The sequence below is a fragment of the Alteromonas sp. KUL17 genome (genome assembly GCF_006538305.1).
Classification (GTDB): Bacteria; Pseudomonadota; Gammaproteobacteria; order Enterobacterales; family Alteromonadaceae; genus Alteromonas; species Alteromonas macleodii.
This window is the reverse complement of sequence record NZ_BJKJ01000010.1, coordinates 57,672-143,534: the sequence shown is the minus strand read 5'-3', so window position 1 is coordinate 143,534 and position 85,863 is coordinate 57,672. Positions and strand designations below refer to the sequence as shown.

At 45.4% G+C, this 85,863-nt stretch carries 76 protein-coding genes, 3 tRNA genes, 1 other RNA gene and 2 pseudogenes (1 of these 82 cut by a window edge); 17 read left to right on the top strand and 65 right to left on the bottom strand.

Going from position 1 to position 85,863, the window contains the following annotated elements:
- Positions 1-506 precede the first annotated feature (506 nt).
- From KUL49_RS11195 to KUL49_RS11185, 3 genes are all read right to left on the bottom strand, one after another.
- Entirely contained in the window at positions 507-785 is a 279-nt protein-coding gene (locus tag KUL49_RS11195; protein ID WP_258312647.1) for an ISAs1 family transposase, read from the bottom strand.
- A 74-nt stretch (positions 786-859) separates the two neighbouring features.
- Positions 860-1,015: a transposase family protein gene (locus tag KUL49_RS11190; RefSeq protein ID WP_141306335.1), complete on the bottom strand. Its 156-nt coding sequence runs from the start codon at positions 1,013-1,015 to the stop codon at positions 860-862.
- Between the two features lie 178 nt (positions 1,016-1,193).
- Positions 1,194-2,276, bottom strand: a complete 1,083-nt coding sequence (locus tag KUL49_RS11185) for a tryptophan 2,3-dioxygenase family protein (protein WP_131137313.1) — start codon at positions 2,274-2,276, stop codon at positions 1,194-1,196.
- Positions 2,277-2,512: 236 nt separating this feature from the next.
- On the opposite strand from KUL49_RS11185, the gene KUL49_RS11180 reads away from it, so the two are divergent.
- Positions 2,513-2,794: a late competence development ComFB family protein gene (locus KUL49_RS11180; RefSeq protein ID WP_131137312.1), complete on the top strand. Its 282-nt coding sequence runs from the start codon at positions 2,513-2,515 to the stop codon at positions 2,792-2,794.
- Positions 2,795-2,809: 15 nt separating this feature from the next.
- Here the strand turns inward: KUL49_RS11180 and ffs are convergent.
- Positions 2,810-2,906, bottom strand: an RNA gene (ffs, locus tag KUL49_RS11175) — signal recognition particle sRNA small type.
- An 86-nt stretch (positions 2,907-2,992) separates the two neighbouring features.
- Positions 2,993-4,051 (bottom strand): Glu/Leu/Phe/Val dehydrogenase dimerization domain-containing protein, encoded by a 1,059-nt coding sequence (locus KUL49_RS11170; protein ID WP_131137311.1) that lies wholly within the window; start codon positions 4,049-4,051, stop codon positions 2,993-2,995.
- 308 nt (positions 4,052-4,359) lie between these two features.
- Between KUL49_RS11170 and KUL49_RS11165 the strand changes: the two genes are divergently transcribed.
- Positions 4,360-4,827 (top strand): Lrp/AsnC family transcriptional regulator, encoded by a 468-nt coding sequence (locus KUL49_RS11165; RefSeq protein WP_014948689.1) that lies wholly within the window; start codon positions 4,360-4,362, stop codon positions 4,825-4,827.
- A gap of 45 nt (positions 4,828-4,872) precedes the next feature.
- Here the strand turns inward: KUL49_RS11165 and maiA are convergent, their stop codons facing one another.
- From maiA to pspA, 7 genes are all read right to left on the bottom strand, one after another.
- A complete protein-coding gene (gene maiA, locus KUL49_RS11160) occupies positions 4,873-5,526 on the bottom strand; it encodes a maleylacetoacetate isomerase (RefSeq protein ID WP_014975930.1) in 654 nt (217 codons plus the stop codon).
- 155 nt (positions 5,527-5,681) lie between these two features.
- Positions 5,682-6,692 (bottom strand): fumarylacetoacetate hydrolase family protein, encoded by a 1,011-nt coding sequence (locus tag KUL49_RS11155; RefSeq protein WP_014948687.1) that lies wholly within the window; start codon positions 6,690-6,692, stop codon positions 5,682-5,684.
- A 416-nt stretch (positions 6,693-7,108) separates the two neighbouring features.
- On the bottom strand, positions 7,109-8,665 hold the full coding sequence (gene tyrR / locus KUL49_RS11150; protein ID WP_014948686.1) for a transcriptional regulator TyrR: 1,557 nt from the start codon (positions 8,663-8,665) through the stop codon (positions 7,109-7,111).
- Positions 8,666-8,880: 215 nt separating this feature from the next.
- Complete coding sequence (gene phhA / locus KUL49_RS11145) at positions 8,881-9,681, bottom strand: phenylalanine 4-monooxygenase (protein ID WP_131137310.1); 801 nt, start codon at positions 9,679-9,681, stop codon at positions 8,881-8,883.
- A gap of 203 nt (positions 9,682-9,884) precedes the next feature.
- Positions 9,885-10,331, bottom strand: a complete 447-nt coding sequence (pspC, locus tag KUL49_RS11140; RefSeq protein ID WP_131137309.1) for an envelope stress response membrane protein PspC — start codon at positions 10,329-10,331, stop codon at positions 9,885-9,887.
- Entirely contained in the window at positions 10,328-10,567 is a 240-nt protein-coding gene (gene pspB / locus KUL49_RS11135) for an envelope stress response membrane protein PspB (RefSeq protein ID WP_014948683.1), read from the bottom strand. The genes pspC and pspB overlap by 4 nt, the downstream gene beginning before the upstream one ends.
- Before the next feature lie 75 nt (positions 10,568-10,642).
- On the bottom strand, positions 10,643-11,326 hold the full coding sequence (pspA, locus tag KUL49_RS11130; RefSeq protein ID WP_014948682.1) for a phage shock protein PspA: 684 nt from the start codon (positions 11,324-11,326) through the stop codon (positions 10,643-10,645).
- A gap of 222 nt (positions 11,327-11,548) precedes the next feature.
- Between pspA and pspF the strand changes: the two genes are divergently transcribed.
- Genes pspF through KUL49_RS11100 form a run of 6 tightly spaced genes read left to right on the top strand, consistent with a single transcriptional unit; the run spans position 11,549 to position 18,146 of the window.
- Positions 11,549-12,634 (top strand): phage shock protein operon transcriptional activator, encoded by a 1,086-nt coding sequence (gene pspF / locus KUL49_RS11125; RefSeq protein WP_373995657.1) that lies wholly within the window; start codon positions 11,549-11,551, stop codon positions 12,632-12,634.
- A gap of 40 nt (positions 12,635-12,674) precedes the next feature.
- Entirely contained in the window at positions 12,675-14,435 is a 1,761-nt protein-coding gene (locus KUL49_RS11120) for an ABC transporter substrate-binding protein (RefSeq protein ID WP_131137308.1), read from the top strand.
- Positions 14,436-14,494: 59 nt separating this feature from the next.
- The gene (locus KUL49_RS11115) at positions 14,495-15,463 is read left to right on the top strand and encodes an ABC transporter permease (RefSeq protein WP_014948679.1); all 969 of its coding nucleotides are present in this window, start codon (positions 14,495-14,497) and stop codon (positions 15,461-15,463) included.
- The gene (locus tag KUL49_RS11110; RefSeq protein WP_014948678.1) at positions 15,450-16,343 is read left to right on the top strand and encodes an ABC transporter permease subunit; all 894 of its coding nucleotides are present in this window, start codon (positions 15,450-15,452) and stop codon (positions 16,341-16,343) included. The genes KUL49_RS11115 and KUL49_RS11110 overlap by 14 nt, the downstream gene beginning before the upstream one ends.
- Position 16,344: 1 nt before the next feature.
- Positions 16,345-17,340: an oligopeptide/dipeptide ABC transporter ATP-binding protein gene (locus tag KUL49_RS11105; RefSeq protein ID WP_014978627.1), complete on the top strand. Its 996-nt coding sequence runs from the start codon at positions 16,345-16,347 to the stop codon at positions 17,338-17,340.
- On the top strand, positions 17,340-18,146 hold the full coding sequence (locus tag KUL49_RS11100) for an ATP-binding cassette domain-containing protein (protein WP_014948676.1): 807 nt from the start codon (positions 17,340-17,342) through the stop codon (positions 18,144-18,146). Before KUL49_RS11105 ends, KUL49_RS11100 begins: the two co-directional genes overlap by 1 nt.
- Before the next feature lie 171 nt (positions 18,147-18,317).
- On the opposite strand, the gene KUL49_RS11095 is transcribed toward KUL49_RS11100, so the two are convergent.
- The 10 genes and pseudogenes from KUL49_RS11095 to KUL49_RS11045 form a co-directional block, all read right to left on the bottom strand.
- Positions 18,318-19,448, bottom strand: coding sequence for a sodium ion-translocating decarboxylase subunit beta (locus tag KUL49_RS11095; protein ID WP_131137307.1), 1,131 nt, complete (start codon positions 19,446-19,448; stop codon positions 18,318-18,320).
- 3 nt (positions 19,449-19,451) lie between these two features.
- Positions 19,452-21,272, bottom strand: a complete 1,821-nt coding sequence (gene oadA / locus KUL49_RS11090) for a sodium-extruding oxaloacetate decarboxylase subunit alpha (RefSeq protein WP_131137306.1) — start codon at positions 21,270-21,272, stop codon at positions 19,452-19,454.
- A gap of 19 nt (positions 21,273-21,291) precedes the next feature.
- Complete coding sequence (locus KUL49_RS11085) at positions 21,292-21,600, bottom strand: OadG family protein (RefSeq protein WP_131137305.1); 309 nt, start codon at positions 21,598-21,600, stop codon at positions 21,292-21,294.
- A gap of 542 nt (positions 21,601-22,142) precedes the next feature.
- Positions 22,143-22,576: pseudogene (locus tag KUL49_RS11075) on the bottom strand (acyl-CoA thioesterase).
- Positions 22,577-22,716: 140 nt separating this feature from the next.
- Positions 22,717-22,793 (bottom strand) — tRNA-Arg (locus tag KUL49_RS11070).
- A gap of 53 nt (positions 22,794-22,846) precedes the next feature.
- Positions 22,847-22,923: transfer RNA gene (locus KUL49_RS11065), tRNA-Arg, on the bottom strand.
- A gap of 37 nt (positions 22,924-22,960) precedes the next feature.
- Positions 22,961-23,052: transfer RNA gene (locus tag KUL49_RS11060), tRNA-Ser, on the bottom strand.
- A gap of 565 nt (positions 23,053-23,617) precedes the next feature.
- Positions 23,618-23,809 carry a carbon storage regulator CsrA gene (csrA, locus tag KUL49_RS11055; RefSeq protein ID WP_012517705.1) on the bottom strand — a complete coding sequence of 64 codons (192 nt, stop codon included), beginning with the start codon at positions 23,807-23,809 and terminating at the stop codon, positions 23,618-23,620.
- 134 nt (positions 23,810-23,943) lie between these two features.
- Positions 23,944-26,541 (bottom strand): alanine--tRNA ligase, encoded by a 2,598-nt coding sequence (gene alaS, locus KUL49_RS11050; RefSeq protein ID WP_131137304.1) that lies wholly within the window; start codon positions 26,539-26,541, stop codon positions 23,944-23,946.
- A gap of 297 nt (positions 26,542-26,838) precedes the next feature.
- On the bottom strand, positions 26,839-27,297 hold the full coding sequence (locus KUL49_RS11045; protein WP_069943920.1) for a regulatory protein RecX: 459 nt from the start codon (positions 27,295-27,297) through the stop codon (positions 26,839-26,841).
- Positions 27,298-27,415: 118 nt separating this feature from the next.
- Here KUL49_RS11045 and KUL49_RS11040 point away from each other — a divergent pair, with 118 nt between their 5' ends.
- Together KUL49_RS11040 and KUL49_RS11035 are read left to right on the top strand one after the other, a co-directional pair.
- Positions 27,416-28,729: a GNAT family N-acetyltransferase gene (locus tag KUL49_RS11040; RefSeq protein ID WP_131137303.1), complete on the top strand. Its 1,314-nt coding sequence runs from the start codon at positions 27,416-27,418 to the stop codon at positions 28,727-28,729.
- Entirely contained in the window at positions 28,719-30,794 is a 2,076-nt protein-coding gene (locus KUL49_RS11035; RefSeq protein ID WP_110287704.1) for a M13 family metallopeptidase, read from the top strand. The genes KUL49_RS11040 and KUL49_RS11035 overlap by 11 nt, the downstream gene beginning before the upstream one ends.
- Positions 30,795-31,022: 228 nt before the next feature.
- Here KUL49_RS11035 and betI read toward each other — a convergent pair whose 3' ends face one another.
- The 4 genes from betI to KUL49_RS11010 all read right to left on the bottom strand — a co-directional run bounded on the left by betI (position 31,023) and on the right by KUL49_RS11010 (position 36,651).
- On the bottom strand, positions 31,023-31,598 hold the full coding sequence (betI, locus tag KUL49_RS11025; protein ID WP_069943918.1) for a transcriptional regulator BetI: 576 nt from the start codon (positions 31,596-31,598) through the stop codon (positions 31,023-31,025).
- A gap of 73 nt (positions 31,599-31,671) precedes the next feature.
- Positions 31,672-34,095 carry a TonB-dependent receptor domain-containing protein gene (locus KUL49_RS11020; protein WP_014948666.1) on the bottom strand — a complete coding sequence of 808 codons (2,424 nt, stop codon included), beginning with the start codon at positions 34,093-34,095 and terminating at the stop codon, positions 31,672-31,674.
- A gap of 253 nt (positions 34,096-34,348) precedes the next feature.
- Entirely contained in the window at positions 34,349-35,986 is a 1,638-nt protein-coding gene (locus tag KUL49_RS11015; protein ID WP_014948665.1) for a SulP family inorganic anion transporter, read from the bottom strand.
- 11 nt (positions 35,987-35,997) lie between these two features.
- The gene (locus KUL49_RS11010) at positions 35,998-36,651 is read right to left on the bottom strand and encodes a carbonic anhydrase (protein WP_014948664.1); all 654 of its coding nucleotides are present in this window, start codon (positions 36,649-36,651) and stop codon (positions 35,998-36,000) included.
- Positions 36,652-36,809: 158 nt separating this feature from the next.
- Between KUL49_RS11010 and KUL49_RS11005 the strand changes: the two genes are divergently transcribed.
- On the top strand, positions 36,810-37,778 hold the full coding sequence (locus KUL49_RS11005; protein ID WP_014948663.1) for a hydrogen peroxide-inducible genes activator: 969 nt from the start codon (positions 36,810-36,812) through the stop codon (positions 37,776-37,778).
- 17 nt (positions 37,779-37,795) lie between these two features.
- Positions 37,796-38,683, top strand: a complete 888-nt coding sequence (locus KUL49_RS11000) for a LysR family transcriptional regulator (RefSeq protein ID WP_131137302.1) — start codon at positions 37,796-37,798, stop codon at positions 38,681-38,683.
- A 135-nt stretch (positions 38,684-38,818) separates the two neighbouring features.
- On the opposite strand, the gene KUL49_RS10995 is transcribed toward KUL49_RS11000, so the two are convergent.
- From KUL49_RS10995 to flhA, 18 genes are all read right to left on the bottom strand, one after another.
- The gene (locus KUL49_RS10995) at positions 38,819-40,840 is read right to left on the bottom strand and encodes a methyl-accepting chemotaxis protein (RefSeq protein ID WP_131137301.1); all 2,022 of its coding nucleotides are present in this window, start codon (positions 40,838-40,840) and stop codon (positions 38,819-38,821) included.
- 489 nt (positions 40,841-41,329) lie between these two features.
- Positions 41,330-41,614 carry a pyrimidine/purine nucleoside phosphorylase gene (locus tag KUL49_RS10990; protein WP_014948660.1) on the bottom strand — a complete coding sequence of 95 codons (285 nt, stop codon included), beginning with the start codon at positions 41,612-41,614 and terminating at the stop codon, positions 41,330-41,332.
- 79 nt (positions 41,615-41,693) lie between these two features.
- On the bottom strand, positions 41,694-42,284 hold the full coding sequence (locus tag KUL49_RS10985; protein ID WP_131137300.1) for a DUF938 domain-containing protein: 591 nt from the start codon (positions 42,282-42,284) through the stop codon (positions 41,694-41,696).
- A gap of 23 nt (positions 42,285-42,307) precedes the next feature.
- Positions 42,308-44,932, bottom strand: a complete 2,625-nt coding sequence (gene metH / locus KUL49_RS10980) for a methionine synthase (RefSeq protein WP_131137299.1) — start codon at positions 44,930-44,932, stop codon at positions 42,308-42,310.
- Between the two features lie 9 nt (positions 44,933-44,941).
- Entirely contained in the window at positions 44,942-46,009 is a 1,068-nt protein-coding gene (locus KUL49_RS10975; protein ID WP_131137298.1) for a homocysteine S-methyltransferase family protein, read from the bottom strand.
- Positions 46,010-46,012: 3 nt separating this feature from the next.
- The gene (gene metA, locus KUL49_RS10970; protein ID WP_039224879.1) at positions 46,013-46,951 is read right to left on the bottom strand and encodes a homoserine O-succinyltransferase; all 939 of its coding nucleotides are present in this window, start codon (positions 46,949-46,951) and stop codon (positions 46,013-46,015) included.
- Between the two features lie 110 nt (positions 46,952-47,061).
- Positions 47,062-47,496: a DUF2802 domain-containing protein gene (locus tag KUL49_RS10965; RefSeq protein WP_014948655.1), complete on the bottom strand. Its 435-nt coding sequence runs from the start codon at positions 47,494-47,496 to the stop codon at positions 47,062-47,064.
- A gap of 59 nt (positions 47,497-47,555) precedes the next feature.
- Positions 47,556-48,047, bottom strand: a complete 492-nt coding sequence (locus tag KUL49_RS10960; protein ID WP_014948654.1) for a chemotaxis protein CheW — start codon at positions 48,045-48,047, stop codon at positions 47,556-47,558.
- Between the two features lie 17 nt (positions 48,048-48,064).
- Entirely contained in the window at positions 48,065-48,871 is an 807-nt protein-coding gene (locus tag KUL49_RS10955) for a chemotaxis protein CheW (protein WP_131137297.1), read from the bottom strand.
- A 7-nt stretch (positions 48,872-48,878) separates the two neighbouring features.
- The gene (locus tag KUL49_RS10950; RefSeq protein WP_131137296.1) at positions 48,879-49,643 is read right to left on the bottom strand and encodes a ParA family protein; all 765 of its coding nucleotides are present in this window, start codon (positions 49,641-49,643) and stop codon (positions 48,879-48,881) included.
- A 28-nt stretch (positions 49,644-49,671) separates the two neighbouring features.
- Complete coding sequence (locus tag KUL49_RS10945; protein ID WP_131137295.1) at positions 49,672-50,802, bottom strand: chemotaxis response regulator protein-glutamate methylesterase; 1,131 nt, start codon at positions 50,800-50,802, stop codon at positions 49,672-49,674.
- 28 nt (positions 50,803-50,830) lie between these two features.
- Positions 50,831-53,065 carry a chemotaxis protein CheA gene (locus KUL49_RS10940; protein WP_131137294.1) on the bottom strand — a complete coding sequence of 745 codons (2,235 nt, stop codon included), beginning with the start codon at positions 53,063-53,065 and terminating at the stop codon, positions 50,831-50,833.
- A gap of 12 nt (positions 53,066-53,077) precedes the next feature.
- Positions 53,078-53,833, bottom strand: a complete 756-nt coding sequence (locus KUL49_RS10935) for a protein phosphatase CheZ (protein WP_014948650.1) — start codon at positions 53,831-53,833, stop codon at positions 53,078-53,080.
- 34 nt (positions 53,834-53,867) lie between these two features.
- Complete coding sequence (gene cheY, locus KUL49_RS10930; protein WP_012517682.1) at positions 53,868-54,251, bottom strand: chemotaxis response regulator CheY; 384 nt, start codon at positions 54,249-54,251, stop codon at positions 53,868-53,870.
- 36 nt (positions 54,252-54,287) lie between these two features.
- Positions 54,288-55,019 carry an RNA polymerase sigma factor FliA gene (locus KUL49_RS10925; protein WP_014948649.1) on the bottom strand — a complete coding sequence of 244 codons (732 nt, stop codon included), beginning with the start codon at positions 55,017-55,019 and terminating at the stop codon, positions 54,288-54,290.
- A complete protein-coding gene (locus KUL49_RS10920) occupies positions 55,016-55,882 on the bottom strand; it encodes a MinD/ParA family protein (RefSeq protein WP_014948648.1) in 867 nt (288 codons plus the stop codon). Before KUL49_RS10920 ends, KUL49_RS10925 begins: the two co-directional genes overlap by 4 nt.
- Positions 55,883-55,887: 5 nt before the next feature.
- Positions 55,888-57,297, bottom strand: coding sequence for a flagellar biosynthesis protein FlhF (gene flhF, locus KUL49_RS10915; protein WP_061485040.1), 1,410 nt, complete (start codon positions 57,295-57,297; stop codon positions 55,888-55,890).
- A 29-nt stretch (positions 57,298-57,326) separates the two neighbouring features.
- A complete protein-coding gene (gene flhA / locus KUL49_RS10910; protein WP_039224872.1) occupies positions 57,327-59,426 on the bottom strand; it encodes a flagellar biosynthesis protein FlhA in 2,100 nt (699 codons plus the stop codon).
- Between the two features lie 242 nt (positions 59,427-59,668).
- Here flhA and KUL49_RS10905 point away from each other — a divergent pair, with 242 nt between their 5' ends.
- Positions 59,669-61,276: a murein L,D-transpeptidase gene (locus KUL49_RS10905; RefSeq protein ID WP_131137293.1), complete on the top strand. Its 1,608-nt coding sequence runs from the start codon at positions 59,669-59,671 to the stop codon at positions 61,274-61,276.
- The gene (locus tag KUL49_RS10900) at positions 61,269-62,243 is read left to right on the top strand and encodes a D-Ala-D-Ala carboxypeptidase family metallohydrolase (protein WP_131137292.1); all 975 of its coding nucleotides are present in this window, start codon (positions 61,269-61,271) and stop codon (positions 62,241-62,243) included. Before KUL49_RS10905 ends, KUL49_RS10900 begins: the two co-directional genes overlap by 8 nt.
- A gap of 69 nt (positions 62,244-62,312) precedes the next feature.
- Here the strand turns inward: KUL49_RS10900 and flhB are convergent, their stop codons facing one another.
- The 21 genes and pseudogenes from flhB to KUL49_RS10800 form a co-directional block, all read right to left on the bottom strand.
- Positions 62,313-63,437, bottom strand: coding sequence for a flagellar biosynthesis protein FlhB (flhB, locus tag KUL49_RS10895; protein ID WP_131137291.1), 1,125 nt, complete (start codon positions 63,435-63,437; stop codon positions 62,313-62,315).
- Between the two features lie 6 nt (positions 63,438-63,443).
- Positions 63,444-64,223: a flagellar biosynthetic protein FliR gene (fliR, locus tag KUL49_RS10890; RefSeq protein ID WP_014978604.1), complete on the bottom strand. Its 780-nt coding sequence runs from the start codon at positions 64,221-64,223 to the stop codon at positions 63,444-63,446.
- A 12-nt stretch (positions 64,224-64,235) separates the two neighbouring features.
- Entirely contained in the window at positions 64,236-64,505 is a 270-nt protein-coding gene (gene fliQ / locus KUL49_RS10885) for a flagellar biosynthesis protein FliQ (protein WP_012517675.1), read from the bottom strand.
- An 8-nt stretch (positions 64,506-64,513) separates the two neighbouring features.
- Positions 64,514-65,269, bottom strand: a complete 756-nt coding sequence (fliP, locus tag KUL49_RS10880; protein ID WP_131137290.1) for a flagellar type III secretion system pore protein FliP — start codon at positions 65,267-65,269, stop codon at positions 64,514-64,516.
- On the bottom strand, positions 65,262-65,714 hold the full coding sequence (fliO, locus tag KUL49_RS10875) for a flagellar biosynthetic protein FliO (RefSeq protein WP_101563700.1): 453 nt from the start codon (positions 65,712-65,714) through the stop codon (positions 65,262-65,264). Before fliO ends, fliP begins: the two co-directional genes overlap by 8 nt.
- A 28-nt stretch (positions 65,715-65,742) precedes the next feature.
- The gene (gene fliN / locus KUL49_RS10870; RefSeq protein ID WP_014948639.1) at positions 65,743-66,150 is read right to left on the bottom strand and encodes a flagellar motor switch protein FliN; all 408 of its coding nucleotides are present in this window, start codon (positions 66,148-66,150) and stop codon (positions 65,743-65,745) included.
- A 17-nt stretch (positions 66,151-66,167) separates the two neighbouring features.
- Positions 66,168-67,226, bottom strand: a complete 1,059-nt coding sequence (gene fliM, locus KUL49_RS10865) for a flagellar motor switch protein FliM (protein ID WP_131137289.1) — start codon at positions 67,224-67,226, stop codon at positions 66,168-66,170.
- Between the two features lie 27 nt (positions 67,227-67,253).
- Positions 67,254-67,793 carry a flagellar basal body-associated protein FliL gene (gene fliL / locus KUL49_RS10860; RefSeq protein ID WP_131137288.1) on the bottom strand — a complete coding sequence of 180 codons (540 nt, stop codon included), beginning with the start codon at positions 67,791-67,793 and terminating at the stop codon, positions 67,254-67,256.
- A 227-nt stretch (positions 67,794-68,020) separates the two neighbouring features.
- Entirely contained in the window at positions 68,021-69,514 is a 1,494-nt protein-coding gene (locus tag KUL49_RS21140; RefSeq protein ID WP_242633802.1) for a flagellar hook-length control protein FliK, read from the bottom strand.
- Positions 69,478-70,323: a hypothetical protein gene (locus KUL49_RS21135; protein WP_242633801.1), complete on the bottom strand. Its 846-nt coding sequence runs from the start codon at positions 70,321-70,323 to the stop codon at positions 69,478-69,480. Before KUL49_RS21135 ends, KUL49_RS21140 begins: the two co-directional genes overlap by 37 nt.
- Before the next feature lie 351 nt (positions 70,324-70,674).
- A complete protein-coding gene (gene fliJ / locus KUL49_RS10850) occupies positions 70,675-71,121 on the bottom strand; it encodes a flagellar export protein FliJ (RefSeq protein ID WP_014948635.1) in 447 nt (148 codons plus the stop codon).
- Between the two features lie 72 nt (positions 71,122-71,193).
- Positions 71,194-72,528 carry a flagellar protein export ATPase FliI gene (gene fliI, locus KUL49_RS10845; protein WP_014948634.1) on the bottom strand — a complete coding sequence of 445 codons (1,335 nt, stop codon included), beginning with the start codon at positions 72,526-72,528 and terminating at the stop codon, positions 71,194-71,196.
- Positions 72,521-73,303 (bottom strand): flagellar assembly protein FliH, encoded by a 783-nt coding sequence (gene fliH, locus KUL49_RS10840; protein WP_131137287.1) that lies wholly within the window; start codon positions 73,301-73,303, stop codon positions 72,521-72,523. Before fliH ends, fliI begins: the two co-directional genes overlap by 8 nt.
- Positions 73,304-73,342: 39 nt before the next feature.
- Positions 73,343-74,383, bottom strand: a complete 1,041-nt coding sequence (gene fliG / locus KUL49_RS10835; protein ID WP_014975903.1) for a flagellar motor switch protein FliG — start codon at positions 74,381-74,383, stop codon at positions 73,343-73,345.
- Between the two features lie 12 nt (positions 74,384-74,395).
- Positions 74,396-76,090 (bottom strand): flagellar basal-body MS-ring/collar protein FliF, encoded by a 1,695-nt coding sequence (gene fliF / locus KUL49_RS10830; protein ID WP_014948631.1) that lies wholly within the window; start codon positions 76,088-76,090, stop codon positions 74,396-74,398.
- A gap of 12 nt (positions 76,091-76,102) precedes the next feature.
- Positions 76,103-76,438 (bottom strand): flagellar hook-basal body complex protein FliE, encoded by a 336-nt coding sequence (fliE, locus tag KUL49_RS10825; protein ID WP_014948630.1) that lies wholly within the window; start codon positions 76,436-76,438, stop codon positions 76,103-76,105.
- 241 nt (positions 76,439-76,679) lie between these two features.
- A complete protein-coding gene (locus tag KUL49_RS10820; protein WP_039224852.1) occupies positions 76,680-78,017 on the bottom strand; it encodes a sigma-54 dependent transcriptional regulator in 1,338 nt (445 codons plus the stop codon).
- A gap of 16 nt (positions 78,018-78,033) precedes the next feature.
- Positions 78,034-79,176 (bottom strand): PAS domain-containing sensor histidine kinase, encoded by a 1,143-nt coding sequence (locus KUL49_RS10815; RefSeq protein WP_131137286.1) that lies wholly within the window; start codon positions 79,174-79,176, stop codon positions 78,034-78,036.
- 136 nt (positions 79,177-79,312) lie between these two features.
- Positions 79,313-80,776, bottom strand: coding sequence for a sigma-54 dependent transcriptional regulator (locus KUL49_RS10810; RefSeq protein WP_131137285.1), 1,464 nt, complete (start codon positions 80,774-80,776; stop codon positions 79,313-79,315).
- A 163-nt stretch (positions 80,777-80,939) separates the two neighbouring features.
- On the bottom strand, positions 80,940-81,737 hold the full coding sequence (locus tag KUL49_RS10805; RefSeq protein WP_131137284.1) for a flagellin: 798 nt from the start codon (positions 81,735-81,737) through the stop codon (positions 80,940-80,942).
- A gap of 161 nt (positions 81,738-81,898) precedes the next feature.
- Positions 81,899-83,045: pseudogene (locus KUL49_RS10800) on the bottom strand (ISAs1 family transposase).
- 289 nt (positions 83,046-83,334) lie between these two features.
- Here KUL49_RS10800 and KUL49_RS10795 point away from each other — a divergent pair.
- The 3 genes in view from KUL49_RS10795 to KUL49_RS10785 are tightly spaced (at most 48 nt apart) and all read left to right on the top strand, a layout consistent with a single transcriptional unit that may run on beyond the window.
- Positions 83,335-84,558 (top strand): NAD-dependent epimerase/dehydratase family protein, encoded by a 1,224-nt coding sequence (locus KUL49_RS10795; protein WP_131137283.1) that lies wholly within the window; start codon positions 83,335-83,337, stop codon positions 84,556-84,558.
- Positions 84,558-85,493, top strand: a complete 936-nt coding sequence (locus KUL49_RS10790) for an NAD-dependent epimerase/dehydratase family protein (RefSeq protein WP_207308454.1) — start codon at positions 84,558-84,560, stop codon at positions 85,491-85,493. Before KUL49_RS10795 ends, KUL49_RS10790 begins: the two co-directional genes overlap by 1 nt.
- A 48-nt stretch (positions 85,494-85,541) precedes the next feature.
- On the top strand, positions 85,542-85,863 hold the 5' portion of the coding sequence (locus KUL49_RS10785; RefSeq protein ID WP_131137282.1) for a glycosyltransferase family A protein. 644 nt of this gene lie beyond the right edge of the window; only the first 322 of its 966 coding nucleotides appear in the window; its start codon is at positions 85,542-85,544; its stop codon lies off the right edge, out of view.

Sequence of the window (85,863 nt, the reverse complement as noted above, 5' to 3'; positions counted from 1 at the left end):
AGTGCGAATACGCCCGTTTTTCAATACTTGCCTTCCCAAAATAGCCGAGGAACCGGATAGTTGGATTAATAATAATTTCCAACTACTGGAGTTATTGCATGAGCTTTTTGAAAGATAATAGGTATGATTCCCAGTGCAGATTGTTCTCTATCAACCAGTGCCCACGTACTGCTTTAGCCAGTTGCTCCTCGGTGAGTAAGGATGAGCTGATGTGATAGCGACAATTCGATTCCGGTGCGTTTCCTGTCGCCCGAATGATAATGATATGCCTAGCGTGGTTAATTGAGACCATTGAGGAAAGGCAGCCGATACTTCTCCAGCGGGTAACGTGTAATAAACGCGACCTTCTATTTTTCCACAATTGTTCTCCAGCGCGATTGGTCCAAGTGGCGATTAACGAATATCAATGAACGTGTTTTCAACGCCTCAAAGAGTTACCCTTTATTACCTTTAAGCGTGTACAGGTAATCGCCTTCTTTGCCTACTATTGTGTCAGCAATCTCTGTTTAACACCCCATGGCATTAATATATACTAGGGGGTCTCTATCGATAAGCTCTGGTATCGCAGTAATTTCACTGGATTTATTGGCTGTTTTGAGTTGACCAAGCACCATTTGATTGGCGTACGCAGAGGAATTCACCATATGGATAGTCACTTGACGCTCATCTCGTAAGTATGACCCTCGCAGTATTTTTTCATCACTGGCAATCACATCTCCGTCTGCCATGTCGTGGACACTACGCATCCAGCCAATGAAGCAGTCGCTAAATTGCTCTGGGTCGATACATGAAATGTATACGCGCTATAGTGTCATCAACGGAAATACCATCAAGCAGGAAACCGTGTTTCTTAAACCAATCATGATGACCATCGGTCATAAAACTGAATATCAGCCCCTGCAATCACACCATATAAGGTGACAAATAAGTCATCATGCAGAGAGTAGGCGTTTTTTGCGGATTGAAGATGGTCGACTAACGCGCTGAAATGTGTGGTGAAGGATTCAAAAAACAAGGTAAACTCTTTGGAAGGGAAGTATAAGATCATAGCTAGATGAAAGCGTCAAATATATCGAAAATCGCCCGAATTAGTGACAACATCCTGCTTACAACGCCATTACATTGGCTGAAATAGGAAATTTGACGTTCAAAAGTTAAACTAGCAGTACAAAGTCTCAACCCAGACCTAAATTTCAGGGCTTATTCGCTGCTTCCCTTACAGTTTCAGGCAGTTCTGGCAATGCACTTTTGGGAAGTAAGAAGGTTGCCATGTTAAAAAAGTCTAAATATATACGATTAGACTCAGTGGTTTTCTTGAGGTAATGATGTCCTGACGATCCACCAGTGCCAATTTTAGTGCCCAGCATTCGCTGAACCATCATTGCGTGACGATAGCGCCATATAGTGAGTTGCTCGTCTATCTCTGTGAGTGCAGTAATAAGCTGAAACGGCAGATTAAAGATAGGCTCTTCAGAGTACTGCTTTATAAATAATGCAGAAAGCAATGCTTTATGACTTAAGCGGAACTTGCCCTCGCCTCTTAACTTTTCAAACTGCGTATCATCAAACAACGCATCAAAGTTCTCCATCGTTGCTTGTAAGTCTTTTAGCTCTTGTCGCCGCTCTGTATCAGATAGCATGTCATTGGTTGAAATTGTATGATGGTCGTCTTTCAACATTTCGTCTGCCGCATTTTTATAATATTGCCAAAAATCGAAACCTTCCGTTTTTAGAAGCGGCATTCTTGACAGCCATTTGTCGACCAGCTCAAACAAACTGGGTTTGCTTTCAAGGGTTTCCAATAACGCTCTATCTTTATCAGTCAGACGGTTGTAGAAGCTTTGCTTATCAAAGTCGATTCTGAAATCACGCTTTAGGCCTAGTGATATTTCTAAACGCTTGAACTGTATACTTTGGAAGCCCGACGCGGGCACCAGGTAGTCCCTAAACGACAAAAACTGCTGTGGCGTCATGGTTTCCATGATAGCAATTTGATCGTTCATTAACTTTTGAATTTGTATGACTCGCTGTAAGCGATGCACCACTAGTGTTAGCTGCTGATCTTTAACTGTTTCTTGATTAAACGTATCAATTACTGCATTTAATTCATGAAGAACCTGCTTAAACCAAAGCTCATAAACTTGGTGAACAATAATGAACAGCATTTCTTCGTGCGCCGCGTCACCGTACTTCTCACTCTGTAAGTCCTGCGCCCCCAAGATCTTATCAAGCTGTAGGTAATCGCCGTAGTAGCAGGGCTCTATATTTTTTTTCATGTCGTTCTTGCCTTATTGCTTTGTTTAACTTCGTAATTCTATCACCGTCGACTCGACATCCACAGAATACAAGCTATACATTATAAGGATATATAGCCAAGGTTCGTGTTGTGCCATTTAGCTTGTATAAAAATGTGTCCAATTAATTGGACAAGCGCTGTATTTTCCGCACAACATATTTGCATACCACAGCACTTTTACGCAGGGCGCTAACAACAATTATAAGGGGAATGAACATGAAACTAGATGACGACATCCATAACTATTATGAACACCTGGTTTTAGAAAGAATCAGTAAGCTGGGGCTCGATACCACGAAAAGTCCTGATTACTTAGCAGACTTGTGCTGCCTTGCCTTAAATCAGGTTCCACCGCGTTATATCCGCTACGAAGTAGACATGGCGTTTTACCTGCCTCAGAGCGAACGAAATCAAATGGAAATGAATGTTGAGCATGCTATTAGTAAAGCACTCAAGTACTTAGATGAAATAGAAAAGACTAAAAATGAAGACGAATAAGGAATTTGGGTGGCGGGCCTCCAGCCACATCCCGGCACATGAGTCGTCTGCTGCGGCTGCTCCCTTCCAGGCCTGACCGGGTTCACAGAGTATCATTGCGGGAGGACCAAAAGCCCACCATAGAAAATCGCATTCAAAGCAAAGTCATTCGCCCCTGCTTGAGTGCGGGGCGCATTATGACTATTTGGTTGAGAGTTTTCAACCCTTTAAAGAAAATCTCTCTTCGGCAATAAGGTTGGCAACGCGGTTTGTCGCCGCCCCTTCTTGCTCTGCACGGGTATAAATTTCTTTTAGCGTTTCGCCGATTTGCTCAATATGTGCGCGAAGCGCTTCATTAGAACTCGATTCCATACGCTGATGAAAGATGTCGATAACGCCACCCGCGTTGATCACGTAATCTGGCGCATACAGAATGCCGCGTTGTTGAAGCAATTCACCAATATCTTCACGTGCAAGCTGGTTATTTGCAGCGCCTGCAATTACTTTGGCTTTGATTTCAGGCAATGACAGATCGTTAATGGCTGCACCCAACGCACATGGCGCTAACACATCCACATCTAAGCTCAGTATTTCTTCCGGCGCTACAGCTGTCGCACCAAATTCAGATACTGCTTTTTCAACACCTTCAGGATAGATATCCGCAACATAAAGCTTGGCACCGTGCTCATGCAAATGCTTTGCAAGACGGTAGCCAACGTGCCCCATACCTTGTATAGCAACACTGACGCCATCAAGGCTGCGCTTCAAGCCGTACTCTACCGTCGCCTTCAATCCCACAAACACACCGTATGCTGTAGACGGAGCCGGGTTTCCGTCAGGTACTTCGCCCGCATAGTGGTATTTAGCATTAACACCAGCGATGTAATCCGACTCGGTTGCCATAGTTTGCAAGTCCGTTACTGAAATACCAGAGTCTTCAGCAGTGAAATACTTGCCGCCCAATGATTCAACAAACTTGCCCATTGCCTTCATCATTTCTTGCGATTTAGCCTTACGAGGGTCGCCGATGATCACAGATTTACCGCCGCCAAGCTCCAAGTTAGCCATGGCTGCTTTATACGTCATCCCCTTTGACAGTCTCAACACATCGGTCAATGCCTCACCACTATTTACATAGGGCCACATGCGACAACCGCCAAGTGCTGGCCCCAGATTGGTATTGTGTACAGCAATAATGGCGCTCAAGCCCGCCTTCTCGTCATGATAAAACGCAACGTGTTCGTGATTATTGAACTCCGGGTGATCAAAAACTGACATATTTTCCCTATTAATACTGTGATGAATTAAAGCCTACCCAAGGTCTAGCTGTCACGAAAACGAAACGCCGCTCATTTGGGATGATGTGAGAGTCTGAAGATGATTTGCGGTACACTTATCGGCCTCGCAAAGATCAGCAACATTTTGCCAAGTGTATCCGATTGTTTTGAGGACAGGCCTTGCAAAGTTTGTTAATGAAATTTACAAACTGAAACGCAATAGAATTGATTACAATTTTTCTAGGACAGCTATCCTAGAATTTTTTTTGATATATAATAAACATCATAAAAACGACGGAAACAGTGTTAATGAAATTGGATAAATTTGACCGTGAGATTTTGCGCGTACTTCAGCAAGACGCCACGGTGTCGATGGCAGATTTAAGCCAGCGTGTTGGATTGTCGCATACTCCGTGCTGGAGACGTGTCAAACGAATGGAAGCCGACGGCATCATTCTTGGTAAAGTCACATTGCTAAACAGCAAAAAGCTGAATTTAGGTGTGTCGGTCTTTATCTATGTCACGTTGAAAAACCATGACGGTGACTCGCTAACCGATTTTGAAAATGCCGTACAAAACATCGATGAAATCGTGGAATGTCATACCACCAGCGGTGAAAAAGACTATTTACTAAAAGTGATAGTGGAAAGTATTGAAGAGTACGAATTCTTACTTAAAACGAAATTAACTCACCTGCCTCTTGTCGATCATTTAAGCTCAACCTTCGCCTTGAAGCAGGTGAAAAACACCACCGAGCTACCGATTAAACGCCAATAACTCAAAAAATGGGGTAAGAGTACATTTCTACTCTCCCCCGTCAGTCTAAGTGGCGTCTATTTGATTTTCGGGCTTAGCCCGCTCAAAAGCATCTAACTCGTTACAGTTCTTCGCTATCTTACTAATTAAAGGGTAGCGACTCATATCGACGTTAAAACGTTGCGCATTATACACTTGGGGTACTAAGCAAATATCAGCCAGCGTAACATCGAAATCAAAGCAGAACTTTCCGGCTTGGGTCTGAAGACGCTTTTCAATGCCGTCGAACCCCAGCGTTATCCAGTGGGATGCCCACTTCGCCACATCATCTTGTGACGCCTCAAAATTCCCTTTTAGCGCATTCAGTACACGTAGATTACCCAAAGGCTGAATATCACACGCGATATCTTGTGCTAGCGCTCTGACTCTGGCTCTCTCTGTTCGATGTTCAGGAACCAGCTGGTGTTCGCCTTCATACCGTTCATCAAGATATTCGATGATTGATAACGATTGATTCAAAATAATATCTTCGTCTTCGTCAACCAAAGTAGGGACAAGGTGCGCAGGATTGAGACGCGTATATTCGCTACTGTGCTGCTCGCCACCGTTGTTTACAAGATGTACAGGTACATACTCGTACTCAACCCCTTTCAAATTCAGCGCAATCCGCACGCGGTAAGAGGCGGTCGAACGCCAATAGCCGTAAAGTTTTATACTCATGGTACTACCACACCTATTAAACGTTTTTGGTAGGAGTGCAGGGCTTTGATGAATCTAAACGCTCTACTCTCTCTTATAATGATAGTGGGGAAAACAGCAACGTGCCTACTGAGTAAACCACGTTATTACCCCACACTACTTTTCATTTTAAAATTTTAGCTAAGCGGTTTAACTTGCTGTTCAATGGCGCCAAAAACAGAGTGGCCTTCTTTATCTAGCATTTCTATGCGAATACGATCGCCAAACTGCATGAAAGGAGTAGAAGGTTTGCCGTCTCGAATAGTCTCAATCATGCGCACTTCTGCAATACATGAATAACCCACACCGCCTTCAGCGATGGCAGAACCATGATCTGTACCCTGTTTATTAGACACTGTACCCGAGCCGATGATAGCACCTGCACCTAGGTTTCTGCTCTTGGCGGCGTGCGCGACTAGCTGACCAAAATCAAACGTCATGTCCTGACCCGCTTCAGGCTTACCGAATAGTTCACCATTGTAGGTTGAACGCAAAGGCAAGTGAACTTTGCTATCTTTCCACGCATCACCTAATTCATCTGGTGTTACAGCAACCGGAGAAAAGCTAGACGCAGGTTTTGATTGGAAGAAGCCAAACCCCTTCGCCAATTCGCCTGGGATTAACCCTCTAAGTGACACGTCGTTAACTAACATAATAAGTCGAATGCGCTCTGAAGCTTGTTCAGGCGTACACGCCATAGGAACATCATCGGTAACAACGGCGACTTCACCTTCAAAATCGATTCCCCAATCATCACTTGGAAGTATGATGTCATCCTCGGGTCCAATAAAGTCATCGGAACCACCTTGATACATCAATGGGTCAGTCCAAAAGCTTTCCGGCATTTCTGCATTACGCGCCTTTCGCACCAATTCCACATGGTTCACGTAAGCACTTCCATCAGCCCATTGGTAAGCTCTAGGCAGAGGCGACTCACAGCGAGATGCGTCAAACGGCACGCTGTCACACGCATTGTCATTTAGCGCTTGGTATTTCATCTGTAGCTGAGGGGCAATCTCTTTCCAATTATCCAATGCGTCTTGCATCGTTTTCGCAATGTCCTGTGCACTGCATGCTCGAGAAAGGTCCTTCGACACTACCATTAGGCAGCCATCTCGGGTTTCATTCTTATAGGTTGCTAGTTTCATTGTTCTTTCCTCGAAAAATTATTCATCAGCTTGGCGCTCTTGTCTTTTATTAATACGTTCTGAATAAAAGACCTATATCTTTTTACGCGGCAGCATCACACACAATTCCATGATTATAGTTATGCCACTAGTTGGTGTGCGTTGAGAAGTGATCTGTTGACGAAGTTTTATTTGGCTGTAAGAAAGGATGTACGCTAGTAAGCCTCTATTGAGCAGGTATAGCGCTGCCCGCTTGCTCCGTGGGCGATGTAAATTTATCGTAACAGATGAATTGATATTGCTATGAGGTACAAAAACGCATTAACGATATAAAAATTGGCGTTGACCATTTGCCATTTTTACTTTGCTAAACGACGTCAAATATACTTGGTCACATTGACCTTCACCCTATGGCAAAGGTCAATGCTCCCATATAATTAAAGCTTTACCGTTGCCTTGTTAATGCCGTACTCACGTAATTTATTTGCAATTGCCGTATGACTTAACCCCAGTTTTTTAGCCAATTGACGGGTACTTGGGTAGGAAGGATATAACCGCTTGAGCAAGTCCTTTTCAAACTTCTTCACTTCTTCGTCTAATGTGCCGTCAAAGTTTTCGTCAATATAAGTGACGCTTGGCGCACAACTTGGAAGCTGAATGTCTTCCTTGGTAATCTCCTTACCGTCAAGGAGTGATAACGCGCGATACAACGCATTCTGTAGCTGTCTCACATTACCCGGCCACGGGTACTGCTGCAGAAAATCAACACAGGATTTACTGAGTTTCGCAGGACGGCGACCTAACTTGGTACTGTGTTGAACGATGAAAGACTCGGCTAGAGGAACGATATCCTGCCTTCTGTCTTTTAAAGAAGGCATAACCAAACTTAGTACGTTTAAGCGGTAGTACAGTTCTTTTCTAAATCGTCCTTCTTCTACAAGCTGGCCTAAGTCACGACAGGTGGTGCAAATAAATCGCACGTCTACCTTAACTGGCTCAGAATCCCCTACTCTTCTAAATTCGCCGTCTTCCAGAACGCGGAGCAGTTTAGCTTGAAGCTGAGAAGACATATCAGCAATTTCATCGAGAAGAAGCGTACCGCCTTTTGCTTGCTCTAATAGCCCCACTTTTGCATTAGGCTGATTGAACGCCCCCGCTGCGTAACCGAATAATTCGGTTTCTGCCACGCTGTCAGGTAAAGACGCGCAGTTTAAAGCTAAAAATGCACCTTCACTGCGACGGCTAGACTGGTGACAGGCTCTGGCAATCATTTCCTTGCCTGTGCCTGTTTCACCAAAAATTAAAATAGGTGCATCCAAATCAGCTATTCGCTTGGCTTCATGAACGACTCGCTTCATAAACGGAGACTGAGTGACAAAGCGGTCAAAGCTATCAGTGGGAGACTGGTGGAACGCGGTAAATTGCTGTCCTAGTCGCATCTCTGATTTTAATATCACCACAGCACCTGCCATGATCATATTCTGCTCGCCGTCAGGCACGGTAATAGGCAGCATATCGGCTAGGTAATCCTGTTGAATAAACTTCACTTTCGAAGACTGAGGGCCAGGCGATTTACCGTCCATCCATTTAGTAAAGTTAAAGCCTTTCACAACTTCGCCAATTTCAATGCCTTCTATTTCGCTACTCGGAATTTCTAGCCCCGCGCATACCGCTTCATTGCATAGCAAGATATTGCCTTTGGCGTCGATAGAAAACACAGGGTCGGGCAACGTTCTTAAAATAGCGGAAAGCTGATTTTTTTCACGCTCTCCTGGCATGAAAAGCGTCGTCTTCACATCGTCGATACCATCGATGCGGCGAATTTGAGGCATGAGGTGTTGAAAATCTGCAAATTCGATATTGGGAAAATTAAGGAAAATTTTTCCCGCAGGGTCAATTTCAATACCGCGTAAATCTATTTCTTTAGTAACGAGAATATCTAAAACATCTTGAGTGATACCAAGACGGTCCTGACAGCTTATTTCTAGACGCATAGGGTGTTACAGCTATTTTGTAAACATATATGTACAGAATATCATACTTTTACAAAAAGATAACAAGATAAATGTTACAGATGGTTAAATTTGCGATGAATCACACATTTAAGAACGCGCAGAGAGCATGATAAAAAGGCCGTGCATACCAAATAAAAAAGATGCCGCTTCAATGAGCGGCATCCTATATAAAACACATTTAATTAACAATAGTGTTAACTGGCTTTTTTCTCTTTAGGTGGGAAAAGTGGGGAAAATAGCCCTAAAGACTTCGCTTCTTCTACGAGTGCCATAATATCCATTTCCGCTAATTCAAACAGATGGTCGAATTCCGGTAAGATATAATAAAGAGGCTGCATAATATCGATACGATAAGGTGTTCTTAATGCATCAATAGCAGTGAGCGGGTTACGCAGAGGTGTGTCGCTGTCTAACGCATATATTGTCTCGCCAGGAGAAGATAAGATGCCTCCACCGTATATCTTCAATTCATCTTTGGCGCTAACCAATCCAAACTCTACGGTGAACCAATAAAGACGAGCAAGATAAACTCGGTCTTCTTTGCTGGCAGCAAGGCCCAACTTTCCATAAGTGTGAGTAAAATGAGCAAATGCAGGATTCGTTAGTAGCGGACAATGACCGAAAACTTCATGGAAAATATCCGGCTCCTGCAAATAATCGAATTCTTCTCTGGTGCGTATAAAAGTGGCAACAGGAAATTGCTTATTCGCCAGTAATCTGAAAAATTCGCCAAAATTAATTAACGCAGGCACTTCAGCTGTTTGCCAACCCGTTTTCTCCATCAGTACTTTGTTGATGTCGGGTAGCTGAGGGATTTCCTTTTCATTTAACTTCAACAAATCAAGCCCGTCCAAGTATTCTTGGCACGCTCTTTCTTTCACCAGCGGAATTTGTCTCGCATAAAGTTCAGACCAAATTTGGTTCTCTTCGTCTGACCAATGGATAATGCCATTCTCGTCAGATTGTCTCGACTGGTATTGCGTTGATTTTGGCATAACTTCTGTAACCAATAAGAGTTGAAAAACTTGTTTATCAGTCTAATGAAATTCGCGACGTCGAAAAGTGTAAGCCCTTACGAGCGACTCGATTTTGCTGTAACAGGAATTTTACAAAACCAAGTAAACGCATTGTTTTATATACCAAAAAGCCGCTCATTACGAGCGGCTTCATTCAAGTTTGCTTGGTGCGCCATCGCCAATTAAAGACGGCTAATTTCTTTATTGAGTTGATATTCGCGAGACGTTACATAAGTTTCCATTTTACGAAGTCGAACTTCTGCTTTTTCAAAACGATTACGAATATCGTGAAACGCTTGTTTTGGTGGCTCGCCCGCCTGCCAAACTTTCGTTTTCACTTCCACTTTTGGGCTTTTAACCTGACCACCGTTGGGATTTGTCCATCCCTTACCTTTTGAGAAAACAGGTTGCGTTGGTGCATTTCTTAACCCAACAGGTTTTTTATCGAGGATGAACCAAGCTGCAATGTATGCAACAAAGATGAAAGGTCCGGCTAACAAGAAGAAACCTGTTACAACTAAAATCCTTACTAACCAAGTTTCTAAGCCGAAATATTCAGCTACACCCGAGCACACGCCTGCAATTCTTGCATTTTCTGGGTTGCGATAGAGCTGCTTACCGTTTCTCATGCTCTATTCCTCCACTCAGGTGCCTCGCTGTCTAAAATGGCCTCTAGAGTTTCAATGCGTTCGCTCATTTTCTCGGCTTTCTCGGCTAAGTCTTGCAAAGATGCGTGCTCTTCTGCACTCAATCCCTGATTCACTTGCTTCTTGCTTCGATAGTGTAATATTAGCCAAATTGGAGCAACGAATATTGAAAACACCACAAGGGGCATCACCAACATTGCAATCGTACCTTCATCCATCTCAATCTCTCCTACAAACTCTGATGTAATTACCCTCCTTCCGATTTCACATCCGGAGGGTACACCCTATTCTTATTATTCTGATTTTTCGGTGCTTGTGTTTGCACCTTTTACTTTCGCTTTAAGCGCAGCAAGTTCGTCTTCAACTTTGTCACTGGCCTCTAGTTCAGCAAACTCATCCTGTAACGTTTTCTTACCTAGATCGTAAGCTTCAACCTGCGACTCAAGGTCATCGATTTTACGCTCATATTGCTCAAAGCGTCCCATCGCATTATCTACTTTAGTGCTATCCAGCGTCTTTTTCACTTCAAGACGAGAGCTTGCAGTTTTCTGGCGCATAATAATCGCTTTTTGGCGACTCTTCGCATCCGCTAGCTTTTCTTGAAGCTGACCAATTTCATCCTGAAGTTTGCTGATTTGCTCATCAACAATAGCCAGCTCTTTACTTAACGCTTCAGCAGCTTCTGCAGACTTCTTCTTTTCCTGCAGCGCAGCACGCGCCAAGTCTTCTCTGTCTTTGCTCAAAGCAAGCTCAGCTTTGGCTTCCCAGTCACTTGCATCGCTTTCATACTTTGCAATTTGATTAACAATTTCTTTTTTGTTGGCTAAGGTCTTTGCTGATGCTGAGCGCACCTCAACCAATGTGTCTTCCATTTCCTGAATGATTAATCTAACCATTTTCTCAGGATCTTCCGCTTTATCTAAAAGCGCATTAATATTCGAATTCACAATATCTGTAAAACGCGAGAAGATACCCATAATAATTACCTCTTGCTAAAAATGGTAAGTGTTTAAAAAACACCACACTTGATAAATAGGTTACTCTTAGTATTAGTTGTATTCAATATGCTTGCCAACTTTATAACTGTGCTAACCTGCTATTTTTCATACACTTTTTATAAGTTCAAATAATACTCGTTTCTCAATATGTTTTGTTCTACACTATTAATTGGTCGAAATGACTAACTTTTGAGGGATTTAATGAGTAGGTATCGACAGCAAGACAATTTACTTGGCCAAGCGAATAGTTTTCTAGAAGTTTTAGAGCAAATTTCACAAATTGCACCGCTAGATAAACCTGTGCTGGTAATAGGTGAGCGAGGCACAGGTAAAGAGCTTATTGCCGCGCGACTTCACTTCTTATCTAAGCGCTGGGATCAGAACTATATTAAGCTTAATTGTGCTGCCTTAAGTGAAAGCCTATTGGAGAGTGAATTATTCGGTTATGAAGCAGGTGCGTTCACCGGTGCCTCAAAACGCCGCGAAGGTCGCTTTGAAGTGGCCCACAACGGCACCTTATTTCTTGATGAACTGGCTAATACTTCTGGCCTTATTCAGGAGAAGCTACTGCGCGTGGTCGAATATGGCGAATTTGAGCGCGTTGGCGGAAGCAAGTCAGTAAAAACTGACGTACGCCTTATTGCAGCTACAAACGAAGACTTACCCGCGCTTGCCGATGCAGGTGAATTTCGTGCAGACTTACTCGACCGACTTGCCTTTGACGTAATTACCATTCCTCCGCTACGCGAGCGTAGGGAAGATATCATGATGTTGGCAGAGAACTTTGCTATTAATATGGCCCGTGAAATGGAAATGGAATTATTCAGCGGCTTTACAGAGAAGGCGAAGCGGACCCTTCTTGATTACGATTGGCCAGGCAATATACGTGAACTAAAGAACGTGGTCGAACGTGCAGTTTATCGAACAAATAATCCTCATCTGCCCGTACATGAAATCGTTCTTGACCCCTTTGAGTCAGCTTATCGCCCTAAAGGTAGAGTGAAGACCAATGACAGAGTGAATACGTCCGACTCACCCGTTATTCAATCCCCTTCAGAGGCCGCTGCCACCAATGAACGCATTGAAAGTGCAGACATTACGCCACTGGCACCAGTGAAAAAGCCAGAAATTGTTGAATATCCCATAGATTTGAAAGAACGTTCTCAACAACATGAGATAGATATGATAAAACAGGCACTTGCTGACAGTCAGTTTAATCAGAAGAAGACTGCTGAAAAATTGAGCCTGACGTATCATCAGCTGCGAGGCTATCTCAAAAAACTATAACTTACTAGATTCTTCCGCGGAAAGCGTCGAGGCGTAAAGCATGTCCCATGGTTTGGTAAAGCGTTTGTCATTATGTATATGTACAGCGCTTCTTGTTGCATCCTGTGCTAAGCAGAACAAACAAGCGTTTTACAATACGGGTATTATATACTGCTCTGAAAGCAATCCAGTTACCTTCAATCCGCAGCTAGATACATCAAGTACAACGTCAGATGCATCTTCACACCAACTCTACGACAGATTGCTCGATTTCGACCCTGAGTCTGGCCGCATCGTGCCTAGTTTGGCGAGTAGTTGGTTAGTGAGTGATGACGGTCTTACCTACGCTTTTCAACTGAGAAAGGATGTATGGTTTCACAATACGCGCTACTTCACGCCAACACGAAACTTTAACGCCGACGATGTTATCTTCAGTATAGACAGATGGCGCCTACGCTCCCATCCATACCATTACGTATCTGGTGGGCGCTATCCCTACTTCGAAAGCATAGGCCTTGCACAAAATATCGCGTCGGTAGAGCGCGTAAACGGCTACCGCGTTGAAATTACACTTAAGCGCAGGGATAGCTCATTTTTGGCAAATCTAGCAACCGATTTCGCCGTTATCTTATCAGAAGAATATGCTAACCAGCTGGCACAGACCGGCACGCCGGGCAAAATCGATGAGCTTCCAGTAGGTACTGGCCCCTTTAAATTCGATAGCTATCGCAAAGATCATTTCATTAAGTTCCTGCGCCACGACAACTATTGGCGTGACCAAATGGAAGATGCGCCTACGAGTGATGAAGCCCTAAGCGATAACAATACTGTAGAGAGTGCCAACCAAGAAGTGGAAAATGGCCAAGGTGGCGAAGATACTGTTCAAGATGGTACAGCACAAAACGGTGACGAAACGCGCCCTGTTGTAGAGCAGCTTATATTCGACATTACGCCAAGAAGCTCACTGAGACTGGCTAAATTAATGACAGGTGAATGTGACGCTACCGCTTTTCCTGCACAGACTGAACTTGAAGTGATTCGGGCAAAAGAAGATCTGACGCTAGCGGAAAAACCAGGACTAAACATTGGATTTTGGGCGTTTAACACTCAACGTCCTCCTTTTGATAACCCAGATGTAAGACGTGCGCTAGCGGCCGCAATCGATAAGAACACATTGCTAGAAGCGGTGTATTTTGACAGTGCTACTAGAGCTAAGACCCTGCTGCCTGCGGCAAGCTGGGCGTTTCAAAATGACGCAGACGATACCGCCTACAATCCAGTTCTAGCGCGCAAATTATTAGCTGACGCCGGAGTTAAGGCCGGCTTTTCTATGACGATATGGGCTATGCCTGTTGAACGCTCTTACAATCCTAACGCAACAAAGATGGCCGAGCTCATTCAGCGTTATTTGCGTGATGTAGGCGTAGAAGCAACCATTGTCAGTTACGATTGGACTACCTTCAGACGCCATCTTCAGGAAGGCCTGCACGACTCGGTATTAATTGGTTGGTCTGCCGACAACGGAGACCCAGATAACTTCTATCGTCCGCTATTGAGCTGTGGCGCTATACCCTCAGGTACAAATCGTGCCATGTGGTGCAGTGAAGACTACGATAAGTTACTCAACGACGCTCTTCAGACAGATGATATTGAAGAACGCACAGCCATATACCGGCAAGTTAACCGATTATTATACGAACGCCTTCCTCTTGTTCCCATCGCACATGCCTATCGCTATCAGGCATACAGGAATGAACTAGAAGGAATGACCATTAATCCCTTTGGCGGTGTACGCTTTGGTGGAGTAAAAAAAGCACTGTGATCCAGATCCTCGTAAGATACTGCACTTTATTTATATTAACGCTTTTGGTGTTAGCGATTATGTCGTTTTCACTCGCCTACCTTTTTCCAGGCGATACACTTGAAAACCTAACAGGGCTCGTGCCGCAAAATGAAATTCAACGCGCGGCATTGGAGCGGCAATTTAAACTAGATCAGCCCTATATTTTCCAGTTTTTCTATTATGTAGGCAATTTGCTCACTGGTGACTGGGGATACAGCTTTACGTCAGGCCTGCCGTTAAGAGAAGAGGTAGGTATTGCGATGCCAGCCACAATAGAACTGGCAACCTATGCCATGTTGATGGCGTTATTCATTGGAATACCGCTTGGTTATTATGCGGGGATTCGCAGCTATTCAACGTCGGATCACCTAATAAATAGTGCAAGTATAACAACCTATTCTTTTCCTGTTTTTTGGTTTGCGCTCCTGCTTATATTGGTTTTCAGTTTGCAGCTAGACGCTGCACCGCTGTCGGGTCGTATCAGTTTGCTTTATAACATCGAACCCGTGTCAGGCTTTATTCTCATTGATATATTATTGTCTGACATAGAAAACAAGACCTTAGCCTTCAAGGATGCGTTATCGCACTTAGCATTACCTACGTTTGCCATTGGTGCTATCGCCACCGCTTCGATGATACGTATAACAAGACGTTCTGTTATAGACGTGAAACACCGCCCCTATATCGCTGCAGCAATATCTAGAGGCCTTTCAAGTTGGCAGATATTCTTTCGTCATATTCTGCGCAACGCGTTACTGCCCATTTTACCGCTAATGGCGATACAAATTACGACATTAATAACGAACGCGATGATTGTCGAAACCTTGTTTTCTTGGCCGGGGATCGGTAATTGGCTGATTCAAGCTATTTATCAGCGAGATTACCCTGCCCTTAGAATTGGTATGATGGCAGTATCCACGGTAGTAATTACACTCACGATTCTCGTTGATTTGTTTAACCGAATGATTGACCCAAGCAGAGAGAAATACGAACGTGCCACAGTTTAGTTTATACGACGAAGAATTCCATCCGTCGCCGTGGCAACGGACTTGGGCATCATTTAAAGCGAGCCACATCGCCATGCTTGGCCTGATTATGCTGGCGTTGTTTGTTGTTTGCGCGCTGTTCGCACCAATCATCACTCCCTATGATGCCGTGGAACAAAATATCGACGGACTGTTAATACCGCCTAGCTGGTTAGCTAATGGCTCTATATCGCACATTTTCGGTACTGATGCGTTGGGTAGAGACCTATTTACCCGCATAATTTATGGGTGTCGCATCACACTAGGCTCCGCATTCATTACTGTTGTGCTTGCCATGTTAGTCGGCGTTAGCCTTGGGACCTTTGCTGGCATGCTGCGAGGTGTTCGCTCAAGTATCGTCAACCACTTACTCGATGCACTTATGGCCATCCCCACGCTACTTATTGCGATTATTATCGTTGCAATATTGGGTACCGGTCTGGTTAACAGCATGTGGGCAATTACTCTTGCACTTATTCCACAGTTTGTGCACCACACAAGAAGTTTTGTGCGCGCCGAAATGAAAAAAGAATATATAGTGGCGTCTAAATTGGACGGTGCCAGTAGATGGCAACTTTTTGTTCATTCTATACTACCCAACATGACCGAAATGCTGGTTGTACAGGGCACGCTTGCACTTTCTATTGCCGTTATCGACATATCTGCACTTGGTTTTCTGAATTTAGGCGCACAGTCACCGCTTCCTGAACTTGGCGTTATTCTAGCTGATGGGCTAGATGTTGCTTATCTAGCACCGTGGAACGTTGCCGTCCCCGGCATGGCAATATTCTTCATGGTGCTATCTATCAACATTGTGGGTGACGGTTTGCGTTCAGCACTTAGAAAAAGAGTGAGTCATTAATATGCCAATGCTTGATATTAAAAACCTCACCTTGGAAATGCAGAGCAGCGATGGCGCAATTAAAGCGTTGGACAAGGTTAACCTGTCGGTTAGCAGCGGGGAAATTCGCGCACTGGTAGGAGAGTCAGGCTCAGGCAAAAGCTTGATCGTGTCCGCCATTTGCGGAGCCCTTCCTAGCCAATGGAATTTAACGGCTGACCGCATGAGTTGGAATGGTGAAAACCTGCTGAGTATGTCTGTGCAGCAGCGTCGCGAGGTAATGCGCCGAGAAATAGCGGTCGTGTTCCAAAACCCACAGGCAAGTTTAGACCCATCGGCAACGCTTGGCGAGCAGTTGGAAGAGAGCATTCCCGATGAATTTGTTGAAGGTAGCTGGTTCTGGCAACGAGCACAACACCGCAAAAAGATCGCAATAAGCACCGTTCACAAAGTAGGAATAAAGCACCACAAGCATTATTTAAGCGCTTTTCCTCATCAAATACCGGCTGACATAGGTCAAAAATTCATGATTGCGATGGCCTTGGTTTCACAGCCTAAATTGCTCATCGCCGATGACCCAACTCGGGGAATGGAACCTACAACAAAAACACAAATTCTGAAGCTCTTCACGCGTTTGAATCAGACCCGCTCGCTCTCGATCTTGTTTGTTAGTCACGACCTACTGGCAATTGCAAGTATGTCTCACTCTATGACGGTGTTGTATGCAGGGCAGACTGTAGAATCAGGTAGAATGAAGCACATTAAGAAGCGCCCTCTGCACCCTTACACAAAAGCATTACTAGACAGCGCGCCGAGCTTCAGAAAAGATTTACCACCGAAATCGCTGCTACCCACGCTTGGTGGCTCTATTCCCACACTACAGCATTTGCCTATTGGTTGCCGATTAGGTCCGCGCTGCCCTCGTGCACAGCGCGCCTGTGTACAAACGCCAGCCGTGCGTAAAATTCACGATCACAATTACAGCTGTCACTTCCCTCTACATATGGAGAAGCTGTAATGGATATCATGCAGGTTAAAGATCTCACGTTTATTCATAACGAAAGGAAACGTTGGCTAAAACGTCCTGAAGTTTTTCAACTTGGTCCAGTGAACTTAAGCGTAAAGCGCGGTGAAACCATTGCAATTATTGGTGAAAACCGCTCAGGTAAATCCTTGTTGGCTAAGCTCTTGGTAGGTGCACTGCCTGCTGATGCAGGTGAAATTGAAATTAACACGCACAAATATTTAGCCAAATACCAGTCTAAAGATAGCCAGCAAAAACGTACCCATGACATTCGTATGATCTTGCAGCATAGCTCCGAGTCGATGAATCCATCGGTTCCTGTGGGAAAAATCTTGGATGAGCCATTGCGTTTGAATACAGGTCTAAGCGAAGCAGAACGCAAACCAATTATAGAAGATATGTTGGTGAAGGTAGGCCTCTTGCGCGAACACTATTACTTTTATCGACATATGCTTTCTGATGGACAGCAGCAGCGTGTAGCGCTAGCCAGAGCCATTGTGTTAAAGCCCAAAGTGTTGGTGGCTGACGAACCCTTTGCAGCGTTAGACCCTTCCATTCGTTCGCAAACGGTGAATCTTATATTGAAGCTTCAGCAGGAACTTGGCTTGGCGTTTATCTTTATTAGTCACAACTTGGGTATTGTACGACACATTGCAGACAGGATTATTGTGATGGAAGGCGGTGAAATTGTAGAAGAAGGCAAGACCGAAACTATCTTTAGGTGGCCGCAGCATACGCGCACTAAAAAACTCGTTACCGCATACCAATCTCTGGTGCCACAAAACACAATTCGAGAATAAAGAGCTTATCGTTTGGGTGGTATTTTCTTTGAGAAACGCACTTACGTACCGAACTGGCACGCTCGACTCGCCACAAAAAGAAAACCCTAGAAAGCCTTTTTTTGAACAAACGCCATGCAATAACAAAGGGGCAGATAAACTGCCCCTTGTACAGCAATGCATTCGTGCTTTCTAGCCAACCAGAGCCAACAGTATACCTGCGGCAACCGCACTACCTAGCACGCCAGCCACGTTAGGCCCCATTGCATGCATAAGTAAGAAGTTATGAGGGTTAGCTTCTAGCCCAACTTTGTTCACCACTCTGGCTGCCATCGGCACAGCAGAGACGCCAGCTGCGCCAATCAGTGGATTTATACTGCCACCCGACAGCTTACTCATTAGCTTGGCCATGAGTACGCCTGCGGCAGTGCCTATACCAAACGCGATAGCCCCAAGCCCCAAAATACCTAAAGTCTCGACCGTAAGGAATGCTTCAGCTGATAACTTTGATCCTACTGCTAAACCAAGGAAAATGGTGACCGTATTGATGAGCTCGTTTTGGGCTGTTTTACTCAATCTGTCTACCACGCCACACTCTTTCATTAAGTTACCGAAGCAGAACATGCCGACAAGCGGCGTAGCGGCAGGTAAAAACAAGATAGTCATAAACAGCACTGCGAGCGGGAAAATAATCTTCTCTCGCTTTGACACAGGTCGTAGTTGACCCATTTTTATCTCGCGCTCTTCTTTTGTGGTCAGCGCTTTCATGATAGGTGGCTGGATAATAGGTACCAACGCCATATAAGAGTATGCAGCGACTGCAATCGCACCGAGCAAATCAGGCGCAAGCCGTGAGGCGAGGAAAATGGCAGTAGGCCCATCCGCGCCACCTATGATAGCAATGGCACTCGCGTCTTTTAACGTAAACTCAAAGCCAGGTATAAGGTTTAACGATATCGCGCCAAACAAGGTAGCAAAAATACCGAACTGCGCAGCTGCGCCAAGTAACAACATTTTGGGGTTAGCAATAAGCGCACTGAAATCAGTCATTGCGCCTACCCCCATAAAGATGAGCAGAGGAAATACCCCTGTATCTATGCCGATTTTGTATATGTAGTGCAGCAAGCCCCCCGCTTCTGAAAAACCAGCAATAGGGATGTTAGTAAGCAATGCACCAAAACCAATGGGCAGTAAAAGCAATGGCTCAAACTTTTTAACAATGGCCAAGTACAACAAGCCGAAACCCACTGCCATCATTATAAGCTGGCCGGCTTCAAAGTGCGCAAGCGCGGTACTATCCCAAAGTACCATTAACTTATCCATGTACTACCCCAATAAGATTAACGGTTGACCACTGGTTACGGCATCGCCTTCACTAACAGTAATGTCGGTGACCGTACCGGTGTATGCGGAGCGGATCTCTGTCTCCATTTTCATGGCTTCAAGGATCATCACCACATCGCCTTCTGACACGCTGTCGCCGTTTCTCACCAAAACTTTAAATACGTTACCTGCAAGCGGTGCATCAATAGACTGAGAAGAGTTAGAGTCTGATGGCGCAGCACTCTTAGTTTGAGGCTGTGCTTGCGTCTGAGAGCCACTAGCAGGTGTAACGCTCGTCAGCGTACCTGAAGGTGCCACTTCTACGCGATACACTCTTCCATCTACGTTTACGTCGTAAGTTTCACTCGCGGTAGCCCCTTGTGAGCTTGACTTGGCTTCAGCAGGCTTAGGCGCACTCGAGCTTTGCGACTCTTGCGCGCTAGGTGCAGGTTCAAACGCATCAGGGTTGCCGCGGTTTTCGATAAACTTTAGGCCTATCTGCGGGAATAAGGCATAAGTCAAAACATCATCAATTTTATCGTCTGACAGCGATAGTTGCTTTTTCTCAGCCAGTTCATCAAGCTCTTTACTCAGTGTATCCAGCTCTGGTGCAATATTGTCAGCAGGCCGGCATGTCACGGGCTCTGCGCCATCAAGCACACGCGCCTGCAACTCCTTGTTTACTGGTGCTGCGGTAGCGCCATATTCACCTTTAAGAACGCCTGCGGTTTCTTTTGTAACGCTTTTGTAACGCTCGCCGGTGAGTACGTTAAGCACTGACTGCGTGCCCACGATTTGTGAGGTTGGCGTAACAAGAGGAATGAACCCAAGATCTTCCCTTACCCGTGGAATTTCTTTTAACACTTCTTCGAATTTATCTTCAGCGCCCTGCTCTTTAAGCTGACTTTCCATGTTGGTTAGCATTCCGCCCGGTACTTGAGCCAAAAGAATACGTGCATCTACCCCTTTGAGACTGCCTTCGAACTTGCTGTATTTCTTTCTTACTTCCCTGAAGTAACTGGCAATTTCTTCTAGTTCGGGTAGTGCAATACCCGTATCGCGCTCTGTACCTTCTACGATAGAAACCATGGTCTCAGTTGCGCTATGACCATAAGTCATGCTCATTGAAGAAATAGCCGTGTCCAGCATATCAATGCCGGCATCGATAGCTTTTTGATACGTCGCCGTACTCAACCCTGTTGTGGCATGGCACTGCATGGCAATAGGTACATCAACCGTTTCTTTTAATCCGGTAATCAATGCCTCGCACTCGTACGGTTTTAAAAGCCCAGCCATATCTTTTACGCAGATAGAATGAACCCCTAGGTCTTCAAGCTGTTTCGCCATTTCGAGCCAAAGCTTAAGATTGTGCACAGGGCTTACCGTATAAGAAATTGTCCCTTGCGCGTGAGCGCCACTGTCTATGGTCGCTTTTATTGCGGTTTTCAAATTCCTAATGTCATTCATGGCATCAAAAATTCTAAATACATCTACGCCACTTTCGTGAGCACGCTCTACAAAGCGAGTGACAACATCGTCAGCATAATGGCGGTAACCCAATAGATTTTGACCACGCAACAGCATTTGCTGTTTCGTGTTAGGCATGGCTGCTTTTAGCTTTCTGATGCGCTCCCAAGGGTCTTCCCCTAAATAACGAATACAGGCATCGAATGTAGCACCACCCCAAGATTCAACTGACCAAAAGCCAGCTTTATCTAGTTTTTCCGCTATGGGAAGCATATCTTCAATACGCATGCGCGTAGCAAGAAGGGATTGGTGGGCATCACGCAGAACCAGCTCGGTAAGGGCCAGAGGCTTAGACATGGTAACTCCTGATTAGGCTTTATTTTTTAGAATTTTGGCGATGGGTATGAATTGCGGCAGAAATAGCTGCGATAACGTTTCCGTCTATTCCTGGTTGTACCGCTTGATTGTTTCGACTCAAATTAGCTGAAGGCCCTTTTAAATTAGCTGAAGGCTCTTTTAAATGAGCTGAAGGCTCTGCTGTTTCACCGGGAAAAGCTTCACAAAATCGGGCAATGAGATGAATACCCACAATAAGAAGCCCTAAGAATGAGAAAACGAATACCATTCCTATAAGCATAAGAGAAGCTGCTTCAAAGAGCAGGCTAGCGACGGATCCCGAATCCATATTCAATCCTGTTGTTATTTTGTACCTGAATAAGTATCACGTGGTTTTTCAAAACACAACAAAGCAGCATAAAAAACCACTTTAAAATGAATAAAACCCGCCAAAATGAAACTTAATGCATTATTCTTTAATAAATTTGCAACAAAAGTATATTTTAGGAATTAGCATAAGCGTTGCCGATGCCAGCAATCTACATTTACGTTCATTTATACTCACGCCTTAATGAAAGCCTATATTTTCCGTAAAGTCACTGTCTAGCTGTTTAGCGAAATCTTTCGCATCCATCGCCAACAATACCAATCCACATAGATAATTACCCACTCAGAAGGCGCTGGCAAGTTTCCTAGCAAAGCGTGGGAATGCAGGAATGGCTGTTCCCTTTCAAATTCCCAGAATGCAGCTAGGAAGCTTGCCAGACCTTCCCGAAGGGCGAGTTTAAAATGTCCGTACTCTTTGTTGTGTCACCTTGATGTAGAACCACTATATCTGCGTTAACACGTCGCGATTACGAACATTTTAACTCTCGCTGAGTGAGTGATTATCTATGCGGACTGGTATAAATCTAGCTGCATATGTCGTTCATCCTCGGGTACGTAAGCAGGCACATTTACTGGGCTTCCCTTACAGTCCACCGCCATAAAAGTTATAAAACAGCGATTTGCGACAGACGTAGTGTTTTCCGTGGCGTCGCCCGATTTAACCACAACATAGATATGCATACTTGACGCTCCAGTGTGTACCAACGATGCGGTTATCTCAACTAGCTGACCTACTTTTATAGGTTTTATGAAACGTATGCCATTGGCAGACACCGTGACGCAGTAACATTTGGACCACTGCGCGGCACAGGCATAGGCTGCTTGGTCAATCCATTTCATTAAGCTGTTATAGAGAGCATGCCACCGTGAACGTTACCGCCAAAGTTTACGTCGGTAGGTTCTGCTAAAAATCGAAAAGTAGTAGATGGATGTGCCATAGCGTACCTCGCGCTTTACTGCTGTTAGACACATTAAGTTTAGCTTAAATTTTGAACAGCGCGCTTAGACGAAAGTGGAGAGAACAAAAATAAAAGGAGTAGAAATGAAAAAACCCACCTAAAAAGGTGGGTTTTCAATATGGCGCGTGTGGAAGGATTCGAACCTCCGACCGCCTGGTTCGTAGCCAGGTACTCTATCCAGCTGAGCTACACACGCGTAAACTTGTGTACTTTTGAATTCTACCTCAAAAGGTGACGCTTTAAAATAAGTGGCGCGTGTGGAAGGATTCGAACCTCCGACCGCCTGGTTCGTAGCCAGGTACTCTATCCAGCTGAGCTACACACGCGCAAAACTTGTTGTTGGCCGTCACTGCCAACGAATAATGGCGGAGAGGGAGGGATTCGAACCCTCGATACGCGTATATGCGTATGGTTCCTTAGCAGGGAACTGGTTTCAGCCACTCACCCACCTCTCCTTGACTGCGGGGTGCATTTTACGGATTCATTGGCCTGAGTCAAACCTTTTTTATAAAGAAATTGTTCACCCGCTGCCATTTTAAACAATTCGAGCAAAAAACCAGTAATTTGTTCGCAATACAAGCAATTAAACCGAATTTTATTTAACGATGCTCGTTAATTTGCATTTGAATATGCGCAGCTTCATTGCAGTTTTAACTGACCCGCCTTAATAATTTAGTCAATTTTTCAAAAATAATATCAAAAAGTTTTGAATTTATTTGTTCAAAACCAAGTACGCTGATTCGTATTACTTACTTAAGTTATTTAAAAGCGCTCCAAAATCTCAGATAAAGCGGTTAATGTCTCGATTTAAAAATCGTCCACCCAGAAGGCATTGTGCTAGAAAAAAGCTGTGCACGGCCCAGAGACTTAACTTGGTCGTTAGCGCGAGACATCACAACGTCATTTCTGGCGAAATAGAACAGAAACAATAGACTTGCGCTAAAGCCCGATAAGATTTACTCACTTAAAACAAAAAAGGCCAGCGTAAGCTGACCTTTTCCAATGAAGCGTATAATGCAATTATTCTGCAGAGCCTGGCTGACCGCCTTTTTCTGCTTGAATGCGCATGTATATCTCTTCACGGTGCACAGAAACTTCTTTTGGTGCATTCACACCGATACGTACCTGATTCCCTTTTACACCTAGTACGGTAACGGTTACATCGTCACCAACCATAAGCGTTTCACCAACTCGACGAGTCAAAATAAGCATTCGCTTGCTCCTGTTCCTTAATACTGAACATCATCCATTAAGATTTGCCAACCCATCGGCACGACCCGATGGAAGCGACAGTGATTCCATGTTTCTGCGTCACTTCAAAAACTCACTGTTATACACAAAAATAATTATAGCTTATCTTGTAACCAAGCGTTAACCGAATCTAGCGCCTGGCCCAAGTTTTCAGGCTGGTCACCGCCGGCCTGTGCCATATCTGGACGACCGCCCCCTTTGCCACCTACTTGTGATGCGACAAAGTTAACTAGCTCGCCCGCTTTAACTTTACTAGTGAGGTTTTTAGTAACGCCAGCAATAAGATTCACTTTCGCGTCATTAGCCACACCTAATACTACGATCCCTTCACCAATTCGGTTTTTAATGTCATCCATCATTGAACGCAATGACTTCGCTTCAACACCTTCCAAATTCGCAATAAGAACTTTAACGCCATTTATCTCTACTGCATTACTAAGCATATCAGCACCTTGCTGACTCGCCAGTTTTTGTTTCGCAGAATTGAGTGCTTTTTCTAGTTCTTTAGTCTGATTTTGTAGAGAAACTACGCGATCAAGTACATTTTGGCTGTCTGTTTTCAATAACGCAGACAATGAAGACAGTGTCGCTTGTTGGGTTTGCACAACTTCAAGTGCATGCTCGCCAGTAACTGCTTCGATACGTCGAACGCCCGATGCAATACCCGCTTCACTGGTAATTTTAAACAAGCCAATATCACCAGTACGTGTAACGTGAGTACCACCACATAGCTCAACAGAGAATGGCCCCATGGTTACCACGCGAACTTTTTCGTCGTACTTTTCACCAAATAGCGCCATTGCGCCTGATGCTTTGGCTTCATCCAAATCCATTAGTTCAGTTGCTAACGTGTGGTTTGCACGTATTTCTTGGTTAACTCGTCTTTCAATCTCAGCAAGTTGCTCAGCCGTTACTGCCTCAAAATGCGAGAAGTCAAAACGCATGCGCGGCGCTTCAACCAATGAACCTTTCTGAGTTACGTGCTCACCTAAAATTTCACGCAGTGCTGCATGAAGTAAATGCGTTGCGCTGTGGTTCTTTTTAATGGCTTCACGATTTGCTGCATCAATCGCTGCGGTTGCCGTATCACCTTTAGATACCGAACCTTTAGCAATACCTTTGTGTGCAAACGCATTACCCATTTTTTGGGTGTCGGTAACGATGAATTCACCGTTTGCCACGCGAAGCACACCTTTGTCACCTGCCTGACCACCGCTTTCAGCGTAGAACGGTGTGCTGTCTAATACCACAACGCCTTCTTGACCGTCTTCAAGCTTCTCAACAAACGCATTTTCGGCAATAAGTTCAACCACATTCGCCTGGCCTTCTACATCGGTGTACCCAGTAAATGAGGTTGTGTGGTCAATGGCGAGTTTACTATTGTAGTCTGCACCAAAGTTGCTAGCCTGCTGTGCACGGGCACGCTGTGCTTGCATAGCAGCTTCAAAACCTTCTTCGTCAATCTTAAGGTCGTGCTCACGTGCTACATCATTGGTTAAGTCAGTAGGGAAACCATAGGTGTCGTAAAGCTTGAACACTACGTCACCCGGCACTGTGTCGCCTTCTAGAGTTTCTAATGTATCGTTTAGGATAGCCATACCACGGGCTAACGTTTTGCTAAACTGCTCTTCTTCAACACGTAGTACTTTTTCAATTACCGGTAGCTGGTCTACAAGTTCTGGATACGCTTCACCCATTTCTTTGGCAAGTGATGCTACAAGCTTATAGAAGAAAATATCGTTTGCGCCAAGCTGATAGCCGTGGCGGACAGCGCGACGAATAATGCGACGTAATACGTATCCGCGCCCTTCATTTGATGGCATAACGCCATCGCAAATTAAGAAGCTGCACGAACGAATGTGATCGGCGATGACCCGTAGCGATTTATTTTCTAAATCTTCGCTTCCAACAATTGATGCTGCTGATTTGATCAAGTTTTGGAAAAGGTCGATCTCGTAGTTGCTGTGCACGTTCTGCAAGATAGCGGAAATACGTTCTAGGCCCATACCGGTATCGATTGAAGGCTTAGGGAGTGGCTCCATGGTACCGTCAGCTTGTTTGTTAAACTGCATAAATACCAGGTTCCAAATTTCGATAAAGCGGTCGCCGTCTTCTTCTGGTGTTCCCGGAGGACCTCCCCAAATGTGCGCACCGTGATCGTAAAAGATTTCAGAACAAGGACCACATGGACCGGTATCGCCCATAGACCAGAAGTTATCTGACGTACTAATGCGAATAATCTTTTCTTTTGGAACACCAATATGGTTTTCCCAGATGTCGAAAGCTTCGTCATCTTCAGAATAAACGGTGACTAAGAGCTTTTCTTTTGGCAAACCAATTTCTTTGGTAAGGAAATTCCATGCAAACTCTATCGCTTCTTTTTTGAAATAATCGCCAAAGCTGAAATTACCCAGCATTTCAAAAAAGGTATGGTGACGCGCAGTGTAACCTACGTTCTCAAGGTCGTTATGCTTACCACCTGCGCGAACGCAGCGCTGTGACGATACCGCACGGGTATAGCTGCGTTTTTCCGCACCCAAAAAACAGTCTTTAAACTGGTTCATGCCCGCGTTGGTAAAAAGAAGTGTGGGATCATCTGCCGGAACCAGTGACGAGCTCGCCACCGCTTGGTGGCCATGGCTTTTAAAATAATCGATAAACTTGTTACGTAAGTCAGCAGTTGATAATGTCATTGAAAACCTAACTTCCTTTATTCTATTTTTGAAACGTGCGATTTGCCTGTTCTAATGAGCTTTATAATCGGGGCAGTTTGCGAATACGCAATACGCTTATCCTCGCTATAATTCTCTGGATAATTAAAATGCACACAAATTTGCGCAACAATACCATGGATAACGCAATTTTGTTAAGTGTAACGGGGAGAAGATAGGCTCAAATTTCACTTTAAGTAGACGAAAATAGCCAGTATTCATAAAACGAATCGCCAACGGCATCTATTTGTCGGTCAACATGAGCGTAAACCAGCCGTTTTAGCTAGATTCGTTTGCGCTTACCGCATATTCAATGTGATCTTGGTAAAAGCCACGATATTGAAGAAATTGTTTCTGCTTTTGTCTCAACGCGAATTCGTTTTCATAAAACTCGCCAAACTTTTTCTCTTTTACTTTTTTAGCACTTTCAAACCAGTCAGCGTCAATCTCTCTCATTGCGTGTTCTGCAGTACTTTCATCTACACCGTATTGCTGTAAGTCTAATTTAATTGCGCGGGGTCCCTTCCCTTTTAAATACAGTGCGCGAGCTCGGCTTTCTGCAAATCTAGCATCGCTTTGGATATCAGCATCTTTGAATTCCTCCAGAATAGGCATGAAAGCATCACTCGCTATTCCCTTCTGCTGCAACTTTCGCATAATCTCGTTAAAGCTATGCTCTCGTCGTGCCAGCATGCGAGTAATCGCGTCGGTAATGATTTTTCGGTCGAACTCTGACATTTTTGTAAACTTACTCTTCTGTATTAAACGTAGAAACCGCGTTATTTTAGCGTTAATTACTCGTACATTGCGACTATCTAGCGTTTTACGCACTTAACCTCTACATGATGTAAACTGCATGACAGCATCCAACTATCGCATAACAATAATAGATTCGATTGAACAGATCTCTAAAGAGCGCTGGCAATACTTCGCAAAAGAATCGGGTCCTTTCGTTTCTTATGAATTTTTACATGCGCTAGAACGCAGCGGCTCGTGCAGCAATGAATCTGGGTGGCAGCCTTGCCATATTGCTATAGCGCAGAGCCAGCATGGGGCTGTTAATCTCGTTATTCCCGGCTACCTGAAAACTCACAGCTACGGTGAATACGTGTTTGACCACGCTTGGGCTAATGCTTATGCACAGCACGGTCTCGACTATTATCCTAAATGGATATCGGCCATCCCCTTCACGCCCGTAACAGGTTCTAGACTACTTTCTGATGGACACATTGCGCTTACTCCGTCGCTTTTAAGTGAACTAGAAAATACATTGACAGCGTATGTAGAGTCCGTATTTGGTGAGGCTTTATCTTCTTTTCATTGGCTATTTCCCAATGAAAGCACCTCGGCTCAAATCACCAGTTGCGGTACCCCCAAGGCAAATGACTTATCCATTGAACAACTTCGAGATCAATCCGACACGCTAAACCGTTACCTGACCCGATACGCGGTTCAGTTTCAGTGGCATAACTACGGTTATGGTGATTTCGACGATTTTCTTAACGCGCTTACCTCCCGCAAAAGAAAAGATATCAAGAAAAGTCGACGTAAACTGAACGAGCAAGGCGTCCGCTTTACCCATTATACCGGCAGTAAGATTAGTCCAGAGACACTGCAGTTTTTCACAAAGTGTTACAAAGCAACCTATTTAAAACGAAGCGGTCACGTGGGATATTTGAATGATGTGTTCTTTGAGCAGCTTGTCGAGACCATGAGCGAGAACATGCTTATAGTGACGGCAATAGAGAATGAGGTAGCAGTAGCCAGCGCCCTCTTTTTCTACGATGATACAGGACTGTATGGCAGATACTGGGGAGCGCTGAAAGAAATAGACGGGTTACATTTTGCCTGCTGTTATTTTGAAGGCATTGAATTCGCCATTGAGAAAAAGCTATCGCTTTTTAATCCCGGCACCCAAGGTGAACATAAAATACTTCGAGGCTTCGAGCCCATTTATTGCCGTTCTCATCACAAATTACAACATCCGTCGTTTCACACTGCTGTAGCAGACTTTTTACAGCGAGAAACGCCACATATCGCAAGCTATTTTAATCAGGCACGGAATGCTTTACCGTTTAACAAGGAATTTGTGCCTACTTTAAAAACAACGAGTGTCACTGCACCTAACGACGACACTTATAATCACAACGAGAAAAACGATGAAATATAAACTTCTTGCCGTAGCGATTACGGCATCTTTGGGACTTGCTGGTTGCGGTCAGCCTGAACAAGCCCAAGAACAAACCAGCAATGTTGAAGCGCCAGAAATGAAGGGCGAAGCGGAACTAGGCTCTTTTGGCGTAGACTTGACCGCTCGTAATGAAGCGGTAAAACCTGGTGATGACTTCTTCATGTACGCGAGCGGTACATGGTACGACAACTACGAGCTGCCCGCTGACAAAACTCGCTACGGCGCGTTTACGGGTCTTGCAGAGCGTAGTGAAGAGCAAGTTAAAAACATCATTGATGGGCTAATGGAAAAGTCTTCTCTAAATGCAGAAGAAAAGCTTGTTCACGACTTTTTCGTTGCTTATATGGATACAGATACCATCAACGAAAAAGGTATTGAGCCAATTAAAGACGTACTCACGTCTATCGATAGCATTGAAAACAAAACTGACCTAACCAAAGCATTTGGTAACAGCTGGTTAGTAGGCTCAACCACGCCAATTGGCGGCGGTATGTGGTACAACCGCCTTGACCCAAATGAATACCAATTAAGTGTTGGTGTTGGTGGTTTAGGCCTTCCTGATCGCGACTACTACCTGAGCGATAGCGAACGTTTTGTTAAAATTCGTGAAGCTTATGTAGCGCACATCGAGCAGATGCTAAATTTTGCAGGCGAAGAAAACGCAGCTGAAAAAGCGGCGAATATTCTTGCCCTTGAAACACAAATTGCAGAAATTCAGTGGCCTCGCGAAAAACGCCGTGACCGCGACCTTACTCTTAACCAGATTGAACGTAGCAAGCTGTCTGACGAGTACCCTGGCTTTGATTGGGATACATATTTTGCTCAAACCGGTTATAAGGTACCTGAGCTAAATATTACACAGCCTGAGCCAGTAAAAGACGTTATTAAAATTATTAACGAAGCTGATCTCGCTGATTGGAAGTCGTACTTGAAATATCACACTATTTCAAACAATGCGGATTTCCTTTCTGAAGATATCTACCTAGCCAACTTTGACTTCTTTGGTCGTACACTAAGCGGACAGCAAGAGCCTCGTCCTCGTTGGAAACGCGCAGTGAGCCAAATGTCTGGTACTGAGTCACTTGGTTTTGCTATCGGCAAGATTTACGTAAACGAATACTTCCCAGAAAGCTCAAAAGAGCAGATGGCAGAGCTGGTTGAGAACTTGCGTACAGCACTAGGTGAGCGTATTGAAAACCTAGACTGGATGAGCGAAGAAACCAAGGTAAATGCCAAAGAAAAGCTAATGGCATTTAACCCTAAAATTGGCTACCCAGACGAATGGCAGTCTTTCGACGGCGTAACCATTAGCGACAAAGACTTAGTAGGCAATGTTCGAAACCTACGCACATTCTTCCAAGACCAATCGGTAGAACGTGAGCTAGAGAAAACGGATCGCAATCGCTGGGGTATGACACCGCAGCGCGTTAACGCCTACTACAATAGCTCGTTCAACGAAATTGTATTCCCAGCGGCTATTTTGCAACCACCATTCTTTGATCCAAACGCCGACGCAGCAGTTAACTACGGTGCAATCGGTGCGGTAATTGGTCACGAAATGGGACATGGTTTTGACGATCAAGGCTCGAAGTCAGATGCAAACGGTATTCAGCGCAACTGGTGGACCGATGCTGACCGCGCAGCGTTTGAAGAAAAAGCGGATATGCTAGCCGAGCAATACAGCCAGTACGAGCCTATCGAAGGTAACTTCGTAAATGGTCGCAACAGCTTGGGTGAAAACATTGGTGACGTGGGTGGTCTAGCCATGGCTTACCACGCCTACAAACTTAGCCTTAACGGCAAAGAAGCGCCGGTAATTGACGGCCTAACAGGCGATCAGCGTTTCTTCCTTGCATGGGCACAAGTGTGGAAAGAAAAACGCACTGAAGAAAGCATGCTGAATCAACTTCGCGCAGGTACACACGCGCCAGGTCGTTATCGTGCACAAGCGCCAAGAAACCATGATGCATGGTATGAAGCGTTTGACGTGAAACCAGGTGATGCACTTTATCTTGCGCCTGAAGAACGCGTTAGAATTTGGTAGCTCATTGAGTTTAGCACTTAATGAGCACATGCTAGCTTCTCGCGCCGGATAGCGATTTGTATCTGGCGCCAGCTAATACCAGTCCGCATAGCTCATTTAGAAAGTGTAGATAATTAAAAAGGGCGGTTCGACTTATCTCGAACCGCCCTTTTTATTTTTCTAATCAGTATTAGCTCGGTGGTACTTATACGCCAGCCCCGAGTACTTGTTTAACTTCCGTTTGCTTATTTATCTTCCGTATTGGGCAACTAAATCGCGAACGTATTGCTTACAACGGGCTACAGCCTCTGAAAAATCACCGTTACCCACACTGCCCATGGAATAACGAAGCCAATACCCATCAATTAATGCAGCGGTAGACGCAGCGGCGTTTTTGACCTGCTCAGGTTTAAGTAGCTTGCGGTAACTAAACGCTAAATTACGCTCTAAGCGTTTGTGGTTAATACACTGCAAACGATGCAAGCCTTCGTTGTGAAGTGACAACGCCCAGAAGTTGAACCAAGTATTGGTGGCGGAACTCGCCCCTTGCGTTTGTGAAAAGTTATTTTCAATAATGAAATCAATCCGCTCTAGGGGATCGTCAATACGCTGCGTGATTTTTAGCGCATCGAGAAGGTGGCGCATCGTTGCTTCAATTAAACCTTGCTTGTCACCAAAATAGTGACTGATTATCCCTGAAGAAAGCCCAGCTCTTTTGCTAATTAAGCTAATCGTTGTACCGTGATAGCCAACTTCTGCCATCACTTCTAGCGTTGCTTCTATTAATTGCTTCTTGCGAACTGGCTCCATTCCCACCTTGGGCATGCTACAACTCCAAACCTTAAATCTAAAAAATAACCTGCGACAGCACAATGCCGCCGCAGGCATGATATCACGATTAAAAGGTTAAGCGTGCGTTGACTGCAACAGCGCGAGGTGCGCCAATCCAAAATGCACCTGGTGCAATGGTAGACGCATAGTCTTCATCAAACAGGTTGTTTACTGTTAAACGCACTTCTAGCTCTTCAGCACCTGAACCAATGTTTTCGATAAAGCCGCCAATATAGAAGTCGCTAACGATATAGTCATCAACTTGTGCTGCATTATCAATATCCAGGTAGCGGCTATCAACGTACTTGGTAGACAGGCCTGCAAAGTAGTTATCGCGTGCCCAATCAAGGCTAATTACCGCCATAGTGTCAGGCGTACCGATAACCGTATTACCTTCAATAGCTACCAGTGACACTTCAGGGTTTTCAGGATCAGCGATGGCTGCCAGCGCATCGTCAAGTGTATCGTATTGCGTACCTGAACTACCTACCGTCGCAACATATTCTGACTCGCTTAAGGTAATAGAAGTGAACAACGAGAACTCTTCGGTTAGCATAATGTCTGCTGAAATTTCAAAACCGCTAGACTCAATACCGCCCACGTTTTTGTATCCACCCGCAGCCGCTTCAAGAAAGTCTATCCCCTCTGAGGTTTCGTTACTGGTAAATTGAATACGGTCGTTAAACTCAATATTGTAGTAGGTCACGCTGGCATTGAAACCAGGTGAAGAGTAGCGGAAACCTACGTCAATGTTGTCAGCGGTTTCTGGCTTTATAAAGCGAAGGTCAGTATCGTTGCGCTCTAGTTGTGCATCTTTGATTGCCGCAAAGTTCTCACCGTAACCTGCGAAAACTTCCACTCCTTCAATGGGTAAAGGTGCAACGATGCCGGCTGAGAATAAGGTATCTGAGTCAGTATTCACCGCTAAGTTGTTGGCTGAATCAAAGTTGTCCGTTTTCTCGATATCTACGTTAAACTTCTTGGCACCAGCGCGAATGCGGGCAAAGCCTAGATCAAGCTCATCTTCCACATAGTACATCAAGGTATCAACTGGGAAGGTTCTGTCGTACTGCACCCAGTAAGGCACGTTGTCATAATCGACGCTAATAGACGAGTTGGTAATTTTATGCCAATCGCGAGACTCGCCACGCTCATAGTCTTCCCACCAAATACCAAAACGTACGGTATTATCAAAATCACCAATTTTGGTGTACCAAACAGCATCAGCATTAATGCCAAAACGCTCTTTATCATAATGGGTGTGACGATATGAGCCCACGGGAATAGCGCCTTGCGCATGACAGCCTGGGTCATATTCTGCACCTGCACCACCATAAGGGAAGGTCAGTGAGCTTTGACACCCCTCAATAGGGCTTAGCTGGTTGCCTTGTCTATCAACAAAGTAGATTTGTCCCAGCTCCTCTCCACCGAATACTGTATTTCCAACAATAAGCTCTGAGTGCCCTTCTGCTCCGTCATCAGTGATATCAACAATATAGGGTGGAACCCATTCGCCGCGTCCTTCATTGTCGTGATAATACACGTTAGTCATAAAATCGACCTGGCCAATAGTAAAGTCAGCCTGTAAATAAGCGAAAAGGTTTTCGCGTAGGGTAGACCAACCTCGACGATACGCCTGATCTTGATAAGGCACGCCTGTCCACTCGTCAGTTAACTGGTCCCAATCTGGATTTTGCTCATATTGCGCCAGCCCGTATATGCGCTGGTAGTTATCTTCGTGGGTATCGTCGTAAGACAGGTAACCTGTAAGAGACACGTCGTTAACGGTAGAGATAAACTTCATGGCTAAATGATCACGGGTGTTCTCTGCTGCCTGCTGCATAAAGTCAGAACTTTCTTGACTTGAAAGGCTTATCCACGCGTAAGTATCTTTAAAGATTTCGCCTGTTTCGTAGCGTACATAGTATTTTGACGCATCAAATGAACCCGCAGTTACACTGGTTATTAAGCCCTGCTCCGCAGACGGGTTAATGGTGGTGAAATTCAGTGTGCCGCCCAAGGCTTCGTGTGAACGGGAAGCGATATCCGCCGTACCCTGAGAAACTTCAACGCCTTTTACGTTTTCGGTATCGATATAGCGATTCGCTTTCGCGCCACCACCGTAATTCGAGTTACCGTTGGCGATGCCATCTACCGTCATGCCAATTTGCTGCTCGTTTAGGTTTACTTGAAAGCCACGAATAACAATAGACGTTGACCAGTCATCAGCCCCAAAGGTATCACCTTCGTTAATAAGCACACCCGGCAGGTTATCAACCGCGGCTAGCACACTGCTAAGATTAGCCTGTTGTTTAAACATATCGTCGCTCGTTGCGTTATTCGCGTAAGAAACGCTTCGCCCAACAACGGTAATTTCTTCTATGCGCTCTTCGTCAGCACGCTCTGCTTCCTCTGCCCACGCCACTGTAGGTGTAGTCATAGACGAAAGTGCTGCAAGTACAGCTAACGAGAGTTTATTGTGTGTTTTCATGTGTTTCCCAAAGTAGTTGTGTAATGTTTACTCACTACTCTAGGGAGGAATTGTTACAGTAGCGTTAAGTTTAATTGAACAATCAATTAATAAAATATTTCCCATGTTTGTTTACTCAATGACATCCAAGTAAACACGCACCAGCTATAAACGGATCCAGAAATTTAGCAAAGAAATCTTTGCCTAACAGACACAAAAAAGCCCTCACTAAGGAGGGCCAAAAGGGAAAGGTTTATCTTACCTTGATATTACTTTACGACTGCGTTGCGGCTTGAAAACGGGTGTTTTTGCTTTCAGTCCCGGCTACTTGCTTTTCTGCGTAAAGCAAGGCGTCGTGTAGCGTGTCAAAGTTGGGGATACCTGGGTGCGCTTCGTTTACGCCCTCAAGCACCTTATTGACTTCTGCATTAGCACCACAAATAACCAGCTGACGACCTGCCGCTAGTGCATCTGAGGTAACAGTATCAACTGCCATCGCAGCAGAAACATCCATAAGTGGAACGCGCGAGAAATCTAAAATGGTGACTTTAGAACCCGGTTTCACACGCTCACGAACGTGGTGGCCCAAATCGGCAGCCGCACCAAAGCTTAGTGGTCCGCCAAAACTAAAGATTGATACTTTGTCTTTAAGAGATTCCAGAAGCTCATTTTCTTTAGGGTCGTTTAACGACTCAGGGATTTTCTTAAGCTCTTCAATTTGCAGCTGTGCGATTTGCTTAACGTAAGCTAATGCTGCGAATACCACGCCAACACCAACTGCTGTGATCAGATCTACAAATACCGTTAGCGCAAGCACCATAATCATTAGGCCGAAGTCCCAACGTGGGCCTTTGTGAGCGCGCTTCAAGTAGCTCCAGTCGATGATATCTAAGCCAACTTTAACCAAGATACCAGCAAGAACTGCGTGAGGAATTTGCGCCGCTAGCGGGCTAAGACCTAACACAATTGCTAGAAGAACTAGCGCGTGTACCATGCCTGATATGTTGTACTTACCACCGCTACGGATATTAACAACGGTACGCATCGTTGCGCCTGCACCTGCGATACCGCCGATAAGACCAGCAAATGTATTACCAATACCTTGGCCGATTAGCTCTTTGTTACTATCGTGACGGGTACGCGTCATGTTATCAGCAACAAGAGATGTAAGTAGACTATCGATGGCTCCCAGCACAGCTAGAATAAACGCGGCTTCAAGAATAAGCAGTGCTTTGCTTTGGTCAAATACTGGAAGGTGAAGGCTAGGTAAACCCGTCGGGATATCACCAAGAATTGGCACAGACAACGCTAAACTTACAAGCGTGCCAATGATAAGTGCAGCCAGTGCGCCAGGCACATACTTGCCTAATTGCGGTGGCCATTTGTAGGCAATAACCAAGGTACCAAGGCCTAACGCTAAGGTTGCAAAATCAATATCGGCAAGCGCGGTTGGCAAGTATGTCAATGCGCCGATTGTTCCGCCTGGAGGCTCATGGCCGAGCAAGCGGCCGATTTGAAGAATGATGATGATTGCACCGATGCCCGACATAAAGCCCGATATTACCGGGTAAGGCACCAGGCGAATGTATTGACCAACACCAAGGACACCAAAAACAATCTGGAATATACCGGCTAATATCACAGCTGTGAATATAAGGCTGGCGTCGCCTGATAGACTTGCGAACAAGCCTGCAAGAACAACAACCATAGGCCCCGTTGGACCAGAAATCTGTGCTGGTGTACCACCGAAAAGTGCGGCAAAGAAGCCAACCGCAATAGCACCGTACAGACCCGCCATTGGGCCTAAGCCTGACGCTACACCTAGTGCAAGCGCCAGTGGTAAGGCTACAATACCGGCTGTTAAACCGCCGGTAAAATCGCCTCGTAGGTTTGAAAGGTTAATTTTTACCATAGTTATAGACCTTATTCACCGCGAGCAAGTTGTGCTTCGGCAGTAGACTCGTCCATTACATCAAATTCACCAGACTCAGTGTTGTAGTAAAGCACTTCACCTGAACCAATGTTATAAACCCATCCGTGAAGTTTAACCTGACCTGTTGCAATTTTTGCAGCAACAGCAGGGTGAGTGCGAAGGTGCTGAATTTGCTGAACAACGTTCTCTTTCGTTACCGCTTCTAGGTCGTCAATAGAAAGGTCTGAATGGCCACAGCGCTCTTTAACAACTTCAGTTGCAACACGGCAATGACCTAGCCACTCTTTTACATGCGGAAGCGCACTTAAGCCTTCAGGGTTGATGGCGCCTTTCATCGCACCACAGTCAGTATGGCCACAAATAACAATGTGAGAAACGCCCAGTGCAGCAACTGCAAACTCAATAGACGCTGTCATGCCACCAGTTTGGTTGCTGTGAGGAGGTACGATGTTGCCCGCATTACGGCAGATAAATAGCTCACCCGGATCAGTTTGTGTTACTAAGTTCGGGTCGATACGTGAATCAGAGCACGTAATGAAAAGCACTTCAGGGTTCTGCCCAGTAGCTAGTTTTTGAAACGTAGCTTTTTTGTTTGGGTAAACTTCTTTCTGGAATTTGGCAACACCTGAGATAACGTGATCCATATATAACTCCCAATTTTTTAATAATTGTAATGATTATGTAATTACGCCAGTTTCACCTGATAGATTAATAGTTTAATATACTAACTCGCGATAGCTAAATACTATCACTGCTTACGTAACACTACCCATAAGCATAGTAAGAGAGAGCCATTTTCACCATGCAATTCAACGGAAAGACCCCGTCAATTAACCAAATCCGCTATTTTGTTGCAGTGGCTAAATACCTAAGCTTCAGGCAAGCAGCGGGAATACTGGGAATTAGTCAGCCTACTCTGACCAGTCAGATCAGTGCGCTAGAAAACCTCTTAGGGCTAACGCTTTTTGAACGATCACGCACAGGAACGCTGTTATCTCCCCAAGGTAAAGCCTTGCTTGATGCAGCGGAAGAGGTGCTGCAGGCCTCTCAACGGTTCAGCGAAATTGCACGAGACTTGTCCGAGGGTGAAGTTGTAACCTACCGGTTAGGGATACCGCCAACACTAGGGCCTTATTTACTTCCTTTTGTGCTACCAGATCTGCACAAACGGAAGCCCGGCTTACGCTTCTATGTTCGAGAAGGCGCCCCTAACGCATTGCAACACGGTCTACTGCGTGGTGAATATGACCTAATTCTTTCCCCACTTTCGGGCGAAAACTCTCAATTAATCACGCAACCACTCTTCAAAGAGCCTTTAAAATTCGTCACGCCTTCTGATCACAAATTGTCAGGAAAAGCCTATGTTAAGCCAGAAGAAATAAGCGGCGAGAAAGTGTTAACACTAGAAGACCGACATCACTTTCATCATCAAGTGCAGCGCATTTGCGATGAGATTGGGGCGGATTTACAGCGTGATTATGAGGGCACCAGCCTAGATACTTTGCGTCAAATGGTGGTAATGGGCATGGGTGTAGCCTTCCTACCCGGGCTTTATATTCATTCTGAGTTGCACAAGCCTGAAGCGTTACACGTGTGTGAGATTGCCGATATGCCTATTGAGCGTCAGCACTCATTAGCGTGGAGAAACACTGCGCCTGGACGAAAGACCTTTAGAGAAATATCAATTATCATAAAAGAGATAATTGAAACTCGCCTGTCGGACGCCGTGACTATAGTCAGTGCTGCCCCAAGCCCTCTTCAAAAACGTTAAACTGGTTGTAATTTATTATGATTGATAGACAACATTTACGAATAGTAAGAGCGATAGATGCTGAAGGCACGATGACAGAAGCGGCAAAATCGCTTTTTCTAACCCAGTCAGCGTTAAGCCACGCAATGAAAAAGTTGGAAGCCCATTTTGACGTACCGCTTTGGAAAAAAGACGGCAGAAGACTCACGCTGACTCAGGCGGGTCAGAGTGTATTGGGCTTAGCTCACCGAGTTTTACCCCAGTTTGAGCATACTGAAGCCCAATTACGCAGATTCGCCGATGGTAAACAGGGCATATTACGCATTGGGATGGAGTGCTACCCGTGTTTTGAATGGTTGCTCAAGGTAGTGGCGCCTTTTTTGAAAGCCTTTCCAGATGTTGATGTAGATGTACGCCGCGCGTTCTCTTTTGGCGGTTTACAAGCGCTTCACGGGTACGATATTGATATATTGCTCACGCCAGACCCTCTTTCACTTGAAACCATTACCTACACGCCAGTGTTCGAATATGAACAAGTGTTGGTAATGGATAAGCACCACCCTTTGGCAGAGAAACCATTTGTTACACCGAAAGACTTAAGCAATGAGACCCTTATCACCTACCCCGTAGAACTCAGTCGACTGGACGTATTCACGCATTTTCTTACTCCTGCCAATTGCACAGTGAGGCAACATAAAACGATTGAAACCACAGAGATCATCTTACAAATGGTAGCAGCGGGACGTGGTGTTACTGCGCTACCTAAATGGTTAATTGATGAATCAAAAGAAAGCGATCTCCTGACTTGTCGGTCGCTTGGTGAACAAGGCGTATCAAAAACGCTGTACTTGGGTCATAGAAAAGCGCAGGACGTATTGGGGTTTGTAGATGATTTCATTGCTCTCTCGCGAACGCACAAGCCATAGGTTTTCCAAACTGTATTTCGGAAACTTATGTCAAACTAGGGAATAAAATAATTCGCTTGCCAACAGTGTTGGCAAGCGAAAACGCTCTAATTAAAGACTATTGCGCATTATGCGCGGTTAACAGTATGAATGGCGCTAAATTTTAAACTGCCCCACCAATTCTTTTAAGTCACCAGAAACGGCACTTAACTGCGTAGCTTCCACAGCTAACTCTTCTGCATGCTGACTAGTTTTATCACTTAAACCAGTGATAGCTACGAGCGACTTATTAATATCTTGCGCCACCTCCGTTTGCTGCTCGGTCGCAAGTGCTATGTGAGTACTTTGCTCGTGAACCAAACCTATAGACTGGGTAATGTCTTTAAGCGTTTCGACCACTTTCTCTGTTTTATCGACACCAGATTGAGAACGGGTTTGTCCTTCCTGCATAACACTGTTGGTCTGCTCAGACATCGCCTGCAATCGCTCTACCATTTTTCGTATATCAGTCGTCGATTCTTGTGTACGACTTGCTAATGAGCGAACTTCATCTGCAACAACGGCAAAGCCGCGCCCCTGTTCACCGGCTCTCGCCGCTTCAATGGCTGCGTTTAATGCCAGCAAATTAGTTTGTTCAGCTATGCTGTTAATTACATCGACTACAGCACCGATGCTATCTGACTCTTTGCTCAATCCGCCTACAACTTCAACACCCTGACTGATGGCGTCAGCCAGCGCGCGAATTTCCCTCATGGCATCTTGCACTTGCTCACTGCCGGCTTGTACCAATTCATCTGCTTTAGTCGCAGCGTCACTGGACTGTGCCGCATTTTTTGAAATTTCAACGACGGTAGCAGCCATCTGCGTCACTGCCGTAGACACATTGTCCACCTGACTACGCTCTTGGTTAATTTCCTTGCTAGTCGCGTGACTCACATCTCGAAGGTGATCCGCTGCATCAGAAACAGCCTTAGTGTTGGCGGCAGTATCTTTCAGCAATGATCTTAGTTTATCGGTAAAGGTATTAAACTCTATGGCAAGCGCACCGATTTCGTCGTTGCTCTTAACTTCCAGACGCTTGGTTAAGTCGCCGTCGCCATGCGCTATTTCCGCCATTGCGTTGCGCATTTCGACCAAAGGCTGCGTGACTTTAGCACTCGCAAAATAAGTAATAAGCGCTATTAATCCAATAATCACAAAGGCGACGATAATTGCCGTAGTAATTGCATTATTTATAGGGCTATCAATGATGCTTGCAGGGATAAGAATGCCCAGCGACCAATTCATTTGTGGGTTAGTTAACTGAGCGTGCTCAAAAACCGCAACATAGTCTTCCCCCTTCCAGGTTACGTGCACAATACCAGATTCATTAGCCGCAATATTACTTGCCAACTTGCCAAACCCTTCAGTGCTATCAAACACGCTGTCAAAGTTGCGAATAGAGGAGCTTAGTGGCAACGCTTTGCTCTGTTTTGGAAAGTAAACAATGTTTTGGTTTTCATCGAGTAAAAAAGCCGTGCCTTGGTCTTCATAACGAATGGCATCTATGACCTTACCCACCGTGCTAATAAGAATATCGACACCGCCAACGCCTAGTAACGCTCCATTTTTGTATATCGGGGTTTGTACTACTGCAGATACGCTTCCATCTTGGGAATCGACAGCAGGAGGCGTTACATATAGCTTTCCTTTTTCTACGGCAGCAGTAAACCACGGACGCTTAGTTGCAAAGTAACCCGCGTTAGGATTGCCAGCATCAGGACCCGAAGTGTCGACGCCGACTCGGCCCTCTTCATAGAAGTATTCACCCGTCTTAGCTGAACCAAAGAACGCCGATTTAATAATGGGATCTTGGCTGCTGATGCCCTCAAATGTGGCATAGATATCTTCAGATTGAGTCAGTTGGCTTTCGGGCGCCCCTCGCATGTTATGGCGCGTAAAAAACTCTTGTAGAAAAGGACTACTTAGGAATGCTCTAGCAACACCGCCATAGGTTGCGAAGAAGCCTTCAACGTCATTAGCCTCACGTGCAACTAAGGATTTAAGCTCTTTTTCTACGCGACTGCGGGTGTTATCTGCAACGGTATTGACTAAGAAAAACGCCGTAATGAGTAACATCAAAGCTATGCTACCGCCAACGATAAGCATGAACTTTTTTTGGAGTGATATGGATTTCATTTGTACTTCTCATTGTTTACTAAACGCCACAACGTGTGAAAAGTGTATTCCAGCACTAGGGCCTGTTGACCTTTGTTGTACATTTTTTTCAGCGGTCTTTGTGCCATCTAGACAAGGCGGATGTTTGACGGTTTAGTGGTTCTAAGTCGAAAACATTCAACGCAGTATAGATGGCACAAAGGCGCTGCCCGAAGGGGTCGTTATGGAAGCCTTTTACTCTTTGTCACAGCCCTTTAACTTAGCCCACTAGGCTTGCAGGACTGTTTCGCGATTAAAAGGCCTCCATTTAGACCAAAATTCGTACATCAAAGGTCAACAGACCCTGATAATTCGCACACATTTCAGGTTTAGTTTTATTAGTATAAAAGCGCAAGTGAGCCGAGCTCGCTTGCACTTCTAATACTTTGAGATATACAGAGAAATTTTACAACCTCTGAAAGTCAATTCTACGAAAGTTTAAATACAGAGTGAATTGAACGGTTTTAAAAATTAGCTGTAAAAGCAAAGGTAAGCGGTAGGCGTAGACACTTTTACGTCAAAAGAAGCATCGGCGGGTACATTAAAGCTGGTGCCTGTAGCAAAAGATTGCCATTCGTCACTTCCCGGAAGCTTCACAACTAGCTCACCTTCAACCACTTTCATTAGCTCTTTTTGTGATGTAGAAAATGTGTATTCACCCGGCGACATCACGCCCGAGGTGCAGGGGCCGTTTGCAGATTCAAACCCAATCGAGCTCACTTTATTGTCGAAATAATGGTTTACTTTAAAGCTCATAGTTACTCCTTTGATGTGAGTGCTGACTTTCTTTGCTTTAACTGTTTTTAAAGCAAAGTGCTGCAGCCTTGATACTTCTTTAGCGTTTTTGCCAAATAAGCATATGGTTGTTGGCGGGCATGTCGATTATTTCTTGCAAGCTTAACTCGCCTGCCCAAGCAGTAAGCTCATTGATATCGCGATAGCCACCATAACCACGCGCTAAAAGCGAAGTATGGAAGGCTTGGTTACTTTCAGAAGTAAACTTACCACTATGTGTAAAAGGACCATACTGACAGAATACGCCCCCTTTGGGTAAGTGCAACGGTACTGATTCCATGAGTAGCTTCGCCTCTTCTTTTTGCATGATATGCGCGGTGTTTGCCGTAAAAATGCCGTCTATGTCGAGGTTGGGAAAGTCATCTTGCCCAACGGTGAATGCAATGGGAGGTTTCACATTCCGCGTATTTGAATCACTCAGCCACGCGGCAATGCCTTCGTGATAGTGTGGTTGGTCGCTTGTGTGCCAAATAAGATGGGGCAAATGCTCAGCCAAAAATACGGCGTGCTGACCTGTTCCACTCCCTATCTCTAATACCTGTCGGCAATTGGCAAATTTACGTTCAAGCACGCTCAAAATGGCGCGCTTGTTGTTCTCACAAGCCTGACTAAAAGGCTTTTCGATTTGCATACACGTTACCTGCCTAATCAGCATTAATCACTTAAGTTTGGACCCAACCACTTTTCAGCCTCTTCTAAGGTCCAGCCTTTACGTGTGGCGTAATCTTCTACTTGGTCGGCTTGAATTTTGGCGACAGCAAAGTATTTGGCATCAGGGTGAGCAAAATACCAACCCGATACTGACGCCCCCGGCCACATGGCGTAACTTTCCGTAAGCTTCATACCTGTATGCTGCTCTGCTGACAATAAATCCCAAATAAGCTGCTTTTCAGTATGCTCGGGACACGCGGCGTAGCCTGGTGCCGGTCGAATGCCTTGGTATTTTTCGCGAATAAGTTCTTCGTTACTTAGTGATTCGTCAGCGGCGTAACCCCAGTAATGCTTACGCACTTGCTCGTGCAGATATTCCGCAAACGCTTCGGCAAGCCTGTCTGCCACCGCTTTAACCATAATGCCGTTGTAGTCATCGCCAGTCTGAATATAGCTATCAGCAAGCTCGTCTTCACCTATACCGCCGGTGACGGCAAAAGCGCCCACATAATCATTTATGCCACTCGACTTTTCAGCTACAAAGTCTGCTAAACAATAATTAGCGAATTTGTCTTTTAGGGTTTGCTGACGCAAGTGATGGGCAACACCTTGAATCTGGTTTCTCGACTCATCGGTATAAATTTCAACATCGTCATTAACGCGGTTGGCCGGAAACAAGCCGATAACGCCTTTCGCCTGAAGGCTGTTCTCTTCGGTAATTTTATCCAGCATGGCGTTGGCGTCGTTAAACAGTGACTGTGCCTGCTCTCCCACCACCTCACCTTCAAGTATACGTGGATACTTGCCTGCCAAAGACCAGGTTAAGAAAAATGGCGTCCAATCAATGTAGTTGCGCAGCGTAGCCAAATCGGCGGTTACCGGTGTTACACCCAGGTTCGCAGGTTTTACTGGTAAAGTCGTAAAATCTGGCTTAAAAGCGTTTTCTCTGGCTTGAGCTAATGTCACCGGCTTGCTGCGCGGCTTTTTACGGGCGTGCTGTTCACGTACCGTATCGTATTCTTTTGCGAGTTCCTGCGCGTAAATATCGCGGGACGTTTTGTTTAGAAGGCGCTGACATACGCCTACTGCTCTACTAGCATTTGGAACATAGGCTACAGGCGCATGGTAGTTTTGTTCAATTTTTACCGCAGTGTGCGCTTTAGACGTAGTCGCCCCGCCAATAAGCAGCGGGATATCAAAGCCCTGACGCTCCATTTCTTTGGCAACGTGAACCATTTCATCTAGTGAAGGTGTAATAAGGCCAGACAGGCCTATCATATCAACGTTTTCATCTTTAGCGGTTTGTAAGATTGTCGCCGCGGGCACCATTACGCCAAGATCAATCACTTCAAAGTTATTACACTGAAGTACCACGCCAACAATATTTTTACCGATATCGTGAACATCGCCCTTTACCGTAGCGAGAAGAATTTTACCGTTGCTTTTCGCATCGTCTGACTTTTCTTCTTCAATGTATGGCTGTAAATGGGCTACCGCCTTTTTCATTACACGGGCCGATTTTACTACCTGAGGAAGAAACATTTTTCCTTCGCCAAACAAATCCCCTACTACGTTCATGCCGTCCATTAACGGCCCTTCAATAACATGTAACGGACGCTCAGCTTGTTGACGCGCTTCTTCAGTATCTTCAATGATGTAATCGGTAATGCCTTTAACAAGCGCATGCTCTAAGCGCTTATTCACTTCTTGCTCGCGCCAGGATAAATCTTCCTTTGCGGCCGCTTTACCGTCGCCTTGATAGTTCGGTGCAATATCGAGTAAGCGTTCAGTAGCATCACTTCTGCGGTTTAAAATTACGTCTTCAACCGCATCGCGCAATTCAGCGGGTATTTCGTCGTATACTTCTAGCTGACCTGCATTCACAATAGCCATATCCATACCGGCTCGAATAGCGTGATATAGGAATACCGAGTGCATAGCTTCGCGAACCGGATTGTTCCCTCTGAACGAGAATGAAATATTAGAAAGGCCACCAGAAATATGTGAGTACGGACAGGTTTTACGTATCTCGCGGGTCGCTTCAATAAAATCAACCGCGTAGTTATCGTGCTCTTCAATACCTGTCGCTACAGCAAAAATATTGGGGTCAAAGATAATATCTTCAGGAGGAAAGCCGACTTCTTCTGTCAGCAACTTGTAGCTACGCTGACAAATCTCAACTTTGCGGGCTTGTGTATCGGCCTGGCCGGTCTCGTCAAAGGCCATCACTACGGTTGCAGCACCATAGCGCTTTATTAGCTTGGCTTGGTTTAAGAAGATCTCTTCCCCTTCTTTTAAGCTAATAGAGTTAACAATCGCCTTGCCCTGCACACACTTAAGCCCTGCTTCGATGATCTCCCATTTAGACGAGTCGATCATAATGGGAACTCGGCTAATATCTGGCTCAGAGGCAATCAGGTTTAAAAAGGTGATCATGGCCTGCTTTGAATCAAGCATGGCCTCATCCATATTGATATCAATAATTTGAGCACCGTTTTCTACCTGCTGTCTTGCGACATCAAGTGCGGTTTCATAATCACCTTCAAGAATAAGACGTTTAAAGCGAGCAGAGCCTGTAACGTTGGTGCGCTCACCGATATTAATAAATGTAGAAAATTCTGCGCTCATTATGCCCTCCTAGTGTACAAACGGCTCTAGGCCTGACAAACGCATTTTGGGTTCAAACTGTGGCACTTTTCTTGGCGCAATTCCATTGACCGCATTAGCAATATCGCGAATGTGTTCCGGCGTACTGCCGCAGCAGCCACCTACGATATTCACTAGCCCAGATTGCGCCCATTCTTTGATGTGCTCGGCCATTTCAGGGCCTTCCATGTCGTATTCACCAAACTCGTTGGGTAAACCAGCGTTAGGGTGCGCTGAAATTAAGCACTCACTAACAGTAGCAACTTCATCTACGTATTGGCGCAGCAAGTCTGGCCCAAGAGCACAGTTTAAGCCGAATGAGAATGGACTGATGTGTCGCATGGAATAATAAAACGCTTCCGCGGTTTGACCAGACAGCGTGCGCCCTGAGGCATCGGTAATCGTGCCAGACACCATAACGGGTAGCGATATACCCAGCTTTTCAAAAACCGACTCTACCGCATAGGCTGCCGCTTTCGCATTAAGTGTATCGAAGATGGTTTCGAGCATGATTAAATCTGCACCGCCTTCAATGAGCGCTTCGGTAGACTCGCTATACGCTTCCACGAGTTCGTCAAAAGTAACATTGCGTTTGCCTGGGTCGTTAACGTCAGGCGAAATTGAAGCAGTGCGATTTGTTGGGCCAAGTACACCTGCCACGAAACGGGGTTTGTCGGGTGTCTTTGCTGTGAACTCATCGGCAGCTTTACGTGCCAATTTAGCTGCAGCTAAATTAATATCACGGGATTGAGCCTGCATATCGTAATCGGCCATAGCGATAGTCGTAGCATTAAACGTATTCGTTTCAATAATGTCCGCACCAGCTTCAAAGTAATCACAGTGAATTTGATAGATGATATCGGGCTGAGTAAGAACCAACAAATCGTTGTTACCCTTAACATCGCAGTGCCAGTTGGCAAACTGTGTTCCGCGATAATCTTCTTCTTCTAACTTATGGCGCTGGATCATGGTGCCCATGGCGCCGTCTAATATAAGGATGCGCTTTTTAGCGGCTTCTGTAAGCGTTGTCTGCGCGCTAGAATTTGGTCTTTTGCTCACGTGCTACCTCTTTGGCTGTGACTTTTCAGCAAGCTGACTTAAATCGTAAGGCGTGGTCTGATAGACATAATAATTCAGCCAGTTTGTAAACAATAGGCTGCCGTGTGAGCGCCACTGTACAATAGGAGACTTGGCTGGATCATCCCCTTCAAAATAGTTTTTTGGAATTACTGGCGTTTGTCCCGCGGCAATATCTCGAAAATACTCGTCTTTAAGTGTATCTGGATCGTATTCCGGGTGACCCGTTACAAATACCATGCGCTTATCTTCTGACGCCACAATATAAGCGCCTACATCGTCAGACTCTGCAACAACACTAAGTCCATCGACGCTGTTATACAACGAGGTGTTAATATGCCCATAACGGGAATGTGGTGCGTAAAAAGAAGGATCAAAGCCTCTTAATAGCTCATTGTTCGGGTCATTCACTTTATGTTTAAAGACACCTGAAAACTTTTCGTCTCTAAGCTCTCGTGTAATGCCGTAAAAGTGATACATGGCGGCGTGAGCAGCCCAACATAAGTAAAGGGTTGAGTTCACGTGACGCTGCGCCCACTCCAATATGGTGGTCATGGTTTCCCAATACTTTACTTCCTCGTAATCGATAAGCGCGAGAGGCGCACCGGTGACAATGAGGCCATCGTATTTCTTATTCGCTACCGCTGAAAAGTCGTGATAGAAAGCATCCATGTGCGATTGCGGGGTATTCTTCGGCGCTTGATTATCAATTCGAATTAAATCCACGTTTATTTGCAGTGGCGTGTTCGATAACAGGCGAAGTAACTGTACCTCTGTTTCTATCTTGTTCGGCATTAAATTAAGAATACCGACTTCAAGAGGACGAATATCCTGATTGGCAGCCCTGTCCATGTCCATGGTAAAAATATTTTCACCTAGTAGTACATTCTGCGCGGGTAACTGCTCAGGAATACGAATTGGCATAGAGGGCTCCAGTGATAAATTACAATATCTGTATTGTGTCTATAACTGGCGATATGTCAACATCTTTACGTCTAGACGTCTAAACGTTTTTTCTCTGGTGCTCAAAAATACTAATTATTTTGTTTATGCACCATTACCAACATCTCAGCTTCGGCACGAGGAATGTCGCAGGCTTCAATAATTTCATCGATGCTAGCGCCTTGCTTGACTAAGTCCGCCGCACGCTGATATAGGCGTAGGGAAGGATCTTGAAGCTTGAGTTCTCGAAGCTGGTTTTCAATATCAGTTTGCTTTTCGTCTAACTCTTGAAGGTGTCGAGTGATCACCAAGGTGCGTGCTTGCGCCTCAGTTTGTTGATTATTTGCATTTTTAGCAAGGGCTTCAGTGCGGGCAATAGCCTCTGCGTTAGCATGTTCGCTTTCGCTTAATGCAGAACGCAACTGCTTAATATGTGAATACAGCACACCCATCGCGGCAATGAGTATAACTACAAGAATACACAGTATGAGTTCTAATAAGGTAGGTGCAGCAAGCTGCCAATCCATGGACATAACCCTTGGGGAAATGTAGGCAGTATTATAATCAATACCGCCTATTCATTTATTTAGATGTTGCTAAGCTCATCCCACTCTTCGTCGCTTAACAATTTATTAAGATCTACAAGAATAAGCAGTTCGCCGTCGCGGTTACTTACACCTTGGATAAACTTAGCACTCTCTTCAGTACCTACGTTAGGGGCACTGTCAATCTCTGAAGATTTCAAGTAAACCACCTCAGCGACACTATCCACCAGAATACCAACCACCTGCTCGTCAGACTCAATAATAACGATACGGGTATTGTCAGTAATTTCTGTTGGCGGTAATCCGAAACGAGCACGTGTATCGATAACCGTTACTACGTTACCACGCAGATTGATAATACCAAGTACATAGTCAGGTGCACCGGGTACAGGGGCTATTTCGGTATAACGCAAGACCTCTTGAACTTGCATCACGTTGATACCGTAAGTTTCTTCACCTAAGCGATACGTTACCCATTGAAGGACTTCGTCGTTGCTGTCGGTGGCGTTATTATTTATTCTTTCGTCGCTCATGAACCTGGCTCCCAATACTATGGCGTCTGGTCGTTACTGCCTAAGCCTTTGTTAAGCATAGATATTAATTCTTCAACGTCAATTAACGCGCACATTTTTTCTTTAACCATCCCTGCTAACCAGGGACGCTTACCTGTGGACTCGCGCCATTTAACATCATCGGTAGTCAAATTGACCGTATTGACTAGCTTTTCACTAGCCAGACCCCACGCACTTTCCCCTAACATTATAAGATATCGGTAGTTAAGCGATTGTGCGAGGTTTTCGTCATATTTTTCTGGCATTACCCATTTTGCAGAGTCAACAACACTTAGTTTAGACTCTCTGTGCAACATTACACCCATAAACCAATCAGGTTTTCCAAATAAAGGGCCAATCTTCTCAATTTGGTGGATCCCACCTAGCGACGTCAAAGGCACCGCAAGTGTTAACCCTGCAACCTCAAAGAATAGCGCCTGAAAGCGAAAACCGAGAGTATTCTTTAGTGGAACTTTTGTTTTTTCAGCGCGGTTTAACGCAGCTTCTTGTTCATTTTCTACTAAAGTTTCTGCGTGAGACTGTTGCTGTTCATCTTCAATTGTCTCTGCTTTTTGCGTTTCAATTAACGATGTAACCTTTTCCGCTATCGCTTCTTGTTCATTCGATAGCGGCTCACTTTCATTGGCGGTAGAAGCAAGTGCCTTTTCAGCCATCTGCTGAGAAGCCTGCTCGAGCAATTTTGCCGTGCGCGCAGTCACATCTTCCGGTGCTTCTGGCTCTTTGAGGAGGCTATCAAGGTATGCCTCCATCACTTCTTCACGGGCAAAAGGCGATTGCTTGCTCATGTTCTCGTTATTTCTCCAATACCGCTAATAGTTTCTCGTACGCAGACACACCACGTGTTTTGGGGTACGCTGCGGAAATGGGAAGCTGTACTAAACTTGCATCCCTGAAGTGCGTGTCGACGGGAATAACCCCTTCCCACACGCGCTCACCATAGTCATTCATTAAGCGCTTTCGCGATGCAAGCGCCGCGTTAGTGCGCTTATCAAACATAGTTGGAATAATCACAGTATTAAAGGATTTGTCCAACGAACGTCCCATAATTTCCATGGTACGAATCATTCTGTCTAGCCCTTTAAGCGCCAGATATTCCGTTTGGGTAGGCACGATAACCTTGTCACACGCTGCAAGAGCGTTAACCATCAGCACCCCAAGCACTGGAGGGCAATCGATGATAGCAACATCAAATTCTCCTGCTATTTTTGCCAACGCTTTTTTTAGGACTAAGCCCATACCTTGTTCGCTACCCATCGTTCTATCTAAGGTCGCGAGCGCCATTGTTGCAGGAAGCACATATAAGTTGTCTAACTTTGTCGGGCACAGACAATCCATAACATTATCGGCCGTAATGTCATTAGACTTAATAAAAATATCGTAAACTGAATGACTTGACGCTTCTGCATCGATACCGAAGTAATAACTCAGCGATGCATGTGGATCAGTATCAATCATGAGCACTCGCTTGCCTTGCTGTGCAAGCAAGCCGCCAAGGCTCACCGTAGTGGTAGTCTTTCCTACACCACCTTTCTGATTCGCTACTGTCCACACTTTCATATTTGCTGTTCCATTACTGTTCAAACTGCTATCGCATTTCGGTTTGAACGCAACTGCTCATATCATCAATGTTTATATTTTTACTGGATATATTGGCAACGGCTACAGCTTGAGGCATACCGTACACAACACAGGAATCTTGGTCTTGAGCCCAAATCGTTGCGCCTTTTTTCTTGAGCATTCGGCATCCTTCTCTGCCGTCAGCCCCCATACCCGTTAATATAATTCCTAATACATCCCCACCATAAGCTTTAGCCAGAGAACTGAAAGTGAGATCAACACTGGGCTTATAATTCACCTTGTCACTCGCACTTGCATCAACAATGGCAATGCGTTTATTCGCACCTATGGTTTCTAGCAACATTTGCTTCCCACCGGGAGCAAGATACGCATGACCTGGTTTTAGAATGTCGCCGTGCTCGGCTTCTTTTACTCTAATCTTACAGTTTGTGTCTAAACGCTGTGCAAATGCCGAAGTAAATGTTCCAGGCATGTGTTGTACAAGCAAAATGGGGTAAGGAAACTCTGCAGGTAAAGGAGACAGCACTTTTTGAAGCGCCACAGGCCCGCCTGTAGAAGCCCCAATTGCCAAACACTTGTAGTGCTTTCCCGTCGCTCTTACAGACGAAACGGTTGGTTGTTTGGCTGCGTCTTTATGCCCTGATAGCAACCCTGATGTTTTAAAGAACGCCTGCTTTGGCGCATTATCAGGAAGCTTTCTTGCCTCTGTAGAGCGAAACGACGGACGCTTAAGACCAATACCACGACGCGCTATTAAGCGTACTTTTGTACACAACAAGCGCGATGCATCTTTTCTGTCCTGCGCGATATCTTCAAATTTCTTAGGTAAGAAATCGAGCGCGCCCGCTTCTAACGCATCTAATGTCGCTTGCGCACCATGATGCGTAAGCGAAGAAAACATAAGAATAGGTGTAGGCCGTTTGTCCATTATGGCCTTTACAGCTGAAATGCCGTCCATGACAGGCATTTCAACATCCATCGTTATCACATCCGGCTTAAGCGCTTCTGCTTTTTCAAGTGCATCGCGCCCATTTCTCGCTTCCCCAACAACTTCAAGTTCCCTATCGCCATCGAGTATTTCTTTTACTCGACGACGATAAAAAGTCGAGTCGTCCACGACAAGGACTTTAAAGACCATGGATTATTATTCCTGTTAATTCATCGCCTTACTTGATGGGTTTACGCGCATACCGTTTAAGCAGGCTCGGAATATCTAAAATTAGTGCAATTCCACCGTCTGATGTGATCGTGGCTCCCGCCATACCAGGCGTGCCTTGCAATAATGCATCAAGAGGTTTAATTACCACTTCTTCTTGGCCTATTAGCGCGTCTACTACGAATCCTACTTGTTGTGTACCAATTTGCACTACAACAACGTGTCCCTTTTCTCTATCGATGTCTTTGGGACCTCGAATCAACCATTCACCAAGGAAGAATAACGGAATTGCTTTTGAACGAACTATCATTGTTAGCTGGCCATCGACCGTGTTGGTCTTTTTGATGTCCATATTTATTATTTCGTTCACCGCACCTAATGGTAACGCAAAGGTTTGTTTTCCTACAACAATCATTAGCGTCGGAAGAATGGCTAGCGTTAGCGGAACTTTGATATCCAGTCGCGTGCCTTTACCTAGCTGTGAATCAATGTTCACTGTGCCGTTTAGTTGGTTAATTTTGGTCTTAACCACGTCCATGCCCACACCGCGACCAGAAATATCACTAATTTCTGTTTTGGTTGAGAACCCTGGCGCGAATATCAAGTTAAACGCTTCGACATCCGACATACGTGCAGCTGCGTCTGCGTCTAGTACACCGCGACTAATAGCAATTTCTTTAAGCTTTTCAGGATCCATTCCTTTACCATCATCTTCGATGGTTAGAAGAATATGATCGCCTTCTTGAGATGCCGATAGCTGAACCGTACCCATGCGCGGTTTACCCGCTGCAGCACGGTCATCAGGCATTTCAATACCATGGTCGACGGAGTTTCTCACCAAATGCACAAGTGGATCGGCCAGTGCTTCAACCAGGTTTTTGTCTAAATCAGTTTCCTCACCCACAAGCTCAAGGGTTATTTCTTTTTTCAAGCTTCTAGCGAGGTCTCGAACAACGCGAGGGAAACGACCAAACACCTTCTTGATAGGTTGCATGCGGGTTTTCATTACCGCACCTTGCAAGTCGCCCGTTACCACATCTAAGTTGGCAATGGCTTTGGACATGCTTTCGTCGTTACTGTTGATACCCAAGCTTATTAGCCTGTTTCTCACTAGTACGAGTTCACCCACCATGTTCATAATTTGGTCAAGGCGCTTGGTATCTACACGTACTGTAGTCTCAGCAGGAGGCGCAGCTGGTGCCGCCTTCTTCTCATCTTTTTTAGGCGCTGCTTTTGGTGCATCAGGTGCGCTTGCTTTAGCTGGCGCTGCGGCGCTAGGAGCAGGCGTCGCTTTTGGCGCAGCTGGCGCTGCTTGTTTCGCTTTTTGAACCGCTTCTGTTGCTGCCTTATCTACAGGAGGCTCTGGCGCCTTTGAAACGGCTCCCTGCTTGGTAGGCCCTTGCCCTGAGCCATGCAGTTGGTCAAGCAGTGCTTCAAATTCGTCATCGGTGATTTCTTCATCACCAGCTGCATTCGGCGTTACTGGTGCTGGAGCTGGTGTATTTGCCGTTGACGCAGCTTCTTCACCACCAAACTTGCCTTTGCCATGTAAATCATCGAGCAGCGCTTCAAATTCTTCGTCGGTGATATCGTCGTTATCACTAGCGGCAGCAGGTGCAGCAGCCTTTGCAGGTTCGTTTTTAGCCGCTGAGGACTGTCCTGGTGCCCCAGAGCCATGCAGTTCATCAAGCAGCGCTTCAAACTCATCTTCAGTGATTTCGTCAATACCGCCGCTATCACCAGAACTTGGGGCCTGTGCAGTAGGCTCTTCAACAACTAATTCTGGCTCTTCAATCGCGGGCTCAGGTTCTGACGCCGGCGCGCTTTGTTCACCAAAAATATTCTCATCTGGAGATTCCGGGCGACTTAGTTTGTGTAACAAGTCTACTAGGTGTGCATCTGCTGGCTCTAATGGATCCCGAGCTTTCACTCGTTCAAACATTTCAACCACCACATCTGTGGCTTGCAGAATAATATCCATCAGTTCAGGGGTTAGTGTTCGTTGACCGTTTCGCATTACGTCAAAGACGTTTTCCGCACCGTGACAAATTTCTACTAACTCGGTAAGAGACAGGAACCCTGCTCCCCCTTTAACTGTGTGATAACCACGGAAAATTGCATTCAGCAAATCCGCATCTTCAGGATTGTTCTCAAGATCAACGAGCTGTTCTTGTAATTGTTCAAGTATCTCTCCAGCCTCAACTAGAAAGTCCTGTAATATATCCTCGTCAACATCAAACGACATGCGCCCGCTCCCCTAAAAACCTAAGCTAGACAGAAGATCATCTACATCATCTTGGCCTGACACGACGTCGTCGCGCTTATCGGCATCAATGATAGGGCCTTCTGCCTCTACACCATCAACCTTATCGGCCTTAACGCTGGATGGTTTAGTTTGTTCTGCACCGTCGCGTTCACCAAACATGGTAAGCATGTTAACTAAGCTGTCTTCCACTTCTTTAACCAAGTCGATAACGCGGCGAATAACCTGACCAGTTAAGTCTTGATAACCTTGAGCCATCAATACTTCTGTAAGTAACTGTGTAAGTTTAGCTGACTGTGCCGAACCTTCTTCCAACAATTCGTCTAAGTCTGCGCATAAAGCCTTGAATTCACCCAACTCTATTTGGCGATTCATCAGCTTCTTCCACTCAGGCATAACCTTTTCGATGCGCGCCGACAGCATTTCAGCGATAGGCATGCTCGCTTCAACGGCATCCATAGTAGTATTAGCAGCTTTTTCAGTTTCTTCAATTACGTAGGTTAGGCGGGATTGTGCATCGGGAATATCATCGGTCGCGAGATTTTTAATGCGGTCGTCTATTTGGAAATTATTCAGCGCGTCATGGAGCTGACGCGTCAGTTTCCCTACTTCGGCAAATAACTCAACGTTTTCTTTCATTGAGGCCGCTTCTAATAGGGCATTGGCTGAAGCGTTGTCACCCTCTTCAAGGTAGGTGACAAGCTGTTTTGCTTCTTCCAACGAAATTGGAACGTTTACATTCGTTGACATCCAGTAAACCTCATTTCTCTGGTGAGCGTCTGGATCAACCTAAACGTTCGAATATTTTATCTAATTTTTCTTTAAGTGTTGCTGCAGTGAACGGCTTAACAACGTAGCCATTAACACCTGCTTGCGCAGCGGCAACAATTTGCTCTTTCTTCGCTTCAGCAGTAACCATAAGTACTGGTAGGTGCTTGAGCTTGTCATCGGCTCTAATCGCGCGAAGCAAGTCAATACCCTGCATTCCAGGCATGTTCCAATCGGTAACTACGAAATCGAAATCACCTTGCTGCAACATAGGCAATGCAGTACTTCCGTCATCCGCTTCCTGGATGTTGGAAAAACCCAAATCTTTAAGTAGGTTTTTGATGATACGTCTCATGGTAGAAAAATCATCGACCACGAGAATTTTCATGCTTTTGTCCAAAATAGCCTCCAGTGAGGGGTTAATTGTTATTAATTTCTATTCTTCGTCAGCTTGCCACGACTTCATTCGTGATTTGAGTTTTAACATGGCCTGACTGTGAATTTGACTGACTCTCGATTCACTTACATCAAGAACCTCACCAATTTCTCTTAGGTTCAGCTCTTCATCATAATACAGCGAAAGTACAATCGCTTCTCTTTCAGGTAATGTCGTAATTGCATGGGCAAGCGCTTTTTGGAAAGCGCCTTGCATCAAATCTTCCAGTGGTGCGTCGCTACCTCGATTTTGCTCTGTCGAAATAACATCTTCTGACACACCTAAATCTTCAATACCTACCAGCTTTCCGGCATTTACTTCATTAAGCATTTGGTGATAGTCCTGCAAGCTTACATTAAGCTTATCAGCAATATCAGAATCTCTAGCATCGCGGCCTGTTTCGCTTTCTACTTGCGAAATTGCTTCAGTGATCGCTCGACCATTTCGGTGGACTGAACGCGGTGTCCAATCCCCTTTGCGAATTTCATCTAGCATAGCACCGCGAATGCGAATACCGGCAAACGTTTCAAAGCTGGCTCCTTTTGAACCATCAAAGTTTCGCGCGGCTTCTAATAATCCAATCATGCCTGATTGAATTAAATCGTCTACAAGAACACTAGCCGGCAATCGCGCTATCAAGTGATGCGCTATACGCTTAACCAATGGCGCATGTCTTTCGACTAACTGCGCTTTATCGGTTTGTTGTTGATAAGCGGCTGCCTTGCTGTTCAACGCTGACTTCCTACGGCTTTTTCTGCAACTAATTGTTCAATGAAAAACTCTAAATGGCCACCTGGCTGCGCTGGAATAGGCCATGTTAAGGCTTTACTCGCCAACTGTGTTATTGCAACGGCTGCCGGTGAACCTGGGTAAGCATCGACAATGGCTGTTTGTTTACGCACTGCTTTACGAATGTTCTCGTCAAACGGTACTGTCGCCACTAATTCTAGTGCAACATCTAAAAAACGCCCTGTCACTTTGCTTAATTTACTAAATAGCTCTTGGCCTTCTCGCACGTCGCGCACCATATTAGCCACAACTTTGAAGCGGAAAACACCGTGCTCTCTATTCAGAATTTTTATCAATGCATACGCATCTGTCAATGAAGTAGGCTCGTCACACACAACGACCATGATGTCTTGTGAGGCTTTTGAAAAGCTCAACACCATGTCTGAAATACCTGCCGCTGTATCAACGATAAGCACGTCAATTTGCGAGCGCAGCTCACTAAAGGCACGAATTAGGCCAGCGTGTTGCGTTGGCGACAATTCTGCCATCGACTGCGTGCCTGATGTGGCAGGGGCAATCTTTATTCCGTGCGGACCGGTCACTAATACTTCATCAAGTGTACATTCGCCGGAAAGCACGTGGGATAAGTTTTTCTCAACACGCAAACCTAACATAACGTCTACGTTAGCAAGACCGAGGTCCGCATCGAGAACCATTACACGTTTACCTTGCTTCGCCATGGCGATAGCGGTGTTCAATGTAATGTTTGTTTTACCTACGCCACCTTTGCCACCGGTGACGGCGATTACTTTGATTAACCGTGATTGCTTCATTTTTCTTAAGCTACTCGCTTGGTCGTCAATCATACTGCTTATGCTGTTTTAATTGCGTTGTTACCACTAGTATGATTCAAACCGTACTTTTTATAAAGCTTTGCAGCAGCGGAAACCAAAGATTTCGCTTCTGCAATCTTAATGTCTTCAGGTACTTTTTGACCATCGGTGACATAACTAACCGGTAATTGGTATTCAACCGCTGCACTAAGCACCTCTCCTAAAGAGTAGCACTCATCTAACTTTGTGAAAATACAGCCACTTAGTTCAATATCATCATACGCTTGAATGATTCTCTGCAAAGCAGGATATTGCGTATTTGCTTGCGCTACCAAATATTTTTTAACATTTGGCATTTGTCCGTTATCAAACTGCTTAATTTGTTTAATTAATCGACTATCTCTTTGACTAAATCCAGCCGTATCAATCAATACTAGTCGCTTATGACGAAGTTGGAATAATAAATCCGCAAGTTCTTCACTAGTCTGCGCTTTTCTCACCGTGCAGCCAATAATCTTTCCGTATGTCGCTAGCTGCTCATAGGCGGCAATTCTATACGTATCGATGGTAATCATCGCAACCGACTCTGCACCGTATTTTTGCGCATAGCGGGCAGCAAGTTTCGCAACGGTAGTTGTTTTACCGGTACCTGTTGGTCCTACTAATGCAACAGCACCTTGTGCGCTAAGTATATCGTTTCCTGTCACATTTATGCGATTAGCCAATAGGTTAAGAAGATATACCCATGCATCTCGTTCGTTGTAATGTGACGGCGTATAGCTAATAAGCTGTTTCGCTAACGCGTTGCTTAACCCCATATCGGTTAAACGGGTGATTAGATATTGATGAACAGGTTTTTGACGTTTGTTTTTAGCTTCCATCAAGTCGGCCACTTGATATTGCAATACATCGCGAAGAGACGCTAGCTCTTCCTTGATTTGCGCAAGCTCCGCTGACTGCGTCACAGCGGTATCATCCATACTCGACGCTTGATGCTCTGGGAAAGCGTTCTGACGAACTGGTTCATGAGAAGACTGCTGGGCTTCTACGTCGTCAATAAAGGCTTCTGAGAAGTCTAAGTGCGAAGCAATTTCATTGGCGTGCTTAGCATTTGCTGTCATTGGTTGGTTAGGTTGCGCGGGACTCGCTACGCCATTATTTCCACCGTGCTGCTTTTCTAGCAGTGCTTTAAGGCTATCAGGACCGTCGTCACCAATGATTTCGCTCAAGCTAGGCACTGCCTTTTGGCCAGGTGTTTTTGCAGCGGCTTGTGGAGACGCTTTCGGCGTAAACAACTTCGCTTCAGGTTCTTTGTCGTAGGCTGCGACAAGCTCAATACCGTCAGCGACTTTGCGATTTGACATGATCACAGCGTCACTGCCCAATTCAGCTTTAACTTGGCTTAACGCCTCACGCATATCTTTGCCGAAGAAACGTCTAATTTTCATTGCAACCTCTCCAATCACCCAGTGTCAGATTATTGACCGACCGAACTGACTATTTTTATTTGTTTGTCGTCAGGCACTTCTTGGTAAGACAGAACATGAAGCCCAACAACCGAATATTTTAAGAAGCGAGACAGAACGGGTCGTAGCATGCCTGAGGTAAGGAGTACTGCAGGCTCTCCTTCTAACTCTTGCTGCTGACTGGCTTGCTGCAATGATTTTTGCAGCTTGTCTGCCAGACCTGGTTCTATGCCAGCGCCATCTTCGCCACCTGCTTGAAGTGACTGGTGCAACATCTGTTCCAACTCTGGCGCCAAGGTTATGACAGGTATCTCTTTTGCACCTTGAGTAATTTCTTGGACAATTAAACGTTTAAGGGCAATACGCACTGCGGACACTAAAACATCGGGGTCTTGGCTGCGCGTGCCGTACTCACTGAGTGTTTGCACGATTGTACGCATATCGCGAATAGGCACGCCTTCAAACAATAAGGTTTGCAGTACCTTCACGACGGTGCTTAGAGGAAGAATGTCTGGTACTAATCCTTCAACCAGTTTCGGATGCTGCTTGGCAAGCATATCAAGAAGTTGTTGCGCTTCCTCGTGCCCTAATAATTGATATGCATTGTTAGAGAGTAATTGGCTTAAATGGGTCGCTACAACGGTCGCAGCGTCTACTACTGTGTACCCAAGGGTTTGTGCATGCTCCCGTTTATTGGGCTTAATCCATACTGCGTCCAAGCCGAACGCGGGGTCTTTAGTGGCACGCCCTTCTAATTTACCGAACACTTGCCCTGGATTAATAGCAAGTTCTTCATCGTGACTGATGATGGAATCGCCTATCGTTACGCCTAGCATAGCGATGGTGTAAGTGTTGGGCTCTAAATCCAAGTTATCGCGAATGTGGACAGGCGGAATAAGGAAACCCAGCTCTTGCGATAGTTTCTTACGTACGCCTTTAATGCGCGTCAACAACTCGCCACCTTGGGATTTATCGACAAGAGGGATTAAGCGATAGCCCACTTCCAATCCGATGGTATCTACCTGCTGAACATCATCCCAGCCAAGCTCTTTCACTTCAGGCGCAACCGATTCATCTTTTACCACATTGTCTGGCACTTTGGGCTCTGCGGCCTTTCTCTTTTCTTGAACCGACTGCCAGTAAGCAAAGCCTGCAATCAAGAATGAGAACCCTAAGAATGCGATATGAGGCATCCCAGGAATGATACCCATCACAAATAGAACGCCCGAGGCTATATAAAGAGCTTGATTATTACCAAGCTGACCGCGGATTTCTTTGCCCATTTCCTGGGTCTCGTTTTCACGAGTAACGATAATGGCTGTAGCGACCGAAAGTAACAATGAAGGAATTTGCGCCACCAAACCATCACCGATGGTCAATATGGTGTAGATTTCTATAGCGTTACCGAATGAAAGCCCGTGCTGAATCATGCCAATAAAAAGACCACCGACAATATTAATTAGCATGATGAAAAGGCCTGCGACCGCATCACCCTTTACAAATTTTGACGCACCGTCCATCGACCCGTAAAAATCCGCTTCTGCGGTAATCTCTTCACGGCGTTTACGTGCTTGGTCTTGATCTATATACCCTGCATTTAAATCAGCATCTATGGCCATTTGCTTACCGGGCATAGCATCTAACGTAAAGCGAGCGCTTACTTCTGAAATACGTCCTGCGCCTGCGGTTACAACTTTGAAGTTGATAATAAGAAGAATGGCGAAAACAACAATACCTACGGCGTAGTTACCACCAATCACGACCTCACCGAAGGCTTCGATAACTTTACCTGCTGCATCGCCGCCTTCATGTCCGTAAAGTAAGACAACGCGAGTAGAAGCCACGTTAAGCGCTAGTCTCAAAACGGTAGCGATAAGTAACACCAAGGGGAAAATGCCGAAATCTACTGGACGCTGGGTAAGTACAGCCACCAAGATAATGACTAGCGACAACGCAATATTAAAGCTAAACAGCACGTCCAGTAAGAATGGCGGCATAGGCAATATAACCATGCCCATAATTGCCAAAAGGACGATGGGTGCGCCTAAACCACTGGTAAAATTTTGCAGCTGATTTTTATCGAATCGCTGAAGATAACCGGATAACTGCATGGCTTGGTGTCTCTCTATCAGAAAATTGACGCTTTATGTGAATCTTCTAGTGAGTTTTCAACTAACGTGCCAGCTTTGTGTTTTACGCAAAAGTTATCCAAATCTGAGCTGTAATCATGCGTGATTACTGTCTACAGTGACTTGTATAGAGCGATTAAGATTTTGTATCCGAGGGACATACGAACAGTTTATAATTACGTCACTATTCCTAGGGCCTACTCTTCGTTTTAAAAGGATTATTCATGGTAGTACTACAAAACCGTGTTGCAACGTTTTGTTGGGTCAGCCTTGTCATCATGCTGACTTTTAGTCATGTAGCTCATGCATCTAAACAACCTAACTTACGACAGCGTGTGGAGAATTTGCTAGTTGATTCAGTGGAGATATACGGTTCACAAAATAGTAACCCATCTCGTGTGCACAATAGAGTTTTGGTAAGCGAGGTCTACACTCAACAGGGCTATCAGCTTATATGGTTTGGTACTAGTGATGCTGAAAACCGTCTTCAGGAACTCCTCCATGAAATTGCTGATTCAGAGTTACATGGCTTCTCGCCCGAGTATTACCACGCGTCAATGCTCGAAAGTCGCGACGCCAATACGGCACTCTTAGATGTACTAGCAACCGATGCCTTCATCAGTCAAACTCTGCATCGATTAAATGGGCTTGTTAGCCCCGCCAATGCAGATTCGCAGTGGTTCCTTAAGCAAAGAGAAGCGGATCCTGTGGCATCGCTAAATCACGCATTAACTAACGGTGTATCAGCAACTCTGCAAGCAATGTGGCCATCACACCATGAATACCAGTTACTGTTAGAAAAAAAGCGTAGTTTACTCACGGCAGTTTCTACAGTTACCACACAAATTCCAGTTGGCCCAACACTTAAGCTGAACTCAACGAGCGAAAGAGTTGTGTTGCTGAAGTCTCGTCTTTTAGGGCCAGGCACCTATTCAGAGTTATTCGATAAAGATTTACTGGACGCGGTTAAGCAGTTTCAAATGTCTGCGGGCTTAGAGCCAGATGGTATTGTGGGAAGTTCCACTTTAGAAGCATTAAATGCCACCACGTTTTCTTGGTTAGAAAGAATCGATGCAAACTTAGAGCGTTGGCGATGGCTTCCTCATCAAACTTGGTCAACATATTTACGCGTTAACATTGCGTCGTTTCAGTTGAGAGGGTTTACTGAAGGTGAAGAAACACTGGGAATGCCTGTGATTGTCGGTACGCCAGTGAGACAAACGCCCGTTTTCGCTGAATCAATGAAGTATATGGTGTTTAACCCCTACTGGACCGTGCCTTTCAGTATAGCCACTAAAGACAAGCTGGCGAAATTAAAAACCAATCCTTCTTTATTGGTCGAGCAAGGTTACGAAGCCCAGCCCGCCGGTGTCAGCGGCTTCAGCCCTGTCGATGAATTTGATTGGACAAATGTTAGCCGTGGTACGTTTCACTATACACTCAGACAAAAGCCCGGGCCGCACAATGCCCTTGGTAAAGTGAAATTCATGCTTCCAAATAAGCATGCCATTTATCTTCACGACACGCCCGACCACAGCCTTTTTTCGAAATTAGAAAGGAACTTTAGCTCTGGCTGTATCAGAGTCTCTAACCCTTTGAAGCTGTCTCAATGGGTACTCACTCATTCAGGCCAGACAGAGGCAATACCGCAAGCTGAGGAATTACTTCAAAGTGAAGAGACCAGTACACTGTATTTGAAGAAACCGATACCGGTTCTTATTGTGTACTTCACAGCGTTTGCAGATGAAGCAGGAACCATTGTATTTCGCCGCGATGCATACAATCGGGACAGCCATATTATTGAGAAATTGAAGGAGTTTAAACGTGCGTAGGTGTTTGTTAGTGCTGATTGCTCTTTTAACTGCAGTGCGCGCCGGTGATGCGTGCTCCTTTGACAATGACATGCTCAACTCTAAGCTTGCTATTAATGGAAATATGGTTCCCTACCCTATTTTCTCTATTTTTGTAATGCCGAATAAAACGTTCACTGTTGAGTTTGACAACAAAAGCCATACTGGGAACTTTCAATTTCACCATGCGAACGGTGAAGCACTAAAGACGAGTTCGAACCTTCCAATAGTTAGCGGGGTTGTGGGGAAAGCGCCAATAATGGCACCTAAGAAATCAGGGCACTATGTACTTAAAACCACCAACGCGCAGTCAGGTGAAACTGCGACGCTCAACGTCTTTGTGATGACATCTTTGGAAAAGGTAGACAAAACAGGTAAGTTAAACGGCTACACAATTGGTAAATATCCTGATAAGCCTTTAAAAGACAATCCCATTTATTTACCCCCATCAGGACTTATTGAAGTATCGCCAGAACAAACGGACGTAAGGTTGTCGCCCAATTTCACCCTAGGTCAATTTCTATCCAAGCAGCAACAAGGATTTCCCAAATATGTACATTTGCGAGCAGGCCTTTTGTTGAAACTGGAAAAAATACTGCACACCTTAAATGACGAAGGGCATGCTGTTGAAGGATTAACCATAATGAGTGGATATCGCACTCCGTTCTACAACAAAGCTATTGGCAATGTTCAGTACAGCCGTCACGTTTGGGGTGGCGCAGCGGATTTCTATATCGATCAGTCACCGAAAGATGGGGTGATGGATGACCTCAATAAAGACGGTGTGGTAAACCGCGAAGATGCGGTATGGCTCGCGAACTTTATATCAAACATGTCTAAACAAGGCGCTTTCGGTCCAAGAGTCGGTGGGCTTGGTATTTACGGTGCTAATGCGGCGCACGGGCCTTTTGTTCATGTGGATGTGAGAGGAACCCTAGCGCGCTGGTAGAATTGTTGGTTCGGGGCACATACCTATGCCCCACCTTCAAAGTCAATTTTCACCCATTTAGCGGTTGGGTTAGTGTCGGTACTCTGGTGGGATAGGCAAATCCCGTTTAAGTGGCTTAGGACGTTTACCCTTACCTGCTCTATGCGCTTTTAACTGATAAACATGTGCGAGCACCTGCGCTACCGCCATAAATAAGGCGTTAGGAATTTCATCGTCCACTTCAGTGGAGTAGAAAATGGCGCGTGCAAGCATGGGAGAAGGGATCAACGGCACATCGTTGGCGGTAGCAATTTTTCTGATGTGCATCGCTAGCTCATCAGCACCTTTAGCGACCACAACCGGCGCCCTCACTCCCTTCTCATCATACTTGATAGCAACCGAGAAATGGGTCGGGTTAGTCACCACTACGTCTGCTTGTGGTACTTCCTGCATCATGCGCTTGGTTGCAGCCTGATATTGTAGACGGCGAATTCGGCCTTTAACCATAGGGTCGCCTTCCGCATTTTTCCGTTCGTCTTTAACCTCTTGCTTGGTCATCTTCATTTCTTTGTTGTGCTTATACATTTGATAAGGCACATCAATGAGCGCGATAGGGATCATGCCGCACACCAGAATAAGAAACGCCCACTTAAGCATGTCGAGTGCGTGAAAGATGTTTCCCGGATAAAGCTCCATATCAAGGTGGAGCGCTTCATCTTCGAAGAACAGTAACGCTCCGATGGCCATGCCAATTATGACCACCACTTTCGCTATAGACTTGAGTAACTCAACCAAGCCGTTCATGCCGAACATACGCTTGAAGCCTTGAATAGGGCTCATTTTTGAACCCTTAGGTTTTGCACCTTCCCAGGTAAAGTTAAAACCGCCAAGGGCGATAGAGCCATAAATGCCCGCTATCATTGCCACAACCATGTATAGCAGCACGGCAGGGCCTACTGCCGAAAAGGCTTCACCCCATGCGCCAAACATGTGGGTGATATCATAGGTTTCGTCACGAGAGAGAATGAACATTCTCTGAGTAAGTTTAAAAACAGACTCAGCAATCCACCCGCCCACAAACAAGAACATAAAAGCACTGACGATAAGTACTAGGGTCGTAGAGAGTTCACGGGATCGGGCTAGCTGCCCTTTTTTTCGGGCATCTTCGAGTTTTTTCCCCGTGGGGTCTTCTGTTTTTTCGCTTGAATCTGCCATGTTTTCCTACGAACAAATATTCAATAGTTCACACATAAACTGTTCGGCTCTAAACCATTGGGTTTCGAAGTGTGCAGTAAAGTTATCAAGTGTTATCCAAATAATCAGTAATCCCATTACCTGAGCAATGGAAAAACCAATACTAAAAATGTTTAGCTGTGGTGCAGCTTTGGTCATTACGCCAAACGCCAAGTTCACGATAAGCAGCGAGACAATTGGCGCAAGAGAGAGGGTCACTGCCGATATAAACATCCAGCCTGCCCAATGGGCAATATCGCGGAACTGTTCACCGGTCCACCATGCTTCGCCTATAGGAAACGCCTCAAAGCTCATTACTATCATTTGGATCATGGACAAATGCCCATCTAAAGTCCAAAACAACAAAGTCGCTAGTATCAGATAAAACTGGCCGACTGCGGGCACGTTAATACCGTTTACCGGGTCAACGATTGACGCAAACCCCAAACCGGTTTGCATTGCTATAATTTGACCTGCAAGCACGAAGGTATTGAGCACCATCATTGATATAAAACCAATAGCAATACCAATAAGTAATTGCTGAATAACGATTAAAAATGTGCCCACATCCACCAAATTTTCTATGGGTGACGGGGGCACTACCGGCATGATGATAAGCGTGAGCATTATACCCAACAAGGCTCTTACCTGCGGGGGAATTGATTTAGCACTCAAGCCAATCATGGCCACGAATAAGCCGCTAATGCGCATAAACGGCAGCAGCATGTCCGCAAGAAATTGATTGATGGTCGCGAGTTCGACTTCCACAACGTCAGCCTTCTAGCCCACAACCTGCGGGATCATATCAACCATTCTGAAAGTAAAATCCATAAGCTGTTGCACCAACCAGTTGCCTCCCCAGCTCAATGCGAGAAGCGTAACAAGCAAGCGCGGTAAGAAGCTCATGGTTTGCTCGTTGATACTGGTCGCTGCCTGGAACACAGCAACCACTAGGCCTACGATCAAGCTTGGAACAATCACCGCAGATACCAACACAATAACCATGAACATGGCTTCTCGCAGTATTTCTACAAAGACTTCTGGTGACATAAGCCCTCCTAGACGCCCATGCCGAAGCTGGTCGCCAAAGTGCCGAAAATCAAGTTCCAACCATCAACCAACACGAACAACATCAGCTTAAACGGTAAGGATACAATCATAGGTGAAAGCATCATCATACCCATAGCCATCAATATAGATGCTACTACCAAGTCAATAATAAGAAAGGGAATAAATAGCATAAAACCAATTTGAAACGCGGTTTTAAGTTCACTGGTTACAAATGCGGGAATAAGGATGGTTAGCGGTACTTCATTGGTATCAGCGTATTTTCCTTCGTCTCCGGCTATTCGTACAAACGTTTCTAAGTCTTTTACCCGTGTTTGAGAAAGCATAAACGCGCGCATAGGGCCTTTGGCTTGCTCAAGAGCGTCTAAACTGGTGAGCTGCTCGTTAAGATAGGGCTGTAAAGCTCGCTCGTTCACCTCTTCAAACACCGGCGCCATAATAAACATGGATAGAAACAAACTAACGCCAATGAGTATCTGGTTTGACGGTGATTGCTGTAAGCCAATCGCCTGACGCAGAATCGACAACACCACAATAATACGCGTGAAAGAAGTCATCATCATGATAAACGCAGGAATAAGGCTTAGCGCTGTCATGATAAACAGCGCTTGAAGTGTCATGGTATAGTCTTGAGAGCCATCTTGATTAGTTGTCACCGTGACGGCTGAAATTCCCTGCTGAGCATAAACAGGCTCAACGAGAAATAATAAAGGTAGTATTAAAAGTAGCCAGGCAAACTTACGCATCTCTCGACTCTTCCTGTGTTTTGTTTTTATCTATGTTCGGGTTGAGCTTTCCTGCCATGGCAGCAACAAGCTTTTGTTTAAATGCATCTGCGCCATTTTGTTGCTCGCCTGTGGTTTTGTTTACACCTTTCACAGGCACATCGAGATTCTTATCTAATTTGCTTAAATGAGAGATGTTATGACTGGTCACGCCAATAAGGTGCTGCTCTTCGCCTACCTGAATCACCATGATTTTTTCTTTTGTGCCAACAACCATACTTGCCGCGACTTTCATTTGATTGCCACCCATCGCAGTGACATTAAATCGACGCATCACATAAGCGAGAGCGAAAATGACGCCAACAACGACAAGTAAAGAAAGGAAAATTGACAGTACCGACGTGGGATTAGTGATTGACTGGGTTGACTGCGCAAAGGCCAATTCACAGAATAAAAGGGGCAGCATTGCGCAACCCCTTAGTTTATAAGAAGTTTTATCTGAGCTTCTTGATTCTCTCAATTTGACTAATAACATCCGTTAATCGAATACCGAATTTGTCGTTGACCACTACTACTTCTCCATGAGCAATCAACGTGCCATTAACTAATACATCTAGTGGCTCACCGGCAACACGATCCAGCTCCACCACAGAACCCTGGTTCAACTGTAGCAGATTTCGGATACTTATTTGACTACGACCGACTTCCATCGAAATAGTCACAGGAATATCTAGAATAGTATCTAGCTTTTTCTTTTCTTCTTGCGTGATAGGCGCGTCGTCAGTTAATTCGTCAAGTTCGGCAACTTGTACGTCTTCGTTATCGCCAGCCTCTTGTTCCGCTTCAGATTCGGCTTGCTCGGCCATTGCCGCTGCCCAATCGTCCATACCGTCTTCACTCATGGGAACTCCCCTCTACCTTACAGGTCTTCTTCGAGTACTTGCAGTTCTGCGTCATTATCAATAATGCGCCCACCGCGGGTTAATAACTGTAGCTCAGACTTCACTGAAGTCGGTCTTGCAATCTTTTCTACAATTTTCAGAGCAAGATTATCGCGGCTGCGACCTAACTTGCCCCTGAACGTGGGTAAATCTTCAATTAATACTGTGATGGTTTCTGGCATCTCCACAGGGATGATATCGCCAGGCTTAAACTCCATCACATCGCGAAGTGGAACATCGACGTCTAGCATATGCGTAGTTAACGCCACTTTAACGTCCATAATTTCATCGCGAAGGGCCTTACTCCAGCGTAAGTCTGTATCTTCTTTGTCGCTTTGAACACCCGCATCAAGCAGTTCGCGAATTGGCTCTAGCATTGAGTATGGTAAAGACACGTGGAAGTCGCCACCGCCACCATCTAGCTCGATATGAAACGAGCTAATAACTACAACCTCGGTCGGGCTAACAATGTTCGCCATCGCAGGGTTAACTTCTGAGTCCAAATATTCAAACGACACATCCATGACCGGTGCCCAGGCTTCTTTATAATCTTCAAAGATTATTTTAAGCAGCATCTGGATAATACGGCGCTCGGTAGGCGTAAACTCTCGGCCCTCAATCTTCGCATGATAACGTCCATCACCGCCAAAGAAGTTGTCTACCAGAATAAATACCAAGCGGGCTTCCATGGTGATAAGTCCCGTGCCTTTAAGCGGACGGAAACGCACCATGTTCAAACTCGTTGGAACAAATAACGTATGAATGTATTCGCCAAACTTGATCATCTGAATACCGTTAATCGATACTTCAGCTGATCGTCGCATCATGTTAAACAAACTCACACGCATGTGACGTGCGAAACGTTCATTAACGATTTCAAGCGTAGGCATACGCCCACGCACAATTCTGTCTTGCGAGGAGAAGTCGTACTCGAGCGTAGAAGCATCAGAGTCGCTACCGCCAACCTCTTCTTCTTCTACATCATCTACCCCGTGTAATAGGGCATCGATTTCATCTTGAGATAATAAATCACTCACCGTCTTCTACCTTACTTGGTCAATGCATTACTGCATGACGAACCCAGTAAACAATACGCGCTCAACTACATCGCTGCCCGTAATGTCTTTTAATGCTTTCTGCACTTCGGTTACCGCCTGCTCGCGAAGCTCAATTTTACCGGCTTCGGTAACCAGATCGTCTGCATTTGACGTACTAAAAGCCTGAAGTAATGTCCCTTCAATTAGCGGAATATGTGTTTTGGCCAGTTCTTCGTTGTCTGAACCACGCACAAGCAGCTGCACTTTTATCTGAACCAATCGGTCTCTTCCCGAACCCGGCACGTTAAAAACGAAAGGTCGCGGCATCGCTACGTAAAGCGCAGTGCCCATTTCAGCTTTCCCTGCTGCTGATGCTGGTGCACTCGCAGCCGCTGCGGCGGCATCAGTCTCGGCAAGCTGTTCGGCTGCTGGCTCATCACCGCCTGCAAACAATAAGAAATAGGCAGCTGCACCGCCTCCTAAAAGAACCACAGCGATAATGATGATCAACATCATTTTGCCTTTCTTTTTACCGCCTTCTTCTACTTGTAATTCTTCTTCAGCCATGTGTAACTCGTCAGTAATGCTCGGAAAAAACGTATTATCAAGGTTCCGTCAAAAATGGCAATGCCATAATTTGAGGAAAACAATATGTGTACGGGTAATTTTTTGCGTCTTCACGCTTCCTAATACCCTCTAATACCACCTACTGCTCACTCCTTTCATTCAAAACATAGCAGCGTTTACGTATTCTCTCTATGCGACCTATTGGTAATAATTCATACGGGATGTGGTTAAGCGTAAAAGTCTATGCCGCCCTTGTCCGCGCGCGAAATCGACTGCTCAATAACCCGCATGCCATCCGTGTCGTCTACACCGTCATTTTCTCCACGATCCCCAGCTCCCTGACCTTGGTGACTGTTTCCTGCAAGTTGCTGGCCATTTTCTTGACCAGAAGAATTATCTTTCCTAACTTGGGCGTCGCCTAACTCAATACCCTGTTCTGAAAGCATATCCCTTAGCTTAGGCATAGCATCGGCCAACGCATCTTTAGCTTGCTGTGATTGTACAACAAAGCTCACGCTTGCAGCGTCACCCGCCACATTTACTCTCACCTGCATACTGCCAAGCTCGGGAGGATCTAAGCGAATTTCAGCCATGGTATTTCGCGCATTAACCATCCAGCGAATTTTCTCACTAAGCTGCTGCTGGCCGTCGCTCTTATGAATATTGACCGCTTTATCAAAACCTTCAAACTGCTGCTGAGTTTTTGACGCTTCAGCGCGAAGCTGAGCGTTTTCCTGCATAACCGATTCAGTTGGATTGACCAATCCAGCAATAGCGTGTTGAGCACTTGCTTGAGTTTGCGTCATCAAATTTAAGAATTGACTGGCTTGACCGTCTACACGCGCTGTCATTGAGGCAACCACATCAGCACTTACCGCAGCATCTTTTGCGGCATCGGCAACAATAGTTGATAAATCAATGCCAGGCTCTCTACCTTGCTGGACTTGTTGCTGAAACTCGTTAATGCCAGCGATAATGTTAGCCTTCACCGCTTGTTGCTGCGCACCACTAGGCAGAGCCGCGACTACACGCTCTGCAAACGCTTCCGTTGCCTTTTGCGCGCTTTGTGGCGATAGCTCACTTATCGCTGAAAGCAGGTCGTTTGAAATTTCTGTAGCACCAAAAGAATCAACTACCTTGGTTTGCTCGCCGCTGTTTTCAACGTTTGACAGCCCCTCAGATGATGCTGATTTAGCGTCGCTTAATGCTGCTGCATTTACCGCCACGCTGCCGGCAACAGCTGCCTCTGAAGTTAACTCGGCCAATAACTCTTGAGCCTCGGCGAGATTGTCATCAAGAGATTTTGCCTGAATATTGTTAAGTTCATCTGCTAGTAGACTTAGTACGAGCGATTCATCGGCCGATTTTTTACCGCTTTCAGATAGCCCATTTAACGTTTCTAACATACCGCTTAATGCATTTGCGGCTTCAGTGTCTGACGCTAGACCTTGTTCGGGATTTTCTGTGTGCTCAGTCTGCATGAGCTTGGCAATTAATGCTGAAAGCTCATTGTCATTTTTTACTTTTTTATCTGAATTAGTATTGATATCGGTTTGCGCATTTGAAGACGCATTGTTCGTTTCACTATCACTTCCACTCTGTTGATTGTTAGCGTTGCCACCAATAAGAAGTGAAGTTAGTGCAGTGAGTGTTTGTTGTGCTTCAGACGACAGGGATTCGATGGCTAATTCACCATCATTGTTACTATTAAGTTGCGACAACAGATGAGCCATGACCGATGGCATATCGCTCGCATCCACATCCTCCGGAAGCTTCCAAAGTTTTCCGTTTCTTTTATAGATACGACGTTAACTGCCTCGCCTGCAGCTTCAGAGATACCCTTATCTTCTGTGGTACCTGATTCACCTGAAGATTCATCACTTTTTCCAAAACGATTGGCTACCGTCTCAACGTAGGCAATCCAGTCTGGCTCGCCGTCGTCTTTGCTTGGCTTTCCGTCTGGCGTGCCAGGTGAGGTTATAACGCCAGCCTCGGCATCTTTCCTGCCGCCTTCTCCAATGACATACTGCGCGTCGGTTACGCTTTTTTGTTCAACGGCGCCTTCAGCGTCGTCAATAACGAGATTGGTATTTTCACCGTCAGTCGAGGGTTGCGTTGTCGTTGCTGAACCTTGCGCACCAAGCGTTGCATTTTCTTCTTGATTTGCATTATGAGAGCCAGCTTCAGGCTCAGCTGGAATATCTGTGACTTCGTCACGAACAGGTAAATCTGTATGTCCCGCATCGCGGTCTTTACCATTTTTGATCGTGTCACTGGAGACTGAAGATTGGGGAGCCGCTCTGTCCGAACGGTTTGCTGTTCGAGATTGAGCAACCTGATCTTCTTTTTCGTTTAAAACAAAATCTGACTTGGTCGTTTTCGCGTCTTGATAAAGTCGGTTAAATGCTTGGTTATTTTCATTGTTCGCTTGTTGCTGAGTTCCGATACCCGTTCCAACGGCTTTCGCCGTACCAGAAGCAGTGAATGGTAATGCGGCAATGTCTGTTTTATGTGCGGCAACTTGTTGCATATTGTCCTACCGTCCTACATTTAAATCGTCTTTCACCAAGAAGACGTATCGTGATGCGAATGATTCACGTGGCGTTTTATTACAAAAAACTTGATGCCATTTCATCGCAAACCCACCAACGCTTACTTTAATTACAATCACTTAGCATTACTTAGTCAGCATGTATCGCTATGATTTTTCGCTACGGCCCTTAGTCGCCCTCGCTAAATTTCAAACGCTATACTGTGTGATGAAACTCAAAGAAACGATGATTTACCGTAGTAGCGATTGCAAAGTAATTACGTCGCGCTAGTACATTATGAAATGGTTTTTGCAAGGGTTGAGCCAAAGTGGCAGAGGCTCGACTAATTATCAGAAAGGCGAGCGCTTAGCTCTGAAAAATCGTTGGGTAGCAAACTCATCCATCATGGCCTGCTCAGCTCTGGCTTCTTTTTTCTGCTCTGCTAACTTTTTCTTATCTAGCAACAAGGTAACAGCTTTCACTTTTTGTTGTTGCTTTAGCCAAAGCTGCTTTCGCTGATCCGCCGCCATTTGTGCACGAGCAATCACTTGCATCTGTTGTTCGCACGCTTTATCCAGTTTTCCAACGAAGGATAAATGCTGCTGATAATAGGTAGCGGTAACACCTGCTTGACCGGTTTGTTGAATACCTTTTATGTAGTCAATGCGGTACTGCTCAAGACTGGTTAGCTTTTGCTTTTGCTGATTAACGTTCTGTTGGGCCTGTTTGTAGTATCGGGCTTCTCGCTGCTCTTTTTCGCGCTCGAATTCGGCTAAACGTTCTAATTGTTTAGACATTATGCGATACCTTTTGGAAAGTTGATGACTTCTGGATCATAGGCAAGCTAACTTGCATTGCAGCGCTATACATTAGCCTTGCCCCAGCCCTTTAGCCAGTGCAGCCATGCCTTCTAAGCTCTCGTCATACGGTATGACTTGTTTCATCCCTTGCTGCAATAAAGCGTTGATTGCAGGCTCTGCGCGAATTGCCAGATCAATACGCGGGTCTGATCCTTTCGCATAAGCGCCAATAGAAATGAGGTCTTGGTTTTGTTTGTAGTTTGAGTAAACCTGGCGAATACGACGCGCCATCAATTGATGTTCTTCGCTCACGACCATAGGCATTACACGGCTTATTGACGCCTCAATATCAATAGCAGGGTAATGACCGCTATCGGCAAGGGTTCGCGACAACACTACGTGACCATCCAAAATTGCGCGAGCGGCGTCGGCAATGGGGTCTTGCAAATCGTCACCTTCGGTTAGCACCGTATAAAAAGCCGTTATAGAGCCCTGTCGTTCGCTGCCGTTACCTGCACGTTCTACTAGTGCGGGCAGCCGAGCAAACACCGAAGGCGGATAACCTTTTGTGGCCGGTGGCTCACCCACAGCCAAAGCAATCTCGCGCTGCGCCATGGCATAGCGTGTTAAAGAATCAATCAGCAGCAGTACTTTCATGCCTTTATCACGAAAATATTCAGCGATAGTTACCGCCGTCTCACAGCCCTTTAAACGCATAAGCGGTGAAGTATCGGCTGGCGCTGCCACTACAACCGCCCGTTGGCGTTCTTCTTCTGTCAGTATTTCGTGAATAAACTCTTTTACTTCTCGGCCACGCTCACCTACAAGCCCAACCACGACCACATCGGCTTCACAGCCTCGGGTCATCATGCCAAGTAGCACACTTTTACCCACGCCACTTCCTGCAAAAAGCCCCATACGCTGACCAACGCCAACCGTATTTAACGCATTGATGGCACGTACGCCAACATCCATAGGGGTGTTGATTGGACGGCGAATGAGCGGGTTCATAGGAGGACGCGTGGTGGGAGCTCGCGCTTCGGCATTGATTTCACCCAGTCCGTCAAGGGGCTGACCGTTGCCATCGACCACACGACCCAACAGTCCCATACCTACCGGCAAACCGCTTTGCCGGTTTAACGGCATAACGCGACTCCCTGGCACAATACCGCGAACCGCTTCAGTGGGCATCAAATAGGTAATATCATCACCAAAGCCAACTACTTCAGCTTCTATTTCGCCTTCGATGGTTTGCACTAAACATTGACTGCCCACCGGCAGCTGGCAACCTACAGCTTCAAGGGTAAGCCCTATGCCCCGGACTAATTTTCCCGCCGCAACAACGGGTGGCGATGTCACTTGTTTAGTAAGTGATTCAAAATGGGCATGCCAAGGGCTAGTCATTAGATAAACCTTGGTTTAAAAGAAACTTATCGATAACGTCGCGGCATCGACGCTCAATCGACACATCTACGGCATTTTGCGCAGTGGTAATGTCACAACCACCGCGTTCCATTGCTGGTGCTTCAACCAAATTCCAGCCTTTTTTGGTCATTTCCTCTTCACCAAAATACGCTTTTACCAATTCAATATCTTCAGGATTCATATGAATTTGATAGTCAGCTTGATTAATTGGTAGCGCCTTAATACCTTCGCTTAACGCCTGCATTATAACCTGTTGGTTAGTACTTACCTCTGTTTTAATAACTGCTTTTGCAAGAGTAACGGCGAGTTTTACCAATTGATCTCGGGTTTCATCGTTGGCTTGCGAGAGTGGGTCGTGAAATTTTTCAGCAAGCATTTGCCACACTTCGGCTTGTGCCGTCATTTGCTGGCGGCCTTCTTCAAGCCCTTGTTCAAGTCCTTCGGTGTGACCTTGCTCTTTACCTTCCGCTAAACCTGCTTCAAGGCCTTGCGCTTTTCCTTCTTCAAAACCTTTTTCTTTACCTTCCTGATAACCTTCATCATAAGCAGCCTGACGTATAGCTTCTATTTCTTCAGCGGTAGGCGGCTTAATCTCTTCCTCAACTTCAGGCGGTTCATACTTCCAGTCCGAACGTTTGTTTAACGCATTGGTCGGCTCGTTTTCTCGGGGTGCAGTAGGGTCATCAACGAAAGGTAGGTCCCATTTTTTAGCTTCATTTACTTCGTTTTCGCTGAAACTTTTTTTGGCAGTCATATATTTACCTAGGCTAAATGAGTGACGGGACTAGCGTTCCTACAGGAACTCTTCGCCACCGCCACCACCAAGCATGATTTCACCAGAGTCAGAAAGTCGACGGGCAACAGAAAGGATCTCTTTCTGCGCTGTTTCCACTTCACTAATACGCACAGGACCGAGCGCTTCCAAATCATCATTAAGCATTTCAGCAGCACGCTTAGACATATTGCGCATAATTTTGTCTTTAAGCTCTTCGTCAGCACCTTTAATGGCTTTAAGCAGCGCGTCTTGCTGTACTTCGCGCAGTATGGCCTGAATACCCTTGTCGTCTACATCGACTAAATTGTCGAATACAAACATCAGGTCTTGAATTTGCTGGCTCATCTCTTCGTCTTGCTCGCGAATAGCATCCATCAACTGACCTTCTATCGCGGTATCTAGGTAGTTCATAATGTTCGCTGCAGACTTCAAGCCGCCCATTTTGGCTGCTTGTGTACCCGCTTGACCTGCAAACTGTTTCTCCATGATTTCGTTCAGCTCTTGTAGTGCAGCCGGCTGAACTTCCTCTAGATTTGCTATACGCATTAGCAAGTCGAGTCGCACTTTTTCAGGGAACTGCGCCAATATTTCAGCACTTTGTTCAGGCTCTAAATAAGACAATACGATAGTTTGAATCTGCGGGTGCTCATTGCGAATAATGCTGGCTACTTGCTTAGAATCCATCCACTTCAATGAGTCTAGGCCTTTTGCACCGCTTCCCATCAGGATTTGATCAATTAGGTTTGCGGCCTTATCTTCACCTAACGCGGCTGTGAGCGCACGTTTAACAAAGTCTTGGCTTTGGAAGCCAATGGTACTGTAATTCTGAATTTCTTCGATAAAGTGCTTATGAACCGCCGTAATTTTGGTTTGCGTCATATCGTCCACTTTTGCCATTTCAGTACCGAGCTTTTGTACTTGCTTGGGCTCTAAGTGTTTCAATATCTGGGCGGCGTCTTCTTCAGAAAGACTCAGCAGCAAGATGGCCGCTTTTTCTACGCCTTCTAATTTACTGACGTCGTATGACGGCTCGTCAACATTGGCAAGTTCTTCAGCCATAATCTTATCTCACTACTCGTCTTGCATTAACCAGCCCTTCACTACTTGGGCTGATAACTCAGGTTCATTGGCCACAAGGGCACGTACGGCTTTAAGTACATCTTCATCTTTGTGCAGGTCAGGCAGCATGAGTGAACCATCTGGCGCAAAACCTACCTGTCCTTCGTCAAAGTCAGACGTTAACATGCTAATGGTGTCATCGCCTAAATCTAAGCCTTCGTCTGCATCAAATTCATCGGCGTCGTTCGACTCATCAGGATTAATAAGACGACGTAGCATAGGACGAATCACGAAGATGATAAGCACTATTATAACCAAGCCACCAACAACTAGCTTAAGAATTGGTAGAAATCCGGGCTGCTCCCAAATAGGCGCGTCTTCAATTTCCCCTGCGTCCATCCGAGTAAAGGGCACGCTTACAACTTCTAACGAATCACCACGGGTTACGTCAAAGCCAATGCCGCCCTGTAAAAGCCTACGAATGTTGAGAATCTCTTCTTGCTTACGCGGTGTTGGCGTCATCGCACCGTCTTCACCCGCAACTTGGGTATAGTCCACCGCCACAGATACACTTAATCTGCGAATAACCCCTGTCTGTTTCTTGGTATGACTGATAGTGGTATCAAGTTCGTAGTTGCGCGTAGACTCTTTTGCTGTGCGCCCAGGCATAGTTTGTTGACTGCCGCCCACTGCATTTTCTGGAATGTTAGAATCTAATGGAGGTTGATTAGACAGTGCACCAGGAATACCGCCAACACCGCCACCTACGCTGTTTTCTTCCATTATCATTTCACTGCGAACTGCAGGTAAATCAGGGTTGTAGCTACGTTGTGTTTGTTCCATAGCTGTAAAGTCCATGGTAACGTCAGCCTGTGCTGTGTAGTTACCTATGCCCAATACTGGAATCAGTATCGCGTCAATTTTTTCTAAGTACTCTTGCTCACGCTGGCGCTCAATTTCATATTCTTTTCTGGCACGAGCACTCATAGAATCTTGAGAGCCTGAGTTAAGCAGACGACCATTGCTGTCTGTTACGGTTACCTTAGACGGCTCCATATTTTGCACTGCAGACGCCACGATATCGACAACAGCATCAACTTCTTCACCTGCAATAACGGCACCGCGCTTAGCCGTTAGCACAACGGTTGCTGACGCTTTCTTCTCTCTTCGCGCAAATACGTTCTCTTTAGGCATAGCTAACAAGACACGGGCTTTTTGAATACTCGCGATATCTTCGATGGTAGCCGCGATTTGTTGCTCGCGGGCGTGTTTTAGACGTTCCATCTCAACACGCTGGCTCACACCAAACCCCATATCCTGCATAATGATATCGGTACCGGCATCAGAGGCCTTTGTTAACCCTTGGCGTGTCATGCCTAAACGGATGTTTTGGAATTCGTCACTTCTTACGTAAACAATATTGCCTTCAAGCTTATAGTCGATTTGGTTTGCATCCATATAATCGAGGGTTTCAATAAGCTCTTGGGTTTCCATTTTCGCAAGTGGACGGTAATCAGGTTCTTGCGACCAGATAAGAATAAAAATAGCGATGGCGACGCAGATTACCAAAACAACCACAAGGGCCATTTGGCGCATCATATCTGCGCTACCTAAAGTGTCCATAAAACCAGATTTGTTTTCTGGCTCATTGTCCACTGCTTGATTTTGATCAGGAACCGTAAGGTTTGTACCTGTAGCTTCAGCCATAACCTACTCCACCTACACCGGCATATTCATTATTGTTTTATAGGCTTCAAGTACTTTGTTACGCACTTGAACAGTGGCTTCAAAAGCAATGCCTGCCTTTTCTTTCGTCAGCATAACTTGAGCTAGGCTTAAGTTAGGGTCGCCCATTTCAAAACGCTGCTGCGCGTCTTTAGATTCGAGCTGCATGCCGTTTACACCATCTACCGCATTCTTTAGCATGGTCGAGAAATCACTTGCCGAGCTATTAACTTCACTAAGCGGCTGCTGTTGAGGCTCATTAACTTGAAGACGAGTTTGCCCAATCATGTTCTGCATTTCTTGATACAAACTATTGGCTTTAACGTCCATAACCACTCCTAGTGCTTTTTCGAGACCGCCTGAACATCGGCGTATAACTTATGTATAGAGGGGATTTAGCAAAGGGCTTGCCAACTTTAAAAAGCTATATATATCAACAGGATACATTAAAAGAGAGAGGGTTAGCCAAATTTATGGCGTTTGACTTAGTGTGAGCAACAAAAAACCGCCGCCTTCTTTACTACAGAGGCGACGGATAAGGACGAGGAAACCGAAAGTGTAGAAAGCGACCTTATGCGGGCACTTCAATACCGTCTTCGCGCATGCGCGCTAATTTGTAACGAAGGGTTCTTGGACTAATGCCGAGCTTTTCTGCCACATCTTTACGCTTGCCGTTACACGACACCAATGTATCGAGGATAATTTGGTGTTCTTGGTAACGAAGCTCAGACCCTAACCTATTTTCTTCAACATGCTCTTGCAGTGTTTCAACAGGTGCCGTCATGTCTTCGTCAATCATTAAATCGCTGGCGTCGATTTCATTGTGTTCACATAAAATAAGCGCCCGTTGAACCACGTTTTCTAGTTCGCGAACGTTCCCTGGCCAGCTGTATTGTGACAGCTTATTGCGTGCTGCTGCGCTTAACCTGATAGTACCCAGCCCTTGAGAACTAGCGTGACGCTGAACCAAGTGTTCGGCAAGAGGGACAATATCACCCGGACGTTCCGAAAGCGGGCGCCACTCGATAGGAAATACATTTAAGCGGTAGTACAAATCTTCTCTGAACTCTCCCGCATCCACTGCTTTTCTCAAATCTCGGTTACTTGTAGCAATAACACGGACGTTGAGCTTAACGGTTTTACGTCCGCCAAGACGCTCTACTTCGCGCTCTTGTAACACGCGTAGCAGTTTAGCTTGAAGCGCCAAATCCATCTCGGTTATTTCATCAAGTAACAGCGTACCGTCTTGGGCTTGTTCAAATTTACCCGGGCAAGCTTGGATTGCGCCAGTGAACGCACCTTTTTCGTAACCAAACAAGGTCGCTTCTAGCATGTTCTCTGGTATGGCTGCACAGTTGATGGCGACAAATGGCGCATCACTTCGCGGCGACTGATCGTGAATATAGCGAGACAGCACTTCTTTACCCGAACCGCTTGGTCCCATTACCATCACAGTGGCGTCGGACTTCGCGACTTTGCGAGAAAGCTCAAGTAACTTCAAGCTTGAAGGGTCAGCAACAATAGGCGTGCGAGACTCTATTTTTTGAGCCGGCGCGTAGCGTCCCACTAAATTAAGCAGTACTTCTGGGGCAAACGGTTTTGATAGATAGTCTGTAGCGCCATCGCGCATTGCCTGCACGGCATCATCAATAGTGGCATAGGCTGTCATCAATAGCACCGGCATATTGGGGTACTTAGTTTTGATACTTTTAAGTAGCGTTAAACCGCTCATTTCGCCCATTTGAATATCGCTTACCACTAAATCGACGGAGCGCGAAGACAGCACCATTAACGCTTCTTCAGCACAGTCAGCGGCAACAACCTCATAGTTACCTAACAGAAGGGTGTCTAGGAGTGCTTCGCGTAATCCTGCGTCATCTTCAACAATTAAAATGGTAGTTTTAGACATTATTCTCTCCTATGACCTACGCAACATGAGTCAATGTTTGTGAAGATTGAGCGTTCACCACACACGGCAAAGACACACTAAAGCACGCCCCACCTTCTGGCATATTTGATACGCTAAGCAAACCGTTGTGGGCGTTTACGACGGATTTAACAACCGCAAGACCAAGGCCCGTGCCATGAGTTTTAGTTGTGAAAAACGGTTCAAAAATTTTGTTTTTGAGTTTATCCGGTACGCCAGGACCTTTATCTATAATGGCCACATGCAAACGTTCATCAGACACTGCAGTTTCTACGTGCACGCACTCCCCTTTCGGAGTAACTTGGCTCGCGTTGTGAACAAGGTTTAATAACGCGCCTTGAAGCGCTGTAAGATTACCGGTAATAGATACGTTTTTATCGAAGCCGCTAAAAGTTAGCGTTTGCTGTGCTTGAGCCGTCATGGTTTGGGCACTGCCTTCAATTGAAGTAAACAACTCTCCCAAGCTAATTTGGCTGACCACTTGTTCTTCCCCTGACTTAGCGAAAAGCAGCATGTCGTTAACCTGACTCTCTAGCTCTTTAAGCCTGTCAGTTAGCTTGTTTGCAAATTGAGTTTGTGCTTCTTGTCCCAAGCCTTTGCGCGTTAAATTAGACGCATAGAGCATGGCCGCAGAAAGAGGCGTACGAATTTGGTGAGCAAGGGATGCCACCATTTTTCCGAGAGAAGACAGGCGCTGCATATGACTCACGCGTGCTTGCAGTTGCCGCGTTTCGGTTAAGTCGGTAATAACAATTAATTGCCCAGGCTCATTTTCTAATGGCGTGATAGAAAGCTTCACTCGGCGACCGTCAACAAGTGAGACTTCATGGCCGTCATCAGCGCGAGGCTTGAATGAGCGCGTGATAATACTTCGCCACACTTCCTCTTCCAGCGGTTCACCTAACAGTGCTTTCGCTTGTTCATTGGCTTGGCGTACGATCCCTTTGCCGTCTATAACGATAACGCCCGCAGGCATTACCTGAAGTAAGTGTTCAAGTCGACTCGCCTGCAACCGCAAAGACGAAACATCGTCACTGCTTGAGGGGTCGTATTCATCACGAGATATCGCATTATCAATACTATCTAACGCATAGCTTGATGCTGAGTACTCAGTTGATTGTGGTGTGCTGTCAAAAGCCATATTGCCCTCGTCAAATTGCAGACGCTGTTAAACTATGGCTTAGATAAAGCAGAAGATGTGCCAATTCATCATTGGCTTATTTTTCAGTTAGATAGGATAAAATTATAGAAGAAAGCGCTACGTCAATTACCTGACATTACGCTTCTTCAGTACGTTGAATATCGTACTTCCGCATTTTCTCGACGAGCGTTGTTCTGCGCATACCAAGTTTGTCGGCAGCTCGAGCCACCACCCAATCTTGATTGTCTAACGCCTGTCGAATGAGGTTTACTTCCAACTCAGAAAGGTACTCTTTGAGATTAACCCCTTCCTCAGGTAAAGATGAAGAAACCATTCCGTTCAAACCCTCATGGCTTTGCTCGTTAAGATCTTCTTCAGGCTCTTGCGCGGCCGCTTCAGCAAAGAGTGCATTGAATGCTTCACGCTCAAGAATTTCTTCGGGATAATCAGGCTCGTAAGCCTGTATATCACCGTATTGATATTTCTCAGGTAAATCGGCGATATCAACGATTTGACCAGGATAAAGAATTGTTAAGCGTTCAACCAAGTTAGACAGCTCACGAACGTTGCCCGCCCATTCGTGCTCCATTAACGAGGCGATCGCTTGCTCGGTAAAGCGCACACCTTCAACCCCATCACCTTGGATACGACTATTTAGCTCTTGGAGCAGTAAGGGGATATCGTCTTTTCTTTGTCTGAGTGCAGGGCTATCAATTGGGAACACGTTGAGTCGGTAATACAAGTCCTCACGGAACTTGTCTTCACTGATCATGGTTTCCAAATTGCGGTGCGTCGCGGCGATGATGCGTACGTTACATTGAAGGGGCTTGTTGCCGCCTACGCGCTCGAAGGTACGCTCTTGTAACACGCGCAATAATTTAACCTGCATCTGAAGCGGCATATCACCGATTTCATCCAGAAACAACGTACCGCCTTCCGCTAACTCAAAACGGCCTTTACGCGCGCTGATTGCGCCAGTAAACGCGCCTTTTTCGTGACCAAACAGCTCGCTTTCCAGCAGTTCGCCAGGAATTGCACCGCAGTTTACCGGAATAAATGGCCCGTCTTTGCGTTCAGATAAGAAGTGAACATTACGTGCAACGACCTCTTTACCTGTTCCAGACTCACCTAGAATCAAGACAGTGGCATCAGTTGGAGCAACCTGTTCAACTAATCGACGAACTATTTGTATTTGTTCGCTTTTACCAATAAGGCTTCTGAACAGTCGCGTCTTTGTTCCCGATGTACGAGACAAGCTCGGTTTGCGCCTTGAGTATTCTTGGCAACGATGGATAGCTTGGGTCAAAACGGGATAGGTTAATGGCGTTGCAATAACGCTAACGAGATTGCAACCTGCGGTTGCTTGGCTATTATTTTCAACCAATGCTACAAATGGTATGTGAGGAAACTTCTCAACCAGTCCGCTGACTATGGCTGGCGATATGTGCTCAATAAGAACAGCATCAGCCCCACTATCTTGCAAATACCGTTCGCAATCACTAAAGCCTCGCGATTGACACGATTCTCCCATGAAGGTAACGATAGTTTCCAAGTTTTGAATAAGTTCCTGGTTGTCACTAACCAGCAAAATGTTCTTCATCAATTCCCCGAGAACGCTTTGTTATTATTTACAGTTTAGCGCATTTATAAATTGTAACGACAAAAGATCGGAGCGCAACCGCTGTTTTCGGAAATGTATCAATAAAAAAAGCAGGTTACCCTGCTTCTTTCGATTAATTTTAGCAAAATTAACGTATGTCGGTTTAACTCAACAGTGATAAAACCTGACTTTGCTGTTGATTCGCTTGCGCTTGAACGGTTAGCGCCGCCTGACCAAGCACATCGTTTGACGCCTGCTGTGACGCAGCTTGAGCAAAATCAAGATCTTGTATGCGGCTACGCGCTTCAGCGGTGTTGACATTAGCTTGAGTAAGAGAACGCGCCGCACTTTCGAAACGGTTTTGAGTAGCACCTAAATCGCCTCGCGCGTTACCGAGCGTTTCTATTGCAGCATCAGTTGCACCTAGCGCATCTTCAATGCTGGTTCCCGACGTAATATCGATAGACAACACATCGTTTAATTGAGCTGCAACATCTTGTGTATTGACGCTTATTGATTGGCCCGCACTTGAACCTGATTGGAATTCAAGTGAGCCATTTTCAGATAGTAACGGCTTGCCAGCAAAATTCGTCTGCTCAATGGTTTGGGAGATATTCTCTTGTAGCTGTGTTATTTCAGATTGGATAGCACGGCGATCACCACTGCTTAAAACACCATTACCAGATTGTAAGGTAAGTTCGCGAATGCGGTTTACATCGTCATTGATGCTGCCTAAACCACCCTCTGCAACCTGCGCCACCGAAATTCCGTCGTAAACGTTATTAATAGCCTGGCGGTTGCCTTCTACTTCTGAAGTTAACCGGTCGATGATTTGCTGGGCTGCTGCGCCGTCAGTTGCATCGTTAATTTTCTTACCACTGGCAAGCTTTTCCATCAAGGATTCTTGCTTCTCTTGCACTTGGCTGAGAAGTGAGGACGTTGAATTGATGTTTACTTGCATAATTTTCCCGAGTATCACAATTTTATTGAATATAGCACAAAGCTGTACAAGTTATAATCAAACCTACGTATATCTAATAATACTCTCGCAACAATAACTATAAAATTAAATTCAGCTAGGAAATTTCATAGCCTGTCTAACTAGGGCGAGAGCATGAAAGCTCAATTATTGTTCAACGCTACCAAACCTGCTGCTAACACCATCTCTAGGTAATCAGTGCTGCCATGTGCGCGTTTTTGTTTCCGTGGCACACTCACTTTTCTGGTTGTCTCAGCACGAAGCATATTTAAGGCTAACTTTCTCGCCCCCCGACAGTATTTCGGCAGCATTGCCACGATATATCTGACATTCATCTTCTTTCATTGAGACATCAAGCACTCAATGAAGACTATTTTCTACTGCCCAGTGGCTACGTACTGCATTGGCAAAGCGTGCTTTAGTCAAATGGGCTGAACTGATGTAGTACCGGTATTCCAAAGATTCTTTACCGTTTTTGGGTTGCCGGTAGCTTAACGTAGCGCCCATCATTTTTAGCCCTTTCCATTCCGGGAATCTATCGATTAACGATGCCGCGTCCATAACATTGTACGCTCTTGCTTCGTCTCGTCCATGATTTTTCTCCAGGCAAATGACTTCCTGGTTTATGGCACCCGAAAGCTCATCGCGCACAGCATCGTGCAGCTCTTTTTGATTACCTTTCAGGGCCAGAAGGTAATCACCTCCGCCCTCTACAACCTTCTCGGCAATAGTAGTTTGACAGCCCATCGCATCTATCGATATCAAGCAACCTTTGATATCCAGCAGGTCAAGTAAGGCTGGAATGGCCGTGATCTCATTCGACTTACTTTGGGTCCTAATCTGCCCTAATACCACATTATTTTCTGTGGCAAACGCATTCACCATATGGATGGCTGATTGCCTGTCGTCACGATTGTAAGAACCGCAAAGCCGTTTACCATCAATCGCAATTAGCTGCCCGTCGGATAACTCTGCGACTGACTGCATCCAACCTATAAAAAAGCGCTGGAACTGTTCACTATCGACTCTTGATATGACTCGGGCGATAGTTTCATGAACGGGCAATCCATTCTTGAATAGTCCGTTCTGGCTGAACCAGTCAAAGTGCAAATCACCAAAATCTTCGATGTCTTCCCAGCCTTTGGCTCCGGCGATAGAAGCGCATACTACGAGGAATAAAATATCAGTGAATAAATGCGCCACCTTAGCGGACTGACGAGGATCTTTTAACTCACTAAAAAACTGTTCAAATACACCTGTACCGGTGACTCTATCCGCAAAAGAGAGTATGAGATCACAGTCACTATATTTCGTCCAGCTGTAATATTTCTTGATAAATCAGTTGGTCGATAAATGTTCGCGATCTTGCCCTGCCTGTCTAACAATAATTTGCTACCTCATTTGTTTATAGTCGGTCTAAAATCGCGTCGGCTGTTATCAGCTCTTAAATATTAAAAAATTCCATGCTTAAAATACACTTGGGGAAAAATTGATAAAGTTTTTCATGTACTATGCCGATATACTATAAAGAGAAAGACTTTTACTGTTAAAAGTGATGAGAATTTGCGGGAGAATGCGCATGAAAGTGTTAGTAATGGGTGGAGACGGCTTTTGTGGATGGCCTACAGCATTAAATTTATCCGACAAAGGTCATGATGTTGTTATTGTAGACAATCTTTCGCGCCGAAAGATCGATATCGAATTAGATACGCACCCACTAACGCCCATCGCTTCCATTGAGGAACGTATTGCGGCCTGGAACGAAGTATCAGGTAAAACGATTCAATTTGAGTTTCTTGACCTCGCAAAAGATTTTGTTGAACTTGTTGATCTAATTCAGTGTCACCAACCAGACACCATCGTGCACTTCGCCGAGCAGCGGGCTGCTCCATACTCCATGAAGTCAGCTAAACTCAAAAATTACACTGTGCAGAATAACTTGTGTGGTACTCACAATTTGCTTAATGCTATTGTTGAGAGTGGTCTTGATATTCACCTTGTACACTTGGGTACCATGGGTGTCTATGGTTATGGAACAGCTGGTACGAGTCTTCCGGAAGGTTATCTTCAAATTTATGTGGAAGACGAAGAAGGAAACAAAATTCCTCAGGAGATATTGTACCCAGCAAATCCTGGCTCTATCTATCATATGACGAAAACACAAGATGCACTCTTCTTCCAGTTCTATAACAAGAACGATAAGTTGCGTATAACGGATCTACATCAAGGTATCGTTTGGGGAACGCAAACGGAGCAGACCCAGCTTGACGAGCGCCTTATTAACCGTTTTGATTACGATGGAGACTACGGCACCGTACTTAACCGGTTCTTGGTGCAAGCTGAGTTAGGCTACCCGCTAACAGTGCACGGTACAGGCGGTCAAACGAGAGCATTCATTCACATAAAAGACTCTGTCAAGTGCGTTGAACTTGCTATAACTAACCCTCCCAAAAGAGGGGAAAAAGTCAAGATTTTTAATCAGATGGCTGAAACTCGCTGCCTAAAAGATTTGGCAGATCTAATCAGCAAACAGTCCGGTGCACAGCTTGCCTTTGTACCTAACCCAAGAAATGAAGCACCAGATAATGCGTTAATGGTAAAAAATGACAAGTTTAAGGCCTTAGGTTGGGAGCCTATTACGCTAGATGAAGGTTTGATGGCAGAAGTCAGAGACATTACGTCTAAATATGGTCATCGTTGCAACATTGAGAGAATCCCTTGTAAATCACTTTGGAACAAAGAGTGCCAAGAAGGTGTTCCTCAACAGGCGACAACGTCCCCTCATCTTAAAGCGGTAAAATAATGATGCAATCAATAAAACGCCTTCTAATAACAGGTGGAGCGGGGTTTATTGGTTCAAACCTTATTTCACTCATTAGAGCCAGCAATACCGATATTGCTATTCGCGTTATAGATAATGAATCTCTTGGTAAATTTAGCGTGCTTACACCGTTCGATGTGGAGCAGGTAAACGCAGACATGTTAAATAGTGCGACTCTAGAACAGGCACTAGAAGACGTTGACGCGGTAGTGCATCTTGCGGCTGACACTCGAGTTATTGAGTCTATTGAAGATCCAGATAAGAACTTCCAAAACAACGTGGTGGCCACATTTCAGTTGCTTCAAGCAATGAGAAAGATGGGAGTAAAGCAACTGGTTTGTGCGTCCACAGGGGGCGCTATTTTAGGGGAGGCCCCATCCCCGGTTCATGAAGAAATGGTACCTAAGCCTTTGTCCCCCTACGGCGCATCCAAGCTAGCTCAAGAAGGTTACTGCTCTGCATTTTCTCACCTTTATGACATGAAAATCGCTAACTTAAGGTTTTCAAATGTTTATGGTCCGCTTTCGTTTCATAAAGGCAGTGTTGTGGCTACCTTCTGCCGAGCACTTTTGAATAATGAGCCGATTTCAATCTATGGCGATGGTAGCCAGACCCGCGACTATGTTTTTACTGAAGATTTATGCCAAGGCATTGTTAACGCGATAGAACGAGAAGTGTCTGGCGTATACCAATTAGGAACAGGTATTCCAACCTCTTTGAACCAACTGGTCGACACCTTAAGTTCTGTCACAAAGCGCACCATAACCCCATCGTATTTGCCGAGTCGTAATGGAGAAATTCTGCATACCTACTGTGATATTTCTAAGGCGAAAAGGGAAATTGCCTATTCACCAGCGATGTCTCTTGAGGCAGGTTTAACAGCCACATGGCGATGGTTTATCACACAGAATAGTTAAACACGCAGTATTTTTTCGATCGTCCCGTTGAAAAAAGAGTCTAATATCATGCCTCAACTCTCTGTTTTGATGCCCGCGTATAACGTTCAATCCTTCATTGGCGAGGCAATTGAATCTGTGCTGGCACAAACTTTCAATGATTTTGAACTACTCATCTTAGACGATGGTTCGACTGACAAAACGTTAGAAATAGTTGAGAGCTATGCGAAAACTGACTCACGTATCCGTTTTTTTTCTTCAGAAAATCAAAAAGTGGCAAAATGCCTAAATGCGTTAGTCGCTCATGCTAGAGGCGATTTTGTTGCTCGAATGGATGCCGATGATATCTGCCGACCAAAACGATTCGAGCGCCAGTTAACCACCCTATTGC

Excerpts from the sequence above, each read along its gene's own strand:
- maiA (WP_014975930.1), bottom strand. The coding sequence starts at position 5,526 with ATGAGTATAAAACTTTACGGCTATTGGCGTTCGACCGCCTCTTACCGC.
- KUL49_RS10990 (WP_014948660.1), bottom strand. The coding sequence starts at position 41,614 with ATGAGCTTTAAAGTAAACCATTATTTCGACAATAAAGTGAGCTCGATT.
- KUL49_RS11185 (WP_131137313.1), bottom strand. The coding sequence starts at position 2,276 with ATGAAAAAAAATATAGAGCCCTGCTACTACGGCGATTACCTACAGCTT.
- KUL49_RS11155 (WP_014948687.1), bottom strand. The coding sequence starts at position 6,692 with ATGAAACTAGCAACCTATAAGAATGAAACCCGAGATGGCTGCCTAATG.
- KUL49_RS10935 (WP_014948650.1), bottom strand. The coding sequence starts at position 53,833 with ATGTCAACGAATGTAAACGTTCCAATTTCGTTGGAAGAAGCAAAACAG.
- betI (WP_069943918.1), bottom strand. The coding sequence starts at position 31,598 with ATGCCCAAGGTGGGAATGGAGCCAGTTCGCAAGAAGCAATTAATAGAA.
- fliQ (WP_012517675.1), bottom strand. The coding sequence starts at position 64,505 with ATGTCACCAGAAGTCTTTGTAGAAATACTGCGAGAAGCCATGTTCATG.
- pspF (WP_373995657.1), top strand. The coding sequence starts at position 11,549 with ATGAGTAGGTATCGACAGCAAGACAATTTACTTGGCCAAGCGAATAGT.
- KUL49_RS11120 (WP_131137308.1), top strand. The coding sequence starts at position 12,675 with ATGTCCCATGGTTTGGTAAAGCGTTTGTCATTATGTATATGTACAGCG.
- KUL49_RS11105 (WP_014978627.1), top strand. The coding sequence starts at position 16,345 with ATGCCAATGCTTGATATTAAAAACCTCACCTTGGAAATGCAGAGCAGC.
- KUL49_RS21135 (WP_242633801.1), bottom strand. The coding sequence starts at position 70,323 with ATGCAACAAGTTGCCGCACATAAAACAGACATTGCCGCATTACCATTC.
- flhB (WP_131137291.1), bottom strand. The coding sequence starts at position 63,437 with ATGGCAGATTCAAGCGAAAAAACAGAAGACCCCACGGGGAAAAAACTC.
- fliN (WP_014948639.1), bottom strand. The coding sequence starts at position 66,150 with ATGAGTGAAGACGGTATGGACGATTGGGCAGCGGCAATGGCCGAGCAA.
- KUL49_RS10905 (WP_131137293.1), top strand. The coding sequence starts at position 59,669 with ATGGTAGTACTACAAAACCGTGTTGCAACGTTTTGTTGGGTCAGCCTT.
- KUL49_RS10960 (WP_014948654.1), bottom strand. The coding sequence starts at position 48,047 with ATGAGCGACGAAAGAATAAATAATAACGCCACCGACAGCAACGACGAA.
- fliE (WP_014948630.1), bottom strand. The coding sequence starts at position 76,438 with ATGGACGTTAAAGCCAATAGTTTGTATCAAGAAATGCAGAACATGATT.
- KUL49_RS10985 (WP_131137300.1), bottom strand. The coding sequence starts at position 42,284 with ATGCAAATCGAAAAGCCTTTTAGTCAGGCTTGTGAGAACAACAAGCGC.
- fliL (WP_131137288.1), bottom strand. The coding sequence starts at position 67,793 with ATGGCTGAAGAAGAATTACAAGTAGAAGAAGGCGGTAAAAAGAAAGGC.
- KUL49_RS11180 (WP_131137312.1), top strand. The coding sequence starts at position 2,513 with ATGAAACTAGATGACGACATCCATAACTATTATGAACACCTGGTTTTA.
- KUL49_RS11115 (WP_014948679.1), top strand. The coding sequence starts at position 14,495 with ATGTCGTTTTCACTCGCCTACCTTTTTCCAGGCGATACACTTGAAAAC.
- KUL49_RS11170 (WP_131137311.1), bottom strand. The coding sequence starts at position 4,051 with ATGTCAGTTTTTGATCACCCGGAGTTCAATAATCACGAACACGTTGCG.
- KUL49_RS10940 (WP_131137294.1), bottom strand. The coding sequence starts at position 53,065 with ATGTCGTTTGATGTTGACGAGGATATATTACAGGACTTTCTAGTTGAG.
- fliH (WP_131137287.1), bottom strand. The coding sequence starts at position 73,303 with ATGACTGCCAAAAAAAGTTTCAGCGAAAACGAAGTAAATGAAGCTAAA.
- KUL49_RS11015 (WP_014948665.1), bottom strand. The coding sequence starts at position 35,986 with ATGGTAAAAATTAACCTTTCAAACCTACGAGGCGATTTTACCGGCGGT.
- KUL49_RS10995 (WP_131137301.1), bottom strand. The coding sequence starts at position 40,840 with ATGAAATCCATATCACTCCAAAAAAAGTTCATGCTTATCGTTGGCGGT.
- KUL49_RS10945 (WP_131137295.1), bottom strand. The coding sequence starts at position 50,802 with ATGGTCTTTAAAGTCCTTGTCGTGGACGACTCGACTTTTTATCGTCGT.
- pspB (WP_014948683.1), bottom strand. The coding sequence starts at position 10,567 with ATGGATGAAGGTACGATTGCAATGTTGGTGATGCCCCTTGTGGTGTTT.
- oadA (WP_131137306.1), bottom strand. The coding sequence starts at position 21,272 with ATGTCTAAGCCTCTGGCCCTTACCGAGCTGGTTCTGCGTGATGCCCAC.
- KUL49_RS11000 (WP_131137302.1), top strand. The coding sequence starts at position 37,796 with ATGATTGATAGACAACATTTACGAATAGTAAGAGCGATAGATGCTGAA.
- KUL49_RS11165 (WP_014948689.1), top strand. The coding sequence starts at position 4,360 with ATGAAATTGGATAAATTTGACCGTGAGATTTTGCGCGTACTTCAGCAA.
- KUL49_RS11040 (WP_131137303.1), top strand. The coding sequence starts at position 27,416 with ATGACAGCATCCAACTATCGCATAACAATAATAGATTCGATTGAACAG.
- KUL49_RS10805 (WP_131137284.1), bottom strand. The coding sequence starts at position 81,737 with ATGCAAGTAAACATCAATTCAACGTCCTCACTTCTCAGCCAAGTGCAA.
- fliJ (WP_014948635.1), bottom strand. The coding sequence starts at position 71,121 with ATGTCTAAACAATTAGAACGTTTAGCCGAATTCGAGCGCGAAAAAGAG.
- KUL49_RS11035 (WP_110287704.1), top strand. The coding sequence starts at position 28,719 with ATGAAATATAAACTTCTTGCCGTAGCGATTACGGCATCTTTGGGACTT.
- KUL49_RS11045 (WP_069943920.1), bottom strand. The coding sequence starts at position 27,297 with ATGTCAGAGTTCGACCGAAAAATCATTACCGACGCGATTACTCGCATG.
- KUL49_RS11100 (WP_014948676.1), top strand. The coding sequence starts at position 17,340 with ATGGATATCATGCAGGTTAAAGATCTCACGTTTATTCATAACGAAAGG.
- KUL49_RS11020 (WP_014948666.1), bottom strand. The coding sequence starts at position 34,095 with ATGAAAACACACAATAAACTCTCGTTAGCTGTACTTGCAGCACTTTCG.
- fliG (WP_014975903.1), bottom strand. The coding sequence starts at position 74,383 with ATGGCTGAAGAACTTGCCAATGTTGACGAGCCGTCATACGACGTCAGT.
- KUL49_RS10965 (WP_014948655.1), bottom strand. The coding sequence starts at position 47,496 with ATGGATTGGCAGCTTGCTGCACCTACCTTATTAGAACTCATACTGTGT.
- KUL49_RS10810 (WP_131137285.1), bottom strand. The coding sequence starts at position 80,776 with ATGAAGAACATTTTGCTGGTTAGTGACAACCAGGAACTTATTCAAAAC.
- flhA (WP_039224872.1), bottom strand. The coding sequence starts at position 59,426 with ATGCAGTTATCCGGTTATCTTCAGCGATTCGATAAAAATCAGCTGCAA.
- KUL49_RS10795 (WP_131137283.1), top strand. The coding sequence starts at position 83,335 with ATGAAAGTGTTAGTAATGGGTGGAGACGGCTTTTGTGGATGGCCTACA.
- pspA (WP_014948682.1), bottom strand. The coding sequence starts at position 11,326 with ATGGGTATCTTCTCGCGTTTTACAGATATTGTGAATTCGAATATTAAT.
- fliF (WP_014948631.1), bottom strand. The coding sequence starts at position 76,090 with ATGGCTGAAGCTACAGGTACAAACCTTACGGTTCCTGATCAAAATCAA.
- metH (WP_131137299.1), bottom strand. The coding sequence starts at position 44,932 with ATGAGCGCAGAATTTTCTACATTTATTAATATCGGTGAGCGCACCAAC.
- KUL49_RS11085 (WP_131137305.1), bottom strand. The coding sequence starts at position 21,600 with ATGGATTCGGGATCCGTCGCTAGCCTGCTCTTTGAAGCAGCTTCTCTT.
- phhA (WP_131137310.1), bottom strand. The coding sequence starts at position 9,681 with ATGCCAAAATCAACGCAATACCAGTCGAGACAATCTGACGAGAATGGC.
- KUL49_RS10815 (WP_131137286.1), bottom strand. The coding sequence starts at position 79,176 with ATGGCTTTTGACAGCACACCACAATCAACTGAGTACTCAGCATCAAGC.
- KUL49_RS10820 (WP_039224852.1), bottom strand. The coding sequence starts at position 78,017 with ATGTCTAAAACTACCATTTTAATTGTTGAAGATGACGCAGGATTACGC.
- alaS (WP_131137304.1), bottom strand. The coding sequence starts at position 26,541 with ATGACATTATCAACTGCTGACTTACGTAACAAGTTTATCGATTATTTT.
- KUL49_RS10920 (WP_014948648.1), bottom strand. The coding sequence starts at position 55,882 with ATGATTGACGACCAAGCGAGTAGCTTAAGAAAAATGAAGCAATCACGG.
- pspC (WP_131137309.1), bottom strand. The coding sequence starts at position 10,331 with ATGAGAAACGGTAAGCAGCTCTATCGCAACCCAGAAAATGCAAGAATT.
- KUL49_RS11095 (WP_131137307.1), bottom strand. The coding sequence starts at position 19,448 with ATGGATAAGTTAATGGTACTTTGGGATAGTACCGCGCTTGCGCACTTT.
- KUL49_RS10955 (WP_131137297.1), bottom strand. The coding sequence starts at position 48,871 with ATGAGCAAGCAATCGCCTTTTGCCCGTGAAGAAGTGATGGAGGCATAC.
- fliI (WP_014948634.1), bottom strand. The coding sequence starts at position 72,528 with ATGACTAGCCCTTGGCATGCCCATTTTGAATCACTTACTAAACAAGTG.
- KUL49_RS11010 (WP_014948664.1), bottom strand. The coding sequence starts at position 36,651 with ATGGATCACGTTATCTCAGGTGTTGCCAAATTCCAGAAAGAAGTTTAC.
- metA (WP_039224879.1), bottom strand. The coding sequence starts at position 46,951 with ATGCCAATTCGTATTCCTGAGCAGTTACCCGCGCAGAATGTACTACTA.
- KUL49_RS11005 (WP_014948663.1), top strand. The coding sequence starts at position 36,810 with ATGCAATTCAACGGAAAGACCCCGTCAATTAACCAAATCCGCTATTTT.
- KUL49_RS10950 (WP_131137296.1), bottom strand. The coding sequence starts at position 49,643 with ATGAAAGTGTGGACAGTAGCGAATCAGAAAGGTGGTGTAGGAAAGACT.
- tyrR (WP_014948686.1), bottom strand. The coding sequence starts at position 8,665 with ATGCGTCTAGAAATAAGCTGTCAGGACCGTCTTGGTATCACTCAAGAT.
- flhF (WP_061485040.1), bottom strand. The coding sequence starts at position 57,297 with ATGAAAATTAGACGTTTCTTCGGCAAAGATATGCGTGAGGCGTTAAGC.
- KUL49_RS10790 (WP_207308454.1), top strand. The coding sequence starts at position 84,558 with ATGATGCAATCAATAAAACGCCTTCTAATAACAGGTGGAGCGGGGTTT.
- fliP (WP_131137290.1), bottom strand. The coding sequence starts at position 65,269 with ATGCGTAAGTTTGCCTGGCTACTTTTAATACTACCTTTATTATTTCTC.
- csrA (WP_012517705.1), bottom strand. The coding sequence starts at position 23,809 with ATGCTTATTTTGACTCGTCGAGTTGGTGAAACGCTTATGGTTGGTGAC.
- fliO (WP_101563700.1), bottom strand. The coding sequence starts at position 65,714 with ATGCTGCCCCTTTTATTCTGTGAATTGGCCTTTGCGCAGTCAACCCAG.